Annotated in this window: 98 protein-coding genes, 3 tRNA genes, 2 pseudogenes and 1 riboswitch; of the genes and pseudogenes, 68 read left to right on the top strand and 35 right to left on the bottom strand. The window is 46.7% G+C overall.

Annotated features, from left to right (window positions below):
• The first annotated feature begins 62 nt into the window (after positions 1–62).
• Positions 63–524: a lipocalin family protein gene (locus tag DWY55_RS12740; protein WP_009037600.1), complete on the top strand. Its 462-nt coding sequence runs from the start codon at positions 63–65 to the stop codon at positions 522–524.
• 700 nt (positions 525–1,224) lie between these two features.
• Here DWY55_RS12740 and DWY55_RS12730 read toward each other — a convergent pair.
• The gene (locus DWY55_RS12730) at positions 1,225–2,235 is read right to left on the bottom strand and encodes a GGGtGRT protein (protein WP_117878415.1); all 1,011 of its coding nucleotides are present in this window, start codon (positions 2,233–2,235) and stop codon (positions 1,225–1,227) included.
• Positions 2,236–2,253: 18 nt separating this feature from the next.
• Positions 2,254–2,955, bottom strand: coding sequence for an iron-sulfur cluster assembly scaffold protein (locus DWY55_RS12725; protein ID WP_005832778.1), 702 nt, complete (start codon positions 2,953–2,955; stop codon positions 2,254–2,256).
• A 443-nt stretch (positions 2,956–3,398) separates the two neighbouring features.
• On the opposite strand from DWY55_RS12725, the gene DWY55_RS12720 reads away from it, so the two are divergent.
• From DWY55_RS12720 to metH, 5 genes are all read left to right on the top strand, one after another.
• Positions 3,399–3,896 carry a DMP19 family protein gene (locus DWY55_RS12720; RefSeq protein WP_008665373.1) on the top strand — a complete coding sequence of 166 codons (498 nt, stop codon included), beginning with the start codon at positions 3,399–3,401 and terminating at the stop codon, positions 3,894–3,896.
• An 80-nt stretch (positions 3,897–3,976) separates the two neighbouring features.
• On the top strand, positions 3,977–4,903 hold the full coding sequence (locus tag DWY55_RS12715) for a hypothetical protein (protein WP_117878417.1): 927 nt from the start codon (positions 3,977–3,979) through the stop codon (positions 4,901–4,903).
• A gap of 3 nt (positions 4,904–4,906) precedes the next feature.
• A complete protein-coding gene (locus tag DWY55_RS12710; protein WP_008665379.1) occupies positions 4,907–5,479 on the top strand; it encodes a Yip1 family protein in 573 nt (190 codons plus the stop codon).
• An 8-nt stretch (positions 5,480–5,487) separates the two neighbouring features.
• Entirely contained in the window at positions 5,488–5,940 is a 453-nt protein-coding gene (gene smpB / locus DWY55_RS12705) for an SsrA-binding protein (RefSeq protein WP_005831836.1), read from the top strand.
• A gap of 1 nt (position 5,941) precedes the next feature.
• Positions 5,942–8,707, top strand: coding sequence for a methionine synthase (gene metH, locus DWY55_RS12700; RefSeq protein WP_051642927.1), 2,766 nt, complete (start codon positions 5,942–5,944; stop codon positions 8,705–8,707).
• Between the two features lie 40 nt (positions 8,708–8,747).
• On the opposite strand, the gene DWY55_RS12695 is transcribed toward metH, so the two are convergent.
• Both DWY55_RS12695 and udk read right to left on the bottom strand, forming a co-directional pair.
• A complete protein-coding gene (locus DWY55_RS12695) occupies positions 8,748–10,169 on the bottom strand; it encodes a transglycosylase SLT domain-containing protein (protein WP_172679961.1) in 1,422 nt (473 codons plus the stop codon).
• Positions 10,170–10,224: 55 nt separating this feature from the next.
• Positions 10,225–10,836 (bottom strand): uridine kinase, encoded by a 612-nt coding sequence (gene udk, locus DWY55_RS12690; RefSeq protein ID WP_005831829.1) that lies wholly within the window; start codon positions 10,834–10,836, stop codon positions 10,225–10,227.
• A 102-nt stretch (positions 10,837–10,938) separates the two neighbouring features.
• Between udk and DWY55_RS12685 the strand changes: the two genes are divergently transcribed.
• From DWY55_RS12685 to DWY55_RS12670, 4 genes are all read left to right on the top strand, one after another.
• Positions 10,939–11,247: a Dabb family protein gene (locus DWY55_RS12685; RefSeq protein WP_008665385.1), complete on the top strand. Its 309-nt coding sequence runs from the start codon at positions 10,939–10,941 to the stop codon at positions 11,245–11,247.
• A 17-nt stretch (positions 11,248–11,264) separates the two neighbouring features.
• Positions 11,265–13,298: a protein-disulfide reductase DsbD family protein gene (locus DWY55_RS12680; RefSeq protein WP_117878419.1), complete on the top strand. Its 2,034-nt coding sequence runs from the start codon at positions 11,265–11,267 to the stop codon at positions 13,296–13,298.
• 62 nt (positions 13,299–13,360) lie between these two features.
• Positions 13,361–14,020: a CatA-like O-acetyltransferase gene (locus DWY55_RS12675; RefSeq protein ID WP_057252311.1), complete on the top strand. Its 660-nt coding sequence runs from the start codon at positions 13,361–13,363 to the stop codon at positions 14,018–14,020.
• Positions 14,021–14,248: 228 nt separating this feature from the next.
• Positions 14,249–14,911 (top strand): DUF2490 domain-containing protein, encoded by a 663-nt coding sequence (locus tag DWY55_RS12670; RefSeq protein WP_005831821.1) that lies wholly within the window; start codon positions 14,249–14,251, stop codon positions 14,909–14,911.
• A 27-nt stretch (positions 14,912–14,938) separates the two neighbouring features.
• On the opposite strand, the gene DWY55_RS12665 is transcribed toward DWY55_RS12670, so the two are convergent.
• Complete coding sequence (locus tag DWY55_RS12665; protein ID WP_371413538.1) at positions 14,939–16,042, bottom strand: DUF4421 domain-containing protein; 1,104 nt, start codon at positions 16,040–16,042, stop codon at positions 14,939–14,941.
• 160 nt (positions 16,043–16,202) lie between these two features.
• Here DWY55_RS12665 and DWY55_RS12660 point away from each other — a divergent pair, with 160 nt between their 5' ends.
• The 6 genes from DWY55_RS12660 (at position 16,203) to DWY55_RS12635 (ending at position 24,257) form a co-directional block, all read left to right on the top strand.
• Positions 16,203–16,694 carry a PaaI family thioesterase gene (locus tag DWY55_RS12660; RefSeq protein ID WP_117689063.1) on the top strand — a complete coding sequence of 164 codons (492 nt, stop codon included), beginning with the start codon at positions 16,203–16,205 and terminating at the stop codon, positions 16,692–16,694.
• Positions 16,695–17,056: 362 nt separating this feature from the next.
• Positions 17,057–17,908, top strand: coding sequence for an ATP phosphoribosyltransferase (gene hisG, locus DWY55_RS12655; RefSeq protein WP_008665397.1), 852 nt, complete (start codon positions 17,057–17,059; stop codon positions 17,906–17,908).
• A 201-nt stretch (positions 17,909–18,109) separates the two neighbouring features.
• Positions 18,110–19,402 carry a histidinol dehydrogenase gene (hisD, locus tag DWY55_RS12650; protein WP_117878421.1) on the top strand — a complete coding sequence of 431 codons (1,293 nt, stop codon included), beginning with the start codon at positions 18,110–18,112 and terminating at the stop codon, positions 19,400–19,402.
• Positions 19,403–19,468: 66 nt separating this feature from the next.
• On the top strand, positions 19,469–20,509 hold the full coding sequence (gene hisC / locus DWY55_RS12645) for a histidinol-phosphate transaminase (RefSeq protein WP_008665401.1): 1,041 nt from the start codon (positions 19,469–19,471) through the stop codon (positions 20,507–20,509).
• Between the two features lie 193 nt (positions 20,510–20,702).
• Entirely contained in the window at positions 20,703–21,851 is a 1,149-nt protein-coding gene (gene hisB, locus DWY55_RS12640) for a bifunctional histidinol-phosphatase/imidazoleglycerol-phosphate dehydratase HisB (protein WP_008665405.1), read from the top strand.
• A gap of 132 nt (positions 21,852–21,983) precedes the next feature.
• Complete coding sequence (locus DWY55_RS12635) at positions 21,984–24,257, top strand: cation:proton antiporter (protein WP_057252309.1); 2,274 nt, start codon at positions 21,984–21,986, stop codon at positions 24,255–24,257.
• A 58-nt stretch (positions 24,258–24,315) separates the two neighbouring features.
• Here DWY55_RS12635 and DWY55_RS12630 read toward each other — a convergent pair whose 3' ends face one another.
• From DWY55_RS12630 to DWY55_RS12610, 5 genes are all read right to left on the bottom strand, one after another.
• Entirely contained in the window at positions 24,316–25,302 is a 987-nt protein-coding gene (locus DWY55_RS12630) for a Gfo/Idh/MocA family protein (RefSeq protein WP_008665408.1), read from the bottom strand.
• A 15-nt stretch (positions 25,303–25,317) separates the two neighbouring features.
• Positions 25,318–25,737 (bottom strand): RNA-binding S4 domain-containing protein, encoded by a 420-nt coding sequence (locus DWY55_RS12625; protein WP_008665410.1) that lies wholly within the window; start codon positions 25,735–25,737, stop codon positions 25,318–25,320.
• Positions 25,734–26,297: an aminoacyl-tRNA hydrolase gene (gene pth, locus DWY55_RS12620; RefSeq protein WP_005831801.1), complete on the bottom strand. Its 564-nt coding sequence runs from the start codon at positions 26,295–26,297 to the stop codon at positions 25,734–25,736. Before pth ends, DWY55_RS12625 begins: the two co-directional genes overlap by 4 nt.
• Before the next feature lie 261 nt (positions 26,298–26,558).
• The gene (locus DWY55_RS12615; RefSeq protein ID WP_005831799.1) at positions 26,559–27,149 is read right to left on the bottom strand and encodes a 50S ribosomal protein L25/general stress protein Ctc; all 591 of its coding nucleotides are present in this window, start codon (positions 27,147–27,149) and stop codon (positions 26,559–26,561) included.
• A gap of 138 nt (positions 27,150–27,287) precedes the next feature.
• Complete coding sequence (locus tag DWY55_RS12610) at positions 27,288–27,695, bottom strand: PUR family DNA/RNA-binding protein (RefSeq protein ID WP_005831798.1); 408 nt, start codon at positions 27,693–27,695, stop codon at positions 27,288–27,290.
• Positions 27,696–27,914: 219 nt separating this feature from the next.
• Here DWY55_RS12610 and nusB point away from each other — a divergent pair, with 219 nt between their 5' ends.
• The 5 genes from nusB (at position 27,915) to DWY55_RS12585 (ending at position 31,386) form a co-directional block, all read left to right on the top strand.
• Positions 27,915–28,841 carry a transcription antitermination factor NusB gene (gene nusB, locus DWY55_RS12605; protein WP_005831796.1) on the top strand — a complete coding sequence of 309 codons (927 nt, stop codon included), beginning with the start codon at positions 27,915–27,917 and terminating at the stop codon, positions 28,839–28,841.
• A 38-nt stretch (positions 28,842–28,879) separates the two neighbouring features.
• Complete coding sequence (yajC, locus tag DWY55_RS12600; RefSeq protein ID WP_005831794.1) at positions 28,880–29,215, top strand: preprotein translocase subunit YajC; 336 nt, start codon at positions 28,880–28,882, stop codon at positions 29,213–29,215.
• 15 nt (positions 29,216–29,230) lie between these two features.
• Positions 29,231–30,247: a YbbR-like domain-containing protein gene (locus DWY55_RS12595; RefSeq protein WP_005831792.1), complete on the top strand. Its 1,017-nt coding sequence runs from the start codon at positions 29,231–29,233 to the stop codon at positions 30,245–30,247.
• Positions 30,237–30,845, top strand: a complete 609-nt coding sequence (gene coaE, locus DWY55_RS12590; RefSeq protein WP_005831790.1) for a dephospho-CoA kinase — start codon at positions 30,237–30,239, stop codon at positions 30,843–30,845. The genes DWY55_RS12595 and coaE overlap by 11 nt, the downstream gene beginning before the upstream one ends.
• A gap of 109 nt (positions 30,846–30,954) precedes the next feature.
• The gene (locus DWY55_RS12585; protein ID WP_005831788.1) at positions 30,955–31,386 is read left to right on the top strand and encodes a DUF5606 domain-containing protein; all 432 of its coding nucleotides are present in this window, start codon (positions 30,955–30,957) and stop codon (positions 31,384–31,386) included.
• Between the two features lie 86 nt (positions 31,387–31,472).
• Here DWY55_RS12585 and clpB read toward each other — a convergent pair whose 3' ends face one another.
• The gene (clpB, locus tag DWY55_RS12580; RefSeq protein ID WP_005831786.1) at positions 31,473–34,067 is read right to left on the bottom strand and encodes an ATP-dependent chaperone ClpB; all 2,595 of its coding nucleotides are present in this window, start codon (positions 34,065–34,067) and stop codon (positions 31,473–31,475) included.
• Positions 34,068–34,610: 543 nt separating this feature from the next.
• Between clpB and DWY55_RS12575 the strand changes: the two genes are divergently transcribed.
• The 3 genes from DWY55_RS12575 to DWY55_RS12565 all read left to right on the top strand — a co-directional run bounded on the left by DWY55_RS12575 (position 34,611) and on the right by DWY55_RS12565 (position 37,244).
• Positions 34,611–35,207, top strand: a complete 597-nt coding sequence (locus DWY55_RS12575; protein ID WP_008665415.1) for a DUF6621 family protein — start codon at positions 34,611–34,613, stop codon at positions 35,205–35,207.
• 14 nt (positions 35,208–35,221) lie between these two features.
• A complete protein-coding gene (locus tag DWY55_RS12570; RefSeq protein ID WP_057252305.1) occupies positions 35,222–36,109 on the top strand; it encodes a LysR family transcriptional regulator in 888 nt (295 codons plus the stop codon).
• 112 nt (positions 36,110–36,221) lie between these two features.
• The gene (locus DWY55_RS12565) at positions 36,222–37,244 is read left to right on the top strand and encodes a YeiH family protein (protein WP_008665419.1); all 1,023 of its coding nucleotides are present in this window, start codon (positions 36,222–36,224) and stop codon (positions 37,242–37,244) included.
• Positions 37,245–37,384: 140 nt separating this feature from the next.
• Here the strand turns inward: DWY55_RS12565 and DWY55_RS12555 are convergent, their stop codons facing one another.
• Positions 37,385–37,978 carry a hypothetical protein gene (locus DWY55_RS12555; protein WP_117878423.1) on the bottom strand — a complete coding sequence of 198 codons (594 nt, stop codon included), beginning with the start codon at positions 37,976–37,978 and terminating at the stop codon, positions 37,385–37,387.
• 160 nt (positions 37,979–38,138) lie between these two features.
• Between DWY55_RS12555 and DWY55_RS12550 the strand changes: the two genes are divergently transcribed.
• The 4 genes from DWY55_RS12550 (at position 38,139) to DWY55_RS12535 (ending at position 40,349) form a co-directional block, all read left to right on the top strand.
• Positions 38,139–38,483 (top strand): hypothetical protein, encoded by a 345-nt coding sequence (locus DWY55_RS12550; protein ID WP_008665423.1) that lies wholly within the window; start codon positions 38,139–38,141, stop codon positions 38,481–38,483.
• A 128-nt stretch (positions 38,484–38,611) separates the two neighbouring features.
• A complete protein-coding gene (locus DWY55_RS12545; RefSeq protein ID WP_055288525.1) occupies positions 38,612–39,127 on the top strand; it encodes an RNA polymerase sigma factor in 516 nt (171 codons plus the stop codon).
• Positions 39,108–39,632: a hypothetical protein gene (locus DWY55_RS12540; protein WP_005832693.1), complete on the top strand. Its 525-nt coding sequence runs from the start codon at positions 39,108–39,110 to the stop codon at positions 39,630–39,632. Before DWY55_RS12545 ends, DWY55_RS12540 begins: the two co-directional genes overlap by 20 nt.
• 6 nt (positions 39,633–39,638) lie before the next feature.
• Positions 39,639–40,349, top strand: coding sequence for a DUF4252 domain-containing protein (locus DWY55_RS12535; RefSeq protein WP_057258657.1), 711 nt, complete (start codon positions 39,639–39,641; stop codon positions 40,347–40,349).
• A 67-nt stretch (positions 40,350–40,416) separates the two neighbouring features.
• Here DWY55_RS12535 and recA read toward each other — a convergent pair whose 3' ends face one another.
• From recA to DWY55_RS12520, 3 genes are read right to left on the bottom strand one after another with little or no spacing between them, the layout of a single operon-like run.
• The gene (gene recA / locus DWY55_RS12530) at positions 40,417–41,454 is read right to left on the bottom strand and encodes a recombinase RecA (RefSeq protein ID WP_005831765.1); all 1,038 of its coding nucleotides are present in this window, start codon (positions 41,452–41,454) and stop codon (positions 40,417–40,419) included.
• Positions 41,455–41,472: 18 nt separating this feature from the next.
• Positions 41,473–41,919: a thioredoxin-dependent thiol peroxidase gene (gene bcp, locus DWY55_RS12525; protein ID WP_057258658.1), complete on the bottom strand. Its 447-nt coding sequence runs from the start codon at positions 41,917–41,919 to the stop codon at positions 41,473–41,475.
• Positions 41,920–41,971: 52 nt separating this feature from the next.
• Positions 41,972–43,165 carry a saccharopine dehydrogenase family protein gene (locus tag DWY55_RS12520; RefSeq protein ID WP_005831761.1) on the bottom strand — a complete coding sequence of 398 codons (1,194 nt, stop codon included), beginning with the start codon at positions 43,163–43,165 and terminating at the stop codon, positions 41,972–41,974.
• A 195-nt stretch (positions 43,166–43,360) separates the two neighbouring features.
• Between DWY55_RS12520 and DWY55_RS12515 the strand changes: the two genes are divergently transcribed.
• On the top strand, positions 43,361–44,152 hold the full coding sequence (locus DWY55_RS12515) for an META domain-containing protein (protein WP_009038130.1): 792 nt from the start codon (positions 43,361–43,363) through the stop codon (positions 44,150–44,152).
• Between the two features lie 81 nt (positions 44,153–44,233).
• Here the strand turns inward: DWY55_RS12515 and DWY55_RS12510 are convergent, their stop codons facing one another.
• Complete coding sequence (locus DWY55_RS12510; protein WP_005831755.1) at positions 44,234–44,809, bottom strand: Crp/Fnr family transcriptional regulator; 576 nt, start codon at positions 44,807–44,809, stop codon at positions 44,234–44,236.
• A 53-nt stretch (positions 44,810–44,862) separates the two neighbouring features.
• Positions 44,863–46,263 carry an MATE family efflux transporter gene (locus DWY55_RS12505; protein WP_034529672.1) on the bottom strand — a complete coding sequence of 467 codons (1,401 nt, stop codon included), beginning with the start codon at positions 46,261–46,263 and terminating at the stop codon, positions 44,863–44,865.
• Between the two features lie 445 nt (positions 46,264–46,708).
• On the opposite strand from DWY55_RS12505, the gene dnaK reads away from it, so the two are divergent.
• A complete protein-coding gene (gene dnaK, locus DWY55_RS12500; RefSeq protein ID WP_005831748.1) occupies positions 46,709–48,628 on the top strand; it encodes a molecular chaperone DnaK in 1,920 nt (639 codons plus the stop codon).
• A gap of 93 nt (positions 48,629–48,721) precedes the next feature.
• On the opposite strand, the pseudogene DWY55_RS12495 reads toward dnaK, so the two are convergent.
• Positions 48,722–49,156, bottom strand: a pseudogene (locus DWY55_RS12495) (HTH domain-containing protein); the annotation flags it as partial.
• 245 nt (positions 49,157–49,401) lie between these two features.
• Complete coding sequence (locus DWY55_RS12490) at positions 49,402–50,634, bottom strand: Cof-type HAD-IIB family hydrolase (RefSeq protein WP_005831746.1); 1,233 nt, start codon at positions 50,632–50,634, stop codon at positions 49,402–49,404.
• A gap of 100 nt (positions 50,635–50,734) precedes the next feature.
• Positions 50,735–50,934: riboswitch (cobalamin riboswitch) on the top strand.
• A 58-nt stretch (positions 50,935–50,992) separates the two neighbouring features.
• Here DWY55_RS12490 and DWY55_RS12485 point away from each other — a divergent pair.
• From DWY55_RS12485 to DWY55_RS12440, 10 genes are all read left to right on the top strand, one after another.
• Positions 50,993–53,008, top strand: coding sequence for a TonB-dependent receptor plug domain-containing protein (locus DWY55_RS12485; RefSeq protein WP_034526139.1), 2,016 nt, complete (start codon positions 50,993–50,995; stop codon positions 53,006–53,008).
• Between the two features lie 53 nt (positions 53,009–53,061).
• Complete coding sequence (locus tag DWY55_RS12480) at positions 53,062–54,162, top strand: YncE family protein (protein ID WP_005831744.1); 1,101 nt, start codon at positions 53,062–53,064, stop codon at positions 54,160–54,162.
• A gap of 5 nt (positions 54,163–54,167) precedes the next feature.
• Positions 54,168–55,301, top strand: coding sequence for an ABC transporter substrate-binding protein (locus tag DWY55_RS12475; RefSeq protein ID WP_035448897.1), 1,134 nt, complete (start codon positions 54,168–54,170; stop codon positions 55,299–55,301).
• An 81-nt stretch (positions 55,302–55,382) separates the two neighbouring features.
• Positions 55,383–56,411, top strand: coding sequence for an iron ABC transporter permease (locus DWY55_RS12470; RefSeq protein ID WP_008665021.1), 1,029 nt, complete (start codon positions 55,383–55,385; stop codon positions 56,409–56,411).
• A gap of 233 nt (positions 56,412–56,644) precedes the next feature.
• Entirely contained in the window at positions 56,645–57,907 is a 1,263-nt protein-coding gene (locus DWY55_RS12465; protein ID WP_009038151.1) for a carboxypeptidase-like regulatory domain-containing protein, read from the top strand.
• Between the two features lie 51 nt (positions 57,908–57,958).
• Entirely contained in the window at positions 57,959–58,510 is a 552-nt protein-coding gene (locus DWY55_RS12460; RefSeq protein WP_009038152.1) for an RNA polymerase sigma-70 factor, read from the top strand.
• On the top strand, positions 58,507–59,367 hold the full coding sequence (locus tag DWY55_RS12455; RefSeq protein WP_117878463.1) for a FecR family protein: 861 nt from the start codon (positions 58,507–58,509) through the stop codon (positions 59,365–59,367). Before DWY55_RS12460 ends, DWY55_RS12455 begins: the two co-directional genes overlap by 4 nt.
• Positions 59,364–60,917 (top strand): carboxypeptidase-like regulatory domain-containing protein, encoded by a 1,554-nt coding sequence (locus DWY55_RS12450; protein ID WP_005831730.1) that lies wholly within the window; start codon positions 59,364–59,366, stop codon positions 60,915–60,917. The genes DWY55_RS12455 and DWY55_RS12450 overlap by 4 nt, the downstream gene beginning before the upstream one ends.
• A gap of 119 nt (positions 60,918–61,036) precedes the next feature.
• The gene (locus tag DWY55_RS12445) at positions 61,037–61,213 is read left to right on the top strand and encodes a DUF4250 domain-containing protein (RefSeq protein ID WP_005832662.1); all 177 of its coding nucleotides are present in this window, start codon (positions 61,037–61,039) and stop codon (positions 61,211–61,213) included.
• Positions 61,214–61,285: 72 nt separating this feature from the next.
• On the top strand, positions 61,286–62,884 hold the full coding sequence (locus tag DWY55_RS12440; RefSeq protein WP_120178096.1) for a ClC family H(+)/Cl(-) exchange transporter: 1,599 nt from the start codon (positions 61,286–61,288) through the stop codon (positions 62,882–62,884).
• Here the strand turns inward: DWY55_RS12440 and DWY55_RS12435 are convergent.
• Positions 62,881–64,248 carry a TrpB-like pyridoxal phosphate-dependent enzyme gene (locus DWY55_RS12435; protein ID WP_005831725.1) on the bottom strand — a complete coding sequence of 456 codons (1,368 nt, stop codon included), beginning with the start codon at positions 64,246–64,248 and terminating at the stop codon, positions 62,881–62,883. The genes DWY55_RS12440 and DWY55_RS12435 overlap by 4 nt on opposite strands.
• A gap of 133 nt (positions 64,249–64,381) precedes the next feature.
• On the opposite strand from DWY55_RS12435, the gene DWY55_RS12430 reads away from it, so the two are divergent.
• The gene (locus tag DWY55_RS12430) at positions 64,382–66,211 is read left to right on the top strand and encodes a TrkH family potassium uptake protein (protein ID WP_117878465.1); all 1,830 of its coding nucleotides are present in this window, start codon (positions 64,382–64,384) and stop codon (positions 66,209–66,211) included.
• A 5-nt stretch (positions 66,212–66,216) separates the two neighbouring features.
• Positions 66,217–66,903 (top strand): potassium channel family protein, encoded by a 687-nt coding sequence (locus DWY55_RS12425; RefSeq protein ID WP_117878467.1) that lies wholly within the window; start codon positions 66,217–66,219, stop codon positions 66,901–66,903.
• Positions 66,904–67,053: 150 nt separating this feature from the next.
• Here DWY55_RS12425 and DWY55_RS12420 read toward each other — a convergent pair whose 3' ends face one another.
• A complete protein-coding gene (locus DWY55_RS12420; RefSeq protein WP_243633661.1) occupies positions 67,054–68,562 on the bottom strand; it encodes a DUF3843 family protein in 1,509 nt (502 codons plus the stop codon).
• 293 nt (positions 68,563–68,855) lie between these two features.
• Here DWY55_RS12420 and DWY55_RS12415 point away from each other — a divergent pair, with 293 nt between their 5' ends.
• The 10 genes from DWY55_RS12415 to DWY55_RS12360 all read left to right on the top strand — a co-directional run bounded on the left by DWY55_RS12415 (position 68,856) and on the right by DWY55_RS12360 (position 75,534).
• The gene (locus DWY55_RS12415) at positions 68,856–69,476 is read left to right on the top strand and encodes a DsbA family protein (protein WP_009038156.1); all 621 of its coding nucleotides are present in this window, start codon (positions 68,856–68,858) and stop codon (positions 69,474–69,476) included.
• Positions 69,477–69,963: 487 nt separating this feature from the next.
• Complete coding sequence (locus DWY55_RS22630; RefSeq protein WP_080597342.1) at positions 69,964–70,173, top strand: 4Fe-4S binding protein; 210 nt, start codon at positions 69,964–69,966, stop codon at positions 70,171–70,173.
• Between the two features lie 246 nt (positions 70,174–70,419).
• The gene (locus tag DWY55_RS12395) at positions 70,420–70,899 is read left to right on the top strand and encodes an HU family DNA-binding protein (RefSeq protein WP_009038158.1); all 480 of its coding nucleotides are present in this window, start codon (positions 70,420–70,422) and stop codon (positions 70,897–70,899) included.
• A gap of 126 nt (positions 70,900–71,025) precedes the next feature.
• Positions 71,026–71,253 carry a DUF4248 domain-containing protein gene (locus DWY55_RS12390; protein WP_005831704.1) on the top strand — a complete coding sequence of 76 codons (228 nt, stop codon included), beginning with the start codon at positions 71,026–71,028 and terminating at the stop codon, positions 71,251–71,253.
• A 136-nt stretch (positions 71,254–71,389) separates the two neighbouring features.
• Positions 71,390–71,839: a DUF4890 domain-containing protein gene (locus DWY55_RS12385; protein WP_165859515.1), complete on the top strand. Its 450-nt coding sequence runs from the start codon at positions 71,390–71,392 to the stop codon at positions 71,837–71,839.
• Positions 71,840–71,899: 60 nt separating this feature from the next.
• Positions 71,900–72,448, top strand: a complete 549-nt coding sequence (locus tag DWY55_RS12380; RefSeq protein WP_005831701.1) for a DUF4738 domain-containing protein — start codon at positions 71,900–71,902, stop codon at positions 72,446–72,448.
• 49 nt (positions 72,449–72,497) lie between these two features.
• Positions 72,498–73,175 carry a response regulator transcription factor gene (locus tag DWY55_RS12375; protein WP_005832639.1) on the top strand — a complete coding sequence of 226 codons (678 nt, stop codon included), beginning with the start codon at positions 72,498–72,500 and terminating at the stop codon, positions 73,173–73,175.
• Positions 73,172–74,461 (top strand): sensor histidine kinase, encoded by a 1,290-nt coding sequence (locus tag DWY55_RS12370; protein WP_009038161.1) that lies wholly within the window; start codon positions 73,172–73,174, stop codon positions 74,459–74,461. The genes DWY55_RS12375 and DWY55_RS12370 overlap by 4 nt, the downstream gene beginning before the upstream one ends.
• Before the next feature lie 92 nt (positions 74,462–74,553).
• Positions 74,554–74,994 (top strand): PepSY-like domain-containing protein, encoded by a 441-nt coding sequence (locus DWY55_RS12365; RefSeq protein WP_005831697.1) that lies wholly within the window; start codon positions 74,554–74,556, stop codon positions 74,992–74,994.
• Between the two features lie 36 nt (positions 74,995–75,030).
• Positions 75,031–75,534: a PepSY-like domain-containing protein gene (locus tag DWY55_RS12360; protein ID WP_009038162.1), complete on the top strand. Its 504-nt coding sequence runs from the start codon at positions 75,031–75,033 to the stop codon at positions 75,532–75,534.
• 82 nt (positions 75,535–75,616) lie between these two features.
• Here the strand turns inward: DWY55_RS12360 and DWY55_RS12355 are convergent, their stop codons facing one another.
• On the bottom strand, positions 75,617–76,828 hold the full coding sequence (locus tag DWY55_RS12355) for an L-serine ammonia-lyase (protein WP_005831694.1): 1,212 nt from the start codon (positions 76,826–76,828) through the stop codon (positions 75,617–75,619).
• Between the two features lie 56 nt (positions 76,829–76,884).
• Positions 76,885–79,422 (bottom strand): endonuclease MutS2, encoded by a 2,538-nt coding sequence (locus DWY55_RS12350; RefSeq protein WP_117878472.1) that lies wholly within the window; start codon positions 79,420–79,422, stop codon positions 76,885–76,887.
• Between the two features lie 116 nt (positions 79,423–79,538).
• Between DWY55_RS12350 and DWY55_RS12345 the strand changes: the two genes are divergently transcribed.
• The 4 genes from DWY55_RS12345 (at position 79,539) to DWY55_RS22000 (ending at position 81,856) form a co-directional block, all read left to right on the top strand.
• Positions 79,539–79,623: transfer RNA gene (locus DWY55_RS12345), tRNA-Ser, on the top strand.
• Positions 79,624–79,950: 327 nt separating this feature from the next.
• On the top strand, positions 79,951–81,156 hold the full coding sequence (gene mef(En2) / locus DWY55_RS12340; protein ID WP_005786079.1) for a macrolide efflux MFS transporter Mef(En2): 1,206 nt from the start codon (positions 79,951–79,953) through the stop codon (positions 81,154–81,156).
• A gap of 24 nt (positions 81,157–81,180) precedes the next feature.
• On the top strand, positions 81,181–81,693 hold the full coding sequence (gene lnu(AN2) / locus DWY55_RS12335) for a lincosamide nucleotidyltransferase Lnu(AN2) (RefSeq protein WP_004308783.1): 513 nt from the start codon (positions 81,181–81,183) through the stop codon (positions 81,691–81,693).
• 10 nt (positions 81,694–81,703) lie between these two features.
• Positions 81,704–81,856 (top strand): hypothetical protein, encoded by a 153-nt coding sequence (locus DWY55_RS22000; RefSeq protein ID WP_005786088.1) that lies wholly within the window; start codon positions 81,704–81,706, stop codon positions 81,854–81,856.
• Positions 81,857–82,140: 284 nt separating this feature from the next.
• Here DWY55_RS22000 and DWY55_RS12330 read toward each other — a convergent pair whose 3' ends face one another.
• The 8 genes from DWY55_RS12330 to DWY55_RS12295 all read right to left on the bottom strand — a co-directional run bounded on the left by DWY55_RS12330 (position 82,141) and on the right by DWY55_RS12295 (position 90,666).
• Positions 82,141–82,494, bottom strand: coding sequence for a nuclear transport factor 2 family protein (locus DWY55_RS12330; RefSeq protein WP_004308780.1), 354 nt, complete (start codon positions 82,492–82,494; stop codon positions 82,141–82,143).
• An 88-nt stretch (positions 82,495–82,582) separates the two neighbouring features.
• Complete coding sequence (locus DWY55_RS12325) at positions 82,583–83,986, bottom strand: hypothetical protein (RefSeq protein ID WP_004308779.1); 1,404 nt, start codon at positions 83,984–83,986, stop codon at positions 82,583–82,585.
• Positions 83,987–84,197: 211 nt separating this feature from the next.
• Positions 84,198–85,157 (bottom strand): toprim domain-containing protein, encoded by a 960-nt coding sequence (locus DWY55_RS12320; protein ID WP_005795604.1) that lies wholly within the window; start codon positions 85,155–85,157, stop codon positions 84,198–84,200.
• Positions 85,158–85,373: 216 nt separating this feature from the next.
• Positions 85,374–86,450, bottom strand: coding sequence for an AAA family ATPase (locus DWY55_RS12315; protein ID WP_120178097.1), 1,077 nt, complete (start codon positions 86,448–86,450; stop codon positions 85,374–85,376).
• A gap of 14 nt (positions 86,451–86,464) precedes the next feature.
• The gene (locus DWY55_RS12310) at positions 86,465–86,773 is read right to left on the bottom strand and encodes a DUF3853 family protein (RefSeq protein WP_007842330.1); all 309 of its coding nucleotides are present in this window, start codon (positions 86,771–86,773) and stop codon (positions 86,465–86,467) included.
• A gap of 223 nt (positions 86,774–86,996) precedes the next feature.
• The gene (locus tag DWY55_RS12305) at positions 86,997–88,016 is read right to left on the bottom strand and encodes a hypothetical protein (protein ID WP_005795598.1); all 1,020 of its coding nucleotides are present in this window, start codon (positions 88,014–88,016) and stop codon (positions 86,997–86,999) included.
• A 10-nt stretch (positions 88,017–88,026) separates the two neighbouring features.
• Positions 88,027–89,319, bottom strand: a complete 1,293-nt coding sequence (locus DWY55_RS12300) for a YhcG family protein (RefSeq protein ID WP_005795596.1) — start codon at positions 89,317–89,319, stop codon at positions 88,027–88,029.
• A gap of 66 nt (positions 89,320–89,385) precedes the next feature.
• Complete coding sequence (locus DWY55_RS12295) at positions 89,386–90,666, bottom strand: site-specific integrase (protein WP_005795594.1); 1,281 nt, start codon at positions 90,664–90,666, stop codon at positions 89,386–89,388.
• Positions 90,667–91,045: 379 nt separating this feature from the next.
• On the opposite strand from DWY55_RS12295, the gene DWY55_RS12290 reads away from it, so the two are divergent.
• Together DWY55_RS12290 and DWY55_RS12285 are read left to right on the top strand one after the other, a co-directional pair.
• Positions 91,046–91,582 carry a flavodoxin gene (locus DWY55_RS12290; protein ID WP_009038164.1) on the top strand — a complete coding sequence of 179 codons (537 nt, stop codon included), beginning with the start codon at positions 91,046–91,048 and terminating at the stop codon, positions 91,580–91,582.
• Positions 91,583–91,611: 29 nt separating this feature from the next.
• Positions 91,612–92,687 (top strand): annotated as a pseudogene (locus tag DWY55_RS12285) (alpha/beta hydrolase).
• Between the two features lie 6 nt (positions 92,688–92,693).
• Here DWY55_RS12285 and DWY55_RS12280 read toward each other — a convergent pair.
• Positions 92,694–93,749 (bottom strand): winged helix DNA-binding domain-containing protein, encoded by a 1,056-nt coding sequence (locus DWY55_RS12280; RefSeq protein WP_117878476.1) that lies wholly within the window; start codon positions 93,747–93,749, stop codon positions 92,694–92,696.
• A 188-nt stretch (positions 93,750–93,937) separates the two neighbouring features.
• Here DWY55_RS12280 and DWY55_RS12270 point away from each other — a divergent pair, with 188 nt between their 5' ends.
• The 5 genes from DWY55_RS12270 to DWY55_RS12250 all read left to right on the top strand — a co-directional run bounded on the left by DWY55_RS12270 (position 93,938) and on the right by DWY55_RS12250 (position 99,978).
• On the top strand, positions 93,938–95,083 hold the full coding sequence (locus DWY55_RS12270; RefSeq protein WP_005831683.1) for an NEW3 domain-containing protein: 1,146 nt from the start codon (positions 93,938–93,940) through the stop codon (positions 95,081–95,083).
• A gap of 2 nt (positions 95,084–95,085) precedes the next feature.
• On the top strand, positions 95,086–95,829 hold the full coding sequence (locus DWY55_RS12265; protein WP_005831681.1) for an ABC transporter ATP-binding protein: 744 nt from the start codon (positions 95,086–95,088) through the stop codon (positions 95,827–95,829).
• Positions 95,822–96,778, top strand: a complete 957-nt coding sequence (locus DWY55_RS12260) for an ABC transporter permease (protein WP_005831677.1) — start codon at positions 95,822–95,824, stop codon at positions 96,776–96,778. Before DWY55_RS12265 ends, DWY55_RS12260 begins: the two co-directional genes overlap by 8 nt.
• A 127-nt stretch (positions 96,779–96,905) precedes the next feature.
• Positions 96,906–96,993, top strand: a tRNA-Ser gene (locus DWY55_RS12255).
• A 447-nt stretch (positions 96,994–97,440) separates the two neighbouring features.
• Positions 97,441–99,978: a beta-mannosidase gene (locus tag DWY55_RS12250; RefSeq protein ID WP_005831673.1), complete on the top strand. Its 2,538-nt coding sequence runs from the start codon at positions 97,441–97,443 to the stop codon at positions 99,976–99,978.
• 87 nt (positions 99,979–100,065) lie between these two features.
• On the opposite strand, the gene DWY55_RS12245 is transcribed toward DWY55_RS12250, so the two are convergent.
• Positions 100,066–100,770 carry a NigD-like protein gene (locus DWY55_RS12245; RefSeq protein ID WP_005831671.1) on the bottom strand — a complete coding sequence of 235 codons (705 nt, stop codon included), beginning with the start codon at positions 100,768–100,770 and terminating at the stop codon, positions 100,066–100,068.
• A gap of 180 nt (positions 100,771–100,950) precedes the next feature.
• Here DWY55_RS12245 and DWY55_RS12240 point away from each other — a divergent pair, with 180 nt between their 5' ends.
• The 4 genes from DWY55_RS12240 (at position 100,951) to bglX (ending at position 107,699) form a co-directional block, all read left to right on the top strand.
• A complete protein-coding gene (locus DWY55_RS12240; protein WP_005831669.1) occupies positions 100,951–101,499 on the top strand; it encodes an RNA polymerase sigma factor in 549 nt (182 codons plus the stop codon).
• Positions 101,500–102,825, top strand: a complete 1,326-nt coding sequence (locus DWY55_RS12235) for a porin family protein (RefSeq protein WP_005831667.1) — start codon at positions 101,500–101,502, stop codon at positions 102,823–102,825.
• A 176-nt stretch (positions 102,826–103,001) separates the two neighbouring features.
• The gene (locus DWY55_RS12230) at positions 103,002–105,464 is read left to right on the top strand and encodes a beta-glucosidase (protein WP_005832495.1); all 2,463 of its coding nucleotides are present in this window, start codon (positions 103,002–103,004) and stop codon (positions 105,462–105,464) included.
• A gap of 30 nt (positions 105,465–105,494) precedes the next feature.
• Entirely contained in the window at positions 105,495–107,699 is a 2,205-nt protein-coding gene (gene bglX, locus DWY55_RS12225) for a beta-glucosidase BglX (RefSeq protein WP_005831660.1), read from the top strand.
• Between the two features lie 68 nt (positions 107,700–107,767).
• Here the strand turns inward: bglX and pflA are convergent, their stop codons facing one another.
• Positions 107,768–108,493 carry a pyruvate formate-lyase-activating protein gene (gene pflA, locus DWY55_RS12220; protein WP_005831659.1) on the bottom strand — a complete coding sequence of 242 codons (726 nt, stop codon included), beginning with the start codon at positions 108,491–108,493 and terminating at the stop codon, positions 107,768–107,770.
• Between the two features lies 1 nt (position 108,494).
• Entirely contained in the window at positions 108,495–110,723 is a 2,229-nt protein-coding gene (pflB, locus tag DWY55_RS12215) for a formate C-acetyltransferase (RefSeq protein ID WP_005831658.1), read from the bottom strand.
• A gap of 554 nt (positions 110,724–111,277) precedes the next feature.
• On the opposite strand from pflB, the gene DWY55_RS12210 reads away from it, so the two are divergent.
• Positions 111,278–111,362, top strand: a tRNA-Ser gene (locus DWY55_RS12210).
• Positions 111,363–111,528 lie beyond the last annotated feature (166 nt).

The following is a 111,528-nucleotide window of genomic DNA, read 5'->3' as shown; positions in this document are numbered from 1 at the left end:
TTTTCGAGGAAAGAAGAAACACTCTTTCAATATCAAACTTGAAAATTTAAACAGGCTCTAAAATGAGAACATTAAGATTTATTGGAATGGCTATCGTAGCCGTAATTATGAGTGTTAACTTCGCAGCATGTAGTGATGATGACGAAGAAGAAAGTACACCTACTACAGAGAACATTGTAGGTCAATGGGTACTAACTTACGAAGAAGGGTATGAAATAGAGCCAGAATATCCTGAAGAAAACAGAGAATGGAGTCATGCACCTAAAGATGAATGCGAATATTTTGGTAATCTTACATTCAGAGCTGACGGTACATATACTGAATATGATTTGGATAATTCGGAATTAGATGAAGGGAAATGGGCATTGAGTAATAAGCTGCTGACACTTAGACCTATTGATGCCACTTATGCTCTTGATTTGAATGTTCTTGAAATATCCAACAGCAAGTTAGTTCTTGAATATATGGAGAAAGAGGATGATGGAGGGGTAGAATATGCTAAAATGACTTATAAAAGGAAATAAGTATTGAAGTATAAAGGCAGCATGGAATTAACTCCCTTGCTGCCTTGACTGTTTCCGCTTCTTGACTAATTTAGGCTTTCGCTTACTTGCTGCATCTTTAAAGAACTGTTCCAGTCTCTCTCTGGTAATAGGCAGGTAACTGACCTCTGTAACCATAGTTTCTTTAATCTCTTGTGGTAGGTAGTAGATAGTGTAACTTTTAGGAGAGTTCTTCTTGGTAAGTCTCATAATTGTATTAATTTGATAATTGATAATTGAATTAATCTGATACGAAGTTAACCATATTACAGAGGGGAAACTAATGTAAACTAAATGTTCTTGAATTTGAAGGTAGAGGTGTAAAGCAAATAGTATAAAGTTGTATGATTGAAGTAATTTCGTCACATGCCATTAATAATATAAGATAGGAGGTGTTTAATATGATTTTGATATTAGTTGATACATAGTGACTTATGAATGTCTTGCTTTGTTGTGACGGTATAGATACCCCGTCACAAGTACGTCACAGAATTAGCAATAATGTGGCAATTTATAGAGAATTTATAGAGTATAATATAGTACACCGTCACAATTGATAAAGTGATGATATTAAAGGATGATAGGCAAAGGTGAGTAGAGCAAGGATAGCGTGGAAGTCTGTTAAAACAAGAAGAGCCTTCCCTAAGGAAAGCTCTTCATATATAATCTGTATATCAGATGATTACTTGCTCAAAGCCTGAGCCACGTCAACCGCACAAGCCACTGTACAACCTACCATAGGATTGTTACCAATTCCCAGGAATCCCATCATTTCTACGTGAGCAGGAACTGATGAAGAACCAGCGAACTGAGCATCTGAGTGCATACGACCCATAGTATCAGTCATACCGTAAGAAGCCGGTCCGGCAGCCATGTTGTCCGGGTGCAGAGTACGACCAGTACCACCACCGGATGCTACTGAGAAGTACGGCTTACCAGCCAATACGCGTTCTTTCTTATAAGTACCGGCAACCGGGTGCTGGAAGCGGGTCGGGTTCGTAGAGTTACCAGTGATGGATACATCCACACCCTCTTTCCACATAATAGCCACACCTTCGCGAACGTCGTCAGCACCGTAGCATTTTACTTTGGCACGAGGACCGTCGCTGTATGCGATTTCACTAACTACTTTCAGTTCACCTGTGTAGTAGTCGAATTGAGTCTGAACGTATGTAAAGCCGTTGATACGGGAGATAATCTGTGCAGCGTCCTTGCCGAGACCGTTCAGGATACAACGCAGAGGCTCTTTACGTACTTTGTCTGCTTTAGCGGCAATTTTGATAGCACCTTCGGCAGCAGCGAATGACTCGTGACCTGCCAGGAAAGCGAAGCACTTAGTCTCCTCGCGCAGCAACATGGCAGCCAGGTTACCATGACCGATACCAACCTTACGGTCGTCGGCTACAGAACCCGGGATACAGAATGCCTGCAGGCCGATACCGATAGCTTCGGCAGCTTCAGCAGCGTTCTTGCAGCCCTTCTTGATAGCGATGGCGCAACCTACAACGTAGGCCCATTTTGCATTTTCAAAACAGATAGGCTGAGTTTCTTCACACGTCATATAAGGATCAAGTCCATGAGCTTCGCAGATAGCGTTAGCCTCTTCGATGTCTTTGATGCCGTTTTCGTTCAGGGCAGCGATGATCTGCTTGATACGACGGTCTTGACTTTCAAATTTCACTTCTCTAATCATATTCTTTTCCTCCTTATATTATTCGTGACGTGGGTCAATGTGTTTAACTGCTCCTTGTTCTGCTGTTACGCGTCCGTAAGTACCGGTAACTTTCTTCAAAGCTTCGTTTGCGTCAGTTCCCTTCTTGATTTCATCCATGAACTTGCCCAGGTGAACAAACTCGTATCCGCAAATTTGGTCGTCCTTGTCCAGGAATACATTCTTGATGTAACCTTCAGCCATTTCCAGGTAACGGGGACCTTTAGCCAAAGTACCGTACAGTGTACCTACCTGGCTGCGCAGACCTTTACCCAAGTCTTCCAGACCGGCACCGATAATCAAACCGCCTTCAGAGAAAGCAGACTGAGTACGACCGTAAACGATTTGCAGGAAGAGTTCGCGCATAGCTGTGTTGATAGCGTCGCAAACGAGGTCAGTATTCAATGCTTCGAGGATAGTCTTTCCCGGGAGGATTTCTGATGCCATAGCAGCAGAATGAGTCATACCGGAGCAACCGATAGTCTCAACCAAAGCTTCCTGGATAACGCCTTCCTTTACATTGAGGGTTAATTTACATGCACCTTGCTGAGGAGCACACCAGCCAATACCGTGTGTCAGACCAGAGATGTCAACAATTTCTTTAGCTTTTACCCATTTACCTTCTTCGGGAATAGGAGCCGGTCCGTGATTAGGACCTTTCTTCACAACACACATGTGTTCCACTTCGTGTGAATAAGTCATAATTAGCTCTTTTTTTAAGTGATATAATTAAAAAAAACGTAGTCCACTTTTATTAGTCGGGTGCAAAGTTAGTTGTTTTCCCCGTTTCTGCCAACTGTTCAATTTGACTTTTTTTAAAAAAAGAAGTAATAAGAAGCTGAATTTCTGCGGAATGTAAAGTGGAGTTTGCAGTTGACTGTTTTTTCTCGTCTCTGATAGGGTTTGTGAATCAATAAGGTATGTGCTTGTTAATCAGGAAGTAATTTTGCCAACCCCTTGCTTGCGTCTTGGCAAACTTTTGCCATGCCTATGGCAAAGTTTTGCCAACGCGGTGGCAAAGTCTTGCCAATGGTAAGGCAAAATCCTGCCAACTGGTTGGCAAGGCGAAGAAAATAAAGGGGAGTCCGTGTTTGACTATGGCTGCAAAGTCTTACCTTTGTGGCACATTAAATAAAATACAAACTATGATAGAAGTTACAGATGTGGCATTGCGCCAGGCTGCCGGTGAAGGGATGGATGCATTCATCGGCGTATTCACCGGTGCTTATAAGAAAGAAATAGGCGGAGAAATGACTGCCGGGACGATGTCTTTGCTTACCGGTGAACAGCATTCATTGTTGGCCTATCAGATATTCCGTGATGAAGTGATGGAAGGGGGCTTCTGCCAACTGATTCAAAATGGTTATGGCGGTTATATTTTCGACAATCCGTTTGCCAAAGTGATGCGTTTGTGGGGAGTGGGCGATTTGAGCAAGTTGGTTTATGCTGCCAAGAAAATATACGATAGCCATCGTGACGACTTGGAACGCGAACGCACAGACGAGGAATTTATGGCAATGTACGAGCAATATGAGGCTTTCGATGAACTGGAAGATGAATTTTTGGAAAAAGAGGAGGAATATACAGCTTTGGTTGCCGGCTATGTGGATGAGCATTTGGAGCTGTTTGCCAAGATTGTGTAGTGTGGATTAACTGATATAAATGTTAAATATCACTGTGACATGCAGTATTTAGATTAATCTTTCATTTAATCTTAAAAACAATGAAAAAACGAGGAGAGTACTATATTACTCAATTCTTTTATCTAAATTTGCAAACTCTAATATTTATAGGAAAGATGAAACAATTAAAATTCTTGATGGTTGCCTTGACATTGTTGATGGGCATTTCGTTTACTTCGTGTCTGAATTCAGATAGTGACCCTTACAACTATGGAGGGGGTATGGTTAAAGTTCAGAATTATATGGGTCTTTATTCTTTTAAAGGTGAGAATGGCGTAACTATAACTCCGACATCTGCTTCAATCTCGGCTTTAGAGGCTAATGGTTTCAAAATGTCTGAAATGAGCGATAAGGTGGCACAGATATACTATCGTTGGGACCCCACTCAAGTAAATATACCTGCTGATGAAAAAGATATTAAGGGCGTTGAATTGTACTCTATTGAATCATTAGATAATACAGTGGCAATAGTTGAACAGAAGGGAGTAGCTACAAATGATTCAATCAGCAAGTCTAACAATGCTGCTATCATTTCGTTAGGATATGATGCTGGTGGTATAAAATATGCTCCTAAGTTTTTCTATGATGATTATACGCTTCTACTTCCAATAAATTATTATATTACTAACAAAAGACATTTTTTGACATTAGTGTATTACCCGAATGAGGATAATGGAACAACTTTAAGATTATATTTGGGTCATAATTCTAATGGTGATTCGACATCCAATAGTAGCACATCTTACACATTAACTGCAAATACTGGTGGTTATTATGGGTTGGGATTGTTCTATAAAGTATATGATTTAAGAAAGGTTTTTGAACGTTACAAACGTGAAACATCTACTTTTGAGAATCCGACTACTATTGAAATTGTTACGAAAGTAAATTCATATTCATTGAAGTTGGACGATCCTCAAACGGAGGAAAAAGTGTATACAGTTACAAAGGGAGAAGCTGAAAAATAAGATTTGAATTACAAAGATTTATTTCATATAGCAATACTACTGATTTCCTCTCCGGCTCGTGCCTGGGAGGAAATTAGTTTAGAGGATAGACGAAAAGTATTTACTACTTTTGTCTATCCTATGATTGGTTTATGCGGGTTGTCCGTTTTCATCGGCTCTTTGATGAAGATGGGATGGGATGGGCCGCAAAGCTTTCAATATGCCATGACACAATGCTGTGCGGTGGCTGTATCCTTGTTTGGAGGATATTTTTTGGCAGCCTATCTCATCAATGGGTTGCGTGTCCGCATGTTTATGCTGGACAGTGATATTCCTTTGGCGCAACAGTTTGCAGGTTATGCACTGGTAGTGGTGTTCATGCTGCGGATTGTTATCGGCATATTGCCTGATTTTGGCATTATGGCTCTGTTGCTCCAATTCTATATCGTGTATGTTGTGTGGGAAGGAAGCAAAAAGGTGATGCAGATAGCGGAAAAAGACCGTTTGCGTTTCACCATTCTTTCTTCTATTTTGTTAATAGCTTGTCCGGTGGCCATTGAATGGATATTCAATAAGCTGACGGTAGTGCTAAACTGATAAATGTTATGAAACAAGCTCCTGTAAATATAAAGAATAAGCGTGCTACGTTCGATTACGAACTGACGGACACCTATACGGCTGGCATTGTGCTTACGGGCACAGAAATCAAGTCCATCCGGTTGGGGAAAGCAAGCTTAGTCGATACGTTCTGTTACTTTGCCAACGGCGAATTGTGGGTGAAGAACATGCATGTGGCCGAATACTTCTATGGTTCGTACAACAATCACAATGCACGCAGGGAGCGCAAGCTTTTGTTGAATAAGAAGGAACTTGAAAAACTGATGCGCGGCACGAAAGATCCGGGTTTCACCATTGTTCCCGTGCGCTTGTTTATCAATGAAAAAGGGCTGGCCAAACTTGTGGTGGCACTTGCCAAAGGTAAGAAGCAATATGATAAGCGCGAATCACTGAAGGAAAAAGATGACAAACGCGATATGGCGCGTATGTTTAAAAGATAATATGAGTAAACTTGGTAGTTTGGTGCGTGAGCGCATCCTTATTCTGGATGGTGCAATGGGCACCATGATACAGCAATACAACTTGACAGAGGAAGATTTTCGGGGTGAACGCTTCTCGCAGATTCCCGGACAGATGAAAGGTAACAATGACCTGCTTTGTCTGACACGCCCCGATGTGATACAAGACATTCACCGCAAGTATCTGGCGGCAGGTGCGGATATTATCGAAACAAATACATTCAGTTCCACCCGCGTCAGTATGGCCGATTATCATGTGCAGGACTATGTGCGCGAGATGAATCTTGCCGCAGTGCGCCTGGCACGCAAAGTGGCAGATGAGTTTACTTCTCTTACTCCCGACAAACCCCGTTTTGTGGCAGGCTCCGTAGGACCGACGAACAAGACCTGCTCTATGAGTCCCGATGTGAACAATCCGGCTTTTCGTGCCTTGAGCTACGATGAACTGGCCGATGCCTACCGTGAGCAGATGGAAGCATTGCTCGAAGGTGGTGTGGATGCTTTGCTGATAGAAACCATTTTTGATACGCTGAATGCCAAGGCTGCTATTTTTGCCGCCGGGCAGGCGATGGAAACTGTAGGAGTTCATGTACCCTTGATGCTCTCTGTGACTGTTTCTGATATTGGAGGGCGTACTCTGTCGGGACAAACTTTGGATGCTTTTCTCGCCTCCGTGCAACATGCCGATATTTTTTCAGTTGGGTTGAACTGCTCCTTTGGCGCCCGCCAGCTGAAACCTTTCCTGGAGCAGCTTGCTGCCCGTGCACCTTATTATATCAGTGCTTATCCCAACGCCGGACTGCCCAACAGTTTGGGCACATACGACCAGACTCCTGCCGATATGGCACATGAAGTAAAAGAGTATATCCATGAGGGATTGGTGAATATTATCGGTGGTTGTTGCGGAACGACAGATGCCTACATTGCCGAGTACTCCTCGCTGATTGCCGGTGCAACGCCCCATCAGCCGGTTCCCAGACCGGAAAATCTTTGGCTCTCCGGGCTTGAACTTCTGGAAGTGAAGCCGGAAAATAACTTCGTGAATGTGGGTGAACGCTGTAATGTTGCGGGTTCGCGCAAATTCTTGCGTCTGATTAATGAAAAGAAATATGACGAGGCGCTCAGCATTGCCCGCCAGCAGGTGGAAGACGGTGCGCAGGTCATCGATATAAATATGGACGACGGACTGCTGGATGCTCAAGTGGAGATGACGACTTTCCTCCATCTGATAGCTTCGGAACCGGAGATTGCCCGCGTCCCCGTCATGATAGACTCCTCTAAGTGGGAAGTGATTGTGGCCGGATTGAAATGCTTGCAAGGCAAGTCCATCGTCAACTCCATCTCCTTGAAGGAGGGGGAAGATAAATTCCTGGAGCATGCGCGTACCATCAAGCAATATGGTGCGGCAGCCGTGGTGATGGCTTTTGATGAAAAAGGGCAGGCAGACACGTACGAACGTAAGATTGAGGTCTGCGAACGGGCATACCGTCTTTTGGTGGACAAGATAGGTTTCAATCCCCATGATATAATTTTCGACCCGAATGTACTTGCCGTGGCAACCGGTATGGACGAGCACAACAATTATGCTGTAGACTTTATCCGTGCCACCGGATGGATACGCAAGAATCTGCCCGGTGCGCATGTCAGTGGAGGAGTGAGTAACCTTTCCTTCTCTTTCCGCGGCAATAATTACATTCGCGAGGCGATGCATGCCGTATTCCTTTACTATGCCATCCGCGAGGGCATGGATATGGGTATCGTCAATCCGGCTGCCTCCGTTCTTTACACCGATATTCCCGCTGATATATTGGAGCGCATAGAGGATGTGGTCTTGAACCGTCGTCCCGATGCTGCCGAGCGCCTGATAGAAACTGCCGAACGCTTGAAAGCGGAAGCAGAGGCGGCAAAAACTTCTGGAGGAGAGCGGCAGGCTGCCGCCCATTCCCAACTTGCCTGGAGAGAGGGGACTCCTGTGGAAGAGCGGTTGAAGTACGCCTTGACAAAGGGTATCGGCGATTATCTGGAAGAAGACCTTGCCGAAGCGCTGAAGCTGTATCCCAAGGCTGTTTCCATCATTGAAGGTCCGTTGATGGCAGGCATGAATCATGTCGGCGACTTGTTTGGGGCAGGCAAGATGTTCCTGCCGCAAGTAGTGAAGACGGCGCGCACCATGAAGAGGGCGGTTGCCATCCTCCAGCCCGTAATCGAGTCGGAGAAAGAAGAAGGTGCGACTGCTGCCGGGAAGGTGCTGCTGGCTACGGTGAAAGGTGATGTGCACGACATTGGCAAAAATATAGTCTCGGTAGTAATGGCCTGCAACGGCTACGAAATAATAGACCTTGGCGTCATGGTGCCTGCCGAAACCATTGTACAGCATGCCATAGAGGAAAAGGTAGACATGATAGGATTGAGTGGCTTGATAACCCCTTCGCTGGATGAAATGGTGCATGTAGCCATTGAGCTGGAAAAGGCAGGTCTGGACGTTCCTCTGCTGATAGGTGGTGCCACGACTTCACCGCTTCACACAGCTCTGAAAATTGCTCCGGTCTATCATGCTCCCGTAATCCATCTGAAGGACGCTTCACAGAATGCTACAGTAGCAGCCAAGCTGATGAATCCTAAGACAAAGGAGGAGCTGGAAGAAGAACTGCATGAGAAGTATCGGCAGTTGTGCGAAAAGAACCGGGAGAAACAAGTGACAACCGTTTCCCTGGAAGAAGCGAGAAAGAACAAACTGAATCTGTTTTAAATAGGAAGGAAAATAAGGATTAGGGATTAATCCTTAATCCCTATTTTTTTATCTTCTTCTTGTATTGCTCGAAGCGTGACGTAATATCCCTTACGAAGTTATAAGTTTCAATGCCACGGAAATAGCCGTTTTTGCAGACGGGGTCGGTGAAGTATTCCTCATTGCTTTTTAGCAGAATGAAGTTTTCTACATTATCACGCCAGACATATTTGTTTTTGCCGTATTTTTCGGCCAGTGCCATGGCATCCAGCACATGGCCGATACCGGAATTATAAGATGCCAGCACAAAGTTGATGCGTTCTTCCTGGGGTATCTTGGAAAAACTTTTGGCTGTGGCGCCTATGTATTTCACGGCAGCCTTTATACTCTCTTCAGGGTTCTGTTCCTTTCCTTCGGGTAGCCCCATAGCCCTGGCTGTGGCAGGCATCAGTTGCATCAGCCCCCTGGCACCGGCCCAGGATACGGCGGTGGAGTCGAAGTTGGACTCAGTATATGCCAGAGACGCCAGCAGGCGCCAGTCCCAGTCTATCTTGGGAGCATATTTCTTGAACAAATCATCGTAATGGGAAATTTTTCCTTCGCGCAGGGAGAGGATAGGAGAGTGGGGAATGGCCTTGCCGATTTCAAAATATCGTTTCATACTTGCCGTATAGGCAGGTGAAGTCATATTCTCCTCGTGCCATTTGTTGGCGGCGGCTGCCAGTTGCGGACAGTCTTTCCGGACTGCCCACGATGCACGCTGGTCAAAGCTGATGGAGAGTCCGATATTCAGGTTGGGGTAATAGGTCGTATTAAGCTGTGCCACGTCATTGTCTGCTACGGTATAGGGGATTTTCCCTTGTGCCACCTGGGTGATGAGGTCTTCTGCACTGATACTGTCGTTGGTCACTTTATGGATGTGGATACCTCCTCCGAGCTCTTCGTCCAGATTGACCAGCCGTTCATAATATTTTCCGGGCTTCACATATACATCTTTCCCGATGAGTTCCGTTACGTCTTTCAGTGGTTTGGTGCGTCCGCCGTTACGTTGCACGATGACTTGGTGCGTGATGACCTCTTCGCCGCAATAAAGCAGGCTGTCTTTCCATTCCTTGGTGATGGGAAGGTTGTAGGCAATGAGGTCTCCCTTGCCTGCCTGCAACTTCTCTATGAGTTCGTGCACATTCCGGGCTACCTCTATTCTCAGCTTCACTCCCAGGCTCTTGGCAAACTGTTCGCTCAGCTCATACTGGAATCCCATGTCCTGGCCACGGTAGATGAAGTAGGAAGTGGAGCTGTACAGTGTCAATACGACCAGTTCTCCGCTGTCCTTTATCTGTTGCAGGTCATCCGCTTCTTCTTTTTCGGCAGGATGTCCTCCACGGCATCCTGCGATGCAGCACAACAACAACAGCAAGATAATTGGGACGGGAGAATTGATAATGGATGATTTATGTCTGGCGAAAGAAAACAGGCTGTTCATATCTCATAGGGTTTAGTGCGTTCTTAATCCTCCATTATCAATTCTCCATTACAAATTAACTCCCCAAGTGCTTCTTGATGTACATGGTCAATATATCAATGGCCACCTGGTTGTTTCCGCCTTCCGGCACAATGAGGTCGGCGTATCGTTTGCAGGGCTCTATGAATTGCTGGTGCATGGGTTTCAGTATACGTGTATAGCGTTCCATGACGGCTTCGGCCGTGCGTCCGCGTTCCACTACATCGCGCTGGATTACACGAATCAGGCGTTCGTCGGGGTCGGCGTCTACAAATATCTTCAGGTCCATCATGCTTCGCAGCTTCTTGTCGCACAAGGCAAGGATGCCTTCAATGATGATGACTTCCCGGGGCTCGATATGGATGGTTTCGGGCTGCCGGGTACACGTCAGGTATGAGTAGGTGGGCTGTTCTATGCTTCTTCCTTCGCGCAGCATGGCGACATGCCTGGAAAGAAGGCTCCACTCGAAAGCGTCGGGGTGGTCGAAGTTGATGTTCTGCCGTTCTTCCACGGGCACATGGCTGCTGTCCTTGTAGTAAGAGTCTTGTGGCAACAATACCACTTCACCAGCCGGTAGGCTTTCGATAATTTTACGTACGACGGTGGTCTTTCCCGAGCCGGTTCCGCCTGCAATTCCTATTATTAACATCCGTTTAAGTGTATATTTGAAACAAAACCAGTATTTTTGCAGTTGTTAAAACAGCCGCTTAGGCTGACAAATATAGTGATAAATCATTTAAATGGCAAAGTTATGGTAAAGCACATTGTATTATTTAAGTTAAAAGATGAGGCACCGGCTGACGAAAAGTTGGCTGCGATGAACAGTTTCAAGGCAGCTATCGAAGCGCTTCCGGCTAAAATATCCGTTATCCGCAAGATTGAAGTCGGATTGAACATCAATCCTGCCGAGGCTTGGAGCATCGCTCTTTACAGTGAGTTCGATACGTTGGATGACGTGAAATACTATGCTACCCATCCCGACCATGTAGCTGCCGGCAAGCTTATCGCTGCTGTGAAAGAGAGCCGTGCCTGCGTGGACTACGAGATAATTGAAAATTAAAAATTAAATCAGAGAACATGAAGAAATTACTGTTCCCTTTCGTTCTGTTGCTCTTCGCTGTGGCGGTGCAGGCACAGATACAAGACCCCGTCAAGTTCAATTCCGAACTGAAAACTCTGGCTACCGGCGAAGCGGAGGCTGTTTTTACGGCTGCTATTGACAAGGGCTGGCATGTCTATTCCACCGACCTGAGCGATGGCGGTCCTATCTCGGCGACTTTCAATGTGGAGAAAATCTCCGGAGCGGAAGTGGTGGGCAAACTGAAGCCCGTAGGCAAGGAAATCTCTACTTTCGACAAGTTGTTCGAAATGAAGGTGCGCTATTTTGAGAATACGGCGCAATTTGTGCAGAAGCTGAAGTTGACGGGTGGCGCTTATCAGATAGAAGGCTATCTGGAATATGGCGCTTGCAACGATGAAAACTGCCTGCCGCCCACACAAGTTCCTTTCAAGTTCTCCGGCAAGGCAGAAGGGGCTGCCAAAGAAGCTGCCGCCGCTGCCGCTGAAACGAAAGCCGAAGAACAGCCCGCAAAGCAGGAGACTGTCTCCGGCACGGCTCCCGTGGCTGCCATCGGCGGTGCGGACGGGCCGACGGAAATCAAGGTGGCGGACAAGGTGGACCTATGGAAGCCGGTCATCAGTGAACTGAATTCTTTGGGCGAAACCACTTCGCAGGAAGACATGTCCTGGATTTATATTTTCATTACGGGATTTGCCGGCGGGCTGCTGGCGCTCTTCACCCCCTGTGTATGGCCCATCATCCCGATGACGGTCAGCTTCTTCTTGAAGCGTAGCAAGGATAAGAAGAAAGGCATCCGTGATGCATGGACGTATGGTGCTTCCATCGTAGTGATTTATGTGACGCTCGGACTGGCCATTACGCTGATTTTCGGAGCCAGCGCACTGAACGCACTCTCTACGAATGCAGTATTCAATATCCTTTTCTGCTTGATGTTGGTTGTGTTTGCGGCTTCCTTCTTCGGAGCGTTCGAAATAACGTTGCCCTCCAAATGGAGTACGGCCGTAGACAGTAAGGCTGAGGCCACAAGTGGTCTGCTCAGCATCTTCTTGATGGCGTTTACCTTGTCGCTGGTATCTTTCTCCTGCACGGGACCTATTATTGGATTCCTGCTGGTTCAGGTTTCCACGACGGGCAGCGTGGTAGCTCCCGCTATTGGCATGCTGGGCTTTGCCATTGCATTGGCATTGCCTTTCACGCTGTTTGCCTTATTCCCGTCCTGGTTGAAGTCCATGCCCAAATCCGGTGGATGGATGAATATCATCAAGGTGACGCTTGGCTTCCTGGAGCTGGCTTTTGCCCTGAAGTTCCTTTCGGTAGCCGATTTAGCTTACGGTTGGCGCATCCTCGACCGTGAAACGTTCCTTGCTTTGTGGATTGTACTTTTTGCACTGCTTGGTTTCTACTTGTTGGGCAAAATCAAGTTCCCGCACGATGATGACGATTCAAAGGTTAGTGTACCCCGTTTCTTTATGGCGTTGGCCTCACTGGCATTTGCGGTGTATATGGTTCCTGGTTTGTGGGGAGCTCCGTTGAAAGCTGTCAGTGCCTTTGCGCCGCCCATGCAGACGCAAGACTTCAATCTTTACAATAATGAAGTGCATGCCAAGTTCGATGATTACGACCTCGGTATGGAGTATGCCCGTCAGCATGGCAAGCCCGTGATGCTCGACTTCACCGGTTATGGTTGCGTGAACTGCCGTAAGATGGAGCTTGCCGTATGGACAAACCCGAAGGTGAGTGACATTATCAACAACGACTATGTGCTTATCACGCTCTACGTGGACAACAAGACCCCGCTTCCTTCTCCCGTGAAGATTGTGGAGAACGGCACGGAACGTACACTGCGTACCGTAGGCGACAAGTGGAGTTATCTGCAGCGTGTCAAGTTCGGTGCCAATGCGCAGCCCTTCTATGTGCTGATTGACAACGAAGGCAAGCCGCTCAACAAGTCCTACTCCTACGACGAGGATATTCCCAAATATATTGAGTTCCTGCAGACAGGACTGGAGAATTATAAGAAAGAGAAATAAATAGAATTGGAAAAAGGATGCTTGTAAAAAGGCATCCTTTTTTCACTAAATCCCCTTTTTGTATGAAACACATTATAGACATTGATGCTTGGGAACGCCGGGATAACTACGGCTTTTTCCGCAATTTTGTAAATTCCTGGTATTCCGTCACCACAGAGATTGACTGCACGGAAGCCAGTGCTGCAGCCCGGGCTGCAAAGCGCTCCTTTTTCCTTTATTATCTGTATGCTGTGGTGCGTTCGGCCAATGAAGTCGATGAACTCCGTTACCGTACCGACAAGGAAGGCCGGGTTGTTTTTCACGACCGGGTGGACATCATTTCTCCGATAGCCGTTCCTGGGAAAACATTCTATACCATGCGCATTCCCTATTACGAAGACTTTGAACGTTTCTATGCCGAAGCCTACGCCTTGATAACAAACATGCCCGAGGACGGTGACCCTTATGGAGCCGAAAAGATTCTTGCCGAGCAAGGCGATTACGATGTGGTCCATCTGAGTGCGGTTCCCAAAATGTATTTCACCTCGATAACCTATACACTTGCCGAAGCAGGCAACGGTTGCAGTTATCCGTTGATGACTGCCGGCAAGGCCGTATCTCGTGAAGGCCGTCTGGTATTTCCTCTTTCCATTTATGTGAACCATGCTTTTGTCGACGGTTCTCATTTGACCTCCTTCTTCGGAAAGGTGGAGGAGTATTTGAAAGAGATTTCACATAAATGAATCACCCCAAATAAATAATCTATGAAACGCTTATAAGGGTGTTTTTTCATGCTACAAATATATATATATGATGCCATACATATATGGCAACTTTGAGTTGTTTTTTGTATCTCGGTTTCTGTTTTTTAAGTATCATTGAAAAATCGGAAATGTGCAGACAAGATTTGTAGTATTACAGAATTGTTACAGAATTTATCCTTACCTTTGACACTTTAACAGAATAAGCGTATGGTAAGTAATATATCTTCATGCACGAAAGTACTTGTTTTGCCGATAGTTCTATGGGTTGTTTCGTCTTTTTCCCTGCGGGCGCAGGAGAAGGATTTTGCCACTTGGGCGAATGCCGGTTTCGAATATAAGTTGAAGCCGGCATTTACTGTTTCCGGTGGGCTGGAGTGGCGTACAAAGGATGATTTGGGAAAGACAGACCGGTGGGGGCTGAAGGTGGGGGGAAGCTATAAGCTGTTGCCTTTCCTGAAGCTTGGAGCTGGGTATGAGACGCATTACCGCAATCGGGGGGCAGATGGCTGGAAGTTCCGGCACCGCTACCGTTTGGAAGGCACTCTGTCTGCCCGTGTGCAAAGGGTGAAACTGTCCTTGCGTGAGCGCTTTCAGCATACGTTCGATGGGCATAGAGATGAGTTCCGCTTGCGCTCGCGTGCGAAGTTTGCCTATGACATTCCGAAGTGCAAGCTGGAACCGTATGCTTCGGCCGAGATGTATAATGGTTTGAATAAGACAGAGCACTTCGGAGTAAAGCGGATGCGCTATCGTGGGGGTATTACGTTGCCCTTGTCCGAGCGCTGGGAGGCGGACATCTTCTATTGCAGGCAATGGGAGAAGGATAAGCGGAAGGATATAGTAGGGGTGGAGTGTGTTTATAGCTTTTGAGGGGAGATGAGGGCTGAAAGCCTTTTTTTACTTTTTGTTCTTCCGGTACTCCTTTTTCAGATAAAAGTTGAATCCGGCATATATTTGGAGGGTGCCGAACCCGTTGTTCAGGGAGAAACTGTTTTTGTAGTAGTCGTATGTCCGTCCTACGAATGAGGTACCCACGAAGTATTTGCTGTTGTTGTATACCACACCTGCACGCAGAATGAAGTCGATATTGAAATTCTTGTACCAGTCGTCCGCTTCCCGCTCTTCTGTCTTCTCTATGCGTGATGTCTTGTAGGCGACAGCCGGATTGAACGACAGGCATGCGAGGCAGTTGCGGGCAAACACCCAATTGTAGGCATAGCCGGCGTTGAGGCTGATGTTCGTGTATTTGATATGTTTCACCTTCATACCCGGGTTCATGGTTTCCTGAATGATTTCGGGCAGCTTGGTATAGTCGAAGTTCAGATTGTGGGTGGATACGGAGAATCCGGCAATGAAAGAACCTGCATTGCAGCGCTGGTTGGTGGACTGGCTGAAGGCGGCTGGATAGGAGAAACGTCGATTGTTGAAAATGTAATACAGATTTAATCCCTTCATCTTTACTTTCAATCCGTTGAAATCTTCGGAATAATTGGAGGGAATCTCGTCGGAAAAGCCGGATACCTTGTGTATCTTATAGTCGTTTCCGGTGCTGCGATAGAAAATGTCGACTCCCAGTTTGGAACTGTAAAGACTGAGATCAAACTCCGTACCGCGCTTTTTCTTGCTTTTCTTTCCGTAGAGCCAGTCCGTATCGACAGCCCATCCCAGGAATATCCAACGCCATCCGAAGTAAGCGCCTATCTTGTTGTGAGGGTTAGGCGAGAAACGGAGCCGCTGGTCGTTATTGCCCACGGAGTAATACTCGTAATTGGTGAAATGGTCGAGCATCAGGGCGTAGTTGTATCGGTTGGGACTGATATAGGTAGTGTCGAAGTCGCTGAAGTTGAGGAATTTCTTCAATGCTTTTCTGAAGGTATTTTTATATACGATGCTGTCGCATGCGACAGAACCGTTCTCCTTGTTTTGCGCAAACAATGAGAATGTAAATAATATCCATAAGCAGAAAAAGGCCCCTCTTTGCATCTTGTTGTTCTCTCTCATTTATACAAAGCTAAATAAAATAACCGGTTTTTGAACAGTATCCCGCTAATTTTTCTCTGAAAAAGGCATCAATAATTTGTAGTTCTCAATCGGAATGACTAATATTGAACGTCTTATTGAGAGACTTTATGAATCAAAACCAGATAAAGAAGAATACGATATGAAGAAGATTATCAATCCGTGGAAAGATATGGAGGGCTACAACTGTTTCGGTTGCTCTCCTGACAATGAAGCCGGTGTGAGAATGGAGTTTTATGAGGACGGTGACGAGGTGGTGAGCATCTGGAAGCCGCGTCCGGAGTATCAAGGGTGGCTGAATACGTTGCATGGAGGCATCCAGTCCGTATTGCTGGATGAAATCTGCGGCTGGGTCGTGTTCCGCAAGCTGCAGACCGGCGGGGGGACATCGAAAATGGAAACCCGCTTCCGCAAATCCATATCGACCAACGACACGCATGTGGTGCTGCGGGCTTCGCTTCGCGAGCAGAAGCGGAATATTGCTATCATAGAAGCACGCCTGTATAATAGCATGGGCGAACTTTGCACAGAAGCCACTTGCACCTACTTTACCTTTCCGAAGGAGAAGGCGGAAGCGGAAATGCATTTCCATAGCTGCGAAGTAGAGCAGGAGGAAATATTGCCGTTGATTTAATTGTTTCACCACAGATTACACAGATTTGCATAGATTGGAATAAAAATAATCTGTGCAAATCTGTGTAATTTGTGGTGAACTAAGATGAATTTGAAAGAAAAAATAAACTTTTTGTGATAAATCTTTTGGAGTTTCAAACTTTTAGTTTACTTTTGTCGCATTAAAATCCAAAAAATATGAAGAATATCGTTGCACATCATCACCATCATCATCCTAACGAATAACTCGGTGGGCGTATGAGTGTATATGTACAACAGATGACATAACAGACGAGGCTTGCCGAATATTGGTAAGCCTCGTTTTGTTTTCTGTCATCTCATTCAAAATAGTAAATAGTAAATCGTAAAATAGTAAATAACCTTATGTTAAGAATTGCAGTACAAGCTAAGGGTCGTCTGTATGACGAGACCATGTCGTTTTTGGGAGAATCGGATATAAAGTTGAGTGCCATGAAGCGCTCGTTGTTGGTGCAGTCGTCAAACTTTCCTCTTGAAGTGTTGTTTCTGAGGGATGACGACATTCCGCAGTCTGTGGCTACCGGAGTGGCTGATATAGGAATTGTGGGTGAGAATGAATTTGTTGAGAAGAATGAGGATGCAGAGATAATCAAGCGTCTGGGATTCAGCAAATGCCGTCTGTCTCTTGCCATGCCGAAGGATATTGAGTATCCGGGGGTGAAGTGGTTTCACGGAAAGAAGATTGCGACATCTTATCCGGGTATCCTTTCCGGCTTTTTGAAAGAGAATGGGGTGAATGCGGAGATACACGTCATTACGGGGTCGGTAGAAGTGGCGCCGGGCATCGGTCTGGCAGATGCCATTTTCGATATTGTAAGTTCCGGTTCTACGCTGGTGAGCAACCGCCTGAAGGAAGTGGAGGTTGTGATGAAGTCCGAAGCCCTGCTGATTGGTAACAGGAACCTGAGCGAGGAAAAGCAAGGGATATTGAGGGAGCTGTTGTTCCGTATGGATGCTGTGAAGACAGCCGAAGATAAGAAGTATGTGCTGATGAATGCCCCGAAAGAGAAACTGGATGAGATTGTCTCTGTACTTCCGGGCATGAAGAGCCCCACGGTGATGCCTTTGGCACAAGAAGGCTGGTGCTCAGTACATACCGTACTCGACGAGAAGTGTTTCTGGGAGATTATCGGAAAGTTGAAGGCATTGGGGGCGGAAGGCATTCTGGTGCTGCCGATTGAGAAAATGATAATTTAAAGCCTCGAGGATGTGTCAAAAGTATATAAACGCTTTCTTTATGTTACGACATTAGGTGCGAATTACGCGAAATAGCGCGGATTCGGTAAAATAAATCCGTGAAATCCGCGTAATCAGCGCCTAAAAGAAAGTCTTCAGAGAGTTTTGACACACCTCCAATAATATCATGGTTTATGCATAAATCTTTAAAAACATGTCATTATGATATTGATTAGTAATCCCGATAAATCCCAGTGGCAAGAGATTCTGAAACGTCCGGTGATGAATACGGAGAATCTGTTTGATACGGTGCGGAGTGTTATTGACCGTGTGAAGGAGGAGGGAGACCGTGCTGTGCTGGATTATGAAGAAAAATTTGATAAAGTGGTGTTGGCCTCGCTGGCAGTGTCGGAAGAGGAACAGCAGGAAGCGGAAAACCTGGTGAGTGAAGACTTGAAAGCAGCTATTCGCCTGGCAAAGCAGAACATCGAGACTTTCCACGCCGCACAACGCTTTGAGGGCAAGAAAGTGCAGACTCAGCCGGGGGTGACCTGCTGGCAGAAAGCGGTTGCCATAGAAAAGGTGGGATTGTATATCCCCGGAGGAACGGCTCCGCTGTTTTCTACGGTACTGATGCTGGCCGTTCCCGCCAGGATTGCCGGATGCAAGGAGATTGTTCTCTGCACCCCTCCGGGACGTGACGGAAAGGTACATCCCGCTGTGTTGTTTGCCGCAAAAGTGGCAGGTGTCAACCGGATTTTCAAAGCTGGCGGCATACAAGCCATTGCCGCTATGGCATACGGAACGGAAAGTGTGCCTAAGGTTTACAAGATATTCGGTCCGGGAAATCAGTATGTCACGGCTGCCAAACAGCTTGTGAGCTTGCGTGATGTGGCGATAGATATGCCGGCAGGACCTTCGGAAGTAGAAGTTTTGGCTGACGAAACAGCTAATCCGATTTTTGTCGCCGCCGACTTGTTGAGCCAGGCAGAACACGGAGTGGACAGTCAGGCTATATTAATTACGACCTCTGTCGAATTGCAACAAGCTGTAAAGGTGGAAGTGGAACGCCAACTGGCCTTACTGCCACGTAAAGAGATTGCCGAAAAGTCTCTTGCCAATAGCAAACTGATTGTAGTGGACAGCATGACAGAAGCCATTGAATTGACCAACGCGTATGCTCCCGAACATCTTATCATAGAAACCGAGGATTATCTTTCCGTGGCAGAACGTATCGTGAATGCCGGTTCCGTATTCCTGGGTTCTCTTACTCCGGAGAGTGCGGGAGATTATGCTTCGGGCACAAACCATACCCTGCCGACAAACGGCTATGCCAAAGCATACAGCGGTGTCAGCCTCGACAGCTTTATCCGCAAGATAACTTTTCAGGAGATAAAGCCGGAAGGATTAAATATCATCGGCCCTGCCATCGAGCTGATGGCTGCCAATGAACAGCTGGATGCGCATAAGAATGCTGTGAGTGTGAGACTGGGGCAGTTGGAAAATGGAAATTGAAAGTTGAAAATTGAGAGCTGATGGCTTAAAGTAATTTTAATCGTAAATTGTCAAATCATAAATAACATGGTGAAAACATTACAAGAACTTACCCGTCCGAATATCTGGCGTCTGAAGCCTTATTCTTCAGCACGTGATGAATATAATGGTGCTGCGGCATCCGTTTTTCTCGATGCAAACGAGAATCCTTATAACATGCCGCACAACCGTTATCCCGACCCCATGCAGCGGGAGTTAAAGACAGAATTGTCTAAAATTAAAAAGGTGAGTCCCGATTCCATCTTCTTAGGGAATGGCAGTGACGAAGCTATCGATTTGGTGTTCCGTGCTTTTTGTGAACCCCGTGTGGACAATGTAGTGGCTATCGACCCTACCTACGGCATGTATCAAGTCTGTGCCGACGTTAATGATGTGGAGTACCGCAAGGTGCTGCTCGATGAGGATTTCCAGTTCTCTGCCGACAAGCTTTTGGCTGCTGCGGATGAGCATACCAAACTGATTTTTATCTGCTCTCCCAACAATCCTACCGGCAATGACCTGCTCCGTAGCGAGATTGAAACGCTGATTCGCCAGTTTGATGGGTTGGTGATACTGGATGAGGCATACAATGACTTCTCCGAAGCACCTTCCTTCCTCGAAAATTTGAATCGGTATCCGAATCTCATTGTACTGCAAACCTTCTCCAAAGCATGGGGATGTGCTGCCATCCGTCTGGGCATGGCATTTGCCTCACCGGAGATTATCGGCATCCTCAGTAAGATAAAATATCCCTATAACGTGAACCAGCTGACACAGAAGCAGGCAGTGGAAATGCTTCACCGCTATTATGAAATAGAACGTTGGGTGAAGACCTTGAAAGAAGAACGGGAGAATCTGGAAGCCGAGTTCGCCGCACTGCCATGTACGGTGAAGATGTTCCCTTCCCATGCCAATTTCTTCCTGGCCCGTGTGACGGATGCCGTGAAGATTTACAATTATCTGGTAGGCAAGGGTATCATTGTCCGCAACCGTAACTCCGTGTCACTCTGCGGAAATTGCCTGCGGGTGACGGTGGGAACGAGAGGAGAGAATGAAAAATTGATTGAAGCGCTGAAGGAATATATGTAGAAGGAGTTAAAGGGAGTAAAAGGGGGGTAAAGGGATTAAAAGGGAGTTAAAGGCCGATACTGCTGTTCTATACAAGTAATGCTTATGCAAGCAGAACTACTGGCCTCTAACTCCTCTAACTCCTCTAACTCCTTCTACCTCCTTCTAACTCCCGATAACTCCCTTTATTCCCTCAAAAAAAATATCCTTTAAAATGAAGAAACTACTTTTTATAGACCGTGACGGGACTTTAGTCATTGAGCCGCCCATTGATTATCAGCTGGACTCCCTGGAGAAGCTGGAGTTCTATCCGAAAGTGATGCGCAATCTTGGCTTCATCCGCAGCAAGCTGGATTTTGATTTTGTAATGGTGACCAATCAGGACGGTCTCGGCACCGCCTCCTTTCCGGAAGAGACCTTCTGGCCGGCACACAACCTGATGATGAAGACATTGGAAGGCGAAGGCATCACCTTCGACGACATCTGCATAGACCGCAGCATGCCCGACGACAATGCACCGACCCGCAAGCCGCGTACCGGAATGCTTGCCAAATACCTCGATAACCCGGACTACGATTTGTCCCACAGTTTCGTCATTGGCGACCGGCCTACGGATGTGGAACTGGCAAAGAATCTGGGCTGCCGTGCCATTCTTCTGCAAGATGACACGGCATCATTGAAACCCGTTTCCGAAGGTGGCGGTGCCGCTTGTGACGGACTTGAAGATTACTGCGCCCTCGCCACCAGGGATTGGGATAAGGTTGCCGAATTCCTCTTTGCCGGTGAGCGTACGGCGGAAGTACGTCGTACTACCAAGGAGACAGATATATACGTATCCTTGAATCTGGATGGTAACGGGCATTGTGACATCGCGACCGGACTGGGCTTCTTCGACCACATGCTGGAGCAGATAGGCAAGCACGGCGGCATGGACCTCACCATCCGTGTGAAAGGCGACCTCGAAGTGGACGAGCACCACACCATCGAGGATACCGCTCTTGCTCTGGGCGACTGCCTTTATCAGGCCTTAGGAAGCAAGCGCGGCATCGAACGCTACGGCTATGCCCTTCCTATGGACGATTGTCTCTGCCAGGTGTGCCTCGACTTCGGCGGTCGCCCGTGGTTGGTATGGGATGCCGGGTTCAAGCGCGAGAAGATAGGCGACATGCCTACGGAAATGTTCCTGCACTTCTTCAAGTCCTTGAGTGATGCCGCCCGGATGAATCTTAATGTAAAAGCCGAAGGGCAGAACGAACATCATAAGATAGAAGGCATCTTCAAGGCGCTGGCACGTGCGCTGAAGATGGCGGTGAAAAGGGATATTTATCACTTTGAACTGCCAAGCTCGAAAGGAGTGTTGTAGAATCGTACAGACAACTGCTGCAAAGTTACTGCATACCTTTTGCAGAGCCACTGCAGATGTATTGCAGAGCTACTGCAGATGTATTGCAGAGTTTTGCAGTTGTATATCTCTGATTAATAGATAAGTAGTGTTATGTCACATTTAGCCCCTTTGATAGCTGATTTAGCTCTGATATTGATTTGTGCGGGGATTATGACCCTGCTTTTTAAGAAATTGAAGCAACCGCTGGTGTTAGGATATGTAGTTGCAGGATTCCTTGCCAGCCCTCACATGGCCTATACACCGTCGGTGATGGACACGGCTAATATACAGACCTGGGCGGATATAGGCGTTATCTTCCTGCTGTTTGCACTGGGATTGGAATTCAGCTTCAAGAAGATTGTGAAGGTGGGAGGCGTGGCGATTATTGCTGCGTGTACCATCATCTTTTGTATGATATTGTTGGGAGTGGCGGTAGGTACCGGGTTCGGCTGGCAACGGATGGACTGTATCTTCCTGGGCGGTATGATTGCCATGTCGTCCACTACCATTATCTATAAGGCGTTTGATGATTTGGGGATGCGCAAGAAACAGTTCACGGGGCTGGTGCTCAGTGTGCTTATCCTGGAGGATATTCTTGCCATCGTATTGATGGTGATGCTCTCCACGATGGCAGTCAGCCATAACTTCGAGGGTACGGAGATGCTGGGGAGCATTGCCAAACTGCTGTTCTTCCTGATACTTTGGTTCGTCGTAGGGATATACCTCATCCCCGGATTGCTGAAGCGGTGCCGGAAGCTGATGAGCGAGGAAACCTTGCTGATAGTCTCTCTCGGACTCTGTTTCGGTATGGTGGTGATGGCCGCGCACACGGGTTTCTCGGCTGCTTTCGGCGCGTTCATCATGGGCTCCATTCTTGCCGAGACGGTAGAGGCGGAGAGCATAGAGCGCCTGGTGAAGCCGGTCAAGGACTTGTTCGGCGCCATCTTCTTCGTATCGGTCGGCATGATGGTAGACCCGGCCATGATTGTGGAGTATGCGGGACCTATTGTCGTGATTACTCTGGCGGTCATCCTCGGGCAATCCCTCTTCGGGACGCTGGGTGTGCTGCTGGCAGGGCAACCGCTGAAGACGGCTATGCAATGCGGTTTCAGTCTGACGCAAATCGGTGAGTTTGCCTTTATTATAGCTTCGCTGGGCGTGTCACTGCATGTCACCAGCCATTTCTTGTATCCTATTGTGGTGGCGGTGTCTGTCATCACCACTTTCCTCACTCCTTATATGATTCGTTTGGCAGAACCGGCTTCCAATCTTGTGGATACGCATTTGCCGGAAAAATGGAGAAAGTTCTTGACCCGCTATGCTTCAGGTTCGCAGACCATGAACCACGAGAGTCTGTGGAAGAAACTGATATTTGCGCTGGTCAGGATTACGGTGGTGTATTCCATCATTTGCGTGGCGGTGATAGCTTTGGCGTTCCGTTTTCTGGTGCCTTTCGTGCACGACAGTCTGCCCGGGGTATGGGGCTCTCTGTTGGCTGCCTTTATCATCATTCTGTGTATAGCTCCGTTCCTGCGTGCCATCATGATTAAAAAGAACCACTCGGAAGAGTTCGTGACTTTATGGAAGGATAACCGTGGAAACCGGGCACCGTTGGTGGCCACCATTGTACTGCGTCTGCTGCTGGGCGTTTCGTTCGTCATGTTCGTAATAGCCGGTTTGTTCAAGATGTCCGTCGGTCTGGTGTTTGGAGTGGCGGTGCTGCTGGTGACTTTGATGATACTCTCTCGCCAGTTGAAGAAGCAGTCCATCATGATAGAGAGGACATTCTTCCAGAATCTGCGGTACCGCGACATGCGTGCCGAGTATATGGGAGAGAAGAAACCGGAGTATGCGGGGCGTCTGCTGTCGCGCGACCTGCACCTGACGGATTTTGAAATCCCCGGCGAGTCGGCATGGGTGGGCAGGACATTGGCGGAGCTGAATTTCGGAAAGAAATACGGCATCCATGTGGTCTCCATCCTTCGGGGCAAGAAACGGATTAATATTCCCGGAGCGTCTGTCCGCCTTTTTCCACAGGACAAGATACAAGTGATTGCCACGGACGAGGAACTGAACATCTTCGGCAAGGAGATGGATAAGGTGTCTGCCATGAATACGGATGTGATAGAGAAGAGCGAGATGATTCTACGCCAGTTCTGTGTGGACGGGCAGTCTCCTTTCCTGAACAAGACCCTGAAGGAAGCAGGGATACGCGAGAAGTATCACTGCCTGATTGCCGGTGTGGAGCGGGGAGGGGAGACCCTGCATGCTCCCGACCCGCATGAACCTTTTGTAGAAGGCGATGTGGTATGGGTTGTAGGCGAGAGTGCCGATGTGTACGAATTAGTCAGTCAGAAAGGCGAAGGTTTCGACATGGAGGTGTGACAAAACAAAAGGCATCTTACTTCTTGATAGTTTTTAGGCACACCTTCATAGTCGTTAATCAGAGCTTGTTCAGTATTTTGTCCATCACCCAGTTTGTGAGAGTGGCGCTTTCGCCGTCACAGCTGCAGACGGACTTGCCCAGCAGGTGGTCTACCACTGCCTGTATAAGCGGTTGCTGGACGTAGGTGGGGTTTTCGACGATGATTTCTTCACGTCCTCTTTCCGTATGCAGCGCAATGGGGTCATAGGTGAATACGGAGAAACAAATCATGCCTTTGTCTCCAATGATTTCTATACGGTCTTCGCGGGCGGATTCGTGGGCAACAAAGCACCAGGAGCCGCTGCCCACCAGTCCGCTGTCAAACTGGAAACATGCGCTTAGAGTGTCCTCGGCAGGATATAGTCCGCCACGGTTGCTCTTGTAGCCGCTGGCTTCGAGGATACATCCGAAGATTTCCTGCAGCAAGTCTATCTGGTGGGGCGCAAGGTCATAGAAGTATCCTCCGCCGGCAATGTCCGGTTGCACGCGCCACGGCAGGTTTTCCTTGTTATGGTCGAGGTCGCGGGGAGGCTGGGCGAAGCGGATTTGAATGTTGATGACATTGCCAATATGTCCCTCCTCTACCAGTGACTTTACCTTCAGGAAGTAGGGCAGATAGCGGCGGTAATACGCGACAAAACATGGAACACCCGTTTCCTTGGAAATCCGGTTGATGCGGCAGCACTCTTCGTAGGTAACGGCCATCGGCTTCTCTATGTAGACCGGTTTGCCTGCCTTCATGGACATGATGGCGTATGTAGCATGTGAAGAAGGAGGAGTGGCAATGTACACGGCGTTCACCTCTTCGTCGTCAATCAGTTCCTGGGCATCGTCGTACCATTTGGGAATCCCTCTTTCCTTGGCGTAGGTCTTAGCCTTGTCGCCATTTCGGCTCATGACGGCCACTACTTCGGAGTTCTCTATTTTCTGAAATGCCGGTCCGCTTTTGTATTTGGTCACTTCTCCGCAACCGATGAATCCCCATTTAATTATTCTCTCGCTCATAATCTTTCCCTTATTTTACTCTTCCTCAAAATCGAATTCAAAGTCGAAATCATCCAGAAATTCCGGTTCTGTAAATTCTTCCAGACTCCGGCGGTCTTTTTTCGTCGGCCGTCCGGTACCCTTGGCACGGTTGACGAAACCGCTGACACGGCTCATCTCCAGCAGTTCATACTGTTCCGGAGTCGTTACATTCTCCATCATTTCGGCAACAAGCTTTGCGCCGACACGCTTTTCGATGGTTTGCAGCACTTTGAAGGAATAGGTGACGGGAGGCTTGCGCACCTGTATGACATCTCCCGGCTTCACCGTACGGGCAGCCTTTGCCAGTGCGCCATTGATGCTGATGCGTCCTTTTTTGCAGGCTTCGGCGGCTATGGTACGTGTCTTGAAGATGCGTACGGCCCACATCCATTTGTCAATTCTGGCTTCGTTCATTTCTTGTTATATTGATTCATGGTGATATCTATTCCCGCCAGACAGAAACTTTTGATGATTTCTCCGGCTGTTTCCAATCTCTCGCCCATTGTTTTCCAATCTTCATCGGTAAAATGTCCCAGCACATAGTCAATCTGCCCACCACGGGGAAAGTCATTACCGATGCCGAAACGCAGGCGTGCATAATTCTGGGTGCCCAGCGTTGATGCAATATGCTTAAGGCCGTTATGTCCCGCATCGCTTCCCTTACCTTTCAGGCGCAGTGTGCCGAAAGGCAGTGCCAGGTCATCTACCACTACCAACACATTCTCCAATGGAATGTTTTCCTTTTGCATCCAGTAGCGTACGGCGTTGCCGCTGAGGTTCATAAAGGTGGAAGGCTTCAGCAGTAACAGTTGGCGTCCCTTGACTGACAGTGTTGTGGTGAAACCATAACGTCCGTCGGTAAAAGTGGCACCCGCTGCTTTGGCCAGAGCATCTACTGCCATGAATCCGATGTTATGGCGGGTTTCGTGATATTCGGGGCCGATATTGCCCAATCCTACAATTAAATATTTCATAGTCAGTGCTTCCTGTTTATGAGGGTGTTAAAACTAGTATTCACCACAGATTACACAGATTAACACAGAATGAATTTAATGTACCGATAATCAAAGATGTCTATCTGTGCAAATCTGTGTAATCTGTGGTGAATTATACACTCTCGTGAGCCGTAAAAAGAACGCGGATTATCGCAACTTTCCGCGGAAATCAGTATGAAATCTGCGTTGGCTGCGTTAATCCGCGTTCCCGAATATTTAGTCTTTCTTGAAAAGAATCGATTAGTTGCCTGCAGCAGCAGCGGCACCTCTTGCAGCACGAGTCAGCTTAACGGCGCATACAACAGCTTCTTTGGCATTCAGCAATTCCAATCCTTCATATTGCAATTCGCCAACTTTAACAGTCTTACCAAGTCCCAAGTGGGCAACGTTGATAATCAGTCTTTCAGGAATTACGTTATACAAAGCTCTTACTTTCAGCTTACGCATCTGGAGTACCAGCTTACCACCGGCCTTAACACCTTCTGCCAAACCTTCCATCTGTACCGGAACTTCCATAACGATAGGCTTAGCCTCGTCAATTTGATAGAAGTCAACGTGCAGGATAGTATCCTTTACGGGGTGGAATTGGATATCTTTCATGATAGCGTTTACTTTCTTGCCATCAATCACCAAGTCAACTACGTAGATGTGCGGAGTGTAAACCAAGTTACGCAGACCCTCTGCAGGTACAGTGAAGTGAACATTTTCACCTGCACCATAAAGTACGCAAGGTACACCGTTGTTTTTACGAATAGCTTTCAAAGCTCTTGCTTGTTCCGAAGAACGTTCTGCAATAGTTCTTGCAGTTCCTTTTACTTCAATTGATTTCATTTTAAAAATTTTTGTGTTACTCTAAATTAAGTAAATTTTTTGCTTAATTCACCATCACACGATGTGGCTTGCCACACGATGTTGCAAAAAAGCGGTGCAAAAGTACAGCTTCTTTTTGAATTATCAAAAGGTTATAACTTAAAATTCAATGTCTATCTTGATTTCTCCTTCCAATGAAGACGCTTTTTCCTCTTTCGGCAGTTCTTCTTTTCCCGTTTCGGGACTTTCAGCCTCTTCGTCAGTGGTATGTCTTGTATAGCAGCCTTGCTGTTCCTGGATGAAGCCGATGGCTTGCTGAAGTCCGTTCATGAACTTTTCAAAATCCTCTTTGTATAGAAAGATTTTGTGCTTTTCGAAACTTACCTGCGAGTCGTCTCCTTCGCCCATCACAATCTTCTTGCTTTCCGTGATGGCGAGAAACATTTCGTCTTTTCTGTTTTTCTTGACGTCTAAATAGTAGATGCGCTTACCTGCTTTGATGGATTGGGAGAATACAATCTCCTTGTCATTCATGTCCGCTGCGTTTTTCTTCTTAAAGTCTTCCATATTATAATAGGTCTCAATTTTGATATTATCACCTTAAAACTCGTATCTCGTAGCTTTTAGCTCTTTATCGGGCTCAAAATTGACGATTTTTTTTAAACTGTCAAAAGAAAAAGACCGGATAATCAATATCTGCATTAAAAAATGTGATTTATTTATGTAAACTCATTAAAAATGCCTACTTTTGCGCCTTGTTAAAACACTAGTATTTACTTTAGAATTATGATCAACAGAGTTCTTATTCGTCTTAAGATTATACAGATTGTATATGCTTATTATCAGAATGGCAGTAAAAATTTAGACTCAGCGGAGAAAGAATTGTTCTTTAGCCTTTCAAAGGCATACGACCTCTACAACTACCTGCTGATGCTGATGATAGCTTTGACGAACTACGCACAAAAACGTATTGATGCGGCAAAAGCTAAGCTGGCTCCCACTGCCGAGGAGCTGTATCCCAACATGAAATTTGTGGAAAACAAGTTCATAGCCCAGTTGGAAGTGAACAAACAATTGACGGAATTCATTGCCAACCAAAAGCGCACGTGGGCCAATGATGAAGACTTTGTCAAGGGATTGTATGAGAAAATTGTGGAATCAGATATATATAAGGAATATATGGCTTCTTCGGACAATTCTTACGAATACGACCGTGAATTGTGGAGAAAGCTGTATAAGACTTTTGTCTTCAACAACGAAGCCTTGGACAATGTGCTCGAAGACCAGAGCCTCTACTGGAATGACGACAAGGAGATTGTGGATACTTTCGTACTGAAAACCATCAAGCGCTTTGAAGAGAAGAATGGTGCCAATCAGGAACTTCTACCAGAGTTCAAGGATGAGGAAGACCAGGAATTTGCACGCCGTTTGTTCCGCCGTGCCATCTTGAACTGTGACTATTACCGTCACCTCATCAGCGAGAATACGCGTAATTGGGACTTGGACCGTGTAGCCTTTATGGATGTTGTAATCATGCAGTGTGCCTTGGCCGAAATATTAAGTTTCCCGAACATTCCGGTGAGTGTTTCGTTGAACGAATATGTCGATATTGCCAAAGTTTACAGCACGGCCAAAAGTGGCAGCTTCGTGAACGGTACATTGGATGGAATAGTTAATCAATTAAAAAAAGAAGGTAAGTTAACGAAAAACTAATACCTTTGTTTAATAATAGAAACCAAAACTGAGTATTTATGAACTTAATGACTGTATTCTTCCTGCAGGCTCCCGCTGCAGGCCCTGCCGGTGGTGGTAGCATGATGTGGATTATGCTGATAGCCATGTTCGTTATTATGTATTTCTTTATGATTCGTCCTCAAAACAAGAAGCAAAAGGAAATAGCAAACTTCCGTAAATCGCTTCAAGTGAATCAGAAAGTAATCACAGCTGGTGGTATCCATGGTGTTATCAAGGAAATCAACGACAATGATGTGGTGCTTGAAATCGCTTCTAACGTTAAGATTCGTATAGACAAGAATTCTATTTTTGCTGCAGCTGCTGATGCGAACAGCAGTCAGGCATCTAAATAATAGAAATGTGAGCCTATGTTTGAACGTAGGAACATACAACGTACATATCTGAAGATATCAAGAGAAGTGAAGGACTTTCTGCTTAGCGATAAAAGCAGGGAGTTCTTCATTTTTTTGTTTTTTTTCTTTGTAGCCGGTGGCTTCTGGCTCTTGCAGACCTTGAACAACGACTATGAGGCGGACTTTTCTATACCGGTGCGGCTGAAGGGAGTGCCCAATAATGTGGTGATTACCTCTGAACCTGCTTCAGAACTCCGTATCAAGGTAAAGGATAAGGGAACGGTACTGCTCAACTATATGTTGGGAAAGAGCTTTTATCCCGTTATTCTCGATTATGCCGATTATAAGGGCGTGGATAATCAAGTAAGGATATATCCCTCGCAGTTTGAAAAGAAAGTGCTGAACCAGCTGAATGCCTCTACCCGCCTGCTTTCCATGAAGCCGGATACATTGGAGTACATCTATTCGACGGGGGCCTCCAAACTGGTGCCGGTGAAGCTGCGCGGCACGCTGAGTGCCGGACGTGAGTATTATCTTTCGGATACGATATTCAGTCCCGATTCCGTATTGGTGTATGCGCCGCAAGGCGTGCTGGATACGATTGCTGTTGCCTATACGCAACCGGTGAAGCTGGAAGATATATCGGATACCTTGAGGCAGCAAGTCCCCCTGCGTATCCAGAAAGGTGTGAAGTTTGTGCCTTCTTCCATTGAGATGATGCTTCCGGTGGATATTTATACGGAAAAGACAGTGGAGGTGCCGTTGCGTGGCGTTAACTTTCCTGCCGACAAGGTGCTGCGCGCTTTCCCTTCCAAGGTGCAGGTCACGTTTCAGGTTGGTCTGAGTCATTTCAGGCAGATTAACGCTGATGATTTTCATATTTACGTGTCCTATGAGGAACTGCTCCGTCTGGGTTCCGACAAGTATACGGTAAAGATTAAGAATCTGCCGAAAGGGGTGAGCCAGGTACGCTTCAATCCGGCACAAGTGGATTTTCTGATAGAGCAAGTTTCTCCTGATTATGGCGATTAAGATAGGTATAACCGGTGGTATCGGTAGCGGAAAGAGTACGGTATCCCGGCTGCTGGAGGTATTGGGTGTTCCCGTCTATATCTCGGATTTGGAAACGAAGAGGTTGATGGTTTCCGACTCATTTATCCGCGAGGAACTGTCAGCTTTGCTTGGTGCGGAAGTGTATGCCGGTGGCACGCTGAACAAGCCTTTGTTGGCGTCTTATCTTTTCGGCAGTCCGGAGCATGCCAAAGAAATCAACTGTATTGTGCATCCTCGTGTAAAGGAGGATTTCAGGCGGTGGACACAATGCCGCACCGCTTTTCCCATTGTCGGTATAGAATCGGCCATTCTGGTCGAAGCGGGGTTTGCGGGTGAAGTGGATGCTATTGTTATGGTCTATGCGCCCGAAGAGGTGCGCATTTTACGTGCCGTCCGGCGGGATGCTTCCTCGCGCGAATTGATAGAAAAGCGTATCCGTAGCCAGATGAATGACGAAGAAAAGCGTAAATATGCAGATTTTGTCATTGTAAATGATGGCGAAACCCCATTGATTCCGCAAGTTTTAGAGCTAATCGGTTCGCTATCTGAAAAAATGCACTATCTGTTACGCAAATAGGCATCTCCTTAACAATAAAAATAAGCAAGCTTATTTTGTATTGTCTTCGGCTTACATTATCTTTGCCCCCCGAAAAAAATAACTACTAATCATCAAAACAGAATATATTATGTTGAAGACTATTTTGTCCATTTCCGGTAAACCGGGATTGTATAAGCTTGTTTCTCAGGGAAAAAATATGTTGATTGTAGAGTCGCTTGCAGACAAGAAACGTTTCCCTGCCTATGGTAATGAGAAGATTACTTCTTTGGGCGATATCGCCATGTATACAGATACGGAAGATGTTCCTTTGAAGGAAGTGCTTCTTTCCATGAAGAAAAAGGAAAACGGCGCTGCCGTAGTGATGGACTTAAAGAAGGCTACTGCCGACGATTTGCGTGCTTACCTGGCAGAGGTATTGCCTACCTTCGATCGCGACCGCGTATATCCGTCCGACATCAAGAAATTGATTGTTTGGTATAATTTGCTGGTGGCAAGCGGTATGACGGATTTTGAAGAAACTCCTGCGGCAGAAACGAAGGAGGAAAGCAAGGCCGAGTAATCGGAGAAGGATTGAAATACAAAATAAAAGAGGCGATTCTCAATAGTCGGGAATCGCCTCTTTTATTGGGGGGATACGGATTGCTTTTAATTTCTGAAAACCAGTCCGTCGTCAGTGGTATTGGCATCCACTGTAATAGGCTTGCTGCGGTCTACTTCCTGGGACAGCAGCTTCTTCGACAAGTCGTTCAGCAAATAGTGCTGTATGGCACGTTTCACCGGGCGGGCGCCGAATTCAGGGTCATAACCTGCATTGGCAAGGAAGTCTATGGCGGCATTTGTCAGAACAAGTTCCACACCGTTACCGGAAAGCATCTTCTGCACACTCTTGATTTGGAGCACCACAATCTGCTTGATTTCGGGCTCTGTCAGTGGCAGGAACATGATGGTTTCGTCGATACGGTTCAGGAATTCCGGGCGGATGGTCTTTTTCAGCATATTCATCACTTCCTTCTTGGTTTCCTCTACGATTTGCTCCTTATTGCTACTGTTGAGCTTCTCCATCTGGCTTTGGATATAGCCGCTGCCCATGTTGGAGGTCATGATGATAATCGTATTCTTGAAATTGACCGTACGTCCTTTGTTGTCCGTCAGACGTCCGTCATCCAGCACTTGCAGCAAGATGTTGAATACGTCCGGATGCGCTTTCTCGATTTCATCGAACAGGACGACAGAATACGGTTTCCGTCTTACGGCTTCTGTCAGTTGTCCGCCTTCATCGTAGCCCACATATCCCGGAGGCGCTCCAACCAGACGGGAAACGCTGTGTTTCTCCTGATACTCGCTCATGTCGATACGGGTCATCATCGTCTCGTCGTCAAAGAGGAACTCCGCCAGCGCCTTTGCCAATTCCGTCTTACCTACACCGGTGGTTCCCAGGAAAAGGAATGAGCCGATAGGACGTTTCGGGTCTTGCAATCCGGCACGGCTGCGGCGTACGGCATCGGATACGGCCTCGATGGCTTCGTCCTGCCCGATAACACGCTGGTGCAGTTCCGCCTCCAGATGCAACAGTTTGTCCTTTTCGCTTTGCAGCATCTTGCTTACCGGTATGCCGGTCCAGCGAGATACTACGTCGGCGATGTCTTCAGCGTCCACTTCCTCTTTAATCATGGCCTTGTCACCCTGCATCTCGTGCAGTTTTTGCTGCGTTTCTTCAATCTCCTGGTTCAGCGCTTGCAGTTTGCCGTAACGGATTTCGGCCACCCGGCCATAGTCGCCTTCCCGTTCTGCTTTGTCGGCCTCGAACTTCAGGTTCTCTATTTCCACCTTATTCTGCTGGATTTTGTTGACAAGGGTCTTTTCACTTTGCCATTTCGCTTTGTACGAGTTTTCCTGCTCCTTCAGCTCGGCAAGTTCTTTGCCGATTTGTTCCAGTTTGGGCTTGTCGTTTTCGCGCTTGATGGCTTCACGTTCAATCTCCAGTTGCTTTATCTTACGCGAAATCTCGTCCAGCTCTTCCGGTACGGAATCGACCTCCATACGCAGCTTGGCGGCGGCTTCGTCCATCAGGTCGATAGCCTTGTCCGGCAAGAAACGGTCGGTGATGTAACGGTTGCTCAACTCTACGGCGGCAATGATGGCATCGTCCTTAATCCGTACGTGGTGATGGTTCTCATAACGTTCCTTCAGACCACGCAGAATGGAGATGGTGCTCAGCGTGTCCGGTTCGTTCACCATGACAATCTGGAAGCGGCGCTCCAACGCTTTGTCCTTTTCGAAATACTTCTGATATTCATCGAGGGTAGTGGCCCCGATGCTCCTCAGTTCACCGCGTGCCAGGGCGGGTTTCAGGATGTTGGCGGCATCCATGGCGCCTTCGCCCTTGCCTGCACCCACCAGGGTGTGGATTTCATCAATGAAGAGGATGATGTCTCCTTCGGACTTCTTCACTTCGTTGATAACGGCCTTCAGGCGTTCTTCAAATTCGCCTTTGTATTTGGCGCCCGCCACCAGTGCACCCATATCCAGGGAGTAGACTTGTTTGTTCTTCAAGTTCTCGGGGACGTCTCCACGCAAGATACGGTGGGCAAGTCCCTCTACGATAGCTGTTTTACCGGTACCCGGTTCACCGATAAGAATCGGGTTGTTCTTGGTACGCCGACTCAGAATCTGCAGGACACGCCGTATCTCTTCGTCACGGCCGATGACGGGATCCAGTTTGCCGCTGCGGGCTGCTTCGTTCAGATTGATGGCATACTTTTCCAATGACTGGTAAGTGTCTTCGCTGGATTGTGAAGTTACTTTTTCTCCTTTTCGCAGTTCGTTGATGGCTTCCCGCAGTTCGCGTTCCGTCATCCCGGCATCTTTCAGAATGGTGGATGCAGTGCTTTTCACATTCAGCAAAGCCAGCAGTACCGGTTCCAGGGAGACGAATTCATCACCCATTTCCTTGGAATATTGGGTGGCCTTCTGGAACACTTCGTTCGTTTCACGGCTCAGGTATGGCTCTCCGCCGGATACCTTGGGCAGAGAATCAATTTGCTTGTCCAGTACAAGTGCTATCTGCTGACCGTTCATGCCCAGCTTCTGGAAGATGAAGTTGGTGACATTTTCACCCACTTTCATCACGCTTTGAAGCACATGCACGGGCTCGATGGCTTGCTGTCCACGGCTTTGTACCAGGTTCACAGCCTCCTGCACCGCTTCTTGCGCTTTAATGGTAAAGTTGTTAAAGTTCATATTTTGTTCTCCTTTCTATTTTATCAGTTTCATAACACTTGGGAAGGCGCAAAAGATTTGCCATTGGCACATTTCGGACAAATTGTCTGCATATAAAATATGTAAAATGACAAATTGTCTGTAAACCAGTCGTTTTGTTTCTTTCTACTTCTTTAGATAAGAAGTTGGAGCAAAGTTCCTTTTCGTATTAAACTCTATTGGTTAAAGAGAAGGGCAAATAAGGATGTCATGCATGAGATGTGCATCTCATGTAGTACGAGGTGTACATCTCATGTAGTACGAGATGCACATCTTATGTAGTGAGGGCCTATATGTTTTAGTAGCTAAGTCTTCGTGTTCCAGCTCCAAGGTTTCCGTGTTGCGGGGGAAGGATATTCTCTTTCCGCTTCGGAGATATAGATTAATTGCTTGGGATGATACAAGTTATTGATAAATTTGTCGTACTTTTACTGCTTCAAAGTTTTGTGCTTTCTGTGTGGTAGATTTTCGGAGCTCCGCTTGCAGAGGAGCATTATGTATAATCACGTATTAAAATAGAAGATAATGGAGGATAAGATAAAGTTTCCGGCAAATGTGATATTGATAGATGTTGCATTTCTGAATGAAGTGGTATATGGTGCAAAGAACTTTTTGGAAGGTAAGTTGGGACGGAAGCTACCCGATGTTGACCTGCCGGCATGGTTGAGCTATCTGGCATTGGACGCCGGCTTGAGAGAACAAGAAAATGAGGTGGAAGTGTTGCTGGTGCATACTCCGGCAGCGGACGTGCTGAAGTGTTGTGAACCATCCGATGTGAATAAACTGAATCACCAGGCATGCCGTACGCCGTTGGGCGAATTTACATTTTCTTCCGTCACCTCTTCTGGTTTAGTCTCTACCGAAGAGTTGTTTCTTGACCTGATGAACCTGGCGCTTGATTCTGCAGATGTGAAGTGTTTGATGTTGTTGCCTTTCCATCAGGTATATGGTAATAGAGTGGAGGAAAAGCTGGCGGGTTTCTTCAAAGACAAGAATGAAGAAGAACGGGGCAAAGCTGTGTATTTCATTACGGAGGAACCTCTGAGCCCGGTGTATTGCCGCCTGGAGCCGGTGTTTTATTCTTTGGCGCATGCTTTCGGCATCAAGTCTGACGAGTTATAGGATATAAGAAGTATATGAGTGATTTCCGTTTAAAAGTGTTTCAGTCTGTTGCCAAGAACTTGAGTTTTACAAAGGCTTCGCAAGAGTTGTTTGTTAGTCAGCCGGCTATAACCAAGCATATCCAGGAGCTGGAGGCCACTTATCAGACGAGGCTTTTCGACCGGCAGGGAAGTAAAATCAGTTTGACCGAGTCGGGCCGGCTGCTCTTGGAGCATTGCGAACGGATATTGGAGGACTATAAACGGCTGGAATATGAAATGCACTTGTTGCATAACGAATATATTGGCGAACTCAAGTTGGGAGCCAGCACTACCATTGCGCAGTATGTGCTTCCTCCGTTGCTGGGCAGTTTTATCGGCAAGTTTCCGCAGGTCAACTTGTCCTTGCTCAATGGAAATTCCCGGGAAATAGAAGCCGCTTTGCAGGAACACCGCATTGACTTGGGATTGGTGGAAGGGGTTTTCCGCCTTCCCAATCTGAAGTACACTACTTTTCTTGAGGATGAACTGGTAGCGGTAGTCCATTCCAAAAGCCGTTTACAATTGCCCGAAGAGATTACTCCCCAGGATTTGCTCGCTATTCCTTTAGTGCTTCGTGAGCGTGGTTCTGGTACGTTGGATGTGATAGAACGCTCGCTCCAGAAGCACGGCGTCAAGCTTGCCTCACTCCATGTACTGATGTACCTGGGTAGTACCGAAAGCATCAAGCTCTTTCTTGAAAACTCCGATTGCATGGGAATCGTGTCTATCCGTTCCATCTGCAAGGAACTGGCTGCAGGCACTTTCCGCGTGGTCGAGATAAAGGATATGCCCATGCTTCGCGACTTCTGCTTTGTCCAGTTGCAAGGGCAGGAAGGAGGATTGTCACAAGCCTTTATGAACTATATGTTTATGTCCCGATAACAATAAGTTATAGTCTATAAGTAGAAACGATTGGCGGGTGTACTAAAATAGAACTACCTTTGCACCCGGAAAATTAAGGAATAAACATTAGTAATATAGTAAAGTAAACAGTATGGTTTCAAATCGAGTTTTGGCTAAAAGCATTAATATGCCTTTTCTTCAAAGTAATAATAAATTTATTTATGTATCTCTTCTGGTTGTCCTCTCCTTCTTTCTGCTGCTGGATTATGTGCCCGGTATGCATGCCTATTCGGCGTGGGTCACTCCACCGTTGGCGTTGTTCTTGGGGTTGGCCTTTGCATTGTTGTGTGGGCAGGCACATCCGAAGTTCAATAAGAAGACTTCAAAGTATCTATTGCAATACTCTGTTGTAGGGTTAGGATTTGGAATGAATCTGCAGGCTTCCCTGGCTTCGGGCAAGGAGGGAATGGAGTTCACGATTATTTCTGTAGTGGGGACATTGCTCATAGGCTGGCTCATAGGACGTAAGTTCCTGAAAGTGGACCGTGACACTTCTTATCTTATCAGCTCCGGTACGGCTATCTGCGGAGGCAGTGCCATTGCGGCTGTGGGTCCGGTATTGAAGGCAAAGGACAGTGAGATGTCTGTGGCATTGGGCACCATCTTTATATTGAATGCCATTGCATTGTTTGTTTTTCCGATGATAGGCCACGCTTTGAACATGAGCCAGCATGAGTTCGGCACATGGGCGGCCATTGCCATACATGATACGAGTTCGGTAGTGGGAGCAGGTGCCGCATATGGCGAGGAGGCCCTGAAGGTGGCAACGACTATAAAGCTGACACGTGCCTTATGGATTATTCCTTTGGCTCTGGTAACTTCGTTCATCTTTAAGAGTAAGGGACAGAAAATCAGTATTCCCTGGTTCATCTTCTTCTTTGTGCTGGCTATGATTTTCAATACTTATGTGCTGGGCACTACCGAAACGGGTGCCATGATTGGGGAGGGAATCAATTCTTTGGCCCGCAAGACGCTGACTATCACTCTGTTCTTTATCGGTGCCTCTCTGTCACGTGATGTACTGAAGGCAGTAGGCATCAAGCCCTTGATACAAGGCACCTTGTTGTGGATAGTGATTAGTGTGAGCACGTTGGCATATATCTACTTGTTCTGATTACATCGGTCCGGCAGTTTTTGAAGTATAACTTCCGGTTGAAGAAGACGGTAGGATTTTTGTAATGTATTTCTTTCCTCATTGGATATATAGACGAATACACATCTCGGGATGACCGGGGTGTGTATTTCTTTTGACAGTTAGTTTACTTTTTTGATGATAAAGTCGAAAGAGGTGAAGAATTGAGGGTGCTTACCGATAGATATGGGAAGAATAATGGTAATGGAGGAATTCCTCCCTTTCCGAATCTCTTTCTTGTTGTATATTCGAGAGTTTGCTTTATTTGCCGTATAAGTTGTCACGCCAATCTTTTGGCTTGTTTCTGCTTGACTTTTTATAATTGCCAAGGGCGTTTCCGCTTCTGCCAGTATGGGGTATTTGACTTCTGAGCTTCTTCCATCCACAATGAATTGCATATTTTTCCAGTTTATTCGGATATCTTCTGAAGAGTTGTTGCGAATTATAATTTCCCATTGGGAGTCATTTGGAATGAACTTATAAGTAACCCCATCTTTTGTATACTCTAATTTTCCTTTTTGGTTCTCCAGCCATTTAAAGGATACTTGGCATCCTGTATCAACGTATTGTGCAGATAAAGTGGTTGGAAATAGGAGAAACAGCAAAATGGCCAGCTTATTTTTCTTCTTATATTTCCGGTAGTCATTGTATATCCATAGCATAATAAAAATAATGCCGATAGGGATGGCTATGAGAATACATGTCAGTAAATTCATGATGGCAGATATTATTTGTTTGTTTATATGAATATGTTGCAAAAGTATCATAAAATATTTGATAAAACAAACAAATTATGAATAAAAAGAGTGGCGTATACAGACAAATTGGTATTGGTGTTCCTTATAATATGAATGATTAATTTGTATCTTCATATAAATGGAAAAAAGTAATATATACATCGGAGAGATAATCAAGAACGTGATGCTTGAACAGCAAGTTACCAAGGCGGAACTTGCACGAAGACTGAAAGTTAAGCCTCAAAGTGTAGACTATATGCTTACGAGAAAAAGTATTGATACGGATACGTTGTATAATGTCTCATGTGCCTTGAACTACGATTTTGCTTTGTTGTATTCCATTCATAAGGAACAGATAAATTATGATACGTTAGAGCAGGAGTATAGGCTCTCCACAGCGAAAGTGTTGGTGGAGCTTGAGCTGAAGCCTGAAGACATTGCGAAATTGAATCTTAAAAAGCGGATTGCTGATGTCTTGAAATAAACGCATTCTTGGGCTGGTGCTATTGGTGTTTTCATTTTTTCCCATTTTTTCTTCCTGGTCGTGTAACAAAATCCTTTCCCCCTACGTCTGAAGGGTATAAACAGAAATCTACTATTGATAAATAGCCCATGGACGCTGAAAGTTTTAAAAAAGAGTTTCTGCCATATCATCGCAAGCTGTACTGCATAGCTTATAGGCTGTTGGAGAATGCTGCCGACGCTGAAGATTTGGTGCAGGAAGCTTATCTGAAGTTGTGGGACAAGCGGGAAGGACTGGCCATTATCAGTAATCCGGAAGCATTCAGCGTTACTCTGGTGAAAAATATGTGCTTTGATTTGCTTCGTTCAGGAAAGTATACTTTGAGCAGACAGAGCGTGGAGTTGGCCGAAGTGCATAATGTGTCTCAAGCAGATAACTTTGAAGTGCGGGATGAAGCGCAGCAGGTAAGGCACATCATTGCCCGTCTGCCGGTGCAACAGCAGAAAATAGTAACGTTGCGTGATGTCAAGGGATGTTCTTATGAAGAGATAGAGCAGGTCACGGGATTGAATGCTACCAATGTCCGTGTACTGTTGTCCCGGGCAAGAAAAAAGATACGTGAGGAATTTAATAAATGGAGTAACTATGAAAGTCGAGGAAATTGAAAGGCTGCTCGCCGAATTTTATGAAGGGAATACCAACGAGCAGGAAGAAGAGTTGTTGAAGGAAGCTTTCAGAACCGAAGAAGTGCCCGAGCACTTGCAGAAGGACAAGAAACTCTTTCTCAGCTTTTTTCCCGGGGAAGTGGTGGATAATGTTCCCGCCGGATTGGAGGATAAACTGAGCCGGATGATTGATGAAAAGGCTGAAGAGGAACAACGTTTTTTCCACCGGAACAAGGCCAAACGTAATTGGCGCTGGATAGGAGGTATTGCTGCCACCATTCTGGTTCTTGTAGGTGTAGGTTATGGCATTACGAACATGGGAGAGGATATGCGTCCTCCTACACCTCAGGACACTTTCTCTGATCCGGAAGCTGCTTATAAGGCATTGCAGGCCACTTTAATCGAGGTGTCTGCGAATCTGAACAAGGGAATTGAACAGATAGAGGAAACGCGGATAGACGTAACGAAGGTGAACCAGGAAGTAAGAAAAGAAATTCAACAATAATCTGATATGAAAACAATGAAAATGATTTTGGCAGGTGTACTGCTGATGTTGCCTTTGCTTTGCCAGGCACAGAAGAACCTATTCAACAAGTATGGAGATATGAAAGGCGTGTCGTCCGTCTACATATCCAAGGCAATGATAGAAACGAATCCCAACTTGTTTACTAAAGATGTTTATATTGGGAAAGTGTCCGGACAGTTGAACTCTGTGCAGGTACTTTCTACAATGGATAATAATGTAAAGAAAGAAATGCGTAAGGATCTTCGTTCTTTGGTGCAGTCTTCCAGATATGAATTGCTGATGAAGCAGAAGGGAACAGTCTCCAGTTCTGAATTCTACATGAGCCGTAAAGGGGAAAAGGTGAAGGAGCTGATTATGATTGTAGATGGTGCAGCCACTCTGAAATTTGTTTATTTGGAAGGTGATATGACTTTGAAGGATATACAGAATATCATGATGTATCAGAATACCAGCTGGAATGGTAACAATGTGAATATACAGCTTCCGGATATAAACTGGGCTGAGATAGAGAAGCTGAAGAACCGCGATTGGCTTGGAGAATTGAAGCATTCGCAAGAACTGGCATTGAAAGGGCTGGAAAATGTAGCTAAACTGAAAGACAACAAGTATCTGAAAGAACAAATGGATACCGATACATGGAAACGTTTTGAAAAAAGCATGGAGACTTTGGAAGAACGTTTGGAAAAGATGGAATAGGAAGCGGTAACCTTTTAGGGAAACTTGCCAATAGAATGTTTTGTTTTTCTATTGGCAAGTTTTTTTGTTATTTGTCTTTTCTCAATTCTGCAAAGATAAGCCCTTCAAGCTCTTCTGCCAGTTCCGGATTGTCAAGGATGACCTGCTTGGCGGCGTCGCGTCCCTGGGCAATTTTCGTCTCGTTATAGCTGAACCATGAGCCGCTTTTCTTGATGATGCCAAGCTCTGCACCCAAGTCAATGATTTCGCCTGCACGGGAGATGCCTTCACCGAACATGATGTCGAATTCCGCTCTACGGAAAGGAGGAGCTACCTTGTTCTTCACAACTTTCACTTTGGTCTGCTTGCCGATTACTTCATCGCCGTTCTTGATGGCTTGGCTTCCACGGATGTCAAGACGTACGGAGGCATAGAACTTCAGTGCATTACCGCCGGTAGTTGTTTCGGGATTGCCGAACATGACACCGATTTTTTCGCGCAACTGGTTGATGAAGATGCAGGTGGTGCGTGTTTTGCTGACAGCTGCCGTCAGTTTACGCAAGGCTTGTGACATGAGCCGGGCTTGCAGACCTACTTTGTTGTCACCCATATCGCCTTCAATTTCAGCTTTCGGGGTTAAGGCAGCCACAGAGTCCACTACAATGATGTCAATAGCGGAGGAACGGATCAGTTGCTCTGCGATTTCCAGTGCTTGTTCGCCATTGTCCGGCTGTGATATCAGCAGATTGTCCACATCCACACCCAGTTTTGCTGCATAGAAGCGGTCGAAAGCATGTTCTGCATCAATGAATGCGGCAATGCCTCCTGCCTTTTGCGCTTCGGCGATGGCATGAATGGCAAGGGTTGTCTTACCGGAAGATTCCGGGCCGTAAATCTCGATGATACGTCCGCGGGGATATCCTCCCACACCAAGAGCCACATTGAGGCCGATGGAACCTGTGGGAATAACTTCTACTTGTTCGACGCTTTCGTCGCCCATTTTCATGATAGAGCCTTTACCAAAGCTCTTTTCTATCTTGTCCATGGCAGCCTGCAAGGCTTTCAGTTTTTCGCCCGATGCCAGATTGCTGCCATTTTCAAAATTCAGTTCGTCTTTTTTTGCCACGTTGTTAATGTTTAATGATTATAAAATTTGTGCCGCATGGTCTTTGGTCTTCACTTCTTTCGGAGTGATGATGCGCTCTACAATACCTTCTTCATTAATGATGAAAGTTGTGCGGAACGTTCCCATATATTTGCGGCCATACATGCTTTTTTCGCCCCATACTCCGAATTGTTCTACCAGCTTCTTGTCGGTGTCTGCAATCAGGGTAAAAGGCAGATTGTTTTTCTCAATAAATTTCTGGTGTGACTTTTCGCTGTCCACACTGACGCCGATGACTTCATAACCGGCTTTGCGCAGGTCGGCATAATTATCCCGCAGGTTGCAGGCTTGTGCCGTGCAGCCGGATGTCATGTCTTTGGGGTAGAAGTAAAGTACAATCTTCTTTCCCTTATAGTCGCTCAAGCGGATTTCTTCACCTTTTTCGTTGATACCCAATACTTCGGGTGCTTTATCTCCTATATTCACTTTATTAATGTTTAATGATTAGTGGATAATGATTAATGTTTAATCATTAATTTCAAACTTCCAAGTCTCCGTCGATAATCTCATGCCAAGGCAGGCCTTGTTTGTTGAGCTGTTCCATGAACGGGTCCGGATTGAATTCTTCAACATTCCATACACCCGGTTTTTTCCACAATCCCTTGAGGAACATCATGGCACCAATCATGGCGGGCACACCGGTGGTATAGCTTACGCCCTGCATACCGGTTTCCTTGTAGGCCTCCTGGTGGCTACAGTTGTTATATACATAGTAGGTACGCTCTTTGCCATCCTTTAGTCCGCGGATGCGGCAACCGATGGATGTTTCGCCTTCGTAGTTTTCGCCCAGGTCTTGCGGGTTGGGGAGGACGGCTTTCAGGAATTGCAGCGGAACAATCTTCATGCCGTTATATTCCACTTCGTCTATGCGTGCCATGCCGATGTTCTGGATAACGCGCAGGTGGGTTAGATACTCTTGTCCAAACGTCATCCAGAAGCGTGCACGCTTGATGGTGGGGAAATTCTTCACCAGAGACTCCAGTTCTTCGTGATAAAGCAGGTAGGAGTCGCGCGGACCGATGTTCGGATAAGTCAGGTCTTTGTGGATTTCCAGCGGCTTGGTTGTCACCCATTCTCCGTTTTCATAATAGCGGCCGTTCTGTGTAATCTCACGGATATTGATTTCCGGATTGAAGTTGGTGGCGAATGCTTTATGATGATTTCCGGCATTGCAGTCTACGATGTCCAGATATTGTATTTCGTCAAAATGATGTTTGGCGGCGTATGCAGTATAGATGCCGCTCACTCCCGGGTCGAAACCGCAACCGAGGATGGCGGTCAGTCCGGCATCTTCGAAGCGTTTCTTATAGGCCCATTGCCAACTGTATTCAAAGTGGGCAACATCTTTCGGCTCATAATTGGCGGTATCCAGATAGTTGACTCCACTTTGCAGACAAGCCTCCATGATGGTGAGGTCTTGGTAGGGGAGGGCTACGTTGATGACGATTTCGGGTTTGAAACTATTGAAGAGTGCTACCAGTTCGTCCACGCTGTCGGCATCTACCTGGGCGGTTTTGATGTTCGGGTTACCGATTGCCTTGACAACAGCGTCACATTTGGACTTGGTGCGGCTGGCTATCATGATTTCTGTAAACACATCAGGATTTTGAGCCACTTTGTGCGCAACAACGGTACCTACACCGCCTGCACCGATAATAAGAACTTTACCCATTTCTTTGTACTATATTATTATATTAGGTTTATAAAAAATACGGAGAGCAAATATAAGGGTTAATTCTTAGATAAACATTAAAATCCTGCTAAATACTTTGAGGTAAATGCTTCAAATATTAAACAAATTACTTGCATTTGGGTTATTTTCTATATATTTGCCCCTTGAATAAATTAACTTAAACAACGAATAACAATGAAAAAAGTATTTGTTTCCCTATGCATGGCAAGCGTGTTGATGGGCTTGTCTTCTTGTGCATCAACCAAAAATGCCGCAACTCTTTCTTCCATCAGCGGTGAGTGGAATATTATTGAAGTGAATGGTACTGCCGTAGTCCCTGCTCCGGGTCAGGAATTTCCCTATATCGGTTTTGACACAAAGACTGGAAAAGTATTTGGCAACAGTGGTTGCAACCGTATGATGGGTTCGTTTGACGTGAATGCCAAACCCGGCACGATTGACCTTGGCGCTTTGGCAAGTACCCGTATGGCTTGTCCGGATATGACTGTAGAAAATAATGTGTTGTCGGCTTTGAACAAAGTGAAAAAGTATAAGAAGCTGGGAAAGGAAAATATAGCTTTATGCGGTGCTTCCAATCGTCCCATAGTCGTGTTGCAGAAGAAAGAGTCCGTTTCCAAGTTGTCTGATTTGGAAGGAAGGTGGATAATTAGTGAGGCTGCGGGCGAGGCTATTCCCGACGGAATGGAGAAGCAGCCGTTCATTGAATTTAATATTGCAGAAAAGCGCTTGCACGGCAATGCGGGTTGCAATCTGATTAACGGCGCTTTCCAGGTTGATGATGAAAATCCGTCGGCAATCTCTTTCCCGCAAGTTATCAGTACCATGATGGCATGCCCTGATATGGAGGTGGAAAGCCGTGTGCTGAAAGCCTTGAATTCCGTTCAGTCTTTTGGCAAGCTGGCAGGCGGAGGCATCGGGCTGTACGATGCTGACAATAACCTGGTGATGGTGTTGGTGAAGAACTGACAAGATAGGTTGAAATAATAAAGGCTCTTACAGAAATAATCTGCTAAGAGCCTTTTTTGCATCTTGACATAAAAAGGTCTTTTACTTTTTCTTTAATCCTGCGCGTATCCGGCTCAGGGATTGCGGAGTGATGTAGAGATAAGAAGCCAGATACTTGAGCGGTACATCCTGCAGCAGTTCCGGATTCTCTTCCATCAGTGTCATGTACCTTTCTTTGGCAGTGGGAGGGGTGCCGTAGGCTACTGTGGAACTGTCTACCGACAGAATTTCCCGTTCAAAGATTCTTCTGCCGAAGTTGGCCATGTCTATGGAATGCGAAAAAAGGGCTTCCAGCTCAGGCTTACTGATACAATAGGCGATGCTTTCATTCACTGATTCGATGTTGATGAGGGAAACCTCGCTGTCCACATATCCCCACGATGAGAAAGCTGTGTCGCCCGGTGCGGCGAACCAAAGGGAGTTTTCCGTGCCGTCTGTCAGGTAGTAGGCGCGCCAGATGCCTTTCTTCAAAAGATAGAAGTTGCTGTTCCTTTCCCCTTCGCTGATAATGAGTTCTCCCTTGCTGAAACGAACTTCTGCCATGTGTGACAGAAGTTCGTGCAAAGTGTTTTCCGGTAGTTTATACTTCTTGCAGAATTTCTTTATCATAGTTTCCATGCTGCAAAGATAGTGTAAACCGAAGACAGGACTTTTATGCTTGCATGAAAAAGTTATGTTGGGGTGCAGCCCATCTTGTCTAAAGATACGGATTTTTCTTTATGTTCCTTTTTCCCGGATATGTAAATCACGAGGATAAATAGGGTTGTCAGCATTTCTGCAAGAGGAGTGGCAAGCCAGATTCCCCGGTCTCCCAATAGCAGGGGCAGTCCGAAAAAGCAGGCTGTCAGCAGGATAAAACCACGCAGCAGGGTGATAACTGTGGCATACTTGGCACGCTCCACACTCTGGAAATAGCCGATGGATACGATGTTGACGGCAAAGAACACGAAGCCGGTGGCATACAAAGGCAACCCTTTTACCGCTATGTCATAAGCCGGATAACTGCGGTCTATGAACATGCCGACAATTTCAGGGCTGCAGAATATTGTGGCCAGGGCAAAACATACCCCGCAGCCTATGGCCGTTTTCAGTGCCAGCAAGTAGGCGCGGCGGACACGTTGGCTCTCGTTCAGGCCGTAGTTATAACTGATAATCGGCTGCGCCGACTGCGCAATGGCATTATATACCATAAATATAATAGGAAAGAAATAGCAGGCAATGCTGAATGCCGCCACTCCGTCTTCCTTCAAATAATGGATGAACACCTGGTTGCCGACAAACATCATGCAGGCAATCGCCACCTCGCACAAGAAGGCGGAGGAACCCAATCGGCACATATAGCCAATGTTGCGGCGCATCAGTTGCATGCTTTTCCGGCTCATCTTAATGGGGTGAAAGCGCAGTGCGCACCGGCGGCGCATCAGATAGAATACTATCATCAATGCACCTACCGTGGTACCTATGGCACTTGCCAGTGCGGCACCGAACATTCCCCAGCCAAAGGGGAAGATGAACAGATAATCCAATAGGATGTTCAGAACGGCAGCCACCACATTGCACATCATGGCGAAGTTGGGCGAACCGTCCAGCCTCAGAAAAAACATACCCGAATTGAGCAATGCCGTGAACAGAGAGAAAGGCACAAACCAAAGCATGTATTCCACAGCCAATGGCGTGAGCCGTTCGGACCCTCCGAGCAGCTTTACCACCTGCGGGGCAAATGAACAGAATAGGGTGGAGGTGCACATCAGCAACAAGGAAGATATGACTACCGACTGCGTGATATTGATGCGTGCCACCTTGACCTTTCCGTGTGACAGATGAATGGAGGCTACCACAGAGGCGCCGACGCCGAACATAAGTCCCACACCCGTAGAAAACAACCATAGCGGTGCCACAATGTTGACCGCCGCCAAAGCATCACTGCCGATTCCTTTTCCGACAAAGATGCCGTCGGTGATAACGAATAGTGCGGAGAAAATCATCCCCAGTACAGTAGGGAGCAATAGTTTGCGGAACAATGTCTTGATGTCCGTGTTCTTGAAGTCGATACTGTCTCTCATTTTTTCCATACTCATCTTATTTATTTCTTTAATATGTGAAAACCAATCATTTCCGTTGCTACGATTAAGCCCAATGTTAACTAATCCTTAATCGTTCCACTATGGTGGAACGATATTTCCCTCGTGGTGGAATGATATTTTCTCCACGGTGGAACAATATTTCCTCCATGGAGGAACGGTTAAAGGTATGCAAGGGAAATGATTAATGTTGTTCATGTTTTATCATCTCTGATTCGGGCGACAAAAGTAGAGCTTTTGAATGGAATGGAAATTAACAAATGGTAATTTCCGACAGAAAAAATGATTTTAATTCTGCCAAACTGACAGATAAACTGCCACAAGTATAAATCTGCGGCTGCTCTGAACAATTTGGCACAACGTTTGTCTTTTTATTGGCGTCTGCCACTGAGGCGGACGTCGAAACAGAATAATAACAAATAAAAAAATAACGATCATGGGAAAAATTATTGGTATTGACTTAGGAACAACAAACTCTTGCGTTGCAGTATTCGAAGGTAACGAACCTGTAGTAATTGCAAACAGTGAAGGCAAGCGCACCACTCCTTCAGTAGTAGCATTTGTTGATGGTGGCGAACGTAAAATCGGTGATCCTGCCAAGCGTCAGGCTATCACGAACCCCACCCGTACGGTTTTCTCCATCAAACGTTTCATGGGCGAAAACTGGGACCAGGTACAGAAAGAAATCGGCCGTATGCCTTATAAAGTAGTAAAGGGTGACAACAATACTCCGCGTGTAGACATCGACGGACGTCTCTATACCCCGCAGGAAATCTCTGCAATGATTCTGCAGAAGATGAAAAAGACTGCCGAGGATTATCTGGGACAAGAAGTGACAGAAGCTGTAATTACCGTCCCCGCATACTTCTCAGACTCCCAACGCCAGGCTACGAAGGAAGCCGGTCAGATTGCAGGTCTTGAAGTGAAGCGTATTGTGAACGAGCCGACTGCCGCAGCTCTTGCTTACGGTATTGACAAGTCTCACAAGGACATGAAGGTTGCCGTATTCGACCTTGGTGGTGGTACATTCGATATCTCTATCCTCGAATTCGGTGGCGGTGTGTTCGAAGTATTGTCAACCAACGGTGACACTCACCTGGGTGGTGATGATTTCGACCAGGTAATCATCGACTGGCTGGTTCAGGAGTTCAAGAACGACGAAGGTGCCGACCTGACTCAAGACCCGATGGCTATGCAACGTCTGAAGGAAGCTGCTGAAAAGGCTAAGATTGAACTGTCCTCTTCTACAAGCACTGAAATCAACTTGCCGTACATCATGCCGGTAGGCGGTGTGCCCAAGCACTTGGTGAAGACGTTGACCCGTGCCAAGTTCGAGGCTCTGGCTCACAACTTGATTCAAGCTTGTTTGGAACCTTGTAAGAAGGCTATGAGCGATGCTGGTCTGAACAATGCGGACATCGATGAAGTAATCCTTGTAGGTGGTTCTTCACGTATCCCGGCTGTACAGAAGTTGGTAGAAGACTTCTTCGGTAAAGTTCCTTCCAAGGGTGTGAATCCGGATGAGGTAGTAGCCGTAGGTGCTGCCGTGCAGGGTGCCGTTTTGACGGACGAAATTAAGGGCGTTGTGTTGCTGGATGTTACTCCGCTGTCTATGGGTATCGAGACTATGGGTGGTGTGATGACGAAGCTGATTGATGCCAACACTACCATCCCCTGCAAGAAGAGCGAGACATTCTCTACTGCTGCCGACAACCAGACGGAGGTTACCATCCATGTATTGCAGGGTGAGCGTCCGATGGCTGCACAGAACAAGTCAATCGGCCAGTTCAACCTGACAGGTATTGCTCCGGCACGTCGCGGTATTCCTCAGATTGAGGTGACATTCGATATCGACGCCAACGGTATCTTGAAGGTGTCTGCCAAAGATAAGGCTACCGGTAAGGAACAGGCTATCCGTATCGAAGCTTCCAGCGGTTTGAGCAAGGAAGAAATCGAAAAGATGAAAGCCGAAGCCGAAGCCAATGCCGAAGCAGATAAGAAAGAGCGTGAGAAAGTAGACAAGTTGAACCAGGCCGACTCTATGATTTTCCAAACCGAAAATCAGTTGAAGGAACTCGGCGACAAGCTCCCTGCCGACAAGAAGGCTCCGATTGAAGCTGCTTTGCAGAAGCTGAAAGATGCCCATAAGGCTCAAGACCTGGCTACCGTAGATTCTGCCATGGCCGAACTGAATACGGCATTCCAGGCTGCAAGTGCTGAAATGTATGCCCAGAGCGGTGCTCAGGGTGGTGCACAGGCTGGTCCTGATATGAATGCAGGTCAACAAGGCGGTGCTCAGGATAATACAAAGCATGGCGATAATGTGCAGGATGCTGATTTTGAGGAAGTGAAGTAAGTTGCAATAGGTGATTTTATAGAAAAAAGAGGCGTGTAATCCATTAAGTTGCACGCCTCTTGTGTTTTTGAATTTCAAGTCAATCTTATATACTTATTTTTCAGTTTGAGGATTAATGACAATGCGCCAATAGCCACCAAAGTCCGCACCTTCACGAGATAAGATACCCATAGACCGCAATTTTGCAATTTGTTTTTCTACGGCACGAGAACTTATACCAATCTTGTAAGCCATAGTTTCGGCTGACATAGGAGGATCGGAAATGACGAAATCGATAATCTTCTGTGCTGTCTTTCCTATGTTTTTAGGGGCATCTGTGCTCTCTCCGAACCTTGTCTCCGAACTTTTGTCGTTTACACCGAACATTTTCGCATTTACACCGAACTTTTCGACCGAACTTTCTTCGTTTGCAGGATACTTTTTGAGGGGACTGTTTACCCTTTCGGCCACTTCTTCTACGGGTATTCTTTCGTTCTTTCCCCAATTCAGATTATAGAATGTAGTGAAGAAAGAAGATGCTTCCGTATTGGCAAAAGCCGACACGGATTTAAGCCATGACTTCACTTTCTTACGTTCCAACATTTCCTTGAAATCATAAGCTGAACATTCCGTTATCAATGTATTGTTGCGTATCTGCATCGTTTTCTTTTTGTTGTTCGGGATAACTCTCTAATATAGTTTACAAAAGTAAGGATAAAACCGAGGAATTGGTTAACCCCCTCGTTCCCTTTTGATTTTCATGCATTTACATTACGTAGTTTATAACAGTTATTTTATCTTTTCTTTATAACACTATTCACTACCCGTATAGAGGAAACCAGTTTATTGGTGGAAGTAAATACGTCCACATTCCACACATGGGATGAACGCCCTTTATGAACGATGGTTGCCACTGCCCTTACGGTATCTCCTTCGTGTGCAGAAGAAATATGATTTCCGCTGACTTGCATTCCCACGACAATCTCATCAGGTTCGCAGATAATCATGGAGCCGAGCCCGGCAACGGTTTCTGCCAAGGCAAGGGTGGCACCGCCATGCAGAATGCCGAAGGGTTGGCGGGTACGGTAGTCGACCGGCATGGTTGCTTCTACGCGCTCATCCGAAGCGTATGTGTATTGAATGCCCAAGTTTCCCATCAATGCGTGTCGTGCCCGTTCGTTCAGTAAATCAAGAGGCACCTCTGCTGCACGCACTTCTGCCAATATTAGTTTTTCTACGGCCAGGGCCACTCCATCTTCTTCATTCGATGCGGTCACATAGTCTGCACAGACCTTTACAGAATCTTGTGAATGTCCCATAGCTACCCCCATGCCGGCCAATTGGAGCATGGTCACATCGCATACGCCATCTCCAACGGCAATGACTTCTTCCCGTGTTACTCCCAAATGCTCTAATAGGGCGCCTAACGTATTCGCTTTATTGACTCCGCAGGGCACCACCTCTAAAAAGTAAGGCTCGGAACGGAAAGCATCCAGAGTACCTGCCAGGCGTTTTTCCCAATGTTGTTCCAGCCCTATCAGAGCTTTTTCCTTGTCACTCACCAGCATGCACTTGCAAGGTGCGAAGTCTATGGCAGTAGAGAATTCATCTTCCTTGATTATCTTCAAATTGTTTAGCAGGGCTTCATTCTTTATATATTCATTGTCCGGACTATCCGTAATGAGGGTATCATCGTGGTAGGTGAAGATGGCAAAGCCGTTCTTGCGGGCTTTCTTTTCCAGATAAGGCAGCATTTCCGGATTGATGCGTCGTTCAAACAATATTTCTCCGTTCTGTGCTTTTATTATCTGGCAACCGTTATAGGAGAGAACAAACCCTCCATAATTGCCGAGTTCGAGGGTTTTGGCCAGTGGCATCAATCCATAAGTCGGCCTACCGGATGCCAAAACTATGCGCACTCCCATTTGCTGGACCTTTAGCAGAGCAGCTAATGTCCTTTTACTAATTTCTCTTTCATCATTGAGTAGCGTTCCATCTACATCAAGAACCAATAACTTATATTTCATGGCAACTCGATTTTGGGGTTATTATGTTACAAAGTTAAAAAAATGACTGTTAAAACGGTAATATTCGTTTTATTGTTTACTGAAACTTCTTTTATTTATCCTATCTTTGTCCACGTTTTGTTCCGCGTTCTCTATCCGGAGAAGCGGATGAAAAGGGAATCGGGTGAAAGTCCCGAACAGTCCCGCTGCTGTGAGTTCCATGCTCGGTGTATCATACTTGTGCCACTGTTCTTCGGAAAGAACGGGAAGGCGATGTACCGGGAACGAGTCAGAAGACCTGCAAAACAAAGTCGAAAAATTGTCCATTCGAGGAAAGTGGGCAGTGCGCAAATGGTTTAAGATAATCTTCATTTATTCTATGTCAGGAAGGACTAAGGTATTACTGGTCTGTGCTGTTTCATTGGGTGCAAGTATACTCCGGCTCTCTGCCCAGGAGGTGGGGGGAGATACGATTACGGGGAAAGTGCATCAGATAGAGAAAGTGACAGTGACAGCACGCAGGTCGCCCAATAAAGTGACTTCTGCCGTACCCATACAGACGATGTCACGGCAGGATATCAGCCAGCTGGGAATACAGAATATGGCAGATGCTGTACGCCGTTTTGCCGGAGCCAATGTAAAGGACTATGGAGGCATTGGAGGACTGAAAACGGTTTCCATACGCAATATGGGAGCAGCCCATACAGCTGTCAGTTATGACGGGGTGGCGGTGAGTAATTGTCAGGCAGGGCAGATAGATATCGGGCGTTTTTCGCTGGACAATGTTTCCATGCTTTCGCTCGCCATCGGGCAGTCGGAGGACTTGTTGCAGTCCGCCCGCTTGTATGCGTCGGCCGGTGTGCTGGGCATAGAGACGGAAAAACCTCATTTTGATGACGGGCGCAATGCCGCTTTTCAGGCACGGGTGCGCGGAGGGTCGTTCGGCATGGTCAGCCCCTCGCTGCGCTGGTGGCAGAAACTGGGCTGCCGTACACGCGTGGCGGTAGATGCCGGTTATATGAGGGCAGACGGTAATTACCCTTTCACGCTGGTCAATGGGAAATACGTGACGGAAGAGAAACGTAACAACTCCGGCATCTATTCCTGGCAGGGCGAAGCTACCTTTTATCATACTTTCAAGGATGACAGCGAACTGGATGTGAAGGGTTATTACTTCTATTCCCGCCGGGGACTTCCAGGGGCGGTTACGCTCTATAATCCCCTTTCCGATGAAACGCTTTGGGATGAGAATACTTTTGTGCAGGCACGTTATAGGAAGCATTTTTCGCCCCGGTGGAGTTTGCAGGCACAGGCAAAGTATAATCATGGCTGGAACCAATATAAGGATGAGGGCAAGGAATATGCCGACGGATATTATCGGGAAAATCACCGGCAAGACGAATATTATATTTCCGCGACCGTTCTCTACCGTCCTTTGGAAGCTTTGACCCTTTCGTTGGCGCAGGATGGGGTGATAAACAAGTTGCGCAACAGTTTGCCGGAATGTCCTTTCCCTACAAGATATACTTCCATCAGTGCCTTCAATGCACGCTACCGGCAAGGATGGCTCACGGCCACGGCTTCGCTGGTGCATACTGCCACTTCGGAGCATGCCGAGAAAGGTACGGTCCCCGATGACTTCCATCGCTTTGCCCCCTCTTTATCAGTCAGTATGCAGCCTTGGCAGGACGAGTCGCTGTATTTCCGGTTGATGTATAAGAGTACGTTCCGTCTGCCCACTTTCAACGACCTCTATTACTACCGGCTGGGCAACCGTAATCTGCGACCCGAGAAGGCAGACGAATATAATGTCGGTATCACATGGAGCAAATCCGGATTGTCTGTGTTCGACTATATCTCCGTTACGCTCGACGGTTACTATAATGATGTGACGGATAAGATTGTGGCTTTTCCCACCACCTATGCGTGGAAGATGGCGAACTACGGCAAGGTGCATGCCGCAGGTGTGGATGCCACTTTGGCGGCAACCGTTCCATTGACGGAGAAAATAAGACTGATTATGTCGGGCGGATATACATGGCAAAAGGCCATTGACCTGACCGATTCCGACGCGAAGAACTATAAGGACCAATTGCCTTATACTCCTCTTCATAGCGGAAACGCGTCCGCCATTGTAGAAACGCCGTGGGTGAATGTGGGCTACTCGGCGGTAGGAGTGGGAAAGCGTTACTATTTGTCGCAGAACATTCCGGAGAATGAGATTGAGGGCTATCTGGAGCATACGATGAGCCTCTCTCATGAGTTTGCTTTGGGCGGTTGCCGGCTTCTGTTGCAGGCCGAGATTATAAATCTGACCGATGAACAGTATGACGTGATAAAATATTATCCTATGCCGGGTCGTTCGTGGCGGTTGACGGGTACTTTCAAGTTTTGAATAATCTATTTATGAACAACAAAAACTAATTATAAACAATAACAACTGTGATTATGAAAGTAAGAAGTTTATTATTCGGTATGCTCTGCATGCTTGCTTTGGGTGCCTCTTTGGCATCTTGTAGTGACGACGATGACGATTCTCTGGATGACGGCGGGTCGAAGGTGACACTGCCGCAGACGCGTGTTTATATTCTGAATGAGGGTGGTTGGGGAGCTAATAACGCAAGACTTGCCTTTTATGCACCCAATAAGGATGCGGATTTCATCAGTGATATTTACCAGACTCAAAACAACGCCAAGTTGGGTGACCTTGGTCAGAGTATGATTGAGTATGAAGATGAAATATATATAGCTGTAAGTGGTTCCAATTATCTGACTAAGCTGAATGCTGCGGGTGTGGAGTTGAAACGTGTTTCGTTTGTAGACGACAACGACCTCAGTGCAGGCATTCGTTATATCGATGCTGAGGATGGATATATCTATGCTTCCTTCTACGGAGGAGCTGTAGCTAAAATCAATGCGAAAACGTTGGAGGTAGTGGATAAATTGACCGGACTTGGCGACAATCTGGAAGGTGTGGCAATCTGCGAGGATATGCTTTATGTGGCGAATAGCTGTACTGCTGATTGGAGCACTTATCACAATGACGTAAAGGTGATAGATTTGCGTACTTTCAAGTTGAAAGAGACGTTGACGGTAGGTTTGAACCCCAATGCTTTGGTTGAAGAGGATGATAAGGTTTTTTTGATTTCATGGGGTAATTATGTTGATATTGGCTATTCATTACAGATGATAGACCCTGCTGCCAACAATAAGGTGACGGAATTAGGCAGTGCCACCCGTATGTGTGCTACTGATGATATTCTCTATTTGACTTATTCAAATTACACCAATCCTACCGCTTCTTTTTTTACTTATAATATAAAGACTGGAAAGATGGATGAAGCTTCTTTCTTGAAGGATATACCGGAAAAGTTGAAAACTTCTACGATTTATATGTTGGAAGTAAATGATAATAACGGTGATTTCTATATTGGTACTTCTGAATATACCACGAACGGCACCATTTATCGTTTCAAGAAAGACGGTACCTTTATAGAGCAGTTCGATGCAGGAGGTATGAATCCTAATTCTGCTATCTTCTTCAATTAATATCAATGAAAAGAAATAGTTTACTTATCTGTCTGTTCGCAGTCCTGTTTCTTTCCTCCTGCGGAGGAAGGGGCAAGACTGCCTCTGCTTTGGCCAACGGTGACACCATTCCCTTACGTTATGCAGAGAATCTTACCTTAGTGTCCTATCCCGGCTATACCCTTGCCACCTTGCGCAATCCTTGGGATACGTTGCACACGCTACATACCTATATACTGGTCCCGAAAGACCGCGAACTCCCGGCACATCTTCCGGCAGGTACTGTGGTACGTACCCCGCTCTCCAAATCAGTCATCTACTCTTCCGTCCACTGCGGACTGATGGATAATCTGGGTGTGTTTGGTAGCATCGGCGGTGTCTGCGACTTGAAGTACATCAAACTGCCCACCGTTCACGAAGCCTGCCGCCGGGGCACCATCGCCGATTGTGGCGACGGTATGAATCCCGATATGGAGCGCATCATCGACCTGCATCCCGATGCCATCCTTCTGTCTCCGTTCGAGAACAGTGGCGGTTATGGCCGTATCGAGAAACTGGATATTCCCATCATCGAATGTGCCGACTACATGGAAACCTCCGCTTTGGGACGTGCCGAGTGGATGCGTTTCTACGGACTGCTCTTCGGGGTTGCGCCACAAGCCGACAACCTTTTTGCTGAAGTGGACAGTTGTTACCAACGCCTCAAGATGCGTGCGCAACTTTCATCCACCTCGTTCTCCGTTGTCAGTGAGTTGAAAAGCGGCTCGGCATGGTACGTGCCGGGAGGGCGTAGCACCATAGGAAGGCTTTTTCAGGATGCTTGCGGGCGTTACGCTTTTGCCGACGATACCCACAGCGGCTCTGTTCCTCTGGCTTTCGAGACCGTTTTCGACAAGGCGGGCGATGCCGACGTCTGGCTGGTGAAGTACAACCGTGACCGCGACATGAGCTATGCTGATTTGGAGGCGGATTATATCGGCTACACCGGTTTCAAGGCTTTCAAGACCCGGAATGTCTATGGTTGTAATACGGCGAAAGTTCCTTTCTACGAGGAGACTCCGTTCCGTCCCGATTATTTGTTATCCGACCTGATACAGATTCTGCATCCCGAAATAGGAGATTTGGGAGGCTTGCGCTATTTTTGCAGACTGAAGGAGTGATGAACACAGAGATACGGAACTTTTGTGAAAGTAATAGAAAACTCTGTGCCTCCGTGTCTCTGTGTGCTAAATAATGTAACTATGAGTAAAGGCTGGAAATATGGTATCGGGTTGGGAGTAGTAATCTTATTGCTTTTTGCGGGCAATCTGCTGGTAGGGTCGGTTTCGATTCCGCCTGCCGATGTTTTCCGTATCCTGCTCGGTGGAGAGGGGGAGAAGGCAAGCTGGAGCTTCATCCTTTGGGAATCCCGTTTGCCCCAAGCGCTGACGGCGCTGCTTTGCGGTGGCGCATTGGCTGTCTGCGGACTGATGTTGCAGACGGCTTTCAAGAATCCGCTGGCAGGACCATCCATTCTGGGCATCAACGCCGGGGCAAGTCTGGGAGTGGCCTTCGTCATGCTGCTGTTTGGCGGTAGCATCACGGCAGGGGCGTTCAGTCTGTCCGGCTTCTTCTCCGTACTGCTTGGCGCATTTATCGGAGCCATGCTGATTATGGCACTTATCCTTTTCTTTTCCACGCTGATAAAGAGCAATATCATGCTGCTGATAACGGGTATCATGATAGGCTACATCGCTTCTTCGGCCATTGCCCTGCTGAACTTCTTTGCTACGGCAGAGGGGGTGCAGTCCTATATGATATGGGGGCTGGGCAACTTCGGTGGAGTTTCCCTACAGCAGATGCCGGCCTTTGCGCTGGTCACCATTGTGGGACTGTTCGGCTCATTATTGTTGATAAAGCCCCTGAACGCCTTGTTGCTGGGAGAGCGCTATGCCGAAAATCTAGGTGTCAATATCCGCCGTGTGCGCAACTGGCTTTTGATTATCACCGGGCTCTTGACGGCTGTCACCACCGCTTTCTGTGGTCCGGTCGCCTTTATTGGCCTGGCCGTGCCGCATGTGGCCCGCATGATATTGGGGACAACCAATCACAATTCCCTATTGCCGGTCACCATCCTGAGTGGCGGTGCAGTGGCACTGCTTTGCAATCTGATTTGCGTCTTGCCCGGCGAAGCGGGTATTATTCCCTTGAATGCCGTCACGCCCATTATCGGTGCGCCGGTCATCATCTACGTTATTCTGAGCCAGCGGAAGCCCCAACAATTCAACTAAGCTATTGCCGACAGCTTGACAAGTTTTTGCCTTACTATTGGCAAGACTTTGCCACCGCGTTGGCAAACTTTTGCCATAGGCATGGCAACGTTTTGCCAAACCTATGGCAATGTCTTGGCAAAATTTCTCTCTGATTATCAACGTGCTACTTTTTTTGTATTTTTCTCTCCATTCTATAGGGTTTTATCTTCCTCACCGCTCTTATTAATAGAAACCCCTTAAAAACATGCCTTATGAAAAACTTTGTAGGATTTACACTTGGGTGTTTGTTTGCATTCTTATCTTCGGGTATCACCCCGTTGATGGCGCAGGACGCGGCAGTGAACGAGCTCGTCATCACCGGTACGGTCAAGAACAAGGACAGCAGGAAGAAACTCGAAAACGTGAACGTCTCTGTTGTCGGCAACAATATCGGAACGGTGACCAATGCCGACGGCACATTCTCCTTGAAAGTAGCGGAAGCGGAAGCTTTCCGTGGACTGGAAGTCTCCCATATCGGCTATCTCACTACACACCTCTCTCTGGAAGAACTTGAAAAAACGGGCGAGCTGACCATCTGGATGATACCGGCCCCCAATCTTTTGAGCGAGATTGTGGTCTATGGCAATAATCCCCGCGTCATAGTGGAAGAGGCCATCAAGAAAATTCCAGTAAATTATTCTGGCAATGACAACATGCTGACCGCCTTCTATCGGGAAACCGTGCAGAAGCGCCGCCGCTATATCAGCGTGTCCGAGGCAGTGATGGATGTCTATAAGACGGATTATAACTCCCGCGATGTAGACCGCGACAAGGTGCAGCTGCTGAAAGGCCGCCGCCTGCTGAGCCAAAAGCAGAGTGACACGCTGGCTGTGAAAGTGGTGGGAGGTCCCAATTTGTCCCTTTATCTGGACATTGTGAAGAATGGCGATGCGCTGTTGAGCACGGACAATCTGGACTATTATGAATTCCGTATGGAGGACCCCGTCAATTTGGATAACCGCATGCAGTATGTGGTCAGCTTCCGTCCGCGGGTCAGCCTGATGTATGCCTTGTTCATCGGGAAACTGTATATAGACTACGAACGGCTTTCCTTTACACGTGCCGAGTTTGGCCTGGACATGGCAAATCGGGTGAAGGCAGTGGAGGCCATTCTGCATAAGAAGCCCGTCGGCTTACGGTTCCGCCCGCAGGAAGTCACCTATCTGGTGACCTACAAGCAGCAGGGGGCCAAGACTTACCTGAACTATATACGGAATGTCATCCGCTTTAAATGCGACTGGAAAAAAAGGCTGTTCTCCTCCAGCTACACCGCTTTCTCTGAAATGGTGGTGACCGACAGGACGGAAAGCCCTCTCTCCGGCATCTCCAACAAGAACACCTTCAAACGGAAGCAGGTATTCTACGACCTGGTGGATGAGTACTGGAACGAAGACTTCTGGAGGAACTACAATATCATAGAACCTACGGAATCCCTGGAGAATGCAGTCAGCAAATTGCGGAAACAATCCAATTGATTATCTGATAGTTTTCCTTATATTTGGAGCAACCGAGAAAAAACACCGTGTATGCTGGACGAACTGATGATACTGGCCAGAATAAAGGAGGGCGATATAAAGGCGTTCGAAGGAATCTTCCGCCGGTATTATTCCCCTCTTTGCTGGTATGCTGCGGGCATCACGGGTGATACGGCGTCTGCCGAGGAAATTGTGGAGGAGCTGTTCTACGTGCTGTGGAAGAACCGGGAGCGGTTACAAGTATTCCAGTCCGTGAAAAGCTATCTCTACCGTTCTGTGAGGAATGAAGCCGTGCAGTTTTGTGAGCATCAGGAGGTCAAGGAGCGCTATCGGGCATCTGTCCGTACGGAGTCCGGGCCGGGCTATTCGTCCGACCCCCACGCGCATTTGGAATACGAGGAACTTCAGACCCTCATCCGGCATACGCTCGACAAGCAGCCCCGGCGCCGGCAGCAGATTTTCAGGATGCACCGCATGGAGGGGAAGAAATATGCAGAGATTGCCTTGTCGCTTTCGTTGTCCGTCAAGACGGTGGAAGCGGAAATGACCAAGGTACTCCGAACCTTACGAAATGAAATTGATAATTATATCCGGACACAATGATGGAAGTAGATAAAAAGAAGACAAGGACCGACGAGGCATGGGTACGGCTTTATGCCCGCTTCGAAACGGACTGCCTGCTGCCGGCAGATGCGGAACACGCTTCGGCAACGCACCGCAGGCTTTACCTCAAGTGGGGGAGCGTTTCGGCAGCCGTGATTGCCGGAATCGTATGTTTTGCCGCATGGTGGGCCGTACCGGAACAAGGTGGGGACAGTCGTAGCTTGCTGACGGAGGAGAACCGGGAGAAGCCCACACTGGTCAAGACCCTTGAAGACGGTTCGGTGGTATATCTGGCGCAGGAAAGCACGCTGAAGTATCCCGAACATTTTGCGGAAGACAAGCGGGAAGTGAACCTGCAGGGTGAAGCCTTCTTCGATGTGGCAAAGAAACCCGAGCAGGCTTTTACGATTGAGACGGCGAGGGTGCGTGTGGAGGTACTGGGCACGGCTTTCAATGTCAGGAGCAATGAAGGGCTCCCCTTCAGCTTGTCCGTGAAGCGCGGGAAGGTGAAGGTGCTGCTGAAACAAGAGGAACAGACGGTCTTTGTAGAGGCGGGAGAAACGGTTATCTTGCAGGGGGGCAGTCTGCTCGTCAGCGAGACGGAGAATCCGGAGCTCTTTGACCGCTACACCAGCAACATCCGTTTCAAGGACGAGTGCCTGGAGGATGTGCTGCGTGCCATCAATAAGGAGTCTGCCGGCTGGCAGATAGAAGCCGCGTCGCCAACCCTGGGCAAACGGCGGCTGACGGTCGAATTTTCGAATAACTCCCCGGAGTCTGTGGCCGAGCTGATATGCTGGACGTTCGACTTGAAGTGTACACGTCAGGGCAATAGACTGATATTGTCGGAACAATGAATTCAATGAAATGCTTCATTCTCCATTTGCCACTCTTCATTTTCTTCCTGGCAGGCAGTGCAAGAGCGGACGGAGGCGATGTGCTGGACCGCATCGTCCGGCTGCCTGGAATGAAGGGAACGGTTTATGCGCTGTTGGGGAAAGTCTCGGAGCAGTCCGGCTATCTGTTTATCTATGATAGTAAGGTCATCCATAACGACTCAGTGGTGAGGGTCAGGAAGCAGGAGTGTTCCGTGAGGCAGGCCATTCATAGGATAACCGGCAGCCGGAACCTCGAATTGAAGGTATTAGGCAACCATATATTGATAACACGGGCGGCAGAAAGGAAGAGTATGGAAGAAACGGTACCCCTGCCGCCCCGACCGGCATATTCCACCATTGCCGGAATCCTGCTGGACAAGGAGACGGGAGAGCCCGTCGTCAGTGCGTCGGTCATCGCACAAGGAACCTCACTGGGTAACATTACCAACCAGAACGGTGAATTCCGGCTCAACCTGCCCGACTCGTTGAGGCGCTGCATGCTCTCCTTCTCCCATCTGGGTTATGTGGGGCAAACGGTGGAAGCCTCTGCTTTGGAAGGACGCAGCAATGTCCTGAGCCTTGAGCCGAAAGTCATTTCCTTGCAAGAAGTGCTTATCCGCTTGGTGGAGCCTAAAAAGCTGCTTCGCGAGATGATAGAGCACCGGGATAGGAACTGCTCCACTTCTCCGGTCTATCTGACCACCTTCTACCGGGAAGGTGTACAACTGAAGAACAAGTTCCAGAGCCTGACGGAGGCCGTTTTCAAGGTCTACAAATCACCGACGATGGAACCCGGACAGAAAGACCAGGTGAAACTGCTCAAGATGAGCAAGATAGATAACCGGGAGCAGACGGACAGTGTGCTTGCCAAAATCAGCTCCGGGGTGGAGGCATGTCTGCAGTTGGACATCATGAAGAATCTTCCAGACTTCCTCTTGCTGGAATCCGGCGAGGAACTTTATACCTATACTTCGGGCGACATCGTATCGGTGGACGACCGTACTGCCAACGTCGTCTATTTTGAGCAGAAACGTGGGGTAAAGGAGCCTTTGTTCTGCGGAGAACTCTATATAGACTCGGAGAACAGCGCCTTGCTGCGTGCCCGCTTCGAAATTCATCCCCGGTATGTGAAGGCCGCCACACGGCTTTTCGTGATACGCCAGGCTCCGAAAATCAGGCTGACAACGGAGAAACTTGTCTATACCGTCTCATACAAACCCTGGAACGGTACCTATTATGTCCACCACATCCGTGGCGACCTTTACTTCAAGATGAAGAGAAAACGCATGCTCTTCAGTAATCCCACTCTGTATACCTGGTTCGAGATGGTGACCTGCCGGATTGACGGGGAGAACGTGACGCGCTTCCCGCGTGCGGAACGGTTGCCGGTGCATACCGTCTTCTCTGAAACCGACTTCAAGTATGACGCCGATTTCTGGGGCGACTTCAATGTGATTCCGCTGGAAGAGGAGCTTGGAAAGATTATCGAGAAGGTCTCCCTGAAGATAGAGCAGACGGAAGCTCCGTAAACATGGCCCTCAATCGTTTGCGGTGGGTAGGTTGTATATTCTACACTAAAATTATCTCTATTTTGTTTTTTTATTGTAATTTTGTCCCCGGTATTAGTTTAAATTTAAAGATTGTAACTATGAGATTACCTGAGGACCCGGTGATGCTGTACAGCTTCATCAACATGAAACTGCGTGATTTCTATCCTTCGCTGGACGCGCTCTGCGAGGATATGAACGTAGAGAAAGAGGACATTGTACGAAAATTGAAGCTCGTGGGATTTGAGTATAATCCTGCAAAGAACAGATTTTGGTAAATAATGTTTCTGTATAAAACAACTCCCGTTGCTTGTTGTTGTAAAGCGCAAGTTAACGGGAGTTGTTTTGTTATGGAACTATGGGATAAGGCAGAACGTCTTTGGACGAGGGTCAAGAACTGGAAAACAGTACGCGGCTGGCACATCTGGAAGTTGAAGCTGGTGGATGCCCGGTTGTATTTCGTCAGCATGTTCGTCGGTTTGCTGACGGGACTGGTCGCTGTGCCCTATCACTATCTTCTCTATTATCTGTTCCACCTCCGCAGTGGTTTCTTCGCTTCGCATCCGGCCTGGTACTGGCACATTCCACTCTTTCTGTTTTCTTGGGGCATTCTCGTCTTCGTCATGTGGCTCGTGGGGAAAATGCCGCTTATCGGCGGGGGAGGTATTCCGCAGACACGCGGCGTGATTAACGGGCGCATCACTTACCGGCATCCTTTCATCGAGATGGTATCCAAGTTTGTAGGGGGCATTCTGTCCTTCTCGGCGGGGTTGTCTTTGGGGCGCGAAGGGCCTTCCGTGCAGATAGGCTCTTATGTGGGTAGCCTGGTATCCCGCTGGACTCATATCCTGAAAGGCGAACAGAAACAGTTGCTGGCAGCCGGGGCGGGAGCGGGGCTCGCTGCGGCTTTTGCAGCGCCACTGGCTTCCTCGCTCATTGTAATAGAATCCATTGAACGCTTCGATGCCCCTAAGACGGCCATCACTACCTTGCTGGCGGGTGTTGTGGCAGGAGCCGTGGCAAGCATGGTCTTTCCTGTGAATCCTTACCATCTGATAGAAGTAACGGAACCGGTTTTCGCCTTCTTTGTCCAGATGAAGTATTTCTTGATATTGGCGGTGATTGTCTCCGTATGCGGGAAGTTCTACTCCTCCACCATGAATGCTTTCAGGCATGTGTATGCCAAAGTCAATTCTCCGGCGTATGTCAAGATGTTCTATCTGGTGCTGGTGGCCTACATCATTTCGCTGATGCAGGTCAATCTGACTGGAGGCGGGGAGCAGTTTCTGCTGGCCCAGGCACAGAACGGCAGTACGCAGATTATGTGGGTGACGGCTGTCATGTTGCTGCATTTCGTCTTTTCCGTTTTCTCTGTCTCTTCCGGATTGCCGGGCGGCAGTTTCATTCCGACGCTGGTTACGGGAGGGTTGTTGGGACAGATTGTCGGTCTGGTAGGAGTGAGGTACGGTGTCATCGGGCAAGAGAATGTCAGTTATATCATGCTTGTTTCCATGTCGGCTTTTCTGGTGGCCGTGGTCCGTACACCGCTCACGGCCATTGTGCTGATTACGGAGATTACGGGGCATTTTGAGGTCTTTTACCCTTCGGTGGTTGTTGGTGGGTTGACCTACTATTTTACGGAACTTCTGCAAATGAAGCCTTCCAACGTCTCCCTCTATGAAGATATGATTTATGCTCCCGATTTTAAAGAAGAGAAACGCTATACGCTTTCAGTGGAGATTATGACGGATTCTTATCTGGACGGGAAACTGGTGGACGAACTGTCCCTGCCGGAGCGTTGCGTCATTATCAATGTACATCGGGATGGAAAAAATCTGGTCCCCGCAGGAACTCGTTTGATTCCGGGGGACCAGGTACAGATTGAGATGGACTCGCAGGACATAGAGAAACTCTATGAACCGCTTGTCAGTATGGCGAATATCTATTAAGCCAGATTGCCTATCTCGTCCAGATTCTTCTGGATGTCGGCATCCGTCAGCTCGTAATTCACTAAATCGCCGGACAAATACTTGTCGTAGGATGCCATGTCGATAAGTCCGTGACCGGAAAGGTTGAACAGAATCACCTTCTCTTCACCCGTTTCCTTGCATTTGTTTGCTTCGCGGATGGTGGCGGCAATGGCATGGCAGGACTCGGGGGCGGGGATGATGCCCTCTGCTTGCGCAAACAGACAACCGGCGTCGAATGATTCGAGCTGCTTGATGTCCACCGCTTCCATATAACCGTCTTTCAGCAGTTGTGATACGATGACACCTGCACCGTGATAGCGTAGGCCGCCGGCATGGATATTGGCAGGGGCAAAGTTGTGTCCCAGTGTAAACATGGGCAGCAACGGAGTGTATCCGGCCTCGTCTCCGAAGTCGTATTGGAATTTACCGCGTGTCAGCTTCGGACATGAAGCAGGTTCGGCGGCGACAAAGCGTGTTTTCTTTCCTTCGAGGATGTTGTGGCGCATGAAGGGGAAGGCGATACCACCAAAGTTGGAACCTCCTCCGAAGCAAGCGATGACGGTGTCGGGGTATTCACCCGCCATTTCCATCTGCTTTTCGGCTTCCAGTCCGATGACGGTCTGATGCAGGGCCACGTGGCTCAATACGGAGCCGAGGGTATATTTGCAGTTGGGAGTGGTCTGTGCCAGCTCTATGGCTTCGGAAATGGCTGTTCCCAGTGAGCCCTGATAGTTGGGATGGGCGGTCAGTATATCTTTTCCGGCGCGGGTAGACATGGAGGGAGACGGGGTAACCTGCGCACCGAATGTCTGCATGATGCTGCGGCGGTAGGGCTTTTGCTCGTAACTGATTTTTACCTGATAGACAGCGGCTTCCAGTCCGAAGAGGCGGGCGGCATATGCCAGGGAAGCTCCCCATTGTCCGGCACCGGTTTCGGTGGTCACGTTAGTCACTCCCTCCTGCTTGCAATAGTATGCCTGCGGGATGGCGGAGTTCAGCTTGTGCGAGCCCATCGGGCTGACGCTCTCGTTCTTGAAGTAGATATGTGCCGGTGTGCCGAGCGCTTTCTCCAATCCATAAGCGCGCACCAGCGGAGTGCTGCGGTAGTATTTGTACATTTCGCGGACCTCTTCGGGGATTTCAATCCACGTGTCGGTCTGATTCAGTTCCTGGCGGCAGAGTTCCTCGGCAAAGATGGGATACAAGTCTTCTGCTTTCAGCGGTTGCTTGGTGCCGGGGTGAAGCGGTGGCATGGGCTTGTTCACCATATCGGCTTGTATGTTATACCAGTACTGTGGGATTTCCTCTTCCGGGAGAATGAATCTTTTCTTTTTGTTGCTCATAGTGGTTAAAATTATTAATAATTCAATGCCCAAATGTAGCTATTATTTTTGAACCAATTTCTTTTTCCTTTTGTTTTTTGTATATCAAGGTATATTTGTCTAAGTTTGCCGCGTTTCATTAATCGATGCATTTATGAAGATTTATCATAAATTCCTTTTGTATCAAAATAAATGGATTCACCCTTACGTACGGATGACAGTGGGAGTAATGACTTCCATCACTTATTTGGCCTCCATCCTGCTGATTGTCGGCGTGGTCTATGAGCATGGCTTTACGATTTCAGAGGTCGAGGCGCATCAGCTCCAACGCTTGTACCATGGGGTGTGGATTGTTTTTCTGGTAGATGTCACCCTTCGCATTTTGCTGGAATACAAGGATACCCGGCGCACCTTCAGTAAGCTCACCTGGATACTGACCATTCTGCTCTATCTGACCCTTATCCCGGTCATTTTCCATCGTCCGGAGGAGGAGGGCGCCATCTTGCAGTTCTGGGAATTTCTGCATGGCAAGGCCTATCATCTTGTCCTGCTGCTGGTGTTTTCCTTTTTCAGCCTTTCCAACGGGCTGGTACGGTTGTTGGGGCGGCGTACGAACCCTTCGCTTATTCTGGCTGCAAGTTTCCTGATAATCATAATGATAGGCACGGGGCTGTTGATGTTGCCGCGCTGCACGACGAACGGCATATCGTGGGTCGACTCGCTGTTCATATCCACCAGTGCGGTGTGCGTCACGGGGCTGACGTCTGTCGATGTGGCGTCCACTTTTACCCCGACCGGTTTTGTGGTAATCATTCTGCTGATTCAGATAGGCGGTCTGGGAGTGATGACACTGACGAGCTTCTTTGCCATGTTCTTCATGGGTAATACCTCGTTGTACAATCAGTTGGTGGTGCGCGACATGGTGAGTTCCAATTCCTTGAATTCCCTGCTCTCCACCCTGGTCTATATTCTGGCCTTTACGCTGGTGATTGAAGGAATAGGGATGCTTGCTATCTGGGGAGACATCCACGGGACGATGGGGATGGACCTTCAAGAAGAGCTGGCTTTTTCTGCTTTTCATGCCATTTCCGCTTTCTGCAATGCGGGATTCTCCACGTTGCCCGGAAATCTGGGCAATCCGTTGGTGATGACGGGGCACAACCCGTTCTTCATCTATATATCTCTGCTGATTATTCTGGGGGGTATCGGTTTCCCCATACTGGTGAATTTCAAGGATATTATTCTTTACCATCTGCGTCGTCTGTGGCACTTTCTGCGTACGTGGCATTGGGACGGCAAGCGTTTTTACCATCTGTACAACCTGAATACAAAGATTGTACTGATAGTCACCTTCCTGCTGCTGGTACTGGGCACGGTGGGCATTGCTGTCTTTGAGTGGAATGCCGCCTTCGCCGGCATGTCGGTGGCCGACAAGTGGACGCAGGCGTTTTTCAATGCCACGTGTCCCCGTACGGCAGGCTTTACCAGTGTGGACTTGGCAGGCTTGGGGGTACAGACATTGCTTATATATCTGTTTCTGATGTGGGTGGGAGGCGGTTCACAGTCTACGGCAGGCGGTATCAAGGTAAATGCCTTTGCGGTAGTGGTGCTGAATCTGGTGGCTGTGTTGCGCGGCACGGAACGGGTAGAGGTGTTTGGCCGTGAGCTGTCACATGATTCCATCCGTCGTTCCAATGCCACGGTGGTGATGTCGTTCGGCGTCTTGTTGCTGTTTGTTTTCATCATCAGTATGCTGGAGCCGGGTACGTCGCTTTTGGCCATTACCTTCGAGTGTGTGTCGGCATTGAGCACGGTGGGGTCCAGTTTGAACCTTACCCCACGGTTGGGAGACGACAGCAAGCTGCTGGTGGCACTGCTGATGTTTGTGGGGCGTGTGGGACTAATTACGCTGATGCTTGGCATCATCAAGCAGAAGAAGCATACGAAGTATCAGTATCCGAGTGGTCAGATTATAATCAATTAAATAAGATGAAGTATATTATTATCGGTTTAGGGAATTATGGTCACGTGCTGGCAGAAGAGCTTTCTGCACTGGGGCACGAAGTGATAGGTGCGGACGTGAGCGTCGGCCGGGTGGATAGTCTGAAGGAAAAGATTGCCACAGCCTTTGTCATCGACGCTACGGACGAGCAGGCCTTGTCCGTGTTGCCGCTGAACAGTGTGGATGTGGTGATTGTTGCCATCGGCGAGAATTTCGGTGCATCCATCCGTGTAGTGGCTTTGCTGAAGCAGAAGAAGGTGCAGCATATCTATGCCCGCGCCATTGACGCTGTCCACCGTTCCGTGCTCGAGGCTTTTGAGCTGGAACGCATTCTTACTCCCGAGGAGGATGCCGCACGCGGACTGGTACAGTTGCTGGAATTCGGTGCCGATATGGAGACCTTCCGCGTGGCACCGGATTATTATGTAGTCAAGTTCACCGTTCCGGACAGGTTCATTGGCTATTATGCCAACGAATTGAATCTCGATAAGGAGTTTGGCCTGAAGATGCTCGCCTTGAAACGTGCCGAGACTTTGAAGAATTGCCTGGGCGTCTCGTATGTGGAACACAATGTACTGAACGAACTGCCGGAAAATGACCAGATACAAGCCGGCGACCAGTTAGTGTGCTACGGACGGTATAAGGATTTCCAGAAGTTCTGGAAAGCACTATGATAATTGGTAGTTGGAAATGTGTCAAAAGTGGTATTCACCACAGATTACACAGATTTGCACAGATAAGCATCTTTGATTATCAGTAGATTAAGTTCATTTTGTGTTAATCCGTGTAATCTGTGGTGAATTTTAACACACCTCCATTTTCAACTAATCAAAGTCCTTCTCCCGACACCGATAATGGAAATAATCAGTCAGGAAGTGTGCATTCTTGCGTATGAACTCTTGTCCGTATTCTTTTCCTTGCAAACTGTTCAGATAAGCATCCGGAAGCATGCCTTCGTCTTGCAGGATGCAACTCAGTTGGTAAGGGATAATGTCTGGGTTGACGATGAACATAATGGCGTTTTTCTCTGCTTCCTCCTTATTATAATTGGGGTTGTCCGGAGATTTGATGCATTCGCACAGCTTGAATTGGATATGTAGGCCGGTGTGCGGGTTGGCCATCAGCATGGCTCCGGTTTCTGTATGTATGCGTGGTATGTCCAGGTCTTCTTTCAAGCCGTATCCCATCTTGTTCAGCAGAAAATCAGAAATCTCCTCTTGCGATTGGCAGAATACAAAAGATTTCCCGCCGGATGCTTTTATGAAATCATGGAATGCAGCCTTTTCATTCGTCTTTTCTTTCTGTTTCGTCAAGTCGTCCACATATTCCGCCATTTTCTGGTTGTACTTGTTCTCGAGAAGCATGCCGCACTGCCACCATGCGTTGCCAAAATAAATCAGTTCGCAGATAAGGGTGCTTTTCCCTACCTCTCGGCTACGGATGGCCGAAAGGTTCAAGGACTTCTTGGTTATCTTGAATTCGCCTTCGTCCTCACTGCACAAATCTTTGACGTACAGATACCTGTCATCTTCTTTCTCCAGCAGATAACAACTGTTTTCCCGTACCTTCACCTTGCCCCAAAGCTGATGTTCGGGATGGGCATTGCCGATGAGAGCCAGCCATTCCGGTGAGGTCAGCGACAGCAGGTTGCGGCGCCCTTTGAACGTCAGTGAGGTGCGTGTGGCATATATGAGGGTCTCTGCCATTTCGGGAGTAATCTTTTCATCATCCAGCAACCGTTCAGCTTCGTCCCGGCATTGGGCGACATTTTCGATGTTGAAGTAGCATTGGTAGTGAAACCAATCCAGTATCTCCCGGTAGCGGAAGAAGTCTTCTTCTCCCATGGCAGAGTGGTATAGAAATTCCTGCATCCTTTCATTTTCGGGAGCGGTTTCGTATTCCTCTGCAAGCAGTCCGTATATCTCTTGTGCAGTCTGCTCTATTCCGGGATTCTCGGGGTTGATGGCGCTTATTCCCCGGCACAGATATTGTATATGGTGCCAAAGCAGAAAGCGTATGTCCTCCAGATTGATTTCATCCGGAAAATAATCGCCTTTGATGGGGTAGAAGGGCAGATAGGCTCCGTATCGCTTCCGGCACTCGGCAGTGAATGCCTGCCAGATGCCGGTCTGGGAGATGACGTCCTCAAACCATGCGGCGAGGCAGAGGCTTGTATAGCGTATGTTTTCCTCTTCTTCGAAGGCGTCGGCTATCGTTGAAGAGTAAAGTCTTTTGTGGATTTCGTTTGCAATGCCGACGTAGTACTGGTCAACGCTGTTTGTCTGCTTGTACGGATGCAGTTCCAACCATTTTTTGGGATATATTTTCTTCATGACTCTAAAGTGAGTTTGGTGTGTATTTTTTATATGTTTCATTTCCAGCGTAAAGATATGTTTTTTATGGGAATTTTCTTGTTTTTCCTCCTTTCGATTAGTATATTTGTATGCTACTATTAAATCGTTCCATCGTGTGGAAAAAATCGTTCTACCATGGTGGAACGATTTTTCTTCCGTGGTGGAATGATATTTTCTCCATGGTGGAATGATTAAAGAATAGCATTTCTTCTCCTTAATGCCGTGGAAGAAGAAATGACGGAATTGCAGGACCATTTAAAAACAGAATATATATGAGTGCGTATTACGACCTTTTCGAGAAACCCGACGTCCGCCAGACCGGCGAGCAACAATCCCTTTATGCCCGCTTTGTCCCCAAGGGCACCATCGACCGCAAGGAATTTATCGAGCGTGTACATCTTTTCACCGGTCTCAGCCGCAGCCTGCTGGAAGGAGCGATGGCAGGCTTTATGGATGAGTTGCGCGACTGCCTTGCCAATGGCTGGACGGTGGAGCTGGGCGAACTGGGTTACTTCACCCCCTCTTTGAGTTGTACCCGCCAGGCGACGGACAAGAAAGAGCTTCGTGCTGCCTCCATCGCTTTGCGCGGGTTGAATTTCCGTCTGGGCAGGGAGTTCTATAAGGATTTGAAAGGTAAGATGCAGTTGGAGCGTTGTCCGCAATCGACATCGGCGCCTGCTTCGTCTGCCGATGAGGCGTTGGGCGTGGAGCAGCGCTGGCAGTTGCTGGATGAGTATTTGCAGCAGTATCCCTGCATCAATCGCTCCCAGTATGCACGGCTGGCAGGACGTAGTTATAAGCAGGCTGTTGTCGATTTGAACAGGTTTATAGAAGAGGGGATGCTGATGAGGCATGGGATGGGGCCGAGTGTGGTGTATGCCAGAAAGAGGTAAAATTCAAGATGTGTATTTGCATCCGAATCGAAATGCAAAGGACATATCCCGTGAGCTCAATATGGATAAAGGGCTGTTATCCCGCATATTGAAAAAGCTGGAGGTAAATCATTCTCGACACCCCCAAGAATACGGACAGAGCACATCTGTTTTATGAGAAAGCCGGATCCAAGAAAATAGAGAAAGAAGAACTCCCCATCGAATACGATTATCCGTATGATGACAGTGACTTCTTCTGCCTGACCTTGAACGGATACCAATAAATTTACGGTTATTAGAAATTTAATCGGATAAATTAAGATTTATGGAGATACATAAAGTCCATTCTGTTTTTTTTCAGTGCTACATTTACTACCAAAGCCATCGTGCAGGGTATCGTCAAGCAGCTGCACGCCGATAATATCCAACATGACATTACGAGTAATGTTTTAATCCCCCGGTTTGAGATTGGGACGCGATGAATTGTTGGTCGTAGGCGTGCCGTCCTATTCAGGAAGAGTGCCCGACACGTGCCATTGCGTCGGAGAACCCCATAAAGACAGATGAAGGTCAATGTATTTCATGTGGAAGGTGCATTGCCCTATGTCCTGTCGGCTCACGAAACTACCACTATCCATTTTTGGGAAAAAAGAGTTTGGAGTTTGCAAGCGCAAATTCAGAGAGAAAAGAACTTGAACTTTTTTACGCTGTCAATTAAAGATGCCGTAAAGGATAAAAACAATGTATGATTAAGGAATAAAATTTCTTAGTCATTGTCTATCAGTTCCTTTCTTTTTCTCCAATATCCTTTTTTATCCTACGAAAACCTCCTTAAACCTCCGTTAAAGCACCACCCCGTTTTCTGCCCGTTGTATCTTTGCATCGTGGTCACAAAGAAACTGGTTTTGCAGACTGACGAGCGAACAAGACCGACTTTTATTAATCAATTTAAAATTAAAAAACTATGGCTTTGAATTATGAAGTAAAAAAGAGAGTATTCGGTTTTGACGAGACAAAAACGGAAAAGTACGTGGCGCAGATGAAAACTTTGGGTGTGGTAGGTTTTAAGGATTTATGCGACGAGGTTTCCAAGATAGGCATGGCGCCTCGCGGTGTGGTGAAGTTGGTGCTGGACGGATTGATCGACACCTTGAATATGGATATCAACAAGGGATTTTCGGTACAGCTGGGTGAGTTCGGCTGTTTCCGTCCCGGCATCAACGCCAAGAGCCAGGACAAGCTGGAAGATGTGAAGGCAAGCACGATTTATCGCCGCAAGATTATCTTCACCCCGGGCTTCTACTTTAAGGATATGCTGACCCGCGCCAGCGTAGAGAAGATGGATTGGTCGGGCAACGGCACCGTTTCTGGCGGGGGTAGCTCCAAACCAAATCCGGATGGCGGCGGTTCCGATGGCGACCAGGGAGAAAATCCGTTAGGATAAACATTCTGTAAATAAGGAGAATATGAACTTTCTCAGAAAAAGGTTCATATTCTCCTTGAAATACTTGACTTCGCCTTTTGAATATCGTATCTTTACATCAATCATTTAAAAATCAGACAAACTGCTATGGAAACAGAAAATGGCTTTCGTATCACGACTTATAAAAAGAAAGATTTGGCATGCCTCTATTGCCCCAATGCTACTGCACGTTGCGCCATCCGCACCCTGACGCGGTGGATAAAACGGAATCATGAACTGTATGAAGCCTTGGCGCATACCGGGTACAATGTAAGGACACGGACATTCATGCCGAAGCAGGTGAGTCTTATCGTACAGTATCTGGACGAACCTTAATATTCTTTTCAACCTCATTTATTATGTTAAAGCGGGAAGTTGCGGTTAAACTTCCCGCTTTTGTTTTTGTCATAGATACGTTGCAACACAATAGGTATAACTAACATAAGGTATTAATTAAAAAAAGAGAAAAATGATGAAAAGAATAGTTCTGATATGGATGGCCGCCTTCCTGATGGGTGGCATGGCAATGGCACAACATGCCCACCACAGTGATAAAATGCCCGAACCGAAAGTCCGTGCCGAGCGCATGACGGAACGGATGGTGAAAGAGTACTCCTTGAACGATACGCAGAAACAACAACTGCTGGAGGCAAATCTGGCATTGGTTGAGAAAATGGGAGATATGCCGATGCATCGTGCCAAAGCACACAAGCATCATAAGAGAGATGGCAAGCGCCATCAATTGACGGATGAGCAACGCGCGCAGAAAAAAGCGGAGATGGAAAAGAAGCGTGAAGAGATGAAGACTGCCCGTATTGCTTATGATTCACAACTCCAGAAGATTATGACGGAAGAACAATATGCTGCATACAGCAAGAAAGTGCAGGATAGAAAAGCAAAAATGGAATCTAAAAGAAAATAAATTTTCTATTGCATTCAATTTGTACTATTTTTGTCCGGTCAACTACTAAAAAACAGAACGATGAAGAATATAGTCTATATTTTAGTGTGTGCATCGGTCATCTTCTTCACTGCTTGTTCGTCGCAAGACAAGAATAAGAAAGACGGTACGCAGGTATTGATGCAGGATAGTACAGAAATTGCCGGCCCACAGCGCATGCAGGTGTCTGATGTAAAAACATCCTTTACGTATAAGGGAAAAGAGTATCAGTCTTCTGTAGTGCGCCGGCCGGATGAATCTCTGCCGATAGTGAAAAACGAGCAGGGGGAGAAATTTGTGGATAACCGTATCACCTTGCGCATCACGTGCGGCGGGAAGCAGGTGGTGGATAAAGTGTTCACCAAAGATAATTTTGCTTCGTTGGTGGATGCCAAGTTCATGAAGTACTCCATTCTTGAGGGGCTGGTCTATGACAAGACCACTCCGCAAGGAATCATATACGCGGCGAGCGTCTGCTATCCGCAATCCGACCTTTATGTTCCCATCAGACTGACCATTACGGCTGACGGGAAAATCTCCATGGCAAAAGAAGAACTGATGGAGGACTATCAGACAGACAGCATTGATTAGTGGATAGTTTTCCAGATTGTTTCCAGTTTTATAGACCATCTTTGCCGGTATGAAAATCCTGATTGTAGAAGATGAGCAAGATTTGCGGGAAACCATCCGCACTTCGCTCTTGAAAGAAAAGTTTGTTGTAGAGACCGCTGCCGACTATTTTTCGGCATTGGATAAAATCAATGACTACGATTACGACTGCATTTTGCTGGATATCATGTTGCCTGGCGGGAGCGGTCTGGACTTGCTGCGTGAGCTGAAACGGCTGCACCGCAGTGACAGTGTGCTTATTATCTCGGCCAAAGACTCGCTGGACGACAAGGTGGACGGGCTGGAACTGGGAGCCGACGATTACCTTACAAAGCCTTTCCATCTGGCAGAACTCAATGCACGTGTCAAGTCATTGATACGTCGGCGGCAGGCGAAGGGAGATGTGACCGTCACCCTTGGAAATCTTTTGCTCTACCCCGACAAACGGCAGGTAGAGATAAACGGAAAACCCTTGCAGCTGAACCGCAAGGAGTTCGACCTGCTCTATTATTTTGTAGTCAACCCCGGCCGGGTCATCAATAAAATGAGCCTTGCCGAGTCGGTGTGGGGAGACAATATAGACCAGGCGGATTCGTTGGATTTTATCTACTCGCAAGTGAAGAATCTGCGTAAGAAATTGAAACAAGCTGAGGCTACCATAGAATTAAAGGCTGTCTATGGATTCGGCTACAAACTCTCCGAACTATGAAGCTGCTGAGCTACACCTACCGCAAACTTGCATTGCTGCTGTTTCTGTTGATGGCAGTGTGGGGTGTGCTGTTCTATTACGCAATCATTGACGAGGTGGTGGATGAGACGGACGATACGTTGGAGAATTACGGTGAGATATTGATGGAGAGTGCGCTTCACGACCCCTCGATACTCGAAACGGAAGGCTCGTTGATGTCTTTCTATAAGTTCACTCCTATATCCGAAGAGGAAGGGCGGCATTACAGACAAGTGTTCTATGATGCTACGGTTTATATCGAACTGGAGGATGAAGACGAACCGGTACGTGTCATGTGTACCGCTTTCCGTATGCCCGACGGGCAATATTATGAGTTGAAACTGATGATTTCCATTTTGGAGCGGGATGACATGGTGGAGGCTATGCTTTGGTATCTGGGAGCGCTGTTCCTGTTGTTTCTCATCTGTACTTCCATCGGCATCCAGTTGGTGCTGAAGGGAGTGTTCCGTCCGTTACATAGGTTGCTTGACTGGCTGCACTGCATTCAGCCCGGCAAGGAGGTGCCTCCATTGGACAACCCGACGAAGATACGGGAGTTCCGCCAGCTGAGCGATGCTGCATTGGATATGGGCAACCGCAGCTACAAGGCATACGAGGAGCAGAAGCAGTTCATCGAGAATGCCTCGCATGAGTTGCAGACACCGCTTGCCATCGTGAGGGGAAAAGTGGAACTGCTGGCTGAGAGTGAAGGGATGACGGAACAGCAAATGGAGCAGCTGGACGAGATATATGCCACGCTGGGGCGTGCCGTAAAACTGAACAAGTCCCTGCTGTTGCTTTCCCGTATAGAGAACGGGCAGTATACCGAGATGGAGGATGTCTCGGTGGATGAGATATTGGATGAACTCTTGCCCGACCTGATGGATATCTATGAACATAAGCAGGTGAGACTGATACGAAAACGGGAGGAGCAGCCTTTTATTATCCGTTGCAACCATTCGCTGGCGCAAATACTGGTTTCCAATCTGGTGAAGAATTCGTTGCTGCACAATAGGGAAGGGGGAGAGTTGCAGGTACTTACCACTCCAACTTCGCTGGTCATAAAGAATACGGGTGATGTTCCTTTGGATGGAGAGAAGTTGTTCCGGCGTTTCTATCATGGCATGGATGGCAAGAAGGACTCCACCGGACTGGGGCTTGCCATAGCGCGTTCCATTGCGTTGTCGTCTTCATTGAAGCTCACGTATGAATGGCAAGACGGTATGCATACCTTCCGTCTGGTTAAAGAAAGTGAAATTTACCGTTAACTGCGATTGTTCCCAAATCTTTCCTAATTCTCTACCGTTATTTGCAGTGTGAATAATATGAAATTTATTAGTAACATTAAAAAATAACGATTATGAAGAAAGTATTGTCTATTCTTGTGTTGGCTCTTGTAGCTGTTCAGTTTGCCTTTGCCGGTGATGTCATCACTCAGGATACCAAGCAGCTTCCGCTGACGGCACGCAATTTTATCAACCAGTATTTCTCGAAACCGCACATTTCACACATCAAGATTGAAAGTGAAATATTGCAGACTAAAAAATATGAAGTGCTGTTGACAGACCGTACGGAAATAGACTTCGACAAGAAAGGAAATTGGTTGGAAGTGGATTGCAAGAAGTCCGCTGTTCCCGAAGCATTGATTCCGGTTCCGGTAAAGGAGTATGTGAAGGCTAACTTCCCGAGAGAGATTATTACTAAAATCGAACGCGGACGTACCGGTGTGGAAATTGAATTGGGTAATGACTACTCTTTGAAGTTCAACAAAAAGGGAAAGTTCGTCAGCATGGACGATTGATTCTCCAGTAACTATTAACCTAAACTTTATAGAGAAATGATGAGAATAAAGATTCAAATGTTGGCGATGATGTTCATCGCCGCCTTGGCACTTGGTGCATGCAGTGATGATGACGACAAGGATGATGTCAAAGTGCCCGAAGCAATGTCACAAGCATTGAAGTCCAAATACCCTTCCGCAATCCATGTGGAATGGGAACAGAAAGGGGGCTATTTCGTTGCAGATTGTAAAGTGGATGGGCAGGAAAAGGATGTATGGTTCAATAATCAGGCGGAATGGCAACTGACGGAAACCGAATTGCTTTGGAATAATCTTCCGGGAACAGTACAGACCTCTTTCAGCGCCAGTGAGTATGCCGGTTGGAAGATAGAGGAGATTGTTCTTTTGGAGTATCCGGTAGTGCCTATGCAGTTTGTCATTGAAGTTGAAAAGGGAAATGCAGAGTATCAATTGTTCTATTCGGAAGAAGGCGGCTTGCTACAGACAAAAGATGTGAGCGGTAATAGGGATGATACGCATTGGCCGGTAAAACTTGATTAGGGATGAGGGGTTAGGGATTAAGGATTAAGGTTCAATATGATTGCACACCCCTAATCCTTCATCCTTAATCCGTAATCTCTAACTACATCGGCTTATAATCCTTCGCCAGTCCTCCTTCGCTGGTTTCTTTGTAGAGGGAGGGCAGGTCGTTTCCGGTTTCTTTCATGACTTCCACCACCTTGTCGAATGATACGCGGTGCATGCCATCGGTGAAGGAGGAGTAAAGGTTGGCATCCAGGGCACGTGCGGCGGCGTAGGCATTACGTTCGATGCACGGGATTTGTACCAACCCACAAACCGGGTCGCAGGTCATTCCCAAATGATGCTCCAATCCCATTTCAGCGGCATATTCTATTTGTGCCGGACTGCCTCCAAACAATTGGTTGGCTGCGGCTGATGCCATGGAACATGCTACGCCTACCTCTGCCTGGCATCCGGCTTCCGCTCCCGAAATGGAAGCGTTGGTCTTCACGATGTTTCCTATCAGTCCGGCTGTGGCAAGGGCACGGAGTATGCGTGTGTCGCTGAACTCCCGGCTTTTTTGCAGATGATAGAGCACTGCCGGTACAATGCCACACGAACCGCAGGTAGGTGCAGTGACAATGACCCCACCTGACGCATTTTCTTCACTTACTGCCAAGGCATAGGCAAATACCAGTCCGCGCGACTGGAGGGAAGCCTTGTAGCCACTGGCACGTATATAATAGGTAGAAGCCTTTCGGCGCAGATTCAGAGGGCCAGGCAAGACTCCTTCACTATCCAATCCCCGTTTTACGGCAGCCTGCATGGTTTTCCATACCTCCTGCAGGTAATCCCAAATGTCGCTTTCCTCGCATTCCTTGACGTACTCCCAGTAACTTTTTCCGGTACGTTCACACCATTGTAGTATTTCGGTCATACTGTTCATTTCGTATACATCCGGGGTGTTTACGGATGATGCTCCGTCATTCTCTTCTGCCAGGGCACCGCCGCCGACACTGAATACAGTCCATTGGTCGGTCTCCTTGCCTTCGCTGTCCAAAGAGACGAATTTCATGCCGTTGGGATGGAAGGGCAGGAATATTTTGGGTTCCCAGATTATTTCTACCGGTGCTGCGGGTTGCAATGTCTCGGTGATGGCAACATTGGTCATGTGTCCCTTGCCGGTAGCGGCGAGGCTTCCGTATAGGGTTACTTGGAATGCGGCTGCTTCGGGATGCCTTTCCAGGAATATCTGAGCTGCCTTGCGCGGTCCCATGGTGTGGCTGCTGGATGGACCGGTACCGATACGGTAGAGTTCTTTGATTGATTTCATATATTTCAGATTTATGATTTAGCTTTAACTATCAATTATCAACTGTCAATTATCCATTAACTCAAGTCCACAACGGTGATGCCTGCTCCGCCGAACTGTATATGTTCGTCGGCAAAGTGGCGCACTCCGGGAACAGTTTCCAGATATTGACGGATAAGCATGCGCAGGATGCCTGTTCCCGTTCCGTGAAGGATACGCACGCGTGACATGCCGACAAGGATGGCGTCATCAATGAAATAGGTAACGGCTTGCAAGGCTTCGTCGCCACGCATGCCGCGGACATCAATGTCTTGTTTGAAATGCAGTTTCTTCTCGTACATGCTGTCCTGGGTCTGGGCGCTGATGAAAGTGCTTTTGGTGGACACATCAGCTTGTTTAGGCTGCGCGTTGGTACGTTCCAGCCTGTCCAGCTTTACGGTAGTCTTGATGCTGCCGAACGCGATGACCGCATTCTTGCCATTCACTTCCATTACTTCGCCCACAGAGGTTTGGCCCTTTATTCTGACGTTGCAGCCGGGGGTGATGGCTGCAAGGCGTTCTGCCTCTTTCCGCGCCTGCTGTTCTGCCAAAGCCTGGGCAGACAGTCCGTTCTCTTTTCCTTTGCCCGCTTTCTTTTCCTTTTTCCGGTTCTGCTTCTCTTTCAGCTTTTCCATTTTGCGGGCGATTTTTTCTTCCAGTTCCTTGTTGGCAAGCGCTTCCATTGATTCACGGAAGTTCGTCAACTCCTGGCGGGCCTGGCGTGTTTTTTCTTTTTCTGCTTGGGCTTCTTTGATGGAGCGTATGGTGTTCTCGATGCGTGCATTGGCTTCCTGCATCAGTTGCTCCACTTCTTCCTTCGCTTTGCGCAGAATCTCCTTCCGGGATTTCTGCAAATCTTCGATTTCGGTTTGATAACGCTCGATAGTCTCTTCCATGTGCTTTTCACGCTGGCGTATTGTCTGGCGTTTGCCTTCCCAATAGCGTTTGTCGCGCACAATGTCTTGCAGGTACTTATCGGCATTGATGTATTCACTGCCCACAATTTCCGAGGCATCGGCGATGACATCTTCCGGCAGACCTATTTTGCGGGCAATCTCTACAGCGAACGAACTGCCCGGATTGCCTATCTGCAACTGGAACAGTGCTTGCATCAGATGGCGGTCATAGAGCATGGCGCCGTTTACTACACCTTCATGGTCTTCGGCAAAATGTTTCAGATTCTGATAGTGTGTGGTGATGACACCGAACGTCTGTTTTTGGTTGAAGCGTTTCAATACGGCTTCGGCGATGGCGCCTCCTATCTGGGGTTCTGTTCCACCACCGAATTCATCAATCAGGATGAGGCTCCGTTCATTGCAGTTTTTCATCATGATTTTCATGTTCGTAAGGTGGGAGGAGTAGGTACTCAAATCATCTTCAATGGACTGCTCGTCACCGATGTCAATGAATATGCTGCTGAATATTCCGGTATGACTGCGTTCGTGCATCGGGATGAGTAGTCCGGATTGCAGCATGTATTGTAATAAGCCTACTGTCTTTAGGCAGACAGACTTGCCGCCTGCGTTCGGACCGGAGATAATAAGGATACGTTGCTTTTCATTCAGTTCGATGTCAAGCGGTACGACTTTTTTGCCATGTTTGGCGAGAGAAAGTTGCAAGAGTGGGTGTACCGCCATTGTCCAGTCCAGTAGTTGCTTGTTTTCGAGAGCCGGTTTGAGTCCGGATATTTGCTCGGCAAACAATGCTTTGGCACGTATGAAGTCTATTTCGGCAAGGAACTCGTATGATAGCAGTACGTCGGAGATGGAGGGGCGCAGCTGGTTGGAGAAGTCCGTCAGGATGCGGATAATTTCTCTGCGTTCGTCACCTTCAAGTTCTCGTATGCGATTGTTGGCTTCCACTACTTCGGCAGGCTCGATGAATACGGTTTTACCACTGGCCGACTCGTCGTGTACAATACCGCGTATTTTCCGTTTCAGTGCCGGTGCAACGGGAATGACCAGACGGCCGTCACGCATGGTGGGCGTTACGTCTTTGTCCACAACGCCCTCGGACTGGGCATTTCGTAGAATACTGTTCAGTGAGCGGGAGATACTTCCCATAGTACTTGCCAGTTCCCGGCGGATGCGTGCCAACTCTGTAGAGGCATTGTCCTTGATTTTTCCGTAAGGAGAGAGGATGCCGTTTATTTTTGCTATGAGCTGTGGGAAAACGGTGATGTCTCCTGCCAGTCTTTTCAGACAAGGGTAGGGGGAAGCGCCCTCTTCCTCATCATCGTCGCTTTTCTGTAGGAAGCGTACAATATCACGTATGGTTTCTAGTGAACGGCGTAGGTCAAAGAGTTCTTGTTCATCTAGATACATGCCTTCCACACGTATGCGTTTCAGTGACGGGCGTACATCAAAAAAGTATTGTGCCGGGAAGTTGTCTTCTTCTTGGAGTATGCGTACAAATTCAGTGACTTGGTCCAAACGCTCCTCTACCTCTCCAAAGTGGTCGGAGAATGCCATGTCCATCACCCGTTCTTCGCCAAGTGTACTGAGGCATTTTTCTTTCAGCAATTGGCGTATTTGGTCGAAACCTATTTTCTGTTCAAAGTTCTGCGGATATATCATGGTGCAAAAGTACTATTAATTCATGAAAAAAGAGAAAGGAAGTTTGCAGAATTAAAAATGATTTGTACCTTTGCACCGCTTTAAAGAGGAAAGCACTTCTCGAAAAGGAAGTTTTAGGAGAGGTGGCAGAGTGGTCGATTGCGGCGGTCTTGAAAACCGTTGTGCTGCGAGGCACCCGGGGTTCGAATCCCTGTCTCTCCGCAACAAACGCTGAAAATCAGCAGATTGCAAAACAAACACCCAGTTTTGCACCCAAGAATGTAAAGTCGGGTGTTTTTGTTTTATTTAAGATAATACAACCACTACATAATAAAAGAGTAGCGATATTAAAAGAATCCGATGAGAAAAGACTAATATTTATCTATCCATTCACTTTGATTTTTCAGGACTTTACATCGTCCTGAAAGTATTTGTTATTGTATTCCAACGTCAGGAGTGGATTATAATACAAGTTTTTTGTGTGGATAGAATTTCGTTTTGCTTAATGTACGAAAGTACTTATCTATAAACGCATGAAATATTAGCACAATGAATCATTGGAAATCAACTTTGGCCGTGATAGGAATAGGCCAACTCATATCTATTTTAACAAGTACGATTGTTGGCTTCTCCATTATTTTTTGGATTAGCAACGAATTTAAATCCCCGACAGCTTTATCTCTGGCTATTTTAGCTGGATTTTTACCACAATTTGTATTAGGCTTGTTTGCCGGGGTCTATGTTGACAGATGGAATCGAAAGAAAACGATGTTTTATTCGGACTTGTTCATCGCGTTCTGTACCCTATGTCTTTTTATTGTGATAACCAAGGGTTATAAAGACCTTTCTTTTTTTTATCTATTGACTGCTTGTCGTTCAATAGGCAGTACGTTTCATGCACCTGCTTTACAGGCAAGCATCCCTCTACTGGTTCCCAAGCACCATCTTGTCAGGGTATCAGGTTTGTACCATTCCATTCAATCCTTCAGTGAGGTGATAGCTCCCGTTGTAGGGGCAAGCCTCGTTGTTTGGCTTCCCATACAGTATATTCTGCTCATAGATGTGATCGGAGCTGTTGCTGCTTGTCTGACCTTACTTTGTGTCCAGATTCCTTCTCTTCAAAAAACGAAAGTTCTTCCAGATTTCAAAAAAGAACTGACGGAATGTTGGCATACCTTGCGGCGTACAATGGGCATTTTGCCTTTATTCGTATGCTTTACGCTGGTGACTTTTGTCCTTATGCCTGTTTTTACGTTATTTCCTTTTATGACGCTTCTGCATTTCAACGGAAACATTTTGCAAATGGGAGTTGTGGAAATGGGTTGGGGCTCAGGGGCATTGTTGGGCGGTTTAGTACTTGCCTGTAAGGCTTTGAAAAGCAAGCAAACATTAGTGATGCATACGGCTTATGTGATATTGGGATTGTATCTGATTAGCGCCAGTTATTTACCATCAAGCGCATTTATAGGTTTTGTTTGCCTAACATTTACAGGAGGCATAGCCTATTCCATTTACCATGCGCTTTTCATCGCTATTATTCAGCAGAACTTGGCTTCGGACATGCTTGGACGGACTTTTTCTCTCATCTTTAGTTTGAGTACCTTTCCATCAATGCTGGGTATCGTAGCTTCAGGATATTGGGTGGAAGCATGGGGTATCACATCCGTCTTTATGATCAGCGGATGGGTTATCTTTCTGATTGGAGTGGGTGCAAATTTTATTTCTTCAATCAAGCAGTTGGATAATTACGCATAGTATTATTTATTAAAGAATTATTATATGACAAAGAAAGAACACACTACGATTACAGAGTTATTTCAAGTTTTGGACTTGTTGGAAAGCCTGGACATGCAGTTTTGGTTGGATGGAGGCTGGGGAGTGGATGTCTTGTACGGACAGCAAACCCGCTTGCATAGAGATATTGACATTGATTTTGATGCCAATTATACAGACCAACTCCTTGATCTTTTGCAGGAGAGAGGATATCAAATTGAAACAAATTGGTTGCCCACCCGTGTGGAACTGTATAGCAAAGAATTAGGCTATATTGATATCCATCCTTTTGTCTTGAATGCGGACGGCACTTCCAAACAAGCCGACTTGGATGGAGGCTGGTATGAATTTCAACCGGACTATTTTGGAACAGCAGTCTTTGAAGGCAGAAGCATCCCTTGCATTTCTGCAAAAGGGCAACAAGTATTCCATTCGGGCTACGATTTAAGAGAGAAGGATATTCACGATTTATCTATAATTAAACAATGTATAACAACAATGAGCCTAACAATTAGATAAGAACAAGAAAATGACAGAAAAACAAATTGTCTGGTATATCTTACTTACAGAAGTAAAGATAGATAGTGACACCCAGTCTGTCACATCCCTGAGTGTAGCTCCATTGGCAGTCTTGCCGGAATTCCAGCGTAAGGGAATTGGGGGGGGGATGTTGATTCAGTAAGCCCATCAGAGGGCAGCACTTTTGGGTTACGGCACAGCAGTCGTATTGGGGCATAAAGAGTATTATCCTCGATTTGGCTATCGCAAGGCTATCGATTTAGGAATTGAATTTCCTTTCGAAGTCTCTCATGAATATTGCATGGTGGCTGAATTAATACCTGGAGCTACTGAGAATGTGAAAGGTATGGTTTGTTATCCAACTGACTTTAAATAGTTTAACAAGTAAAATTCATTATATAACTCGGACTGGGTATTTCAATTTCCCAGTCCGTATTCTGATAGTACTTATTCAATTGGAAGATTGTGTTGCTTCAAGAATGAAAGTTTATCCCAATACCCTCTTTGAAAGACGATTTTGTTATCTTTTACATGAAAAAATCCGCATCCACGAAGTCCAAGAGAGTCTTTCCATTCCATGATAGCCCATTCGCCATCTTCAAAAATATTTTCCACCATACAAACCATTTTAGCAGTGGCAAATTCATTCACAAACATTTTGTAGATTGATTCTTTACCAATTATTGGTTCGTTTGCGACTTGATGATTTACTGCATTAGTAGCATACAGCTCTGCTATATGATAAGCATCTGCTTTGTTAAAGCAATCTATCCATTTTTCCAAAACTTCTTTAGGCTTCATTTTTTATAAATTCTTAGGATTTTGATTCTGTAATAAAAACAATCTGTTTGGATGCATAGATACTTGATTTTATTAATAATAGGCTATTCTATATTCTAAATCCTCTGGATTTTTGCTCTCTCTGCACCGAGTTACGTAGATTCTGCTGTAACTTTTCCCATTGTTCCTTAAACCATTGTACTATGGGTTGTCGGTTTATGGTCAGCATAAGCTTACCACTATCCATCGGATGTTTCTCAACCCTAAAAATATCATTCTTGATGTCAAATTTCCACCTGTGTTCTTCGGAATAAATTTTGCCACTACATTGTATGGATTCTTTCTTTGTCAAGAGGTTTTCTATCATGTCTTTGGTAAACCCGATAACAGCGCATAATTTTTCCATTCTCAACATCTCTTTGAACATGGGAAACCATTTGTGGGCTTTTTCAAGCAAGGTGCTCAATCGTGATATTTCCTTGTCTTTGGCTTCAAGTTCTTGATTATGTATTCTTTGAAGATTACGAATTTGTCTGCTATGCTGTTCCTGTATTTGTTGTATCTGAATTTTTAATTCATCAGTAGCTTTGTCCCGTTTGGTAATTTCCTGATGTAGCTGCTCGATGTGATGTTCCAGTTCTTTCAGCTTACCGCTTCCGAAAAGAGAACCTACACCGCTTGCTATGGCGGTAGCAGCATTGGTGGCTGTTTTCTTTAGTTTGTCCGTGCGTATCTCTGCTTTTACCTGTTTGAGTTCCTGTTCGGCAAGGCTTACTTGTTGTTCCTTGTGTCGCTTGGTTTCCTCTATACGTTGCAGTTCGGCTTTCTGCTTCTCAATGATGAAATCATTTCGTTCCAGATGCTCTTTACCTGTGACAGCTTTTGCCTGTCCACGTTCCATCAGGAGAATATCGGAAGCAAGGGTCTGCATGGTTGCCATATCCTCGTCATTGAGCTTTCGGCTCTTTCCAGTTTCATGGTTCATCCAGTCGAATACGACATGAGCATGATAATTTGGTTTGAACCATCTGTTACCGACTTGGAAGCTCTCCTTGTCTTCTGCTTCCGGCTGACCGTTCAGCCAATGCCCTTCGTCTTTATGCAGGAAAATCTGTAGCGGAGTGATGCCCCAGCGTCTTTGGCACTCTTCACCGAATTTGCGTACATCAGCCAGTGTGGTGTCCGGTCTGATAAGCAATACTCCTTCACGGATGGGTGAGCATCCCGCCACCTTGATAATCTTTCCATTCTTTCCCTTGCGTTCCCTTTCCTTTTCCTGCATGGCACGTCCGGTCTTTTCCTTGACCATTTGCTTGATATTGTCATAATGAGTTCGCAGTTCGGGAGTGCCGAAGTCGGGATTTATCCACTGTTCGTTATCGGTGGAAAGTTCGGGAACGACATAGATTCTGGACTCCCCGATATTACGCATATACTCGGCAGTCCTTCGGTTGTGTGCCTCGCTCGATGCGATGTTGCAAGGCTTGATATGTATGCTTGATTTTGTTGCCATAGCTTCTTTCCTTTGTTTACAATTGATTTACTTTGCTCGCTTTCGCAGAGGGGTTCTTAGGGGTAACCCATAAGCGGAGATTGCAAAGAGAGGGTCACTCTTTGCTCGGGGTTCTCAGGGGTGAAATGCCCTGAGTGGGTCATTAGGGCAAAGCCCTAATCCCCTCGGGAGAGCCCACAACTACGAAAGCGAAGCGTGTAGTTATAGTGGGCTATAACCGGAAGCCTTTCGGTTTCTTGGATAGTGTATCATTCCTCTTTTTGACAGATTGCGCTTGCTCTTTCCTATCGGCTATTCGTTTCTGTAAATATTCGTTCAGATCTTTACATCCACTGTAGATTTGCGAGGCGTCACGTATATACCGGGTAGCATCATACTCCTTTCTGATTTGCTGTATTGCTTCCATTCCTGCACGGTCATTGTCAAAGAAACAGTGGATGCGCTCATAGCTTCCCAACGGATAGAGTGCCTTGGGAACATTGGCTACGGAATTAAGAACTATGTAATCCTGTCTGTCGAAGTCGGGTGATTGCGGACAGCTTTCCAGTCTTAAGGTCAGAAAGGAAAGGTAATCCATAAATCCCTCAAAAACGTAACATGCACTCCTTGGCTTTCCTGACTGTCTGATATGGGATATTTCTTTTGGTGCGATACATCCCTTGAAATATCGGTTGCGGATTTCATATCCACCCGATATGTTCGGAAAAGCAATGGCGAAATAACGTTTGCCGTTGTGGGTGAAACGGGCTTCCTTACATTCTCTTTTCGCCAGTGCCGTGTTTATCCCTCTTTCCTGTAGATAGGCAAGCAGGGCAGGAGAAGTCAGCTGTACAATGTCCAACTCCTGAAAACTCGGTTCGGAAAATGACTGCTTGCCAAAAGAGAAAGATACGGGACGGATGTGCGGAGTCTGTTCCTCGATTTTCTGTAGAAGATAAGGTACATAGTCGGAATAGTAGAGTTCCTGTGCCAGTGCAATGATATTTCCACCTTTACCAATTGCAAAATCATACCATTGGTTGCGTTCGGTATTTATTTTGAACGAGGGCTCTGTCTCTTCCCGTAACGGGGATTTATACCACAGGTTGATACCTTGCTGCTTGACGGGAGAATGTCCCAAACTGTACAGAAAATCCGCTATCCTGATTTGTTTTGCTGTTTGTATATCCATAATAAGATGAGTGTTTGAATAATGGTTGGAATATTTATTTCTCTTTTCGCCCGTACCTTTTTATGAAGTACGGTCTGTATAATCACTTCACTTTATTTTCGTATATATAGGATACGGTAATAAAGTGAAGCGGTTTTACATTCTCTGCAATCGCTTCGCTTTATCCTTAATATATAGACCTGCCGAATAAAGTGAAGTGATTACAGGTTAGACGGTCTAATAGTGAAAGTCTGGCTTGAACGTGTATTTCCTGCCGTTCTCCTGTACTATCATCCGTTTGTTCCGGAGCATGGTGATAAGTGATACCGCCTTTTGATGGTTCAGTTTTACACCTACTGACATATAAGACTTGATTAAGGCGGTTTCCAGATCCTTGTAGCCGTATTCCTCTTTCAGTCCGAAAGCCGCTTCTAGTGCTATGCGGTGCTGTTGTTCGGTAATATGCCTGTAAGGGTCGAACTTTTCCTCTTCCGGTCTTCCGGGTTTCTTCGCTTCGGGTCTGTACCCCTCTATGAGTTCAGGCAATGCATTGTCGTTGATACGGAAAGCGAAAGGCTCGAAATCCATTGCACGTATGTGCATGGCCGAAACATTGCTTATATCCCCGTTGCTCTTGTCCTTTTCCACGAGAAGAACGGTTTCCGCCTTGTTGTTCAGCTCCGTACCGATATGCCCTCTTGCGTTTTCATCGCCTTTGTTCTGGTGGAGTATCGTATGGATGTGTATTTGCCTGTCATCCGTCCACTGCATCAACTTGGATATGATGCGTGTCGATTCTCCCGGACTGTTGATGTCATATACCATATCACGGATGCCGTCTATGATTACAAGCCCTATGTCCGGTGTATTATAGATAGCCTGTTCGACAATCCTGATGCGCTGTTCGGGCGTGTATTTCCTCAAAGCGAGAAACTCCAGATGTTCATTGTCCCTGTCATTAGGAAGACCGGCCAGCCGTAAAATACGTTTCATGACTTTCAGGCAGTGATAATGGCTTTGTTCCGTGTCCACATAAAGGACTTTCCTTTTGTTCTCCGGAAGTTCTGCCACATACCGTAGTACCGTACCGTTTTTCAATGAGGCGGCTACAATAGCCGACACATTGAAAGTCTTTTTACTTTTGGCTTTGCCTATGGATGCACTGAAATTGCCCAGTGTGCCAATGACCGAACCTTGCACTTTTAAAATCTCAGGTGCTTTCTCATAGATTTTCGATAGGCTCAGACGTGAGGCTTGCCAAAGGATTATCGCCTGTTCTGCAGATATTTCCTTTATTTCTCTCATATAGTCCATAAGCATACCTCCCATTATTTCCGTCCTCCTGTTTTCTTTCCGGCAAGTTCAAGAGCCAGTTCTGCATCAACTATAATCTTGCGCCCTATCTGGGTAATCGCCTTGTCTATCTTACCGCTTTTCTTTATGCGGTTGGCAGTGGGCAGACTGCACCCGAACAGTTTGGCTATACCGAGTATTCCGTACACATACTTCTTTTCCGTGTCTGTAACGGGTTGCGGCAATGCTTCGGCCTGACCTGAAGCGTGCTTACTCAGGAATATGAATTCTTCGCCTGTCATTTGCCAGACGGGTTTTGATAATAATTCTTGGATATTTGTCATCGTCCAATCTATTTAGTCGTTAAACAATCAGCCCTGCGCACTGGCTGTTATTTCTGTTCTCGAACGATGCAAAATTAGGTAGGGTTATGAGTGGTAAGGATGGGGACGGTACAAACTGAATATCATTGTATCTTATTGAATATCAGAAAACAAAAATACCACTCAAAAATTATTTTGAGTGGTAAAAGTGGAACTTTCGTAAAGTATCAGGATATATCACGGATTATCTGAATATATGTTCCATTTCCTTGGCGAAATTTTGGTTGCTGTCACTGGGGAAATCTGAAACAGGCTCCTTGTACTTGGATTTGTAGTAGCTGTCGTCAATATCCAGCAGTTTCAGTATTCTGTCTTTCCATTTGTCCCTGTCCTGTTTGGAGAGTTTCTCGCTCATCAGGAATATCAGATAGCATACACGTATTTTCTCTCTCGGTTTTATTTTCAGCTTACAGTTGCAGGGGTGAAGATTCATATTGGCATAGAAATCTGGTGCGGAAATTTCTTCGAACTGTTCTCCTTTGCACACCTCATGAATGAGCGAAAGTAATTTCATGCTGAAATATTCCTGTTGTTCTTCTGTCGTTTCCTGCTGACTGATTGGCTCGCTTGATTTATTCTCTTGCTTTCCGTCAGGAATGTATTTCTTCAATATATCCAGAAAAAGGCAGCTTTGACGGTATATGTCCGCACAACAGTTCTTCATATATTGGAATGCCTCTGTTCTTGTAGCCTTTTGCTGGTCATAGAGTTTGTTCAGTTTGGCTTTTTCCCTGTCATATTCAGCCTTGCAGCGTTCATATTCTTTCTCTGCCTGTTTTTCCTCTTCGGCTGTATGCTCCCTGTAACCAATGGAATCATACCTGTTGTTGGCTTCATTCAGCGGCTTGCTCAGACTTCTTGTAACATCCAGCTGGGCTTCAATTTCCTGAGAATACCTTTCCATGTGCTGATAGCAAGCACGTTCTATGGCTCTGTCACTTAACGGGCGTATCTCATAAGCCTGTATGCTCTTTTCTATTTCAGTTTTCAGACTGTTGAGTATCAAGGTGTATTGCTCTTTTTGCTTGTCAAGCACCAGTTCAAGGATAGCGGCTTCAAAGGATTTCATGTCATTATACTCCTGATAGAAATCCGATATGAATTTCTGCCTGTCAAAAGAAAAAGCGTAATTATCTATATAGTCTCTGTATATTCTGTTAAGTTCTCCATATTGGGGAATCATCGTCTGTATCTTTCCTGCCATATACTTTATATTATGGGTTCTTGTCCTTGTCAAGGAATAAGGTCAGTTCTTCTTCCACTTCTTCTATACTCGGTAGGGCAGATTTCAGATTTTCGGGTACTGCCTTGCTCAATTGATAGTCGCTGATACCTATCGGCTGGTCATATCCAGCCAAGGCATATTGTGCCACGACCTCATCCTTACCCCTGCACAGCAAAAGACCGATGGTCTTGTTATCATTTTCTCCCCTCAGTTTATCATCTACAACATTGATATAGAAATTTAACTGCCCTGCATATTCCGGTTTGAATGGCGTTGCTTTCAATTCCACGACGACATAGGCGTGGAGCTTGATATTATATAGAATCAGGTCGGCGAAAAAGTCACTGTCCCCAATCTGGAAATGTTTTTGTCTGGCAACAAAAGCAAAGCCGTTACCCATTTCCAGCAAGTAATGGGTTACATGCTTTACCAACTGTTCTTCTATATCCCTTTCGTCAGCCTTTTCCTTTGCTCCTGCCAAGTCAAAGATATACGGGTCTTTTAACAGATAATTGGCAAGATCGCTTTGAGGTGCCGGAAGTGTGGCAGTGAAGTTGTTTACCTTGTTACTCTTGATTTGTCTGTCATACAGATTACTTTCAATCTGCATTTTCAGCACATTACTGCTCCAACCCATTTCTACAGATTGTTTCATATACCAATACCTTACACCTAATGGTAGCGGATTATTGAGTATGACCATATGGCTTGCCCAATTTATTCTTGCAATCGGTGACGCCAAGAATAAATCTTCTATATCCTCTATTTTTATTTTATAGATGGTTGCTACTGTTTTTTCTACATTCTGAAATTGCGCAGGAACCTCCTGCGTAATTTCTAAAGATTGATTATCAGCTGATTGTATTTGCGCAGTAAGCTCCTGCGTAAATTGCCCGCTGTTGAGTTTAAGGACTTCATTAGTAATGTTTTGAATATTAGGGACTGACAGTATTGAATCTGTTTCAATAAAACTACGAAGTACATTTAACGGATATAAACGGGCAAACTGGCACATATAAGTAAGATTACGCTCCGAATATCCCTTCTTTTCAGGATAATTGAATCTGATTGCCTGTGCCAACTTCTTGATAATTTTACCACCCCAGCCATGCAGGTTTTGGTGGTACAGTATATAATTGCCCATTTTCCAGTAATGGAACAACATCTGGGCATTGGCTGCGGTAATGAGCCGGACTTGTGCCTGTTCTATTTCCGAACCGACAGCATGGACAAAGGCATCAAAATGACCTTTCTTTATATTATGTTCGTTGTTATTTTCCATATTACTAACTATTACTTAACAAAGATAACTCTAATAATGGATAATCTGTGAAACAGACTGATACTTTTATAGTTGGTTAAACTTGTTCATTGCATTAGCCTTAATATCATCGGCTATGTCAATGTAGGGCTTCATGGCTTTATAATCACTGTGTCCTGTCCATTTCATTACAACCTGTGCCGGAATACCTAGAGCCAGCGCATTACAGATGAATGTTCTTCTTCCTGCATGAGTACTGAGCAATGCGTATTTCGGGGTAACTTCATCTATGCGCTCATTCCCTTTATAGTAGGTTTCACGTATAGGTTCGTTAATTTCTGCCAGTTCTCCCAGTTCTTTCAGATAATCATTCATTTTCTGATTGCTGATAACAGGCAATACCATGTGGTTTTCAAAATGGATGTCCTTGTATTTTTCAAGTATGGCTTTACTGTACTTGTTCAGTTCAATACTCAGACTATCTGCCGTTTTAACGGTGGTGACTTCTATATGGTCGGACTTGACATCACTTCTCTTTAGGTTGCGAACATCTGAATAACGCAGACTGGTAAAGCAACAGAACAGGAAAACATCCCGGACACGTTCCAGATACTGTTTGTCTTTGGGTATCTGATAGTCTTTAAGTCTGTTCAGTTCTTCCCATGTCAGGAAGATTACCTTCTTGGGGGTGGTTTTCAATTTCGGTTTGAACGTATCGTATGCTATATTCTGGTGATAGTCTTTCTTGAAGCTCCACCGCAGGAACCATTTGAGGAATCCCATTTGTTTACCGATGGTACTGTTCCTCATATCCTTTTTGTCGCGCAGGAAATTGACATATTCGTTCAGTCCGAATTCATTGAAATATTCAAAGGTTAAATCTTCCTTGAACTCCTTGAGGTGATTTTTAACGGCTGCAAACTTTTCGTATGTGGATTCAGTCCAGTTATTCTGGTTGCCGCATTCTTTTACAAATTCATCGAATACCTCCCAAAAACTTATCTTTACGTCTTCCTGGTCTTCACTTGTATCTTTCATCCGCAGGTTGAATGCGTCCTTTAGCTGTTGGGTAGTGGGCATGGCTTCCTGTACCTCAAATTCCTTGAACACGTTTTGAATTTCGGTATAGTATTTCAGCAGATCGGCATTGATTTCAGATGCACTTTGCTTTAGTTTGTTGGTACACCCGTTCTTCACTCGCTGCTTGTCAGCATCCCACTTGGCTACATCAATGCGGTAACCCGTTGTAAACTCAATGCGCTGACTTGCGTATATGACACGCATACGGATAGGCACGTTCTCCACGATTGGCACACCGTTCTTCTTCCGGCTTTCCAATGCAAAAATGATGTTTCGTTTGATATTCATAATTGGGTGTGTTTGAAATTCTACACCCAAATATACACCCAATATTTGGAATAGCAAAAGATATTCAGAAAGATTTAGATTTACTATGTACTCCAAATAGTGCTTGATTATTAATGATTTGCAATTTTATGATATTTCTTGAATATGTAGGTTCGAGAGCCTGTCTCTCCGCAGAGCTCCAAAGACAAAAAGGATTCAAAGTATGACAAATCCCGTAAAACCTTGATTTTACGGGATTTTTTATTTCTCTTCTCGGACATCTATCAGTAATTCGGGTTATATAATCAGTAATTTGGATACCTATATAATAAATAATACCCGCTACTTTTGTATCGCTATAACAATTGGATTTATATGTTTCAACTAAATAATATATCGTATGAAAAGATTGGTGTTGTTTATGATGGCAGTTATGCTGTTGTCTATTACTGTTAACGCACAGAAAAAAGGTGGTAAGACACTGGTAGCTTATTTCTCGGCAACGGGAACAACGGCAAGGGCTGCCAAGTTGGTGGCAGAAGCTGTTGATGGGACCCTCTACGAAATACAGCCTGCGAAAAAGTACACGGCTGCTGATTTGGACTGGCACGACAAAGCTTCGCGCAGCAGTGTGGAGATGTCGGATTCCAAATCACGTCCTGCATTGTATTCTAAATTGGGAAGTCTCGCGGAGTATGATACCATTTATATAGGTTTTCCTATTTGGTGGAATTTGGCTCCAAGAATCATCAATACATTTATAGAAAGCGGTGATTTTGTAGGTAAAACGGTTATTCCATTCGCCACTTCGGGAAGCAGCAGTATTTCTAATGCAGAAAAGGAATTGCAGACGAATTACCCCGGCATAAACTGGGGAAAAGGCAGGCTGCTGAATGGAGCGAGCCGGGAAACTGTCAAGCAATGGATTAAGAAATGAATTTCCAACCGAAACTTAAAGAAGTAGAGATGAAGAACATGGTAAAAAACATATGTGCGGCGATGGTTATTAACCTTTGTGCTGCAGGACATTTGTCTGCAACAGAAAATAATCCTAATAATGATAATAAATTTATGGAAGAGAATTTGAATCTGACTCAAGAGTGGGACAAGACATTCCCACAGAGTGATAAAGTAGACCATAAAAAGATAACTTTCCACAACCGTTACGGCATTACACTTGCCGCCGATTTGTATGTACCCAAGAATGTGACGGGTAAATTGCCTGCCATTGCCATCAGTGGCCCATTTGGTGCCGTGAAGGAACAAGCTTCGGGCTTGTATGCGCAGACATTGGCAGAACGTGGATTCCTGACGATTGCTTTCGATCCATCCTATACGGGAGAAAGTAGCGGCCAGCCCCGTTATGTGGCTTCGCCGGACATCAATACGGAAGATTTCAGTGCAGCGGTCGATTATCTTTCCACCCGTGACGATGTAGATGCAGAGCGTATCGGCATTCTCGGTATTTGTGGATGGGGAGGCATGGCGCTTAATGCAGCGGCTATCGATACTCGCATCAAGGCTACAGTTACGGCAACCATGTACGACATGAGCCGGGTCAATGCTAACGGTTATTTCGATTCTATGAATGCCGATGCACGGCATGAATTGCGGCGCCAGCTTAATGCTCAGCGTACGGAGGATTATAGAAACGGTACATTTGCTCTTGGAGGAGGTGTAGTAGACCCGTTGCCTGCCGATGCTCCACAATTTGTGAAGGACTACCATGCCTATTATAAAACACCGCGCGGCTATCATAAGCGGTCACTCAACTCGAATCACGGATGGAACAAGACTTCACCGCTTTCGTTCATCAATATGCCTATCCTTTCATATAGTGATGAAATCCGTAGTGCAGTGTTGATGCTGCACGGTGGAAGGCCCATTCACGTTATTTCAGTGAAGATGCTTTTAAAAAGTTGCAGGGTGATAATAAGGAACTGCTGATTATTCCCGGTGCAAACCATGTAGACTTGTATGACAATATAGAGGTAATTCCATTCGGCAAAATAGAGAGATTCTTCAATGAACATCTTCGATGACCGCCTTTAATGTGTTAGGAACCGGACGTACTTTTCTTTAGCCTGGTTCAGCAACTCCTCTTTCAGGCAGATGTCTTTCCGGAAAAGCGAATGCTCCGGGAAGATTTCTTTTTTCTTGGACGCCTTGTTCCAATTTCCTACTACATGCCCCTTATAGAGAAGTACCGGAAAGAACAATCCGTTGTTGGTGAAAGCTTTGGAATAGTCCTCTTTGGGTAGGACGTCCGTCCGGTCCTTGTATCCTATCAGGTATTCGTCGTAGGAGGGAAGAAGGTGCAGGTTGCCGGTCGCCTTTCCAGATGTCCGGCAGGAGTCATGGATGTACCATGTCTGGCTGTTCCATTGTTCGGACATCAGTTCCGGTTCTATCAGAGAAATAGATTGCCTTGCTTCCGTTAAAGGCAAACCGGACCACCAGGAGAAGTCTTGCAGGGTAGCGGGGGCATGGCTGCGGAAATAGGCTGTAGCCAGACGGGCCAGCGCTTCTTCTTTCGTCAGTTCGGGGGTAGGTGGAACTCTTTCGTCCAGAAGGGCATAGGTGTGTTGTCGTCCACGGCATTCTCCGCTACACACAATACCTTCGACTTCGGCACGCGACATAAAGCGGGTCATGTGGTAGTTGTCTGCAAGCAGTCCCGAACGTTCAAAATGTTCCGCAATCTCTTGTTTCGTCAGGCTTCGCTTCCCGCTGAGGATATTCCCGAGTACGGTATGGCTTCTGTCATATTGCTGTTCCGTGATTTCCAGACCATGTCCTTTTGCATAAGAATCATTGGCGGATTTGATGCGTTGTGCAGAGAGTTTCAGCATCCAACGAATGTCTTCTGCTGCTACCAGGTGCCATGTGGGACGCATTATGTGGGTTCTCAGTATTTCCCCTTGATGCAGGGCTTTTTCCACGGCTTGAATTCCCGGTGACTTCAGCCGCATACCTACGGCCCATTTCACCATTGTATAGTCTTGTGCCTGCATGGCGCCCATCCAGGAGATCAGTTCTTTCGGGTGGCCGAAGAGTGGAGTGGACAGTTGCTGGTTCTGTAAGCGTATTTCAGGGATTCTCATGTCGGTATGGTATTCGTTTGTATCAATAGGAATCGCAAAGATAAGAAAAGCAGGTCATCGCAGGGTATATCGTGTCCGCAATTATATTCTTTTGTTTCTTTTAACAGCTACTAATATAGCTATCTTTTATTTTTGCAACACACAAATTTGGAAAATATTCATAATTAAACAACCATAAGAACTTTTTTATGACTATGAGAACAAATTGTATTTTATTGTTAGTTATTTTGTTGGGAGCCTTTCCCTTAAATCGTGTACATGCCGATGAATCTGGAAGCATAATTCTGTACACTCCTTACACAAAAATTTCCGTGACGCCCGGAGCGTCCATTGATTACAGCATTGATTTGATTAACAACACGGACAGGGTTACAAATGCAAATCTCTCGGTCAGCGGATTGCCGGGCAGTTGGAAGCATGAAATCAAGTCAGGCGGCTGGACCCTCAGCCAGCTTTCTGTACTGTCCAAGGAAAAGAAAACGTTCAATTTGAAAGTGGAAGTTCCTCTAAAAGTAAATAAAGGAAGTTATCATTTCACAGTATTTGCCGGAGAAACCAAACTGCCGTTGGAGGTGGTCGTGGCCCAGAAAGGAACTTACCAGACCGAGTTCACTACCGACCAGCCCAATATGCAGGGCAATTCCAAGTCCACCTTTACCTTCAATGCCACTTTGAAAAACCAGACGGCCGACCAGCAGCTGTATGCGCTGATGGCCAATGCCCCCAGAGGCTGGAGTGTCGTGTTCAAGCCTAACTATAAGCAGGCCACTTCTGCCCAGGTGGAAGCGAACAGTAGCCAGAATGTGAGTATAGAGATTGTCCCTCCCGCCAATGTGGAAGCCGGCAATTACAAGATTCCGGTACGTGCGGCTACCGGTACGACTTCTGCCGACTTGGAGCTGGAAGTTGTTGTCACGGGTTCCTACGAGATGGAATTGTCCACGCCCAGAGGATTGTTGAGTACCGAAATCACAGCGGGAGATGTGAAGCGTATCGAGTTGGTGGTTCGGAATACCGGTTCTTCATTGTTGAAAGATATCCAGCTTTCTGCCAATAAGCCCGTGGACTGGGAAGTGTCTTTTGAGCCTTCGAAGATTGATATGCTGAAGGCGGGGGAAACGGCCAATGTCGTAGCTACCATGAAAGCATCCAAAAAGGCATTGCCCGGAGATTATGTGGCTACCATGACGGCCAAAACTCCTGAAGTGAATACAGACGCCCAATTCCGCATTGCCGTGAAAACCCCGATGATATGGGGATGGGTGGGCGTTTTGATAATAATCGTTGCCATAGGTGCCGTATGCTATCTGTTCCGTAAATATGGAAGGAGGTGAGCATGGACGAGCGAGTGATTGCATTGACAGACTTGACCAAGCAGTATGGGCGCTTCACTGCCGTAGACCGCATTTGCCTGACTATTCGTAAAGGGGAGATTTTCGGATTATTGGGGCCAAACGGCGCCGGCAAGTCAACTACCATCCTGATGATGCTGGGGCTGACGGAACCCACTTCCGGCTCTGTGGAGATTTGCGGTATCGACTCTACCAGGCATCCTATCGAGGTAAAGCGGAAAATAGGCTATCTGCCCGAAGATGTGGGGTTTTATGATGACATGACCGGTTCGGAAAACCTTATATATACTGCGCGTCTCAATGGCATTTCGGATGCCGAAGCGAAAGTCAAGGCGCTGGAGCTGATGGAGCATGTGGGGCTTGCCGGACAGATGAAAAAGAAGACCGGGAAATATTCGCGCGGTATGCGCCAGCGATTGGGGTTGGCAGACGTGCTTATCAAAAATCCGGAAATTATAATCCTGGATGAACCTACTTCGGGAATAGACCCTGCCGGTGTTCAGGAGTTCATCGAGCTCATTAGGCAGTTGAGCCGGAAGGAGGGACTGACCGTCTTGTTCTCTTCCCACCACCTGGACCAGGTGCAGAAAGTTTGCGACCGCGTGGGACTGTTCAACAGTGGGAAGCTGGTCACCTTGATTGATATGTCTGATTTGAAGGACAAGCATCAGGAATTGTCTGATATTTATAACCATTATATGGAGGAAGGAGGAGAAAGGCATGAATAAAGTCAATTATCCTTTTCGGGTAGTCGTCAACAAGGAAATATCCGACCATGTGAAAAGTTGGCGGTTCATTATCTTGATGGGAATCATTTTGCTTACGTGCATGGGCTCACTCTATACCTCGCTTACCAACATAGGTGCCGCCATCAAGCCCAATGACCCGGACGGTTCGTTCCTTTTCTTGAAGTTATTCACAGCCTCGGATGGCACATTGCCTTCTTTTGTGCAGTTTATCAACTTTCTGGGGCCGTTGTTGGGGATTGCGCTGGGATTCGATGCTATAAATTCGGAACAGAACAAGGGGACGTTGAGCCGTATGCTGTCACAGCCTGTTCATCGTGATTGCATTATCAATGCCAAGTTCGTGGCTGCATTGATTGTGATAGGTATCATGCTGTTTGTACTGGGATTCCTCGTAATGGGCTGCGGGTTGATAGCGATAGGCATTCCTCCCACAGCAGAAGAATTTTGGAGGATTGTATTCTTTCTCATAATCAGTGTGTTCTATGTGGCATTCTGGCTGAATCTGGCCATTCTGTTTTCGCTTTGCTTCCGTCAGGCGGCCACCTCGGCATTGGCTTCGGTGGCGGTATGGTTGTTTTTCAGCGTGTTCTATACGATGATTGTCAATCTGGTTGCCAAGGCATTGAGCCCTTCGCAGCTGGCATCTCCTTATCAGATAGTCAGTTACCAGAAATTTATTCTCGGTCTGATGCGTCTGGCACCTAGCGAACTGTTCAATGAGGCGACCACAACGCTGCTGATGCCTTCCGTCAGAAGTTTGGGGCCGCTTACTATGGAGCAGGTTCAGGGGGCCATTCCCAGTCCGCTGCCATTGGGACAGAGTCTTTTGGTGGTGTGGCCGCAGCTCACCGGACTGATTGCAGCTACTGTCATCTGTTTTGCTCTTTCGTATGTCATATTCATGAGACGGGAAGTCAGATCACGGTAATGATAAGTATGTTTTATTGAGTGTTGAAAGTCCGTTCCGGCATTGGTTGCTTGAACGGACTTTTAATATTATTTGCCCGAACATTTGGTAATTCCAAAAACTTCCCTTACTTTTGCGCCCCGAACAAGGAGAGGTGCTCGAGTGGTTGAAGAGGCACGCCTGGAAAGCGTGTATACCCCTAAAGGGTATCGGGGGTTCGAATCCCCCTCTCTCCGCAACAGTTCTGAATAAGATGGAAAACTAGCGGGTAAAGGTCTACAAATCTATGATTTGTAGACCTTTTTTGCTTGTACTCCGTTTGCTTTGAAAGACTTGGAAACTATGTCTTTGTAAATTAATTATAGATAATGAAAGCTGGATGACATCTCCTTTCATAATAAGGCGATGGGATAATGCATTGCCACTGCAAAGCAAGTGCATGCTTTTTGCAGTGCTACTGCATTCAGCTTTGCAGTGGCGCTGCAACACATATGCAGTGTCACTGCAGCATATATGCAGTAGCGCTGCAACACGTTTGCAGTCACACTGCAGCAGATGTGCAGCGACGCTGACCCGGTAGGTGTGTACGGGATTGTATCATGTTTCGTTAAGAAGATATTATAAAGTATCCTTTGAATGTCGTATTTTTGTCTATCCGTAATTTAGAGTAGTCAAAGAAAACTATGAAACACACTCGTATGAAACTAAAAACAGCGGTAAAGAACCTTCATGAAGGCTGGAAATTCCGGCAGGCGAGACTGACCAATTGGTATCCGGCTACAGTTCCGGGAGTAGTCCACACGGACTTACTGCAGAACAAGATTATTGAAGACCCGTTTTTCCGGTTGAACGAACGGGGATTGCAATGGATTGACAAGGAAGACTGGGTTTATGAAACTTGCTTTACTCTTGCTGCCGACATGATGCGGAAAGAGAATATGGAGCTTGTGTTCGAGGGGCTGGATACTTACGCTGACGTTTATTTGAATGATGAATGTATACTGAAAGCGGACAATATGTTTCGCCGCTGGTCTATCCCCGTTAGGCAGTACATCAGGGAGGAGAATAATATATTGAAGGTGTACTTCCATTCGCCGGTAAAGATAGACGTCCCCAAATGGGATGCACTTCCTTACCAGTATCCGGCATCCAATGACCAGTCTGAAAACGGAGGCTTGTTCAACAAGAAGATAAGCATTTTTGCCCGTAAGGCGGGTTATCATTATGGCTGGGACTGGGGCCCACGTCTGGTTACCTCCGGCATCTGGCGTCCGGTGTATATCAGGGCTTGGAGCGATTTGAGAATCAACGATGTGTTTATCGAGCAGAAGGAAGTCGGTGCAGGCAGGGCCGTGATTGCCGGACATGTGGAGCTGGATGCCGATAAGGATATGGACGGAGTGCTGGTCACGATAACAGACGAGGCTACCGGAAGAGTGCTTGGCGAGTGGCAAGCGGATTTGAAGCGAGGCACCAATCGGGTGACCGTTGATTTCGTCCTTCACAAGCCGAAGCTGTGGTGGAGTAATGGACTGGGGGAGCCTTTCCTTTACCGTTTCCGTACGGATATCATTGCAGGCGGGGAATTGTTGGACTCTAAAACCGAAAGGGTGGGCATACGCTCTTTGAAGGTGGTGCATCAGCCGGATAAGGACGGGCATACTTTCTATATAGAGCTGAACGGGCGTCCGGTTTTTGCCAAAGGAGCCAATTACATCCCTTCGGATAACTTCCTGCCGCGCGTCACTCCCGAGAATTATAAAAGGACGATTCTCGATGCCGCCGGTGTAAACATGAATATGTTGCGTGTCTGGGGCGGAGGTATCTATGAGAACGATGTCTTCTATGATTTGTGTGATGAGCATGGAATTATGATTTGGCAGGACTTTATGTTTGCCTGCAGCATGTATCCGGCAGAAGGCGCCCTGCTCGATAATATCCATCAGGAGGCGGTGGACAATGTGAAACGTTTGCGCAATCATGCCTGCATTGCTTTGTGGTGTGGAAACAATGAATGCCAGGATGCCTGGCTGGGCTGGGGCTGGAAGTGCGAGATAGAACGGCAGAACAAGGAATATGCCGACAAGATTTGGGCACAGTACCGGCAGCAGTATCATGTCACCTTACCCGGGGTGGTCAGGGAGTATGCACCCGGAACCTTCTATTGGCCTTCTTCTCCGTTCGCATTCGAGGGAGAGATGTCCGGTACTACTGACGGGGACCGTCACTATTGGAGTGTCTGGCATGGTAAAGCACCCATTTCCGATTATGACAGCGAGAAATCCCGCTTTTTCAGCGAGTACGGCTTTCAGTCTTTTCCAGAGTTCGACTCCGTCAAGCGCTATGCTCCTTACCCCGAAGACTGGGATATACGTTCCGAGGTGATGATGTCCCATCAGCGTGGTGGCGACCATGCCAACGGGCTGATTGAGACTTACCTATTGAATGAATATAAAAAGCCGCGTGATTTCCGGGCATTCCTTTATATGAACCATGTGCTGCAGGGAGATGCCATCAAGACGGCCATCGAGTCGCACCGCCGCCAGATGCCGTATAATATGGGGACGCTTTTCTGGCAGCACAACGACTGTTGGCCCGTAGCTTCCTGGGCGAGCCGTGACTATTACGGACGCTGGAAGGCGCAGCACTATTATACTCGCAAGGTCTATGATGACATCCTGATTTCTCCGGTAGTGGAGGGGGATGATTTGAAAGTATATGCAGTGTCCGACCGCTTGGAGAATACTTCCGGCCGGCTGCAGCTCCAGGTCTGCCGGTTCGACGGCACTGTGGTTTATCACTGGGACAAATCTGTCGGCATTTCCGGTAATGACAGCCGTGTCTGTTTTTCCGCACCGCTTGCCAAGCTGCTGGAGGGGGCAGATAGAGGAACGGTATATGTCCGCGTAGACTATACGGACAAATCGGGCAGGGTGTACCATAACAACTACTGTCTGGACAAGCAGAAGAATATGAATTATCCGAAAGTGGATTTGCAGACCGAAGTCCGTTCCATTGAAGGCGGATATGAAGTGACGGTATCAACAGACAAGTTTGCCCGTGCCGTATGCTTGTCCGTTGCTGACAATGAAAGTGTATATAGCGACAATTATTTTGATGTCCAGCCGAAGAGCAGCGTGCAGGTACAGGTCAGGACGCGATTGTCTGCCGAAGCGTTCAACGCTTCGTTGAGGCTGACTTGCTTGAACAATGAATTCTGATAAGTTATGGAAAAACAAAGCGGAGCAACATATTGAAATGTTACTCCGCTTCTCATTGAGATGTTGAAAAATGTGTTTTCAGGAGATTTAGTTGTTTTCTTTTTTAATGTCTATGGTCATGAACCGTTCACCGTCATATAGACTTTTGACGCGGATGTTCAGTCCTTTTTTCTCTTTCAGCTGTTCCGCTATATTGTCCAGCTTGAAGGAGGCCAGTCCGGTGCCCAGTGTGAGCTGGCTGTCATTGTAGGCATTGTGGCGGAATTCGAGATTGACGTAATCCGGTTTGTCGTTCTCGCCGGTGGATGCTTCGTTGATGACCAGGTTCAGCATGTGCTTCTTATCTTCGTTGTTACTGTGGTAGAATTGATACTTGATGTTCAGATACTCACCCGTAATCCATAAATCCGTGGCGTTGATGTTGTCGTCTCCGATACTGTCCGCCTTTTCGGCAGGCATGGAGTAGATGTCTTTGGTCAGAATATTTTCGATGTGCTTTATTTGGGCATTGTATTCGTAGCCTGGAAGTTTCTCTTCCAGTTCGCGGAAGTAGATGAAAGCCCTCTGGCCGTCTGTTACGGCATAGTCGTGAACATAGGTTGTGTCACTGGGATATAGTTTACTGCCTTCGTCCAGTGAGAAATAGTAGTCTTTTCCTTCGATGACCTTTACCGTACCTACGGCGAACAAAGTGTCATATTTGTCATCCCAATCGTCCAGGCATGATTGCAATACAATGGCAGTCAGGAATAAAAGCATGGATGTTGCCAATGTCATTCTCAGTTTCTTCATAAGTGGTAGGTTTTAGCTCTTTTCTGTTTAAAACTTATTTTTGTATTCAGAAAATGCGGTGAAAAGCTAAATACTGCGTAGTATACTGTTAAAGAAATGAAAGTATGATTTTCTTCTCTGCCTGATGCAGTATTTTTGCGCCGATTGCATTTATAGGGTAAACACGTGTTAAAAGAGAGAATGGAAGAACAGGAATTGGCAGAACGCTGTAGGCAAGGAGACAATCTTGCCCGCAAAGAACTGTATGAGCGCTATGCGGGACGCATGCTCAGCGTATGCCTTCGTTATGCAGGTGACCGGGAGACTGCCCAAGACCTGATGCATGACGGTTTTCTGAAACTTTTTGATTCTTTCGATAAGTTCACTTGGCGGGGAGAGGGTTCTCTGCGGGCATGGATGGAACGCGTAATGGTGAATACGGTGTTGCAGTATTTGCGGAAAAATGATGTGATGAATCAGTCATCGGCCTTGGAGAATGCACCTGAAGCTTATGAGGAACCGGAAGGTTCGTCAATAGATGTCATTCCTCAAAAGGTACTAATGCAGTTTATCAGTGAATTGCCTGCCGGCTATCGTACCGTATTCAACTTATATATTTTTGAAGAGAAATCCCATAAGGAGATTGCTCGACTATTGGGAATTAATGAAAAATCCTCTGCCTCGCAGTTGACGCGTGCTAAAGCGACTTTAGCGGCAAAAGTACGTGAGTGGATGAAAAGAAATGATTAAATGAAGGAACGTATGGAAGATGAATTGTGGTTGAAAAAGATAAAGGACAAGCTGGAAGACTATTCCGAACCGCTGCCGGTTGCCGGATGGGAGCGGTTGGAGAAGGAATTGTCCGTTTCCGGAGCTCCGATAACCGGACCGCATAGGATGATACCTTTCCGTCGCTGGGCGGTGGCCGCGGCAGCTGTGTTGCTGGTGGCGGTTTCGTCCGTCAGTCTGTGGCTGTTGCAGAGTCCGGTAGGGAATGAAATGCGGCATACGTCAGTGCCCGCTTTGGCTGTGGCTCCGGACGTCTTGCCGGAACAGACAGTACCTGCCATACGGACTAATTCCATAGAGCCTGCTTATCGGGCACATGGAAATGCATCGGCGCCCAATAAGGAGGCAAGTCACCCTTTGGTTGCACAACATATCAGAATATCGGTTGGCGAAGAACAGCAGGAGGAAATGCTGCCGGTTGAAACTGCAGATGAGGTTGTCGGTATTGGACAGCAGGCGGAAGAACCGGTAGTGGAAGATACGGACCATGAAACTACAATGCAGACCGAGGAACCGGAGACAAGGGAAGACCGCTATCGTCCGTCAGGCCGGGACAAACTGCATCTTCCGGAAAAAAACAGTTCTGGTAGGGATGCTAAAGGATGGGCGGTTGGCTTGTCCGTAGGAAATACGGGAGGTTTTTCATTGGCGAATGAAGGGGAAGCGAATGTGATGTCGGACTACATGCCTGGAAGTCCTATTTATGGCGGTAACGTAGATTTATCCTCTACGGCCAATGGCATTGTTACTATTCCCGACGGGCAGGAACTGGTTTTTAAGGATGGTATGCCCTATCTGCAAAGACGCGAAAAGAAAATTGCGGATATAGACCATAAACAACCGCTCAGTTTCGGTGTTTCGGTGCGGAAAAACTTGGCGAAGGGTTTCTCTGTGGAAAGCGGGCTGACGTATACCTATCTTGCTTCTGACGTAAGGTATGAGGGCAGCTCGGAAAAGATAAGCCAGAAGCTGCATTATATTGGCATTCCGGTACGGGCCAACTGGAACTTTGTGGATGCAAAGAACTTTACGATGTACGTTTCGGCGGGGGGTGCCATTGAAAAATGTGTGTATGGCAAGATTGGTACTGAGAGTGAGACTGTGAAACCGGTACAGCTTTCTGTCATGGGTGCTGTCGGTGCCCAGTATAACATAAGCAATAGGGTGGGCCTGTATGTGGAACCGGGAGTATCTTATTTCTTTGATGACGGTTCGTCGATACAGACTATACGCAAGGAGAACCCGTGTAACTTTACGTTGCAGGCCGGTATACGTCTTACTTATTGATAGCAGGACAGACATGTTTTTGTCCACTTTCTTGTAGATTCAGAATTTTCTTAATAACTTTCGGCCGTGTTTCTTCGTTGGTGGATGAAGGGACACGGTTTTTTATTGATTGAGAAGAAAGAAAGTAGGTCGGGACATGCCCGGCAATATAACAAACACGTAGTAAAATAGACAAAATGAAGATTAAAAAGAAAGTAGCCTTAAGCGGGCTATTGCTTTGTTGTGCAATCACGGCAAAAGCACAAGTGTGTATTACTCCCCAGGTGGAGCAGCGTGCCAGGGAGTTGGTTTCTCAAATGACGCTGGAAGAAAAAATCGATTACATTTCCGGTCCCAAATCTTTTTATATCCGGGCTGTACCCCGGCTTGGCATACCCGAAATCAGGATGGCCGATGGTCCGCAAGGCATACGTAACAATACTCAAAGTACCTTGTATCCTTGTGGCATCTTGTCGGCTTCGACATGGAACCGTAAGTTGGCTAGAGAGCTGGGACATGGTTTGGCCCGGGATGCAAAGGCCCGTGGGGTAAGTATTCTGTTGGGGCCTGGAGTCAATATCTACCGCTCTCCTCTATGCGGGCGAAACTATGAGTATTTTGGTGAAGACCCTTATTTGACGGGCGAAACTGCTAAAGAATATATCTTGGGAGTGCAGGAAGAGGGAGTTATGGCTACGGTGAAGCATTTTGCGGCCAATAACCAGGAGTGGAGCAGACATCATGCCAGCTCAGATGTGGATGAACGCACGCTGCAGGAAATTTATTTTCCCGCGTTCCGAAAAGCTGTGCAGGAAGCAGGAGTAGGGGCGGTTATGGATAGCTATAATCCGCTGAACGGGGTACATGCCACCGAAAACAGCTGGCTGAACATTGATGTATTACGCAAGCAGTGGGGATTTAAAGGTATCCTGATGTCTGACTGGACATCTGTATATTCCGGTGTGGGAGCCGCTAATGGAGGGTTGGATTTGGAAATGCCCGTCGGTAAATTCATGACCAGGGAAATTCTTATTCCGGCAATAGAGAATGGTATCGTGAAGGAAGAGACCATTGACGCCAAAGTCCGGCATATACTCCAGACATTGATTGCTTTTGGAGCACTTGATACTCCGAGAGAAGATAAATCTATCGATAAAGACAATGCACAGTCTAAGGAAATTGCACTTGACTTGGCGAGAGAAGGAGTAGTCTTATTGAAAAATGATAACGGTACGTTGCCTTACCGGAACGGTAGAACATTGGTAATCGGGCCTAATGCCGATATTATTCCCACAGGAGGAGGAAGCGGATTTGTCACCCCTTATTCGGTAGTGTCACTCTATGACGGTATGGTTCAGTTGAAGGGCGGCAGACAGATAGAGCTGCTGTCTGACAGCATTCTTTATAAGGATATGTCCCAACAGATTTATACGGATGGCAGTTTTACGCAAAACGGTTTTAAGGGCGAATATTATAATACTCGTAATCTTACCGGAGAACTCTTTCAAGCTGCCATAGAGCCTGCCATAGACCATGCCTGGAAATACGGTGCACCGTTCGACGGCATGCCGGTAGATCAGTTTTCTGCCCGTTGGACGGGAGTTTACAAGGCTGACAAGGATGGAACTGTCAAGTTCCAGCTGGCTGGCGATGACGGATACCGTCTGTTTGTAAACGATAAGCTGATTACCGGAGATTGGGGGAACCATTCATTCAGTACCCGCAGTGCATTTATGCAGGTCAGTGCAGGGGAGATATACCGGTTGCGTATTGAATATTTTGATAATGTGGGTGAGGCGACTGTCAGTTTCCAGGCAGGAATGATGGATGAGGAGCGTTTGGCCTCTTCACTGAAGCATGCCAGGAATGTTATTGTATGTGCCGGGTTCAACAGCAGTACAGAAGGTGAAGGGTTCGACCGTCCGTTTGCATTGTCATACGGGCAGGAATATCTCATTAATAAAGTGGCTTCACTTCATGATAATGTGGCTGTGGTGGTGAATGCCGGAGGTGGAATAGATTTCCGCAATTGGGGGCAGAGTGTACAAGCTATTTTGATGGCATGGTATCCGGGGCAGGAGGGTGGAAAGGCCCTTGCCGAAATCATTACGGGCAAGCTTTCGCCAAGTGGCAAACTACCAGTCAGCATCGAGGAAAAATGGGAAGATAATCCGGTATATGGTAATTATTATGACAATCGCAATGTACCTCATAAACGGGTGCAGTATGCCGAAGGTGTTTTCGTAGGTTATAGGGGATATGACCGGAACGGAAAGCAGCCGCTCTATCCTTTCGGGTATGGACTGTCATACAGTAGTTTTGAATATAGTAATCTGAGTGTTGAGAAGACGGGGGGAAGCCGGGTTACGGTAAGCTTTGACATCAAGAATACCGGAAAGATGGATGCTGCGGAAGCGGCTCAGGTATATGTGCGGGATGTGGAATGTTCTGTTCCGCGTCCATTGAAGGAGTTGAAAGGCTACGATAAGGTTTACTTGAAGAAGGGTGAAACCAAGCGCGTTCGGATATTGCTGGATGAGGAAGCCTTTGCCTACTATGATGTGGAATCACATCGGTTTGTAGTGGAAAAGGGGACTTTTGAGATTCTGGCAGGTCCTTCTTCAGCTGATTTACCATTGAAGGCAACTGTTGTTTTATGATAAAATAAATATCAAAACAAGAATGGCAGTATGAAAAAGATAATAATACTGATGGTTTGTCTGTGGGGACTTGGTAACACCTTTACCTCGGCACAAACTACGGAGAAGGAGAAATTCATCTCAAGCTTGATGAAGCAGATGACGCTGGATGAAAAGATAGGCCAGCTTGCACAATGCACCTACCGAGGGAATTTTACCGGACCCGACGGTGGAAATATTCCTAAAGAAGAGTATGTCCGGCAAGGCAGAATAGGCTCTATGCTGAATGTGATAGGAGTAAAGGATATACGCCGTTATCAAGAGCTTGCTTTGCAATCGCGTTTGCGCATTCCTTTAATTTTCGGACTGGATGTTATCCACGGCTATCGTACCGGATTTCCGCTTCCGCTTGCCGAGGCTGCAAGTTTCGATTTGGCCATGATTGAGGAAGCTGCACGCTACAATGCTTTGGAAAGTGCCGCTGATGGTTTGAACTGGGTTTTTGCCCCGATGGTGGATATTTCGTGGGACGCACGTTGGGGACGCGTCATGGAAGGGGCCGGTGAGGACCCTTATTATGGTTCTCGGGTAGCGGAGGCGCGTGTCAGAGGCTTGCAAGGAGACGATTTGGCAGACACGACGACTGTCATGGCATGTATGAAACATTTTGCCGGATATGGTGCACCGATAGCAGGAAAGGAGTATAATAGTGTGGATATGTCAATGGGCCACTTTGCCAATTTTTATATGCCTCCCTATAAGGCGGCCATAAAGGTAGGAGCAGCTACCGTGATGAGTGCTTTCAATGATTTTAATAATATTCCTTGTACTGCCAATGATTTCTTGCTCAACCGGCTATTGAGAGAGCAGTGGGGATTTAAGGGATTTGTTGTGTCCGATTATAATTCGGTAGAGGAATTGGTGAACCACCGTTATGCTGTTGACAAGAAAGATGCCGCAGCCAAAGCGCTGAATGCTGGTCTGGACATGGAGATGGTAAGTACCTGCTACTTGACTTATCTGAAGGAGCTTGTTCAAGAAGGGAAAGTAAAGGAGAGTGTGCTTGATGATGCAGTACGGCGTATATTGGAGAAGAAATATGAGTTGGGATTGTTTGAGGACCCTTTTCGCTACTGTAATCCGGAAAGAGCGGCCAGAATACTCAATGCGCCCGAAGTCCGTAATGCTTCGCTCCGTATGGCCGAGCGTTCCGTTGTATTGCTGGAGAATAGGGAATCTGTGCTTCCGTTGACGGCACAGACGAGGAAGATAGCCTTGATAGGAGGACTCTCAAAATCCCAGTACGATATGGCAGGTGCTTGGGCTGCCACTACGGACCGGAACAAAGTGGTGACCTTATATGATGCATTGGTCCGGAAAGGACTGGAGGTGAGCTATGCTGAAGGCTATGATATGAAGAGCAATCAGTTGACCGGATTGCAGGAAGCATTACAGGCTGCTGAGGCTTCGGATGTCATTGTTGTGGCGGTAGGCGAGAGATTCGGTCAGAGTGGCGAGAAGGCTTCCAAAGTGAATATAGCCATACCCGAGGGGCAGCAGAAGCTGGTGTCGGAACTGGCAAAGACTGGAAAACCTGTCATTGCTCTTGTCATGTGTGGGCGTCCGGTAATCTTCAATGAGATAAGGGAACATGCTGATGCGGTACTGTGTACTTGGTGGCTGGGAAGTGAGGCCGGCAATGCCATATGCAATGTGTTGTGGGGAGAGTATAATCCTTCGGCTAAATTGCCCATGACATTTCCTGCACACGTAGGACAGATTCCCATTTATTATCAGAATAAGAGCACCGGCCGCCCTACCGCATTGAAACAGACCTATAAGGCATCTTATATCGATGCTTCCACTGAGCCTGCCTATCCTTTCGGATATGGGCTTTCGTACACGGATTTTGGATATTCTGATTTGAAACTGCTGCCGGGCAAGGCTGCAGGCGTCCATACGGAGGTGTCGGTAAAAGTGACTAATACCGGTAAGTGTGCAGGAGAGGAAGTAGTTCAATTGTATGTGCAGGATAAGGTAGCCTCTGTTACGCGTCCGATAAAGGAATTGAAGGGCTTCAGGAAAATTCATCTGAATGTGGGTGAAAGCAAAACTGTAGCTTTTCAGATAACTGACGATGCACTGGGATTCTATGACAATGAGATGAATTATATGGTAGAACCTGGTGATTTCGTCTTTATGGTGGGTGGCAGTAGTGATGATGTACAGCAGATTACCTATAACTTGAAAGAATAGGATTCTTACCCTATAAATGAAAAGCAAGGCTGTCTGGAATCATATCCGGACAGCCTTGCTTTTCTGTTTTAGTTGGTTATCACATTCGTGAAATACTCTTTGAACAGTTTTTCTGCCCGTTCCAGTTGTTCCGGAGTATTTTCCTTCACTTCTTTCAATTTGTAATCCCATCCCATGGCTTCGTATTTGTGAACACCCAGACGGTGATAAGGAAGTATTTCCACCCGTTGTATCTGCTGGTATTTGCCAAGACTTTCACCCAGCAGGCGGGTGTCTTCTTCCGAATCGCTGTAACCGGGGACCAGTACATAGCGCAGCCAGAAGGGGTGTTCATGTTCTTCGAGCCAGGCAGCGGTGCGGAGTGTCTGTTCGTTGCTTCGTCCCGTCAGCGTACGGTGGCGTTCGGGATTGAATTGCTTGATGTCCAGCAGCACGAGGTCAGTCAGGCTAAAGAGCTCTTCCACCTTTTCATTCCAGATGCCTCCGTTACTGTCCAGACAGATATGGATGCCGTTCGCCTTCAGCTCCTTGAAAAGAGGAATCAGCGCTTCTGCTTGCAGGGTAGGCTCACCGCCGGAGAAAGTAATACCTCCTTTCTTCCCGAAGAATGCCTTTTGGCTGATAGCCATTTGCAGAATCTCTTCCGGAGTGGTGGGAGTGCCTCCTTTTACATCAATCGTATCCGGATTGGCACAATACAGACAACGGAACGGACATCCTTGCAGGAAAACGACGAGCCGGAGACCCGGCCCGTCGAATGTTCCCATACTTTCGTAGGAGTGTACATTTATCATATTACATTCTTTCGTGGAATGAACGGCTGATGACTTCCAACTGATGCTCGCGGCTCAACTTCACGAAGTTCACGGCATAGCCGGAAACGCGGATGGTGAGTTGCGGATACTTTTCAGGATGTTCCATGGCATCTTCCAGCATTTCGCGGTTCAGTACGTTTACGTTCAAATGGTGGGCACCTTTGGTGAAGTAGCCGTCCATCATGGTTACCAGGTTCTCTACACGTTCTTCCGGTGTCGGGCCCAGTGATTTGGGAACAATGGAGAACGTATTGCTGATGCCGTCCTGCGAGTCGCGGTAGCGCAATTTGGCTACGGAGCTCAAGGAAGCGATGGCACCGTTCTTGTCACGTCCGTGCATTGGGTTGGCACCCGGAGCAAAGGCAACACCTTTGGCGCGTCCGTCCGGAGTGGCACCGGTCTTCTTGCCGTACATCACGTTGGAGGTGATAGTCAGCAAGGAAAGGGTGGGACGGGCATTCTTGTAGACAGGCAGCTTTTTCAGTTCTTCGCTGAAATAGTAAACGAGGTCTACTCCCAGGTGGTCCACACGGTCGTCATTATTGCCGAAGCAGGGGAATGAACCTTCAGTGTCGAAACCTTCGGTCAGGCCGATTTCGTTGCGGCGTGCAGTGACTTTGGCATATTTGATGGCGGACAGTGAGTCTATGGCGATGGAAAGGCCGGCAACACCGTATGCCAGATTGATGCGTGGGTCGGTATCGATGAATGCCATCTGGGCTTTCTCATAATAATACTTATCATGCATGTAGTGGATGATATTCATGGCCTCGTTGTAGACACGGGCTATTTCAGTCAGTACCTTCTTGTAGTTGGCCATAACTTCCTCAAACTTCAATGTCTCACCGGTCAATACGGGAATACCTTTCACCATGACAGTTCCGGTATTTTCGCAACGTCCACCGTTGATGGCGAGCAGCAGGGCCTTGGCAAGGTTGGCACGTGCGCCGAAGAACTGGATTTGTTTGCCGATGGCTTGGTAGGATACACAGCAGGCGATGCCGTAGTCGTCGCAGTTGCGCACTTCACGCATCAGGTTGTCGTTTTCGTACTGGATGGAGCTGGTATCTACAGAAACTTTGGCGCAGAAATCCTTGAAGCCTTCCGGCAGTTCGGGACTCCACAATACGGTCAAGTTCGGTTCCGGAGAAGGACCGAGGTTGTATAGCGTCTGCAAAAAGCGGAAAGAAGTCTTGGTGACCTTCACGCGTCCGTCATTGAAGCGTCCTCCGATGGCTTCGGTCACCCAAGTCGGGTCACCGGCAAAGATATCATTGTATGATTGCATACGCAGATGGCGTACCATGCGCAGCTTGATGACGAACTGGTCTATCAGTTCCTGTGCAAACGTCTCATTGATTTTTCCGTGAGCCAGATCGTATTCAATGAATATATCGAGGAACGAAGATACGTTACCCAGTGACATGGCTGCTCCGTCCTGCTCTTTGATGGCAGCAAGATATGCCATGTATACCCATTGCACGGCCTCTTGAGCTGATGTAGCCGGATGGCTGAGGTCGAGTCCGTAATATTCGCCCATAACCTTGATGTCCTTCAAAGCTTTGATTTGTTCTGCCACTTCTTCGCGTAGACGGATGCGTGCTTCGGTCATCGGGCCGGTGAGGTTGCGCAAGTCCTCCTGCTTGGCTTCAATCAGACGGTCGATGCCGTAGAGAGCCAATCGGCGGTAGTCGCCGATGATACGTCCGCGGGCATAGTTGTCGGGCAATCCGGTAAGGAATCCCAGTGAGCGGAAGGAACGGATTTCTTCGGTATATACATCGAATACGCCGTCGTTATGTGTTTTGCGGTAATGGGTGAAGATGTCTTTTACTTTATCGTCCACTTCCACTCCGTTTTCACGGCATGCTTTTGCTACCACGTTGATGCCTCCGAAAGGTTTGATGGATCGTTTCAACAGTTCATCAGTCTGCAAACCGACAATAAGTTCATTGTCCTTATCAATATACCCGGCTTTATGAGAAGTGATGGTAGATACGGTGGTATTGTCCAGTGAACGGACGCCATTGTTGTTCCTTTCTTCTTCGAGAGCCTTCAGACAGATGTCCCAGATACGTTTGGTACGTTCGGTAGGTCCCTGCAAGAAAGATGCATCCCCGGTATAGGGTGCGATGTTTTTACTGACGAAATCACTGACATTGATTTCTTTATTCCAAAGCCCATTGGTAAAGGTTTTGTTCAATTCCATAAAATTTGTTTTTGTTAGTAGGTTAGATAATGTTATCCTTTAGAGCGCGCAAAAATACTGAATAAATTCCGTAATTTTATAAGAGATACTTCTCTTTTTATGTTGAACAGCATAAAATAACTATTATTAGGTAGTGAATGTCCGGGGGAGTAGAGATGTTAATACTTTCTTTATATGTGGTTTATGAATTGAAACAAGAACCGAATAATAATCTGCATTATTTACAAATGATGTAGGTTTAAGGAACAGTCGTATTCTGAACCTAATTCAGTCGTATAGTGAATGCCATTCAGTCGTATACTGAATAGGGTTCAATCGTATACTGAATGTGGCTCTTTGTAAATATACTGATAGCCAGTAAGTTATAAAACTCTGTCTTGCCCTTGATAAATTTCAACAAATAGCCTAAATGCCGTTATGTTCGTTCCGTAGTGGGTATAAACAAGAATTTTGGTATAATTGCTCTGTTTTTGTGCAGAAAAGTTTGTAGAATAAAAAATGATTTGTATCTTTGCACCGCTTTAAAAGAAAAGCACTTCTGAAAAAGAAGTTTTGGAGAGGTGGCAGAGTGGTCGATTGCGGCGGTCTTGAAAACCGTTGTGCTGCGAGGCACCCGGGGTTCGAATCCCTGTCTCTCCGCAAAACTAACCGGACAATACCGGACAGTAAGCAGACAAGTCCCACAAATTCAATGATTTGTGGGACTTTTTTTATTCCCTTGTGTCTGCCTTAAAGTACACCTTTTCGGGGTCAACGTAACAATCTGAGGTATTTTATATTTAAGCATATAATTTAGCAAGTCTAT

Origin of the sequence: Bacteroides sp. AF25-38AC, assembly GCF_003602995.1 — a bacterium.
Lineage (GTDB): Bacteria > Bacteroidota > Bacteroidia > Bacteroidales > Bacteroidaceae > Bacteroides > Bacteroides uniformis.
The sequence above is the reverse complement of the archived record's forward strand: the minus strand, read 5'-3'. Positions and strand labels throughout refer to the sequence as shown.

Coding starts and splice junctions, on each gene's coding strand:
- DWY55_RS12740 (WP_009037600.1), top strand. CDS start 63: ATGAGAACATTAAGATTTATTGGAATGGCTATCGTAGCCGTAATTATG.
- DWY55_RS12730 (WP_117878415.1), bottom strand. CDS start 2,235: ATGATTAGAGAAGTGAAATTTGAAAGTCAAGACCGTCGTATCAAGCAG.
- DWY55_RS12725 (WP_005832778.1), bottom strand. CDS start 2,955: ATGACTTATTCACACGAAGTGGAACACATGTGTGTTGTGAAGAAAGGT.
- DWY55_RS12720 (WP_008665373.1), top strand. CDS start 3,399: ATGATAGAAGTTACAGATGTGGCATTGCGCCAGGCTGCCGGTGAAGGG.
- DWY55_RS12715 (WP_117878417.1), top strand. CDS start 3,977: ATGAAAAAACGAGGAGAGTACTATATTACTCAATTCTTTTATCTAAAT.
- smpB (WP_005831836.1), top strand. CDS start 5,488: ATGAAACAAGCTCCTGTAAATATAAAGAATAAGCGTGCTACGTTCGAT.
- metH (WP_051642927.1), top strand. CDS start 5,942: ATGAGTAAACTTGGTAGTTTGGTGCGTGAGCGCATCCTTATTCTGGAT.
- DWY55_RS12695 (WP_172679961.1), bottom strand. CDS start 10,169: ATGAACAGCCTGTTTTCTTTCGCCAGACATAAATCATCCATTATCAAT.
- udk (WP_005831829.1), bottom strand. CDS start 10,836: ATGTTAATAATAGGAATTGCAGGCGGAACCGGCTCGGGAAAGACCACC.
- DWY55_RS12685 (WP_008665385.1), top strand. CDS start 10,939: ATGGTAAAGCACATTGTATTATTTAAGTTAAAAGATGAGGCACCGGCT.
- DWY55_RS12680 (WP_117878419.1), top strand. CDS start 11,265: ATGAAGAAATTACTGTTCCCTTTCGTTCTGTTGCTCTTCGCTGTGGCG.
- DWY55_RS12675 (WP_057252311.1), top strand. CDS start 13,361: ATGAAACACATTATAGACATTGATGCTTGGGAACGCCGGGATAACTAC.
- DWY55_RS12670 (WP_005831821.1), top strand. CDS start 14,249: ATGGTAAGTAATATATCTTCATGCACGAAAGTACTTGTTTTGCCGATA.
- DWY55_RS12665 (WP_371413538.1), bottom strand. CDS start 16,042: ATGAGAGAGAACAACAAGATGCAAAGAGGGGCCTTTTTCTGCTTATGG.
- DWY55_RS12660 (WP_117689063.1), top strand. CDS start 16,203: ATGAAGAAGATTATCAATCCGTGGAAAGATATGGAGGGCTACAACTGT.
- hisG (WP_008665397.1), top strand. CDS start 17,057: ATGTTAAGAATTGCAGTACAAGCTAAGGGTCGTCTGTATGACGAGACC.
- hisD (WP_117878421.1), top strand. CDS start 18,110: ATGATATTGATTAGTAATCCCGATAAATCCCAGTGGCAAGAGATTCTG.
- hisC (WP_008665401.1), top strand. CDS start 19,469: ATGGTGAAAACATTACAAGAACTTACCCGTCCGAATATCTGGCGTCTG.
- hisB (WP_008665405.1), top strand. CDS start 20,703: ATGAAGAAACTACTTTTTATAGACCGTGACGGGACTTTAGTCATTGAG.
- DWY55_RS12635 (WP_057252309.1), top strand. CDS start 21,984: ATGTCACATTTAGCCCCTTTGATAGCTGATTTAGCTCTGATATTGATT.
- DWY55_RS12630 (WP_008665408.1), bottom strand. CDS start 25,302: ATGAGCGAGAGAATAATTAAATGGGGATTCATCGGTTGCGGAGAAGTG.
- DWY55_RS12625 (WP_008665410.1), bottom strand. CDS start 25,737: ATGAACGAAGCCAGAATTGACAAATGGATGTGGGCCGTACGCATCTTC.
- pth (WP_005831801.1), bottom strand. CDS start 26,297: ATGAAATATTTAATTGTAGGATTGGGCAATATCGGCCCCGAATATCAC.
- DWY55_RS12615 (WP_005831799.1), bottom strand. CDS start 27,149: ATGAAATCAATTGAAGTAAAAGGAACTGCAAGAACTATTGCAGAACGT.
- DWY55_RS12610 (WP_005831798.1), bottom strand. CDS start 27,695: ATGGAAGACTTTAAGAAGAAAAACGCAGCGGACATGAATGACAAGGAG.
- nusB (WP_005831796.1), top strand. CDS start 27,915: ATGATCAACAGAGTTCTTATTCGTCTTAAGATTATACAGATTGTATAT.
- yajC (WP_005831794.1), top strand. CDS start 28,880: ATGAACTTAATGACTGTATTCTTCCTGCAGGCTCCCGCTGCAGGCCCT.
- DWY55_RS12595 (WP_005831792.1), top strand. CDS start 29,231: ATGTTTGAACGTAGGAACATACAACGTACATATCTGAAGATATCAAGA.
- coaE (WP_005831790.1), top strand. CDS start 30,237: ATGGCGATTAAGATAGGTATAACCGGTGGTATCGGTAGCGGAAAGAGT.
- DWY55_RS12585 (WP_005831788.1), top strand. CDS start 30,955: ATGTTGAAGACTATTTTGTCCATTTCCGGTAAACCGGGATTGTATAAG.
- clpB (WP_005831786.1), bottom strand. CDS start 34,067: ATGAACTTTAACAACTTTACCATTAAAGCGCAAGAAGCGGTGCAGGAG.
- DWY55_RS12575 (WP_008665415.1), top strand. CDS start 34,611: ATGGAGGATAAGATAAAGTTTCCGGCAAATGTGATATTGATAGATGTT.
- DWY55_RS12570 (WP_057252305.1), top strand. CDS start 35,222: ATGAGTGATTTCCGTTTAAAAGTGTTTCAGTCTGTTGCCAAGAACTTG.
- DWY55_RS12565 (WP_008665419.1), top strand. CDS start 36,222: ATGGTTTCAAATCGAGTTTTGGCTAAAAGCATTAATATGCCTTTTCTT.
- DWY55_RS12555 (WP_117878423.1), bottom strand. CDS start 37,978: ATGAATTTACTGACATGTATTCTCATAGCCATCCCTATCGGCATTATT.
- DWY55_RS12550 (WP_008665423.1), top strand. CDS start 38,139: ATGGAAAAAAGTAATATATACATCGGAGAGATAATCAAGAACGTGATG.
- DWY55_RS12545 (WP_055288525.1), top strand. CDS start 38,612: ATGGACGCTGAAAGTTTTAAAAAAGAGTTTCTGCCATATCATCGCAAG.
- DWY55_RS12540 (WP_005832693.1), top strand. CDS start 39,108: ATGAAAGTCGAGGAAATTGAAAGGCTGCTCGCCGAATTTTATGAAGGG.
- DWY55_RS12535 (WP_057258657.1), top strand. CDS start 39,639: ATGAAAACAATGAAAATGATTTTGGCAGGTGTACTGCTGATGTTGCCT.
- DWY55_RS12520 (WP_005831761.1), bottom strand. CDS start 43,165: ATGGGTAAAGTTCTTATTATCGGTGCAGGCGGTGTAGGTACCGTTGTT.
- DWY55_RS12515 (WP_009038130.1), top strand. CDS start 43,361: ATGAAAAAAGTATTTGTTTCCCTATGCATGGCAAGCGTGTTGATGGGC.
- DWY55_RS12510 (WP_005831755.1), bottom strand. CDS start 44,809: ATGGAAACTATGATAAAGAAATTCTGCAAGAAGTATAAACTACCGGAA.
- DWY55_RS12505 (WP_034529672.1), bottom strand. CDS start 46,263: ATGGAAAAAATGAGAGACAGTATCGACTTCAAGAACACGGACATCAAG.
- dnaK (WP_005831748.1), top strand. CDS start 46,709: ATGGGAAAAATTATTGGTATTGACTTAGGAACAACAAACTCTTGCGTT.
- DWY55_RS12490 (WP_005831746.1), bottom strand. CDS start 50,634: ATGAAATATAAGTTATTGGTTCTTGATGTAGATGGAACGCTACTCAAT.
- DWY55_RS12485 (WP_034526139.1), top strand. CDS start 50,993: ATGTCAGGAAGGACTAAGGTATTACTGGTCTGTGCTGTTTCATTGGGT.
- DWY55_RS12480 (WP_005831744.1), top strand. CDS start 53,062: ATGAAAGTAAGAAGTTTATTATTCGGTATGCTCTGCATGCTTGCTTTG.
- DWY55_RS12475 (WP_035448897.1), top strand. CDS start 54,168: ATGAAAAGAAATAGTTTACTTATCTGTCTGTTCGCAGTCCTGTTTCTT.
- DWY55_RS12470 (WP_008665021.1), top strand. CDS start 55,383: ATGAGTAAAGGCTGGAAATATGGTATCGGGTTGGGAGTAGTAATCTTA.
- DWY55_RS12465 (WP_009038151.1), top strand. CDS start 56,645: ATGAAAAACTTTGTAGGATTTACACTTGGGTGTTTGTTTGCATTCTTA.
- DWY55_RS12460 (WP_009038152.1), top strand. CDS start 57,959: ATGCTGGACGAACTGATGATACTGGCCAGAATAAAGGAGGGCGATATA.
- DWY55_RS12455 (WP_117878463.1), top strand. CDS start 58,507: ATGATGGAAGTAGATAAAAAGAAGACAAGGACCGACGAGGCATGGGTA.
- DWY55_RS12450 (WP_005831730.1), top strand. CDS start 59,364: ATGAATTCAATGAAATGCTTCATTCTCCATTTGCCACTCTTCATTTTC.
- DWY55_RS12445 (WP_005832662.1), top strand. CDS start 61,037: ATGAGATTACCTGAGGACCCGGTGATGCTGTACAGCTTCATCAACATG.
- DWY55_RS12440 (WP_120178096.1), top strand. CDS start 61,286: ATGGAACTATGGGATAAGGCAGAACGTCTTTGGACGAGGGTCAAGAAC.
- DWY55_RS12435 (WP_005831725.1), bottom strand. CDS start 64,248: ATGAGCAACAAAAAGAAAAGATTCATTCTCCCGGAAGAGGAAATCCCA.
- DWY55_RS12430 (WP_117878465.1), top strand. CDS start 64,382: ATGAAGATTTATCATAAATTCCTTTTGTATCAAAATAAATGGATTCAC.
- DWY55_RS12425 (WP_117878467.1), top strand. CDS start 66,217: ATGAAGTATATTATTATCGGTTTAGGGAATTATGGTCACGTGCTGGCA.
- DWY55_RS12420 (WP_243633661.1), bottom strand. CDS start 68,562: ATGAAGAAAATATATCCCAAAAAATGGTTGGAACTGCATCCGTACAAG.
- DWY55_RS12415 (WP_009038156.1), top strand. CDS start 68,856: ATGAGTGCGTATTACGACCTTTTCGAGAAACCCGACGTCCGCCAGACC.
- DWY55_RS12395 (WP_009038158.1), top strand. CDS start 70,420: ATGGCTTTGAATTATGAAGTAAAAAAGAGAGTATTCGGTTTTGACGAG.
- DWY55_RS12390 (WP_005831704.1), top strand. CDS start 71,026: ATGGAAACAGAAAATGGCTTTCGTATCACGACTTATAAAAAGAAAGAT.
- DWY55_RS12385 (WP_165859515.1), top strand. CDS start 71,390: ATGAAAAGAATAGTTCTGATATGGATGGCCGCCTTCCTGATGGGTGGC.
- DWY55_RS12380 (WP_005831701.1), top strand. CDS start 71,900: ATGAAGAATATAGTCTATATTTTAGTGTGTGCATCGGTCATCTTCTTC.
- DWY55_RS12375 (WP_005832639.1), top strand. CDS start 72,498: ATGAAAATCCTGATTGTAGAAGATGAGCAAGATTTGCGGGAAACCATC.
- DWY55_RS12370 (WP_009038161.1), top strand. CDS start 73,172: ATGAAGCTGCTGAGCTACACCTACCGCAAACTTGCATTGCTGCTGTTT.
- DWY55_RS12365 (WP_005831697.1), top strand. CDS start 74,554: ATGAAGAAAGTATTGTCTATTCTTGTGTTGGCTCTTGTAGCTGTTCAG.
- DWY55_RS12360 (WP_009038162.1), top strand. CDS start 75,031: ATGATGAGAATAAAGATTCAAATGTTGGCGATGATGTTCATCGCCGCC.
- DWY55_RS12355 (WP_005831694.1), bottom strand. CDS start 76,828: ATGAAATCAATCAAAGAACTCTACCGTATCGGTACCGGTCCATCCAGC.
- DWY55_RS12350 (WP_117878472.1), bottom strand. CDS start 79,422: ATGATATATCCGCAGAACTTTGAACAGAAAATAGGTTTCGACCAAATA.
- DWY55_RS22000 (WP_005786088.1), top strand. CDS start 81,704: ATGACAGAAAAACAAATTGTCTGGTATATCTTACTTACAGAAGTAAAG.
- DWY55_RS12330 (WP_004308780.1), bottom strand. CDS start 82,494: ATGAAGCCTAAAGAAGTTTTGGAAAAATGGATAGATTGCTTTAACAAA.
- DWY55_RS12325 (WP_004308779.1), bottom strand. CDS start 83,986: ATGGCAACAAAATCAAGCATACATATCAAGCCTTGCAACATCGCATCG.
- DWY55_RS12320 (WP_005795604.1), bottom strand. CDS start 85,157: ATGGATATACAAACAGCAAAACAAATCAGGATAGCGGATTTTCTGTAC.
- DWY55_RS12315 (WP_120178097.1), bottom strand. CDS start 86,450: ATGGACTATATGAGAGAAATAAAGGAAATATCTGCAGAACAGGCGATA.
- DWY55_RS12310 (WP_007842330.1), bottom strand. CDS start 86,773: ATGACAAATATCCAAGAATTATTATCAAAACCCGTCTGGCAAATGACA.
- DWY55_RS12305 (WP_005795598.1), bottom strand. CDS start 88,016: ATGGCAGGAAAGATACAGACGATGATTCCCCAATATGGAGAACTTAAC.
- DWY55_RS12300 (WP_005795596.1), bottom strand. CDS start 89,319: ATGGAAAATAACAACGAACATAATATAAAGAAAGGTCATTTTGATGCC.
- DWY55_RS12295 (WP_005795594.1), bottom strand. CDS start 90,666: ATGAATATCAAACGAAACATCATTTTTGCATTGGAAAGCCGGAAGAAG.
- DWY55_RS12290 (WP_009038164.1), top strand. CDS start 91,046: ATGAAAAGATTGGTGTTGTTTATGATGGCAGTTATGCTGTTGTCTATT.
- DWY55_RS12280 (WP_117878476.1), bottom strand. CDS start 93,749: ATGAGAATCCCTGAAATACGCTTACAGAACCAGCAACTGTCCACTCCA.
- DWY55_RS12270 (WP_005831683.1), top strand. CDS start 93,938: ATGACTATGAGAACAAATTGTATTTTATTGTTAGTTATTTTGTTGGGA.
- DWY55_RS12265 (WP_005831681.1), top strand. CDS start 95,086: ATGGACGAGCGAGTGATTGCATTGACAGACTTGACCAAGCAGTATGGG.
- DWY55_RS12260 (WP_005831677.1), top strand. CDS start 95,822: ATGAATAAAGTCAATTATCCTTTTCGGGTAGTCGTCAACAAGGAAATA.
- DWY55_RS12250 (WP_005831673.1), top strand. CDS start 97,441: ATGAAACACACTCGTATGAAACTAAAAACAGCGGTAAAGAACCTTCAT.
- DWY55_RS12245 (WP_005831671.1), bottom strand. CDS start 100,770: ATGAAGAAACTGAGAATGACATTGGCAACATCCATGCTTTTATTCCTG.
- DWY55_RS12240 (WP_005831669.1), top strand. CDS start 100,951: ATGGAAGAACAGGAATTGGCAGAACGCTGTAGGCAAGGAGACAATCTT.
- DWY55_RS12235 (WP_005831667.1), top strand. CDS start 101,500: ATGAAGGAACGTATGGAAGATGAATTGTGGTTGAAAAAGATAAAGGAC.
- DWY55_RS12230 (WP_005832495.1), top strand. CDS start 103,002: ATGAAGATTAAAAAGAAAGTAGCCTTAAGCGGGCTATTGCTTTGTTGT.
- bglX (WP_005831660.1), top strand. CDS start 105,495: ATGAAAAAGATAATAATACTGATGGTTTGTCTGTGGGGACTTGGTAAC.
- pflA (WP_005831659.1), bottom strand. CDS start 108,493: ATGATAAATGTACACTCCTACGAAAGTATGGGAACATTCGACGGGCCG.
- pflB (WP_005831658.1), bottom strand. CDS start 110,723: ATGGAATTGAACAAAACCTTTACCAATGGGCTTTGGAATAAAGAAATC.